This window comes from Streptomyces sp. NPDC046203, assembly GCF_040646255.1.
GTDB lineage: Bacteria > Actinomycetota > Actinomycetes > Streptomycetales > Streptomycetaceae > Streptomyces.
Genome location: NZ_JBEYZX010000014.1, coordinates 1 through 111,318 on the forward strand (window position 1 = coordinate 1; position 111,318 = coordinate 111,318).

Consider the following 111,318-nt stretch of genomic DNA (forward strand, 5'->3'; position numbering starts at 1 on the left):
GGCCTGGGCTGGGGCGGGGCTGGGGGCGGGGGCTGGGGGTGGGGCGGGGCGGGGGCTGGGGGCGGGGCGGGTGTGACCACGCTCACCGGGGGCTGCGGTGCGCTCCCCCGTACGACCGGCCCCTGGGTGCGTACACCCGCGTACGACCGGCCCATGGGTACGTACACCCGCGTACGCGCACGTAAGGGGCCCCGTCTCGCCCGGGCCGGGCGAGACGGGGCCCCTCGCTCACGCGTGGGTCGGGTCAGAAGCAGGAGATGGTCGTCGAGGGACGCATCAGCAGGGAGCTGGCCTCGTCACGCTGGCCGACGTGGTTGCCGTCCACACCGTCGTCGGACAGCTGGCTGTCCTTGACCGAGCTGCCCGGGTTGACGCAGAAGACGAGACCGCCGCCGTAGTTCACGTCGTAGTAGTAGTGGCTCTCGTAGCCACCGGTGCTGGAGTTGCTGGCCGACCACGAGTTGTCGTTGACCCCGTGCCCGCTGCTGAACACGTCGTCGGTGAAGTCGGGGTCGCTGTTGTAGTAGTTGTGCACGGAGCCGCCGATGCTGCCCTCGAAGAGACAGTGGTAGCCCGAGGGACAACTGGGGCCGGCCGAGGCGGTCGTCGCGGCGGCGACACCGCCGCCCAGGAGGAGGGCCGTCGCACCGGCGACGGCGGCGAGCTTCCGGCGGAATCCGGCGTTCTTTCCGTTCGTGCTCATGGGGTGTTCTACCTTTCGATGGTCGGTCGGTGCGGTGAGAGGCACGGTCCGTGAGGGCGCGCGGAGGAGGGGAAGCTCCTCCGCGCGCCGCCCTCGGCCCGATCGAGAAGGTCCGGCCGGGAAGGTCCGGCCGGAGGGCTCCGGTCAGAGGGCTCCGGTCAGAAGCAGGAGATGTTCGTCGAGGGACGCATCAGCAGGGAGCTGGCCTCGTCGCGCTGGCCGTAGTGGTTGCCGTCCACGCCGTCGTCGGTCAGCTGACCGCCGTTGACCGAGCTGCCCGGGTTCACGCAGAAGACCAGGCCACCGCCGTAGTTCACGTCGTAGTAGTAGTGGCTCTCGTAACCACCGGTGCTGGAGTTGCTGGCCGCCCAGGAGTTGTCGTTCACTCCGCGTCCGCTGGTGAACACGTCGTCGGTGAAGTCGGGGTCGCTGTTGTAGTAGTTGTGCACGGGACCGCCGATGTTGCCCTCGAAGAGGCAGTGGTAGCCCGAGGGGCAGCTGGGGCCGGCGGAGGCGGTCGTCGCGGCCGCGACGCCACCGCCCAGGAGGAGGGCCGTCGCACCGGCGACGGCGGCGAGCTTCCGGCGGAGTCCGGTGTTCTTTCCGTTCGTGCTCATGGGGTGTTCTCCCTTTGGTTGTCGGCAGTGCTGTGTGGTGAGAGGCACGGGTCCGTGAGGGCGTGCGGAGGACGGGAAGTTCCTGCGCGCGCCGCCCTCGGTCCGGTCAGAAGCAGGAGATGCTCGTCGTGGGGCGCATGAGCAGCGAGCTGGCCTCGTCGCGCTGGCCGACGTGGTTGCCCCTGACGTTGTCGGAAGAGAGCTGGTTGTAGTTGACCGCGCTGCCCGGGTTCACGCAGAAGACCAGGCCACCGCCGTAGTTCACGTCGTAGTAGTAGTGGCTCTCATAGCCACCGGTGCTGGAGTTGCTGGCCGCCGACACGTTGTCGTTGATGGTCGTGACCGTGCCGTCGAATTTGTTGTCGGTGAAGTCGGGGTCGCTGTTGTAGAACGCGTGCCCCCAGCTGCTGCCGAGTTCGCTCCAGAAGACGCAGTGGTAGCCCGCCGCGCAGTTGGGGCCCGCCGAGGCGGTCGTCGCGGCCGCGAGGCCGCCGCCCAGGAGGAGCGCGGTCGCGCCGGCGACGGCGGCGGCCTTCCGGCGGAGGCCGGACTTCGGGCGGGTCTGGGTCGAGAACATGAGGGGTTCTCCTTCGGGTGTGGACATGCGAGGCATGCGCGGACATGGACATGGAGGGGGAGGACATCCGCTTCCGGGACCGGGAGCGGAAGACTGTGGGGTTTTCGGGTCCGGCGGGCGGGCTCAGCCGGCCTTCGTGCCCAGGACTTCGCCGGCCGCCTTGTTCTGGCGGTCGGACAGCTTCTTCCAGTCGGCGCCGACGGCCGGGTGCCGGTCGAGCCAGTGCTGCTGGGCGGCGGCGAGCCGCTGGTACGCGGTGGTCAGGTACCCCGTCTCGGCCTTGCAGCGCAGATCCGCCGAGGCGGCCGGGCTGGTCTTCCGGTCGTCGGCCGAGCGCAGCGAGTTCAGGACCGCGACAGGATCCTGGGCCTTGACCTTGGCCCGGTCCATGCACGCCCGCCAGTGCGTGGTCGCCGCCCGGAAGGCGGGGTCCTTCTCCACGTCGGCGCGCGCCTGCTGCTGCGCCTCGAAGAGCATGATCCGCACCTGGAGCCAGCGCATCCGGCCGTCGCCGAGCAGCCGCTTCTCCGCCTCGGCGAGGCAGCCCTCGCCCGGCCGGGACACGCTCAGCCGCAGCCCCTTCGTACTGACCCGGGCGCTCTCCCGGCCGAACAGGGCCCGGGCGTAGGCGTCGGTGCTCTCCGGGCTGCCGGGCCGGGGCGGCTTCTCGGAGGGCGCTTGGGCGGCGGTACGCGGCGGGGCCGAGGACTCCAGGCCGAACGGCTGCGGGCGCTCCTCCGCGGCGGCCCCGCCCGTACCCCTGTTCGTACCCCCGTCCGCACCGCCGCCGGCGCCGGCGTCCGAGGCCGGGGGTGTGGGGGCGTAGCGGTAGCCGTGCTCGGCCATGCAGGCGATCGCGACTTTCCGCTGGGCCCGGGCGCTGGGCAGCTGCGGCGTGAACAGCAGGCTGGTGACGGGGAGGAGATCGTGCAACCCGGCGAGCGCGGCCGGCTCCAGCGTCCGCGTCCGCTTCGCCGACGGGGCCGGGGTCGGGGACGCCGCCCCGGCCGAGCCGGAACAGCCGGCCGTGGTGGCGAGGACCGCTCCCGCGACCGCTCCGGTGGCCAGCGCGCGGACCAGCCTCCGCACGGCGACACGCGCACCGCAAACGTTCTTCGTCGGCGTCCCGGCCATTTTACGATCCACCGTCCTGTTGATGAGTGCGTCGATCGGGTGTTGTTCGGTCAGATTCTGTGAGGGCGAGGGGAGTTCAGTGAACGTTGTTGCGCTGGAACGCAATTGCCGTGGTGGGAGGGGCTGACGAGATGCTGCGCATCCACTTCACGGGGGAGGATCTCGCCCGGGTGCGGCTCGCCCCCGAACCCGATCCGATGTGGGAGCTGTTGCTCAGCCTGCACCGGCTGCGAAGACGGGACGCGGGGGTGCTCTTCGGGCCCTGGCTGCGGGAGTCGCTGCCCCGAGTCCCGTCCGTCACCCGCCTGTTGACCGCTCTCGCGCCGCCCGTCGGCTACGCGATGGACTTCCTGACCCCGGCGGCCGACGGGGGCCTGGCCGAGCGGATCGAGGCCCTGCGCGCCACACCGTTGCGTCAAGTCCACCGCGATCTGGGCGAGTTCACGCGTCGGAACGGTCCCCGGCGCATGCCGGCCTGGAGCCGGAACCTCGCGGAGGGGGACGCCGGGGGCATCGGCCGGATCGCCGACGCGGCGGGCGCGTACTTCGACACGGTGCTCGACCCGTTCTGGGAGCGCATCCGGGCCCAGGTGAGCCGGGACAGATCGCGTCGTTCGACCGTGCTCGCGGAGGGCGGCTGGGACGCGGTCCTCAGCACCATCCATCCGTCCGCGCGGTGGGACTTCCCGGTGCTCCGGCTCGACTTCCCGGTCGATCAGGATCTGCGTCTGGACGGTCGGGGGCTGCTGCTCCAGCCGTCGTTCTTCTCCCGGCACGCCCCGACGACGCTCGCCGATCCGATGCTGCCGCCGGTCCTCGTCCACCCGATCGAGCACGACGCCGCCTGGGCGGCCCCGGAGTCCGGGCCGGCCGACGGGCGCGCGCTCGCGGCGCTGATCGGGCCGACCCGGGCGATCCTGCTGGCGGCCCTCGCGGACGGCATCGCGAACACGGGCGAACTCGCCCGCGCGGCGGGCACCTCGCCGCCCAACGCCAGCCGCCACATCGCGGCGCTGCGGGAGGCGGCGCTGGTCACCAGCCTGCGCCACCGCAACGCGACCCTGCACACGGTCACCGAACTGGGCCTCGCCCTCCTGGAGGGAGGCAGCCCCCGTATCCGTACGTGATGCGGGCGCCGTCCGTACGGGACACGGGCGCCGTCCGTACGTGATGCGGGCACCGTACGCGCATGGCCCGGTCGCCATCCGCGTGCGAGACGGTCACCATCCGCGCATGAGACAGGCGCCATCCGCACATGGCACGGTCACCGCGGAGCGGCCGTCCGGCACCCCCGCCGGACGGCCGTTCCGTATATACGTGCGCTGTACGACGCGCATGTCGCATACGAAGGAGCCGCCCCAGACGCTGCCCGTACCCCAACCGGCCGAGCCCTGCCGCCGGCCTTCTCCAAGCCGTCCGGTCAGCACCGGCGGACGTCACCACTCCCGGCGACCAAGGCGCATACCGCAGTATGCTGACTCCATGGCCGACACGACTCGTATCACCGTCACTCTTCCTACCGAGCAGGTAGCGGAACTGAAGAAGCTCACGGACAACATCTCCGGATACGTGGCGGAAGCGGTGGCTCGCCAGATCAGGCACCAGTTGTTGGGAGCCGACCTGCGGCGTTATGCCGAGGAACACGGGGCCTTCAGCGAGGAGGAGCTGACCGAGGCCCGGGCTCGGATCTTCGGCACGGCGGAGTCCGACCATGGAGCGCACGAAGCGAGCGCGGCGTGACGCCGCATTTCGAGACAGTGGTCTTGGACAGCGAAGGGCTTTCCGCCTGGATCGATCAGGACCGGAAGGTACTGGCGATGCTCCACGTCTTCTTCCAGGAGAGAGCGGACCTCGTCGTCAGCGCCAACACGATCGTGGAGGTGAGCCACTCCCGCGTGAACATGGCTCGCCTTCAGTGGGCGCTGTCACGGACCAAGGTCGAACCCGTTACCGAGCAGACCGCCAAGAAGGCTGCACAGCTGCTCAAGGCCGCAGGTCTCCACGGCCACAAGTACGCGATCGACGCGACGGTCGCGGAAGTCGCTCTTCGTCAGCCTGGTCCGGTAGCGATCCTCACGTCGGACCTTGACGACATGTCCCGGCTGTGCGGCGACCGGATCCGGCTCATCGGCCTCTGACCTCGATCCATTTGCCACCTCCCGGGGCCGTGAGGCATATGCCAGACCTCGACCTCCCCCTTCGCGCACCCGTGCGAGGGCCGCCAGCCGGTCATAAAATCCGCCTATGCCCGAGCTCTCGCGCGGCCGGAAGCGGGTCGTTCTCGCGATCTGCTGTATGAGTCTGCTGATCGTCAGCCTCGACAACACCGTGCTCAACGTGGCCCTGCCGTCGATGCGGCGCGAGTTCGGGGCCTCCGTCGCCGGGCTGCAGTGGACCATCGACGCCTACGCGCTGGTGCTGGCCTCGCTGTTGATGCTCGCCGGCTCCACGGCCGACCGGGTCGGCCGCCGCCGGGTCTTCAGCATCGGCCTGGTCGTCTTCGTGATCGGATCGCTGCTCTGCTCGCTCGCGCCCAGCCTGTCCGCGCTGATCGCGTTCCGGATGGTGCAGGCCGTCGGCGGCTCGATGCTCAACCCGGTCGCCATGTCGATCATCACCAACACCTTCACCGAACCGGCCGAACGCGCCCGGGCCATCGGCATGTGGGGCGGCGTCGTCGGGATCTCGATGGCGATGGGACCGCTGGTCGGCGGGCTGCTCGTCGAGACGGTCAGCTGGCGGGCCATCTTCTGGGTGAACGTACCCATCGGCATCGCCGCCCTGCTGCTCACCCGGCGCTACGTCCCCGAGTCCCGCGCCCCGCACCCCCGCCGCCCCGACCCGGTGGGCCAGATCCTGGTGACGGCGCTGCTCGCCTCCCTCACCTACGCGATCATCGAGACCAGCGCGCTCGTCGCCGGCATCGCCGTCATCGCCCTCGCCGGGATCCTCTTCTACGAGCCGAGGCGCCGCGAACCCCTGATCGACCTGCGCTTCTTCCACAGCGCTCCGTTCAGCGGGGCGACGGTGATCGCGGTCTGCGCGTTCTCCGCGCTCGGCGGCTTCCTCTTCCTCAACACCCTCTATCTCCAGGTCGTCCGGGGCCTGTCGGCGCTGCACGCGGGCCTGTTCATGCTGCCGATGGCCGCGATGAGCCTGATCTTCGCGCCGCTGTCGGGCCGGCTCGTCGGCGCGCGCGGCCCCCGGCCGTCCCTGCTGCTCGCGGGAATCGCGATGACGGCGGGCGCGCTGCTGTTCGCCGCCTTCCACGCGCAGCGCAGCACGCCGCTGCTGTTCACCGGGTACGTGGTGTTCGGCATCGGATTCGGCCTGGTCAACGCCCCGATCACCAACACCGCCGTCTCCGGCATGCCCGTCTCCCAGGCCGGGGTCGCGGCGGCGGTCGCCTCGACCAGTCGGCAGATCGGCCAGACGCTCGGGGTCGCGGTGGCGGGCGCGGTGCTCGCGGCGGGCCTCGGGGCCATCCGGCAGGGCCCCGGCGGCTGGGGCCTGGACACCTTCCTGGCGGCGAGCGAACCGGCGTACTGGATCATCACCGGCTGGGGCCTGTGCGTGCTGATCGCCGGGGCGCTGAGCAGCGGTGACTGGGCCCTGCGGACGGCGCGACGCACGGCCGCCCTCCTGGAACCGGCGAACGGCGCACGGCCGGAGGCCCCGCGCCGACCACACCGACCACACCGACCGGACCTCCCAGGCCCACCGGACCCACCGGACCCGCCGGACCCGCCGAATCCGCCTCGCCCACCCCGTCCGCCGAACCCGCGCTGAACCAGGACCCTCGGCCGGGCCCCGGTCAGGCGGCCACCACGGCCGCCCCTGCCGAGGCCGCCACCCTCGCTTCCGCCTCCGCCACCCTCTCCGCTTCCGCCGCCTCCGCCTCCGCCTCTTCCTCCAGCACCCGCTCCCGGAGCCGTTCGAGCCCCGCCCGGGACTCCGGGTCGAGCGGGGTGTACGTGACGAGCCGGGTGCCCGCGGCCGGGCCGACCCAGAGGTTGGTGTGCTCCAGGCGCAGCATCCCGACCCGGGCGTTGCGGACGACCTTGACCCGGCCCGCCTGGTCGGCGACGTCGTGCCGGTCCCAGATCTCGCGGAACTCCGCCGAGGCGTTCTGCAGCCGCCGCAGCTGCGCCTTCCACGCGGGTTCCGCCAGATGCTCGGCCATGGAGGCACGGAACTTGCCCGCCAGCGCGCGCAGGACGTCGGGCAGATCGATCACCGCGGCGCGGAACCCCTCGTGGGTGAAGGCCAGCCACAGGGTGTTGCGGTCCTCGACGGGCAGGGTGTCGAGGTCGCAGTAGAGCGTGGCGAAGGTCCGGTTGTAGGCGAGGAGGTCGTAGCGGCTGTTCTGGACGCAGGCGGGGATCGGCTCCAACTGGTCGAGCAGTTGCCGCAGCGCGGGAGTGACGAGGGCGCGGGCGGTCCCCGGGTGCGGGTCGGCCTGGCCGGCGAGCGCGAAGAGATGGGTCCGCTCGGTGAGGTCGAGGAGCAGCGCGCCGGCGAGGGCGTCCAGGACCTGCGGGGAGACCTGGATCGGCCGGGCCTGTTCCAACCACGTGTACCAGGTGACGCCGACGGCCGAGAGCTGCGCGACCTCCTCGCGGCGCAGCCCCGGGGTGCGGCGGCGCCGGCCGCGCGGCAGACCGACCTGTTCGGGGGTGATGCGTTCGCGCCGGCTGCGCAGAAAGGCGGCCAGTTCGTGCCGCCGGGTCTCCGGTTCGGTGGCCGCGGCGGCGACCGGCCCGGGAGTCGCGGCGGGAGTCGCGGCGGAGGGTACGGCGAGAGCGTCAAGGGCAGTATCCGGGGCGGCCGTTGTGACTGTCATACGGTCAGGGTGCCGGGAAGCCGGACCGTGCGCCAGGTAGTACTGGTACCAGAATAAAGACACTCTGGTACCAGGCTACGGACGGCGCGAGGCTCGTCCCCGTGACCACGACTTCCCTTCCCCCGGCCTCCTCCCCGACCCCGGCCCCCTCCGCATCCGCGTCCCCGTCCGCCTCCGCATCCCGGTCGCCCTCCCCCTCCGGCGGCATGGGCGGTACGGGCGGCGGTGCGGGCGGGCCCGCGCTCAGCGCCCTCGGCCTGTTCACCGTGCTGCTCGGCGCCTCGCTCCCGCTCGTCGACTTCTTCATCGTCAACGTCGCCCTGCCCACCATCGACCGCGACCTCGCCGCCGGTCCGGCCCTGCTCGAACTGGTGGTGGCGGGTTACGGCCTCACATACGCCGTCCTGCTGGTGCTCGGCGGCCGGCTCGGCGACCTCTTCGGCCGCCGCCGGCTGTTCCTGGCCGGCATGGCCGCGTTCGGCGTCACCTCCCTGGCCTGCGGACTCGCCCCCGACGCCTGGACGCTGGTCGGAGCGCGGGCGGCCCAGGGCGCGGCGGCGGCGCTGATGCTGCCGCAGGTGCTCGCGACCATCCAGTCCTCCACCGCGGGGCAGCGCCGGGCCCGGGCGCTCAGTCTGTACGGGGCGACCGCCGGCCTGTCGATGGTCGCGGGCCAGGTCCTGGGCGGGGTGCTGGTGGCCGCCGACATCGCGGGCACCGGCTGGCGGTCGGTGTTCCTGGTCAATGTGCCGGTCGCGGTCGTCGGACTGCTGCTCGCCGTCCGTACCGTCCCCGAGACCCGCGCGGACCGTCCCGCACCCGTCGACGTACCGGGCACCCTGCTGCTCGCGCTCGCGCTGCTCACCCTCCTCGTCCCTCTGACGGAGGGCCGGACGGCGGGCTGGCCGCTGTGGACCTGGGTGTCGCTCGCGGTGTCCCCGTTCGCGGCGGGCGCCTTCTGGTGGGTGGAACGGCGGGCGGACCGCCGGGGCGCGGTACCGCTGGTCCCGCCGAGCCTGCTGGCCCTGGTGTCACTGCGGCGCGGGCTCGGGCTCGTGTTCCTGCTGTGCTCCGGCTTCGGCGGCTTCATGTTCGTGATCGCGGTGGCACTCCAGCAGGTCATGGGGCTCGGCCCGGTGGCCTCGGGGCTGGCGCTCGCGCCGATGGCCCTGGCGTTCTTCGGGGCCTCGCTGGCCGGACCCCGGCTGGTACGGCGCTGGGGCACCCGGGTGGTCCCGGTGGGCGGAGTGTTCCAGGGGCTCGGCCTCGCGCTCCTCGCGTGGGCGGCCTGGCGGTCCTGGCCGCACCTGACGGTGGCGGACCTGGCGCCGGGCATGGCCGTCGCGGGCCTCGGCCAGGGGCTTCAACTGCCGGTGCTGTTCCGGGTGGTGCTGTCGGAGGTACCGGCGGAGCGGGCGGGCGTGGGCGGCGGGGTCATGGTGACGACCCAGCAGTCGGCGATGACGCTGGGCGTCGCCTCGCTCGGCTCGGTCTTCCTGTCGCTGTCCGCCGCCGACCCGGCGGGCCACGCCCTGCCGGTGACCCTGCTGCTCCAGCTCGTCCTGGTGGCGGCGACGACGCTGCTGGCGCTGCGGCTGCCCCGTTCGACGGTCGACTGAGCCCGCCCGTACGCCCCAGCCGTACGAAACGGGAAGGGGAACGGGGACGGGAACGAGGACGGGAGCGGAAGCAGGAACGGCCCGGGTCACGCGAGTGACCCGGGCCGTTCCCCGTTACGCGGAATCTCCTACTCGGCGGATTCCTGTCCGCCTGCCTGCTGCTCGTCTGCCTGCTGTTCGTCGGCCTGCTGCTCGGCGGCTTCCTGCCGCTGGGTGCTGCGCTCGCGCATTTTCTTCAGCAGGTCCTGCTTGCGGTCGCCGGCCTGGCGGCCGCCGCTCGCCCGGCCCTGTGCGGTGCCGTGCTGTTCGGCGCGGGACAGCTTCTTGCGCTGTCCGCCGACGCCGAGGAGGTTGTTCCGGCCCTTGGCCATGGGTGTCTCCCCTCCGATGTCTCCGATGAGGTGGGCATTCGGTCCGTCGTCGGTCGCGGGCGTGCCGCGACGCGCGCTCACTCGTAGATCGGGAGATGGGAGTACATGCCGTCGACGCTACCGGCCGCTCCCGCCCCACGGCACCCGGTTTTCTCCCCGCCCGGCCCACCCCCACCCCCACCACCCATCGAATGACAGATATTGAAATCTGTCATCGCCCATGTCATTCTCGAAGAGAGACAGTCCTACGGAACACGGAACCCACTCCTCAGGAGACCGTCATGCTCCCCACCCGCCCCCTCGGCACCACCGGCCCCCGCGTCTCCGCCCTCGGTCTCGGCTGCATGGGCATGTCCGCCCTGTACGGCGCGGCCGACCGCGCCGAGTCGATCGCGACCCTCCACGCCGCCCTCGACGCCGGCGTCACCCTCCTCGACACCGGCGACTTCTACGGCATGGGCCACAACGAGCTGCTGATCAACGAGGCTCTGCGCACCGCCCCCGCCGCCGCCCGCGAACGGGCCCTCACCAGCGTGAAGTTCGGCGCCCTGCGCACCGTCGAGGGCGGTTTCGGCGGGATCGACGGCCGCCCGGAGGCCGTACGGAACTTCCTCGCGTACTCCCTCCAGCGACTGGGCACCGACCACATCGACATCTACCGGATCGCCCGCGTCGACCCCGACGTTCCGATCGAGGAGACCGTCGGCGCCCTCGCCGAGCTGGTCGAGGCCGGTCACGTCCGGTACATCGGCCTGTCCGAGGCCGGCGCCGACACCCTGCGCCGGGCGGCGGCGGTCGCGCCGATCTCGGACCTCCAGATCGAGTACTCGCTGCTCTCGCGCGGCATCGAGGAGAAGATCCTGCCGACCGCCCGCGAGCTGGGCATCGGCATCACGGCGTACGGGGTGCTCTCACGCGGTCTGATCAGCGGCCACTTCACCCGCGACCGCGCGCTCGCGCCCGGCGACTTCCGGGGCATGAGCCCGCGCTTCCAGGGCGAGAACCTGGACCGGAACCTCGACCTCGTGGACCGGCTGCGCGCGGTCGCCGACGCCAAGGGCGTCACGGTCGCCCAGACCGCCATCGCCTGGGTGCTCGCCCAGGGGCCCCGGCACGGCGCGGACATCGTGCCGCTGGTCGGCGCCCGTACCCGCGAGCGGCTGGCGGAGTCCCTCGGCGCGCTCGACGTCACGCTCGACGCGGCCGACCTGGCGGCGATCGAGGCGGCCGTCCCGGCGGGCGCGGCGGCCGGGGAGCGCTACCCGGAGTCGCAGATGGCCCACCTCGACAGCGAACGCTGAGCCGGAACACCCCCGGGTACTGTCGTGCCATGACCGCCACCGAGACCCTGACCGCCGCGCGCATCCTCGAAGCCACCGAGGAGGTGCTGCGCCGCTACGGCCCCGCGAAGGCGACCGTGGTGGACGTGGCCCGCGCGCTCGGGGTCAGCCACGGCAGCGTCTACCGGCACTTCCGTACGAAGGCGGCGCTGCGCGAGGCGGTCACGGAACGCTGGCTGGAGCGGACCCTCGTCCCGCTCGCGCCGTACACCGAGGGTCCGGGGCCCGCCGACGAGCGGCTGACCGGCTGGCTGACCACCCTCTTCGCACTCAAGCGGGCGAAGGCGGGCGGCGACCGGGAGCTGATGGACACGTTCATGGTGCTGATCCGCGAGAACAGCGCGGTGGTCGACCGGCACGAGGAACACCTGGTGGAACAGATAGCCGCGATCCTGGCGGACGGCCACCGCGAGGGCGTCTTCGCCGCCCCCGAGACCGACTTCGCCGCCACGGCCCGTGCGGTCTTCGACGCCACGGACCGCTTCCACAACCCGGCGCACGCGGCCGAGTGGACCGACCCGGGCATCGACGAGGCGTTCACCGAGGTGGTCTCGCTGGTGCGGCGCGCGCTGCGGGCGTAGGGCCGGCAGCGCCGGTAGCTCTGGTAACGCCGGTAGCTCCGGTCATCAGGGCGTACGACAAAGCCCCCGGTTCCGTCGAACGGACGGAACCGGGGGCTTTCCCGTACTCCCGTACGGGATCAGCCGATCAATCGATCAGCCGGCCGGTGAAGCATCGACCCGGCAGGTCAGCAGACCAGCAGGTCAGCAGCCGATGAGGCGGCTGGCCAGGTAGCCCTGGATCTGGTCCAGGGAGACGCGCTCCTGCTTCATGGTGTCGCGCTCGCGCACGGTCACCGCGTTGTCCTCAAGGGTGTCGAAGTCGACGGTGATGCAGTACGGGGTACCGATCTCGTCCTGGCGACGGTAGCGGCGGCCGATGGCGCCGGCGTCGTCGAAGTCGATGTTCCAGTTCTGCCGCAGGTCGGCCGCCAGGCCCTTGGCCTTCGGCGAGAGCTGCGCGTTGCGGGACAGCGGGAGGACGGCGACCTTGACCGGGGCCAGGCGGTAGTCGAGGCGCAGCACGACGCGCTTCTCCATGACGCCCTTGGCGTTGGGGGCCTCGTCCTCGTTGTACGCGTCGAGCAGGAAGGCCAGCATCGTGCGGCCGACACCGGCGGCGGGCTCGATGACGTACGGGACGTAGTTCTCGCCCGTCTCCTGGTTCAGGTAGGAGAGGTTGGCGCCGGAGGCCTTGGAGTGGGCCGTCAGGTCGTAGTCCGTACGGTTGGCGACACCCTCCAGCTCGCCCCACTCGCTGCCGCCGAAGGAGAAGCGGTACTCGATGTCGGCGGTGCGCTTGGAGTAGTGGGAGAGCTTCTCCTGCGGGTGCTCGTACCAGCGCATGTTCTCCTCGCGCAGGCCGAGGCCGGTGTACCAGTTCCAGCGCTGCTGCATCCAGTACTCCTGCCACTCCTCGTCCTCACCCGGCTTGACGAAGAACTCCATCTCCATCTGCTCGAACTCGCGGGTCCGGAAGATGAAGTTGCCCGGAGTGATCTCGTTCCGGAAGGACTTGCCCATCTGCGCGATGCCGAACGGGGGCTTCTTGCGCGAGGTGGTCTTGACCTGGGCGAAGTTGGTGAAGATGCCCTGGGCGGTCTCGGGACGCAGGTACGCGACGGAGCCGGAGTCCTGGGTCGGGCCGAGGTGGGTGGCGAGCAGACCCGAGAAGTTCTTCGGCTCGGTGAAGGTGCCCTTGTTGCCACAGTTCGGGCAGTTGAGGTCGGTGAGGCCGTTCTCGGGGAGACGGCCGTGCTTCTCCTCGTACGCCTCCTCCAGGTGGTCCGCGCGGAAGCGCTTGTGGCAGGAGGTGCACTCGGTCAGCGGGTCGGTGAAGGTGGCGACGTGACCGGACGCCTCCCAGACCTCGGTCGCCAGGATGACCGACGAGTCGATGCCGACGACGTCCTCGCGCGCGGTGACCATGTAACGCCACCACTGGCGCTTGATGTTCTCCTTGAGCTCGACACCCAGCGGTCCGTAGTCCCAGGCGGCACGCTGGCCGCCGTAGATCTCGCTGCACGGGTAGACGAAGCCACGGCGCTTGCTCAGGCTGACGATGGTGTCGATCTTGTCGGCGGCCACGGTGCTCTCTTCATTACGACGACGAAGTGCGAATGCCCCAGGGTACCGGCGCCCGTACCTCCTCTTTCAAATCGGATACGCCTTGTGCAGGGGAAATCGGGGGCGGGTGGGTCCCGGGGCGCCGGCGCGGCCGCCGGGTGGTCCCGACTTGTACGTGTCTGCCGGGATAAGGGCGCGGGGGGCGGAGCGGGGCGGGAGCGAGAGCGGGTGGCAGGGGCGGCCGGAGTGATCTCGCACGGGGGCCGGGGGGGGGGGGCGGGGGCCCGGGCGGAGGCCCGACCGGGGGCCGGAGGTGCACGGCGGGGTGCGTGGCGGGGTGTACGCCGAGGTGCGCGCCCAGGCGTGCGCCGGGGTGTGGGCAGGGCCACGTTACGGCGATCCGGGGAATCGGCGCAGGTCCGAGCGGGTTCTCCGGAGAGGGTCCGGGTGGCCGTCCGACTGCACGCGCGTTCGGTTATTGACAATCGTTTCCACTCTTGTTGAAAATGGCTTTCATGAACGTTCCCGGACCGATACGCCTGACCGCCGTCGCCGGAGCCCTCGCGCTCGGCCTCGTGACCCTGACCGCCTGCGGCGGGACCTCGGACGCGGCCGACCGCAAGCACGACGGCAAGCTGGGCGTGGTCGCGTCGTTCTACCCCATGCAGTTCCTGGCCGAGCGGATCGGCGGCGGCCATGTGTCCGTCGAGACCCTCACCAAGCCGGGCGTCGAACCCCACGACCTGGAGCTCAAGCCCCGGCAGATCGGCCGGCTCACCGACGCCGACGTCGTCCTCTACCTCAAGGGCGTCCAGCCCGCCGTCGACGACGCCATCGAGATGGCGGGCGTCGCGCACACCGTCGACGCCGCCACGCTCACCACCCTCGAAGAGCACGGCGCCTCGGCCGGCGACGGCCACGCGCACGAGGACGGCGGGTCCGGGCACGACGACCACGCCGGCCACGACGATCACGCCGGTCACTCCCACGGCGGTGGCGAGGAGGCGGGCCACGAGGGCCACGACCACGGGTCCGCGGCCGGCGCTGCCGACCCGCACATCTGGCTCGACCCGGTGAAGTACGCCGAGGTCGCCGAGGGCGTCGGCGCGGTCTTCGCGAAGGCCGACCCGGCCCACGCCGCCGACTACCGGAAGAACACCGACACCCTGGTGAAGCAGCTCGGCGCGCTGGACACCGAGTTCAAGGACGGTCTGAAGAACACCGCCACGCGGACCTTCATCACCACCCACTCCGCCTTCGGCTACCTCGCCGAGCGCTACGGCCTGGAGCAGGAGGGCGTCGCCGGCATCGACCCCGAGGCCGACCCGTCGCCCGCCCGCGTCAAGCAGCTCCAGAAGATCGCGCGCGAGGACAAGGTCTCCACCGTCTTCTTCGAGACCCTGGCCAGCGACCGTACGGCCAAGACTCTCGCCCACGACACCGGTCTGCGCACCGATGTGCTCGACCCGCTGGAAGGCATCACCGACCAGTCCAAGGGCGACGACTACTTCCAGGTCATGCGCGCCAACCTGGCCGCGCTGAAGACCGCCCTCGGCGCCCGGTGACCGCGCCCCCGACCGGGGCGGCCCACGTCGGGAAGGCCCGTACACCCGCCGTAGCCGTACCACCCGTGCACGCGCACGGACACGGCGGCGCGGCACCCGTACCCCCGCCCGCACCCGTACCCGCACCCGCACCCCGGGACCCGGCGCCCCACGACATCCACGAAGCAGACCCGAAGCAGAGGAGGCACGCATGAGCACGCCCGTGACCGGCGAGGCCGTCATCACCATCAGCGGCGCCACCGCCACCCTCGGCGCGCGTCCCGTGCTGCGCGGCGTCGACCTCACCGTCCGGCGCGGCGAGGTCGTCGCGCTGCTCGGCGCCAACGGCTCCGGCAAGTCGACCACCATCCGCGCGCTCATCGGCCAGGTGCCGCTGACCGGCGGCTCCATCGACCTGTTCGGCACTCCGAAGAAGCGTTTCCGCGACTGGGCCCGGATCGGCTACGTCCCGCAGCGCACCACCGCCGCCAGCGGCGTACCCGCCACCATCCGCGAGGTCGTCACCTCCGGCCGGCTCTCGCGCCGCAAGTTCGGCTGGCCGAACAAGGCCGACAAGGCCGCCGTCGAGCGGGCCATCGACCTCGTCGGGCTCGGCGACCGCGCCGGGGACTCCGTCTCCGCGCTCTCCGGCGGCCAGCACCAGCGCGTGCTGATCGCCCGCGCGCTCGCCTCCGAGCCCGAGCTGCTGATCATGGACGAGCCGATGGCCGGCGTGGACCTCGCCAGCCAGGAGATCCTCGCCGCCACCCTGCGCGAGCAGGTCGCCGGCGGCACCTCCGTCCTCCTCGTCCTGCACGAGCTGGGCCCGCTGGAGCCGCTGATCGACCGCGCGGTCGTCCTGCGCGACGGCTGCGTCGTCCACGACGGCCCGCCGCCAAAGGCCGTCGGCCAGCACGCGCTGCCCGGCCACGACCACGTCCACCCGCACGCGGCCGACGAGCCGCTCCGTACAGGTCTGCTGACCTGACGGCCGACGAGAAGAAGCAGACTCATGGAAATGCTCCAGGACGCGTTCATGCAGCGCTCCCTCCTCGCCGCGCTGCTCATCGGCATCACCGCCCCCGCCGTCGGTGTCTACCTCGTACAGCGCCGCCAGGCGCTGATGGGTGACGGCATCGGCCATGTCGCCATGACCGGTGTCGGTCTCGGCTTCCTGCTCAACACCAGCCCGATCTGGATGGCGACGCTCGTCGCCATCGTCGGCTCGGTGGTGATGGAGCTGATCCGGACGTACGGGAAGGCGCGCGGCGACCTCGCCCTCGCGCTGCTCTTCTACGGCGGCATGGCGGGCGGTGTGCTGCTGATCAACCTCAGCCCGACCGGCTCCAACGCCAAGCTGAGCTCGTTCCTGTTCGGTTCGCTGTCGCTGGTGTCGCCCGAGGACGTGGTGACGATCGCGGTGCTCGCCGCGTTCGTCATCCTGGTCACCGTCGGACTGCGCCGCCAGCTCTTCGCCGTCAGCCAGGACGAGGGTTTCGCCCGGGTCACCGGGCTGCCGGTGCGGCTGCTGAACCTGCTGATCGCGGTCACCGCCGCCGTCACCGTCACCGTCGCGATGCGCGTCGTCGGTCTGCTGCTCGTCAGCGCGCTGATGGTCGTCCCGGTGGCCGCCGCCCAGCAGTTGGCCCGTTCCTTCCGCGCGACGTTCGTCCTGGCGGTCGCCATCGGCACCGTCGTCACCCTGTCCGGTACGACCGCCTCGTACTACCAGGACCTGCCGCCGGGCGCGACGATCGTGCTCCTCGCGATCGGTGTGTTCATCGCCCTCACGGCGCTGGCCGGACCGCTCGCCCGCAGGCGGGCGCGGGCGGCCGTGACCGCGACGGCGGTCTGCGACGCGAAGGTGCCGGCGGGCCGCCGCCCTTCGGACGATGTGAAGGTGTGACGGCGTGAGCGCGTGTGACGCCATGCGCGCGTGATGGCTTGAACGCGTAAGGGATTTGACGCGATTCGCGGGGGGTGCCCCGGGATCGTTCCCGGGGAAGGGGAGGCTGGCAGAATGGCGGGGGCAGACAAGGACTTAGGAGGCCCCCGTGGCAACGGCAGGACCCCCCGTACGTGGCCGCGCGACCCGACAGCGGGCGGCCGTGTCGGCCGCGCTGAGCGAGGTCGACGAGTTCCGCAGCGCGCAGGAACTGCACGACATGCTCAAGCACCGCGGTGATTCCGTGGGCCTCACCACCGTCTACCGCACACTGCAGTCCCTCGCCGACGCCGGCGAGGTCGACGCACTGCGCACCAGCGAGGGCGAGACCGTCTACCGCCGCTGCTCGACCGGCGACCACCACCACCATCTGGTGTGCCGCGTCTGCGGCACGGCGGTCGAGGTCGAGGGCCCGGCGGTGGAACAGTGGGCGGAGACCATCGCGTCGGAACACGGCTTCGTGAACGTGGCGCACACGGTGGAGATCTTCGGCACCTGCGCGGACTGCGCGGGAGCGGCGGCCTCGTAGCCCGCAGGACCCCGTACGTATGAGGCGTACGTATGAGGGTGGGCCCGCACCGGACGATCGTCCGGCGCGGGCCCACCCTCATACGTACGCGCGGGGGCGGCGGCTCAGAGCCGGGTCGCGTGCCGGTCCAGCAGGGCGCGGAGGCGGTCGACGTCCGCCGGGGCGGCGACGCCGCGCTTCGGCAGGGCCGCGACGCCCACCCGGGCCTTGTCGGCGGTGAGCAGGACGAACTGCGTGTCCGTCTCCTGGTACCGGGGCAGCATCGGCCAGCGGTTGGCGATCTCGCTCTCCCGTGTGACCCAGCGGACCCCGTCCCCGTCCACCCGGGCGCGGAACTCGCCCTGCCGGCCGATCAGCCCGTACATCTGCCAGGCCGTGAGCCGGGCCACCGACTTCCCGAACACGGGGACGAACAGTCCGAGCCCCACCAGCAGGGCCACCCGCACCGGATCCGCGTCCCCGGCCCCGAACTCCACGAGCACGCCGAGCGCCGCCATGACCGGGGTGAACGGGATCAGCCAGCGGACCCGCCGGAACGAGCCGTACCGCATCTGCACCCGTACGGCGTCGAGCACGTCGGCACGCGTCGGCAGGTACGTCAGCTCAAGCACCGAGCCCTGGGTCTGGCCTTGGCCTTGGTCCTGTTCCTGGGCCTGGGCCTCGTCCTGCCGCCCTTGGCCCTCGTCCTGCCCCTGCCCCTGCCCCTGGCCCCGCGTCGCCGGCCGATCCGCCGGCTCCATGAGCCGCTCTCCCCCGGTCACCCGGTCACGCCTTGTCGAGGACGGCCATGTCCGCCGGGTCCACGCCGCCGAAGCGGCGGTCGCGCGACGCGTACTCGACGCACGCGCGCCACAGGTCGCGGCGGTCGAAGTCGGGCCACAGCACGTCCTGGAAGATCATCTCGGCGTAACTGCTCTGCCAGATCAGGTAGTTGGACGTGCGCTGCTCGCCGCTGGGCCGCAGGAAGACGTCCACGTCCGGCATGTCGGGGTAGTAGAGGTACTTCTGGAAGGTCTTCTCGTTGACCTTCGACGGGTCGAGCTTCCCGGCGGCGACGTCCTCGGCGATCTTCTTCGCCGCGTCGGCGATCTCCGCGCGCCCGCCGTAGTTGACGCAGAAGTAGAGCGTCATGGCGTCGTTGTCGACGGTCTGCTCCTGGGCGACCTGGAGTTCCTGGACGACCGACTTCCACATCTTCGGCATGCGGCCGACCCAGCGGATCCGGATGCCCAGCTCGTTCATCTCGTCGCGGCGGCGGCGGATGACGTCGCGGTTGAAGTTCATGAGGAAGCGGACCTCTTCGGGCGAGCGCTTCCAGTTCTCGGTGGAGAAGGCGTAGAGGGAGAGGTTCTTGACGCCCATCTCCAGGCAGCCCTTGAGCACGTCGAGCACGACGCCCTCGCCGACCTTGTGGCCCTCGGTGCGCGGCAGGCCGCGTTCCTTGGCCCAGCGGCCGTTGCCGTCCATCACGACGGCGACGTGGTTCGGAACCAGCTCGGCGGGGAGCCTCGGCGGAGTCGCGCCGGACGGGTGCTGCTCGGGAATCTTGTACTCCCGGCGCTGCCGTCCGAGAATTCCACGTCGTGCGATGGCCATGCGATGGATCTCCTAGCTTTTCTCGACATAGCGCAGCGAGCGCAGGCCCCGCTCCAGGTGCCAGTGGAGATAGGCGGACACCAGTCCGCTCGCCTCCCTGACATGGCGCGGCTCGGCCGCGTCCGCGGTCTCCCAGTCGCCGGTGAGCAGCGCACTGAGCAGTCCTACGGCCTCCGCAGAGGGTACGACGCTTCCGGGGACCCGGCAGTCACCGCAGATGACCCCGCCCGCGGCGACCGAGAAGAAGCGGTTCGGGCCGGGGAGGCCGCACCGCGCGCAGTCGTCGAAGCTGGGCGCGTAGCCGTTGACGGCGAGCGAGCGGAGCAGGAAGGCGTCGAGGATGAGATGCGGGGCGTGTTCCCCGCGCGCGAGGGTGCGCAGTCCGCCGACGAGCAGCAGATACTGCTGGACGGCCGGCTCGCCCTCGTGGTCGGTGAACCGTTCCGCCGTCTCCAGCATGGCCGTGCCGGCGGTGTAGCGGGCGTACTCGGTGACGATCCCGCTGCCGTACGCCGCGATCGTCTCGCTCTGGGTGCAGAGCGGCAGCCCGCGCCCGATCAGCTCGCTGCCCCGCGCGAAGAACTGCACGTCCACATGGGAGAAGGGTTCGAGCCGGGCCCCGAACTTCGACTTCGTCCGCCGCACCCCCCGCGCCACAGCGCGTACGCGCCCGTGACCGCGGGTGAGGATCGTGATGATGCGGTCCGCTTCGCCCAGCTTCTGGGTGCGCAGCACGATGCCGTCGTCGCGGAACAGACTCATGGACCCATTCTCGCGCATGCGTCCGATGCTCCCGGCCGCCGGACGGTACGGGGTGGAGCGCGGTGCGGACGGGGCGGGGTGGCAGGTCCGGCGGGGCGGGGCGGACGATGCGCGGCGGGGCAAGGTGGGGCCGGGTTCGGCGGCGGGGCGGGGGTGGGGGCGATGCAAGGCACTGCTCACTCACACGCGAGCGAATACGGTACAAGACATCCCCCTTCCCCACCGGAGGCATCCGTGAGCGCGCAGCCCGACGACTCCTTGGGCCCTTGATCCCACTCCCCGAAGCAACCCCCGACGCGCTGAGAACCGCCGTCGCGAAAATCGCCCCCAGCCGCGTCCCTGAGCTCACTCGGCACCTCTTCGAGGCGACGACGCACGCCCAGCAGACACAGAGCCTCGCGCCCCTCCGGGCCTTCGTCCACTCATGGGCCGTATTCGTCGCCATCGAACGCTACCCCGAGCGTGCGTCCCGGCTGCGGGAGCTGGAACGGATCGTCGACGCGGGGGAAGCCGACCCGACGGACGCGATCGACGAGATCCGCCGCATTGGGGAGTGGGCCGAGTCAGAGGTCGGCCTGTGAGCGACTGGTCTTGGGACTACAACCCGAGTGCGGAATACCTCACGTCCGGTCTGCCACCAGGAGTGGTTGCGGAAGTCGAACGACTGGCCACCGAACTCGCCGCGCTCGGCCACGAGGCCACGAGGCCACGAGGCCACGAGGCCACGAAGGTCGGACGTCCCTTCGACCGCGAAGGCGGACTCCGACAGTTCGACATCATGAACAGTCGCGGCTTCATCAGCTTTCTCCCCGTTCCCCGTCACAGATGCGTCTACGTCTGCGGCATCACCTGGTACGGCTGAATGTCGCTCCGCTCCGCTACCCATCGGCCCGACATCACCGCCGCCGGAAAGCCCGGTGCCCCGGCAGGGCCGGGACCGGCCGGGACCCACGGGACGCACAGGACCTGCAGGGCGCACTAAACCCACAGGACGCACCGAAGGACACAACCGCTCCCCTTCTTCCCATACGCGAAATTCGGACAATGACAACGAGCCACCGATGATCGCGTTCCAGCCGTCTCAGGACCGCCCGCACTCGTTCCGTCCCCGTGCCCGTACTAGGTAGGAATACTCAGGCCGGATTGAGTGATCGCACGGACGAGGTGCTCAGCGAGCCCTCCTAGCGTGTGCATCGGCAACGTCAACAGGTGCAGAGAATCCGGAACAGGTGCGGAGAATCCGGTCGGGCGGCTCCGGCGTGAGCGGGACCGGGCCACGGGGAGGCGGCGCGCGGCATGGCGTGGGACGAATGGGACCGGCTCAAAGCGGACGCGGCGGCGCGCGGCGGCCCGGAGCACATGCGGATCGACCAGATCGCTCCCGACCCCGGTGGCGGAAGCGCGACCAGTGCGGTGACGCAGGGGCTCAAGTCGACCCAGGCCGCCTGGAACAAGGCGGGCGAGAGGGTGGGCGGGCTGCGCGAGGGGGTCGGTGAAGCCCTCACGAAGCTGTCCGACGGGCAGAACGGGCTCGGCGACCAGGCAGGATGCCTGACCGCCGGCGCGCAGACGGACCTGTACGACTCCTGGGCCCGTTACGTGAAGTCCGTCGGCGAGAAGTGCGGCGACGTCAAGGGAGTGCTGGAGCAGGTGGGGCACGACCTGCTCCTCACCGACGAAGGGGTGAACGCCGCCTTCGGCAACATCGACCTCAAGTACGCCGACACGCCCGCCGTCGGCGGCGACGGCGCGGGACGGTGACGGCGGCCATGGACCTCGCGACACTCAAGAACCTGAAGCCGGCCGAGTTCGAGCAGGCGGCCGACGGCTACCGGGCGGCCGGCACCATGGCCAGTGCGGCAAAGGACGAGATCGACAACGTCGTCATCGCCGGCATGAACAAGTCCCTCAGCGGCAAGGCCCTGGAAGCGGCGGTCGCCGAGCTGAAGAAGCTGTCCGCCAACTTCCACTACACACAAGCCGAATGCGGCTCGGCCGCGGTGGCACTGGGCGGCTTCGCCTACGAGATGAGCGCCGCCCGTACGAAGCTTCTGGCCGCGCTCGACGACGCGGCGGCCCGGAACTTCACCGTCGGCCCCGACGGCAGCGTCACCTACCCGGAGGCGCGGCCCGCCGACTCCGCCGAGAAGCCGTACAGCGGCGGCACGGTCGGCGGGCTGGCCGGCGACTCCGCCGATCCGACCGTCCAGGCGATCGGCCGGCAGGCGGCGAACGCCGACCCCAATCCGCATCACGCGGAGGCCCTCGCCCTCGCGGAGCGCATCGCCGGGGCCTTACGGGAGGCCACCGAGGCCGACACCAAGTGGGAACCGAAGGTCCGGGCGCTGAAGGCCGACGACGATCTCACCGTCTCCGACCGCGACTGGGCGGACGCCCGGTCCGACTCCCAGGGTGTCGCCAAGGCCGCCGCCCCCTACCTCGACAGCATCACGCCCCCGCCCGGGCACGGCACCCCACAGCAGAACGCCGACTGGTGGAAGGATCTCACCGCCGAGGAGCGGGACGCGTATCTGTCGGTGCGTCCCGATCTCCTGGGCAAGCTGGACGGCCTCCCCTCCGACGTCAGGGACGAGGCGAACCGGACCGTGTTCGACGAGAAACGGGCCGAGTACCGGATCAAGCTGGATTCGATCCCGAAGCCGCCCGCCAGTGAGTGGACATGGATCAACGCGGGCGGCTATCCGGCCAAGGTCCACACCGACGAGTGGATGGCCTGGGACAGGAAGTACGGCGACGAATACCGGCGCCTGTCGGCGTCCCTGCACGGGATGGAGTCGCTCCAGAACCGCTTCGACGACACCGGGAAGGAAGGGCTGCCGGAGGCGTACCTGCTCGGCTTCAGCCCGGAGGGCAACGGTCGCGCCATCGTCGCGAACGGGAACCCGGACACCGCGCACCACCAGGCGGTCTACGTGCCGGGCACGACGTCCAATCTGGACGGGATCGGCGGCGACATCGACCGTATGACCGAGCTGTGGCGTCAGACGAACGCGGCGTCACCGGGCGCCTCGGTCTCGACCATCACCTGGCTCGGTTACGACGCCCCGCAGAACGTCGTCAAGGACGCTCCGTTCGAGCACTACGCCTACGACGGAGCCCCCGCCTACCGGGACTTCATGGACGGGCTCGACGCCTCGCACAGCGGCTCCGGCGAGCCGCACCGCACCGCCATCGGCCACTCGTACGGCACCACGCTCATCGGCGCCGCCGCCCAGACCGGCGACCTGAACGCGGACGACGTGATCCTCGCCGGCAGTCCCGGCGTCAAGGTCGGGTCGGCCGAGGAGATGGATGTGCCGAAGGGGCATGTATGGAACGAGGAGGCCGACGACGACCCGGTGCCCGACATCGGCCGCTGGGGGCACGGCGGCAGCCAGTGGCGGCTGGGCGGCGGGGTGTTCCTCATTCCCAGCGACGAGGTCTTCGGCGCGAACCAGATGAACACGCACGCCGAGGGCAGCGGGCCCTCCGCCACGTCGGGATCCGAGGGGCACAGCCAGTACTGGGACCGGGGCTCGACCGCCCTGAAGAACCAGGCACTGGTCGTGGTCGGTGAATACGGTGACGTCACGGCTCCCGAGTAGCGGGCGGCGCGCTCCCCGGTGCCGTCGCGCGCGGGGGGGGCAGTCGTCGCGTACGGAAACGGCCGTCGCGTACGGAAACGGCCAGGCAACCGAGACAACAGAGACAGCCGAGGCAACCGAGGACTCCTATGCACCGCCCATCACGCCCGGCCCGGCTCCCCCGCCTGGCCGGCACCTCCCTGGCATTCGTCCTGACCGGTCTTCTCCTCAGTGGATGTGGCATGACTGACAGCGGTTCCACCGATTCCCCCGGCGGCGACGCCGGCACGCCCTCCGACGCGACACCGCCGCCCGGGTCCAGGATCCCCTTCGGAGGTACGGCGGCGACCGCCGACGTGGTCGCGGCGGTGAAGGAGACCTCCAGCCGGCTCTACGCATTCGCGGGCGTCCCCGGCAAAGCCTCCGAGCCCGGCCCCGGGGTCAAGGAGTGCGAGGGCAGAGACCCGAAGACGTACTTCCAGGTCTACCACCCCTGGAACTTCAAGCCGGAGTCCGGAGCCGACAACGACGTCGCCATGGCGAACCTGAAGGAGAAGCTGAGCGCGGGCGGTTGGACGGTCATGGACTCCTACCGCGACAACAGCGCGAACAAGAACCTCAACCTCGTCGCGGACAACGACGCCGAGAGGCTGAGCGTCTGGATCGTCGCGTACAGCAAGCGCGCCACCCCCAGCATCGGCCTCACGGTCACGTCCGCCTGCTACCGGGTGCCCGAGGGGCAGACGGTCGACCACTTCTGACCTCCCGGGAGCGGGCGCCTGTGATGTGCGGCGCCCCCGCCCGCCCGTAGGAGATACGGGCGGGCGGGGGCGCCGGGCCGAGGGGCGTCAGCAGTGGGGCACGGGTTCGTTGTACGAGCTGTCGTCGAGGTACACCCTGCTCACCCAGACGCCCTTGTTGCCGCTGTCGTCGTCGCCCTTGAACCAGACGGAACTGGTGTGGCCCTTGTCCGTGAAGGTCAGGCCGCTCACATAGCAGTAGACGCCATGCTTACCCGCGTACAGGATGCCTGCACGCTGAGAGATCGGCACCCAATAGGTCCACGCGCTGTACTTGAAATTCAGGCCGTAGACGGCCCGCGTCGACGCGAGCGAGTCCTGCGCCGCCTGGGCCGGTGCGGCGGTCGCCGCCAGGCCTGCCATGCCCAGGGCGGCGGCGCTGAGCATGGCGACTGCGGAACGCTTGAGCTTCATCATGCGAATCCCCTCCGGAGCGCTTGCGCTGTGTGTCGGCTGTACGTCTACGGCAACGGAACCGTCGTGGGGCACCGACACCCGGAAGCCCCGGCATCCCCGCCAGGGCCGGGACAACCGACCGACCTGGCGGGGGCGGGCGCCGCTGCCGCTGCGCGTCAGCAGTGAGGCAGGTCCGCGTTGTAGGAGCTGTCGTCGAGGTAGACCCTGCTGACGTAGACGTTGACGAAGCCTTCGTCGTCGTTGGTCTGAAGCCAGACGGTGCTGGTGTGGCCCTTGTCCGTGTAGCTCACGCCATTGGTGTAGCAGAAGACGTAGTTGATGCCCGCGTTCAAGTGGCCCGCGTGCGTGGAGGTGTACGGGTCCGGGGTCTTGTGGGTCCACGAGGAGTACTTGAAGTTCAGCCAGTACTTGGTCCGCGCCAGTGTCGGCGCGGCCGACGGCGCACCCGCCGAGACGGTCGCGTCCCGGGTGGTGGCCGCCTGCGCCGGCGCCGTCGTCGCCGCCAGGCCGGCCAGGCCCAGGGCGGCGGCGCTGAGCATGGCGACCGCGGAGCGCTTGAGCTGCATCATGGGGATCCCCTCCGTTGCACTGCGTGTGGGCCGTGCTTACGCCACAACGATGCGATGGCCACGAGGCGCACCGCGCATGGTTTTGGCTCCGGCCAAAACGACGGCCCCGAGGCGAGTTGACGAGGAGCTTCAGGCGCCCTCAAGGAGGCGGCAGCCCAAGGGAGTTGTGGCATGGATGACGCGCTTGCCGTCGCGCCGGGAGGAGACGAGTCCGCTGTCCCGCAACACGGCCAGTTGCTGGCTGACGCTCGGCAGGGACATCCCCGTCGCCTCGGCGAGATCTGACGTCGTGGCGTACGCGAGCGAGGCGGCCTCGTGCAGGAGCGCGGCGCGGGTGGTGCCGAGCAGGCGGGGCAGCGCGTCCGGGGAGGCGAGGGCCTCGTGGGTCTTGTCGACCGGGTAGAGGAGCACCGGCCGCAGTTCGTCGTCGGCCATGGTGACGGGCCGCCGCCAGCAGAAGTACGACGGCACCAACAGCAGTCCCCGGCCCCGCAGATGGAGATCGCGCTCGACCGGATAGTCGACGGACAGGACGGGCGGCTCCCATGCCGCCATCGGACGCAGGCTGTTCAACAACGCCTGTGTGCCGCCGTCCACGACGGCGCGGGTCCGCAGGGCCAGGTCGACGGCCACGGTCGCGCCGATGCGTTCCCACAGCGGCGCGATGAACTCCCCGTGGTACGTACGGAGGTTGGCACCCAGGGAGGCCAGCGTGGCCGCGTCCCCGCGCGCCAGTTCCGCGCCCGCCCACGGTCTGCCGCCGGTCTGCGCCAGCAGGGTCAACTCGTGGCGCAACCGCCCTCGTGGCGTCGCGAGCACCCGCTCGATGCCCGTCTGCAAGGTGGCGGGGCCGCCCTCGACGTGCGGGGTGAGGAAGTCCGGGAAGTAGGCGGCCCTCGGCACCAGGCTGTGCAGCGCCGACGCCGCCGTCCGGGCCGCCGCGCTCCGCCGGACCAGATGCGCGACTCTTTTCCGCCACGGATCGAAGGCGACGGCCCCTTCACGCGTCTGTAACTGGCACAGACTGCACACGATCTCCCATAACGGATCCGGGCCCCGGGCGATCCGTACGGTCTCCAGGTCACTGCTGGTGAAGTGGATGCGCAGCATGGCGTCCCCCCGTCGGCCACTGTCTCCGCTAAAAATCCTTACCACACAGAACATTCCAGGCAAGGGCTATCTCAGCCAAGGCCGGCGCGCGAGGCGGCCCGCGATCGAGGGGCATCGCCACGGTCCCGGCCCCTCCGCCCCCATGGACCCGGAATCGGCCCCACCGGCGCCGCCCGACGCCGTCCGACGTCATCCGGCATCGCCCGACGTCATCCGGCGGCCATCGGAGCGCATGAATCGCGCCAACTACCTTACTCACCCGTAAAGTTCATCTGCTCTCGCCGTGAAGAGCTTGTGCCCATGACATGCCCTCGTCATCATGGCGCTTGCGCACTCCATCTACCCGCATAGATCCCTTGCGCGGGCGGCTTACGGGGGCGCTTCCAGGTACCTCCGCCCCACCCTGCGCCGGCTTCCGGCAACCCCGCACCAGCCATCCCCCATGCAGGAGGAACGATCCCCGTGAGACCTCGTCCCACCCGACGACGCGGCACCCTCACCGCCACCGCGGCCACCCTCGTCGCCCTCTTCGCGGCCCAGACGCTGAGCGCCGCCGCCACCGCCACCGCGGCTTCCGCCAAGACCCCGGCCCCGTCCCACGGCCGGACCGCCGCGGCCGCCGCCCTGGCCCACTCCCACGCGACCACCAAGGCCGCGGTCACCTCGGCCCAGGAGCGGGCGGCCCGGGACATCGCGCGTTCGCTCGGCGACGCGTCCTGGAGCAAGCACCTGCGTACGGCGGCCCTGAAGTCCGCCGACGTGCCCGTCACGGCCCAGGCGACCGGCGCCCTCAAGACCCGGCTCGCCGCCGCCGACCGCGACATCGCCGAGGCCAAGGGCCTCAACGCCGCCAAGACGGGCGCGCTCCTCCAGCTCCGCCTCGGCGCCGACTCGATGCGTTCCGCGCTCTCCGCCGGCGAGGAGCCGTGGGTGGCCGCGGCCGTCTCCGACGACGACGCGACCACCATCACCGCGTACGACAGCGAGGGCGTGGCCCACGTCCTGGACGCCCGCACCGAGCCCTCGCACCCCGTGTACGTCGTCGACGTCGACGGCGACAAGGCGCTCGCGGCCGGCCTGGACGTCATGCGCCAGGAACTGACCAACGCCGGCGTCGAGTCCGCCGCGCCCCAGACCGTGACCGCCGCCGCTCCGGCGGCCACCGCCCCGAAGACGGCCGCTGCCGCCGCCACCGCGGGCTTCTGGACGACCAAGATCACGGCCGTCAACGTCAAGGACGTCAAGGAGCCCTGGTTCAAGGGCGCCGCCGAGATCTACAGCCTCGTCAGCGGCTTCGGCCAGGACGGCAAGGTCCGCGTCGACCCCGTCGACATGCCGTACCTCGACAAGGCGAACGTCGTCTACCGGCCGAACCAGATCCTCGTCAACTGGTCGTACTACAAGTACAACCTGGCCGACGCCGTCATGATGGAGGAGGACGGCAGCACCAACTACCGCGACCTCGCCAAGGCGATCGCCGCCGTCCTGCTCACCATCGTCGACCACGGCGCCTACATCCCGCTCGTCAACGCCATCCTGGACGCCATCCCGGACAACTGGTGGACCGACGACCCGGACTACGTCGACAGCTGGTACACCCTGGCCCAGGCCAACAAGGGCACCTACTACGGTGCCAGCAACAACGGCTACATGACCGTCGAACCGTACTTCGTCTCGCAGCTCTGACGCGAGCCGAGCACACGCCTCAGCACCAGCACCAGAGCTGACACCGCTCTGACATCGCTCTGACACACGGGGCACGGGACCTGGACCCGGCATGAACGGGGTCTGCGGGGAGGGACATTCCCCGCAGGCCCTTCCGTGTTTCCCGGCGGAGCGACGGGTGCGGCCCGTGCGATACGGCCCTGTCAGGGCACCTCACCCCGGCTGCGGCGATTCACGTACGCCGTCGAGGCGCTCAGCCGTTCCGCCGGGGTGGCCACCCGTACGCTGTCCGGCTCGCAGTCCCACTCCAGGCCGCCGCCGATGGGCCGCACCTGGAGGTAGGGGCCTTCGTGCCCCATGACGGTTCCTACCTTGCCCGTACCCGTGTCGATCACGTACGAGCCGATGGGCGGCTTCATCCCCGCCCCCTTTCGCTCCCGTGCCGCGCGTCGACGGAGCCGGCCGGACCCGAAGAACCCACCGGACACAGCAGGTCCACCGGGCCCGTCGGGTCGGGCGCGCAGTCCGCGTAGACCTTCAGAAGCGCCTCGGTCAGCTGCCGCGCCGTATCCGCCGGGCAGCGCCCGAGGTCGACCAGCGGCGCCCGGGGAGGCTCCACGCCCAGCGTGACCGCGTCGAGGCCGAGCGACGGCAGGGTGATCCCGACCCGTTCGAGCGCGTCACCCAATTCCCTCACCGCCTCACAGACTTCCTCCGTCGATCGCATGTTGTCGTTTTCCATCAACCGCTTCCTTTCCGGTTCAATTCCCGCTTGAGGCAACCAGAGTGGCGGACGATCCGTAGAATCGGGATACGCACTGCGAGTACAACAGTGCTGTGCCAGATGGGAGTTAATCCATGGCCAAAGCCAAGAACAAAGAAGTCTGGGAGTTCTTCGGTGAACTCCTCAAAGAACGACGCGAAGCGGCGAACCTCAGCCGGAACGAGCTGGGTGTACGGGTGTTCGTCTCCGGCACCTACATCCGCCTGTTCGAGGAAGCCGTACGAAAGCCCCAGCTCGACGTGGCCGAGCGCATCGACGTGGTGCTCAAGACCGACGGCATCTTCGCCCGGACGTGCCGCAAGCTGGTCAACGGTTCGCCGTACGCGACCTACTTCAACGACGTGGCCGAGCTGGAGGCCCAGGCCACGAAGCTCTGCGAGTTCGCACCGACCGTCATGCCGGGGCTGCTCCAGACCGCCGAGTACGCGCGAGCGGTGACCATCGCGGCAAACCCGTTCGCCTCGGAGGAATACATCGAGGAGAAGGTGAGTTCGCGTATTGATCGGCAGGTAATACTGCAGGACGAAACACGCCCGGAGTACTGGGTCGTCGTACACGAGAACACCCTGCTCACTCCTGTGGGTGGACCCGAGGTCATGGCACGGCAGTTGGAGCACATCGCGGAACTGATCCGTAAGCGCTGGCTCCTGGTCATGGTTCTGCCGCGCGACACTGGGGCGCATGCCTCCATGGGCGGCTCGCTCAAGCTCATGGACTTCGCGGATCAACCGCCGGCGGCCTACACGGAGACGGAGTTCTCGGGGACACTCCTGGACGATCCGGCGGTGGTGAAGGAGGCACAGCGCGCCTACGATCTGCTCAGGGTCGCCGCGCTGTCGCCGGAGGCGTCCCTGGCCCTGATCGAATCGGCGGCGGAGGATTTCAGACGATGCGCCAGTACGACCTGACCCGCGCCCACTGGTTCAAGAGCTCCTACAGCAACGGGCACGGCGGCGACTGCGTCGAGGTCTCGTATGACTTCACCAGCGCCTCTTGGCGAAAGAGCTCCTACAGCAACGGTGAAGGGGGCGACTGCGTCGAGGTCTCCTACGACTTCACCGGCACCACTTGGCGGAAGAGCTCCCACAGCAACGGCGAAGGAGGCTCCTGCGTCGAGGTCCTGGACGGCGTCCCCGGTGTGATCCCCGTCCGTGACAGCAAGGTCCCCGACGGTCCCGCCCTCGTCGTCCCGGAGGCCGCCTGGGCGACCTTCGTCGACGGAGTGAAGGCGTGACGGCCCCCTCGCCCCGAATACGACTGGACGACAACGTCGTCCTGCGCCGATTGGAAGACCCGGGGGATCTTCCCGAACTCCACCGGGTCATCGGCGAATCACTCGACCACCTCGAACCGTGGATCTCCTGGACCGAGGTGTACAGCCTGGAGTGGACGGCGACGTTCCTGTCCCGGCGGGTCGAACGATGGGGACAGAACGAGTACACGTACGCGGTCGTCCTCGACGGAGCGATCGCCGGTGCCTGCCAGTTGCACCGGTACGACCACATCCCTAACGACGCCTACGAGATCGGCTACTGGCTGCACCCCGCCGCCACCGGCCTCGGTCTGGCCACGCGGGCGGTACGGGCCCTGGTGGAGCAGGCGTTCGGGATGCCGGACGTCGCACGGCTCATCGTGTCCCACGACGTCGACAACCACGCCAGCGCTTCCGTCCCCTCGCGCCTCGGCTTCACCGAACTGCCGACACCCGTCCTGGACGACGGCGTCGAGACCCGCGTCTGGCACCTCGACCGCCCCTCGCCCTCACCCTCATCCTCGCCCTCGCTCTGAGCCGCGCGACCACCCGGCCGGGCGCGCCGCCCCTACTCGTACCGGTACTTCAGCGACTCCGCCTCCATCCGCTTGATGTCGGCGATCGTCAGCTCCGGCATCCGCAACTGGGCCAGGGTCACCTCGGCCGAGGTCGGCTGGGCGTCCGCGGGCAACCACTCCTCCGGCTTCCAAGCCGCGCTGCGCATCAGCGACTTGGGGCAGTGCGGGTAGACCTCCTCGATGCCCACCACCAGCGCGCTGGCGGGCGGCTTACCCACGGCCGTCAACTGCGACAGCAGCTCCGGACGGGTGGAGATACAGGCGCGGCCGTTCACCCGGAGCGTCGTGGTGCGCCCCGGGACGAGGAACAGCAGCCCGGCCCGTCCGGTGGCGAGCACGTTCTGCCAGGTGTCCAGCCGCTTGTTGCCGGTCGCGTCCGGAATCGCCAGCGTCCGGTCGTCCAGGACGGCGACGAACCCGGCGGGACCCCCGCGCGGCGACACGTCGCAGTTGCCCTCGGCGTCCGTACTGGCGACCATGACCAGCGAGGAACAGCCGATCAACCGCCGCGTCTGCGCGGTCAGTTCGGTCATCTGCTTGCGCCTGGCCCCCTCACTCGGAAGCGCGTACACCTGGCGCAACTCCTCCTGGTCGCGCACGGCGTCGCGGCGGAGCGAGTCAAAGACACTGTCATCAGCGGGTGTCGTCATGCCCCGACCCTATGGGGGACCGCCCCGCAGTGGATCTTGCCCTGAAGGTCACGAACCGCTCCTCCTCCAACCGGGCCGCGACCGCGAGCCCCGCTGCCTCCAGGAGCGCGGCGATCCGCGCCGCGGGCAGGCGGTGGGACTCGTACGACACGGGGAGTCCGCCGTACGCCTCGGTGGGCCTGCGGCGCTCCCCCGAACCGATGTGCCCCGCGAGCATCAGCAGCCCGCCGGGAGCCAGCGCGCGGCGGAACTCGGCGAAGACGTCGGGCAGGAGCGCGGGCGGGGTGTGGTGGGTGGAGTAGTACGCGAGGAGGCCGGCGAGCGCACCGTCGCGGACGGGCAGCGCGGTCATCGACGCGACGGCGAACGGCAGATGGGGGTAGGCCCCGCCGGCGAGTTCGGCCATCCGCCCGGACAGGTCGAAACCAAGGGCTTGTACGCCGCGCTCCGCCAGGTACGCGGTGACCCGCCCGGGCCCGCACCCCACATCCGCCACCGGCCCCGCGCCCGCCGTCTCCTCGGCGAAGGCGTCCAGCATGGCCCGGGACAAGGGATCCAACGCGGCGGGTGGCGGCACGAGTTCGGCGTACGCGGCGGCGACAGTGTCGTACGACTCCCGCACCGCCGCGAGGTAGGCGGGCTCGGCGGGCTTGGTGATCTCGGCAGGCTTGGTGCTCTCGGTGGGCTCGGTGCTCTCGGCCATGGGGCCGCACCCTACGCCCACCGGGCCCGGGCGGTGCTCACGGCGCCGTGAGACCGGGGCGCCTCGACGCCGACAGCCCCAGCGCCAACGCCAGGAGGAAGAGGCCGGCCGACACCAGCCATGCCCCCGCGCTGCCGGCCGGGTAGAGGGCGAGGGCCCACCAGGTGTGGGTCGCGTGGCCGCCGGCGTCGTGGGCGCGGCCGAGCATCAAGTTGAGGATGAGGAACGCGAGTCCGGCCACTGTCGCGGCGGCCTCGTTGGAGAGCCGCCGGACGAGGAGGGCGAGGGCGAGGAGCAGAGTGACGTTGCGGGCGAAGTCCAGGCCCACCACGAGGCCGGCGCCGTGCGCGAGCAGCACGGTGAGGGCGACGGCGCCCTGGTCGAGCCGGTGGACGGGGACGACCGCCGTGGTCTCGGCCGCGAGGAGCCGCCGGTCCAGGCAGTACATGACCGCGACGACGACGATGACGGGGGTGAAGTAGGTGACGCGGGCCCCCGCCATTCCGCCGTTCAAACTCGGCACGGGCACCTCGCCGGTCCCCACCGTGCCGCTCGTCAGCACGAGCAGGACGAGCGCGACGGGGACGGTCCACCAGCGTCGTACGACGAACGTGTAGCGGTTCACGAGGCGATCCCGGAGCAGGACTCCCGGCTCACCGCGGCCTTGCCGAACCAGTCGAGCTGCCGCTTGGCCGACAGACGGCGGACTTCCTGGAGCGCGGTCCATTCGCCGTCGGGCATCGACTGGCGCACGGTCTTCTCGTCCGTGCCGATCGCCAGGGCGGCCCAGCCCGTGGGGACGGCCCCCGCCCGCCGGCAGTCGGCCGTCCCGGCGAGCGCGGCGGTACCGATCACGGCCGACTGGGCCAGATTCGCCGCGTACTGGTCGGCATCGGGCCGGGCGTCGCGCGGCGGGAGCCCCCAGAACAGAGGCCATGTGCCCGCGTCGAGCGGGGACGCGTCGGAGGTGATGCGAAGCTCCCGGGGTGCGGTGAGGCCGGCGGCCTCCAGGCGGGCCAGGGGGGCCAGCGCGTCCCGCCGCAGCTTCTCGGCGTACGGCCGGTACTCCGGCGGCACACACACGCGCGGCGCCTCGCCCACGCATGTCAGGGCGATGTCGCGCGGGCTCGTCGGCCGTTCGTAACCCCAGTCGGCGACCAGGACACGGCCGGTGCCGAAGGTGATCGCCAGTACGGCGAGGGCGGCGCACACGCCCCAGGTCCGGCGGCGCATCCGCACGAGGAGTCCGGCGGCCAGCGCCAGCGCCGCGACGACGGCCCACGGCACGGCGTACGCGGCGGTTGTACGGATGTCGGTGACCGTCGACGCCCCGTCGATGAAGCCGCCGAGGTGGCGCGGCCAAGGGCTGTTGGAGGTGTGCGGCAGGACGAGCCAGGCCCAGCAGCCGATCCCGGCGACCGGCGCCGCGATGCTGCGCGGCAGCGCCTCACCCACGAACCAGCCGATGACCAGCCAGCCGAAGGGAAGCACGATCAGATGCACCACGGCGAGCCAGCCGGCCCCGCCCGGCCACACGCCCGTGGCCCTGCGCGCCATGACGAGCGCGCCCGCGACGAGCAGGAGGTGCAGGATCAGTACCGGTGTGACGGCGCGGAAGAGCTGTCGGGGCGCACGGCGCGCGCCGACGGTACGGAGGGGCCCCAGGAGGCGGTGGCGCCCGGCTTCCCACGCGGAGGCCCCGGCCACCGCGGGCGCGATGATCGCCATGCCGTAGGCCGCCAGCTCGCCGGGCTCCACTCCGTACCCGGAGGATGCGACGAAGGTGGCACTATCGATGTACAGACCGGCGTAGAGCATGGCGGGCAGCACCAGCCAAAGCACGGCCAATGAACGGAAGTTCGCCCATGTGATCACTCGGCCGCCTCCAGCAGCGAGGCGTACGCGCTCTCCAGGCGCCGGCCCGGCGCGGCGTCGGGTCGCGCGTGGGCGTCGAACTCCTCGACCGTTCCCTTGAACCTCGCCCGGCCCGATTCGAGGACGACGACCTCGTCGAACGCCTCGTCGAGGTCGCCGATGTCATGGGTGGAGACGATCACGTGGACCGAGCCCCGCAGCGAGATCAGCAAGTCGAGGAATCTGCGCCGCTGATGCGGGTCAAGACCCACGGCGGGTTCGTCGAGAAGCAGCAATTCCGCCTCGTGGACAAGGGATTGAGCGAGGGCGATCCGCTGTTGCTGGCCCCCTGAAAGGGTCTTGACCTTGTCGTTCATCCGGTCGGCGAGGCCGACCCGTTCGATCGCCTCCGGAGCCGCGCGCCAGGCGTCGCGTTCCCGCATTCCCTTGAGCCATCCGACGTACGCGACGTGCTCTCTGCACGTCATCCCGGGGAGGAATCCGGGGCGTTGCGGCAGCCAGGAGACTTTGCGCCGGTACGTTCGGGCGCTCCCGCGATTCGCCGGGTCGAGGGAGCCGTAACGGACGCTTCCCGACTGAGGCTTCGAGGCGCTGGCGCCGAGGGAGAGAAGCGTGCTTTTACCCGCGCCGTTGGGGCCGAGGAGAACGGTGTGGCCGGGCGAGAACTCCAGATCGATCCGGTCGAGAACGGGTCGCGATGTCCGGGAGTACCGGAACGTGCAGGACTGGTAGTGCAAGGGCATGGAAAGCACCTCGGCCGAGGGCACCTCCGGCACCACGCCGCTGGTGCGATCGGTGCGATCGGCGAACTCGATCGTGGTCGTTCCACCCGTGCCCTCCCGGCGAGGGGATGCGCGCCGGGCGCGACTCCTGTCAGGTCTCCGGGCCAACTCGCCGGAATGGTGGATGGGTTGGTCGATGCGGGCTTCGCGAACGTATCCAGGCATACGAGAAGCGCTCAACCAGGAGGTGCTTTCCGGCCGGAAGTCCGTCACCTTGGCTACCGGCGCGGGGCGCCGTCGGACCCGGGGCGCGGCTGGGATCACGCAGGGCGCCGGGCCCGGTGCGCCGCCGGGCTCGCGGCGCACCGTCGGGCCCGGTGGCCGGCCGGGCCCGGTGCGGCTCAGCTCTTGCCGAGGGTGCGGCCGAGGAGGGCGAGCAGTCGCTCCCAGTGGCGTTCCAGGCCGGAGGGGCTGAACGCCTCGGTGTCGGCCATGGTGAAGCCGTGGGTCGTGTCCGGGTAGATCTCGCAGGTGTCGCGGGCGCCCGCCGCGTCCAGGGCGTCGAAGAGCGTGCGGGTGATCTCCGGCGTCATGTCGCCCTCGGCGAGGCCGAGATGGACCTCGGCGGCCAGCGTGGGGATGAGGAGGTGCGGGCTGTCGGGCTCCTCGTTGACCACGGCGGCGGGGTGGAACCCGGCGACGGCGGCCACCCGGTCGGGGTGGGCGGCGGCGGTGCTCAGCGCGAGCATGGCGCCGATGCAGTAGCCGGTCACGGCGACCGGCCCCTCGGCGACCTCCGGCCGGCCGGCGAGGAAGTCCAGGTATGCCTCGGCGTCGCGCAGGACGCGTTCGGGGGTGACGCTCTCCCTGAGGAGGGGGACCAGCTCCGCGAAGATCTCGGGCCGGCTCTCCGTGGCGATGAACGCGGGGAGCTCGACCACCGGCGCCGGGCCGTGGCGGTAGTAGAAGTTGGGGACGAGGACGTAGTACCCGTGGCCGGCCAGCTCGCGGGCCATCTCCTCCAGCACGGGCCGCACGCCGAACACGTCCATGTACATCAGCACGGCCGGGTAGCGCCCGCCGCCGTCGGGGTAGGCGGCGAAGGCGTCGGCCTGACCGTCGGGGGTGGGGACGCGCAGCGTCTGGGTGGGCATGAATCGTTCTCCTGTCGTGGTCGAACGTCGTCGAACCCGTCGAGCGCCGCCGAGCGCCGTCGAACTCGTCGAACTCGCCGAACTCGCCGAACTCGTCGGTGTCTGCTCCATCGACATCCGTGTCCGGTGGCGGCGGCGGGAGCGGGAGCGGGAGCGGACAGACCCTAGCCCGCCCCGGGCCCGGGCCGCCGTGCCTTTTCTCCGCGTGGCGAAGGTTCCCCCTGGTGGCGGACCCGTAGCGGCCCCGAACTCCGGACGTCCCTCCGCCGGTGGAGCGCGCGGAGACCGGATGGAACCGTAACTGCCGTTTGCTGCACGCCAGTTCATGGATTCGTAAGGGATCGTCCGGAAAATCCTTGTACGGGCGGGGCGGCGAGCGCCTACCCTGCGGCCGTGATCGACTGGAACAGCATCGAAGCCGCCGACTACGCCGTACCCGGCGACCGGCCCCTGAACAACCTCGTGGACGAACTCTCCCGCGCCCTCGCGGACCCCGACCCGGCGATCCGGGACGGCGCACCCTACGGCGTTCTCGCGACCTGGATAGAGCGCGGGACGATCGGGCCCGAGCGGCGGCTGGAGCTGGGGGACGAGATGGCCGCCCGGTTCGCCGATCCGCGTACCGAGGCCCGTACCTTCGCTCCCCTCGTCCTCGACATGCTGGTGGGCGCGGGGGACTTCAAGGCCGACTGGGTGGACGCGTTCGCGCGCTGGTATCCGGCGGAAGCGGATCTGCGCGGCCACGACGAGACCCTCGGCTGGCTGCACGCGGTGGCGCACGGCGCGGACCTCCTCGCCTCCTTCGGCCTCCACCCCGAGGTGACGCCGACGCGGATGCTCGACCTCGCCGCCGCCCGGCTGACGGCGCCCACCGACCATGTCTACGACCAGTTCGAGGACGACCGCCTCGCCCGCGCGATCGGCCGGGTCCTCACCCGCGCCGACCTGAGCGCCGACGACTCCACCGGCTGGCTGGACGCGATCGCCGACCGCTTCGGATCCGACCGCGTCAGCACCCCGGTGCCCGCCCACATCAGCAACTGTCTGCGCACCCTGCGCCAGCTCTACGTCCTCGCCGACCGGGGCGTGCGCGCCACCTTCGACTCGCCTGCCGTGCCCCTGCGCCACGGCGCGGCGGTCAAGGCGGCCGTGGCGGTCACGCTGGACCGGATCGTCAGACGCTGACCCGGGGGGGCGGGGTCCCTCCGGCCCCTCCGGCCCCTCTGGCCCCTCTGGCCCCTCCGGTTCCGCCGAATCCCGCCACCTCGGACAGCGTCCCCGAACCGCCGCCCGGGCGGAATCCCCGCACGGGAGCCCGCCCGGAGCTCCATGCCCCCTCCACACTCCGGGATTCTGACGGGCGGCCCTCCCGGTAGCTCCGGTTCCGGACCTACTCTCCCGTTATGTCGATCTTGAATCCGATACCCCTCCTCCAGGGCCGGGGCGGCGCCACCCTGTCCGCCGAGCCGGACTGCCTGGTCTTCGAGCGGCCCGGCGAGGAGCTGACGATCCGCCTCAGGGCCGTCGCGCGGGTACGGGCCGAGGAGCGGGCGGTGGCCGTCGAGCTGCGGGCGCGGGCCGGGGCGGAGCCGCTGGTGTACCGGATCGACGACGTGAGCGAGGTCTCCGCGACCCTCTTCACCAAGGGTGTGAACGCGCTGCTGCCCAAGCCGGGGGCGGCCGAGGAAAGCACGGACGGCGAGGAGGGCAAGGACAACAAGGGCGACGGGGGTGACGGGGGTGACGGGGGTGACGAGGAGATCGACGGCGCCGCGTTCGCCGTCCTGCGCACCCGGCGGCCGGCCTGGCGCCGGCGGTTCCTGCACCGGATCAAGTGGCTCGTCCTCGGCTGCCAGGGCCTGATGGCCGTCATGAGCGTGGCCGCGCTCGTCGCGGGCGACGCGGGCACGGCCCTCGCCATGGTGCCGTTCGGTTTCATCGCCACGGCCGGGTTCGGCGTCGGCGGCTATCTCCTGGGGAACTGGCGCCGCGAGCGGCGCCTGGTCAAGCGCGGTGTCACCGTCGTCGCGGAGATGGCCGAGCCGGGCACGTACCTCTACCGGGACCCCACCGGCATCCGGCGGGTCCTGCCCCACTGGGGCGAGGGGCCCGCCGTGCCGGTCGCGTACGACGCGCGGGATCCGTCGGATGTCGTGGCGCTCCAGCTTCCGGCCGCCCGACGGCTGAACGCGGGGTTCGGCGCCTTCCTCACCTTCTGCGCGCTCGACGCGGTGGCGATGATGGCCGTCTTCCTGGACGGGGCCCGCTAGGACCGAGGCCGTTCCCCGCTTGAACGCCGCCTGCCCCGCCCTCGGGGACCCATGCAGGCGTTTTTCGACCGGGATCACTCCCGCCGGGCCGGCGACGGACGTGCCGAGGTGCGGCCGGGCATCGCGGCGGTGCGCGAGGACGCAACGGCGGATGCCACGCACCCCGGGGCACGTGGCATTCTGGGAAGGAACCCGAGACTCCCTTTGAGAACCCATAAGTCAGCCTTATGGGGCCATAGACCGGGGGCGGGTACTGATCATCCTTCCGTGTTATTTAGGCTGGCCTAAGTGTCGGCGGCTGCGCCGCCACCTCGTTTGTGTGAAGGGAATCCAGACATGCCCCGCCCCCTCCGGGTTGCGATCGTCGGCGCCGGCCCCGCCGGTATCTACGCCGCCGACGCGCTGCTGAAGTCCGAGGCCGCTGCCGAGCCGGGCGTGTCCATCGACATCTTCGAACGGATGCCCGCGCCCTTCGGCCTGATCCGTTACGGCGTCGCGCCCGACCACCCGCGCATCAAGGGCATCATCACCGCCCTCCACCAGGTCCTCGACAAGCCGCAGGTCCGCCTCTTCGGCAACATCGACTACGGCACCGACGTGCACCTCGACGACCTGCGCGCGTTCTACGACGCGGTGGTCTTCTCCACCGGCGCGATGGCCGACCGCGAGCTGCGGATCCCGGGCGTCGAGCTGGACGGTTCGTACGGCGCGGCCGACTTCGCGTCCTGGTACGACGGGCACCCGGACGTGCCGCGCACCTGGCCCCTGGAGGCCGAGAAGGTCGCCGTCCTCGGCGTCGGCAATGTCGCCCTCGACATCGCCCGCATCCTCGCGAAGACCGCCGAGGAGCTGCTGCCGACCGAGATCCCGGCCAACGTCCACGAGGGCCTCAAGGCCAACAAGGCCACCGAGATCCACGTCTTCGGCCGCCGCGGCCCGGCGCAGGCCAAGTTCAGCCCCATGGAGCTGCGCGAGCTGGACCACTCCCCGAACATCGAGGTCATCGTCAACCCCGAGGACATCGACTACGACGAGGGCTCGATCGCCGAGCGGCGCAAGAACAAGCAGACCGACATGGTCGCCAAGACCCTGGAGAACTGGGCGATCCGCGACGTCGGCGACCGCCCGCACAAGCTCTTCCTGCACTTCTTCGAGTCCCCCGTCGAGATCCTCGGCGAGGACGGCCGGGTCGTCGGCCTGCGCACCGAGCGCACCGAGCTGGACGGCACCGGCAACGTCAAGGGCACCGGCCAGACCACCGACTGGGACGTCCAGTCCGTCTACCGGGCCGTCGGCTACCTCTCCGACGAGCTGCCCAAGCTGCCGTGGGACGTCGCCGCCGGCACGGTCCCGGACGCGGGCGGCCGGGTCATGGAGGGCGACGCCCCCATGCCCTCCACGTACGTCACCGGCTGGATCCGCCGCGGCCCCGTCGGCCTCATCGGCCACACCAAGGGCGACGCCAACGAAACCGTGGCCAACCTGCTCGACGACCACGCGAACGGCCGGCTGCTCTCCCCCGAGTCCCCGGAGGAGGCCGCGGTCGTGGCCTTCCTGGAGGGCAAGGGCCTCACGTACACGACGTGGGAGGGCTGGTACAAGCTCGACGCCGCCGAGAAGGCGCTGGGCGAGCCGCAGGGCCGCGCGCGCGTGAAGATCGTCGAGCGCGAGGACATGCTGCGCGCGAGCGAGGCCGTCACGCCGAAGCAGGCGTAGGGGCGTACGGGCGTACGGGCGTACGGGCGTACGGGCGTACGGGCGTACGAACGCAGTAGGCGTACGCCAGTGGGGCGGGTCGGCCGGGTTTCCGGCGGGCCCGCCTCCGTCGTGTCCGGGCCCGGTCGGTTTCCGCCTCCGCCGGGGCCCGGCACCGCCGGATCCCGGTTCCCGAGCGCCCCGGCGCCGCCAGGTCCCGGCTCCATCCGTCAGATCCCGGCGGCCCCCGGGCCCGCGCCGGGAGCGACCAGACCCGACTCGTACGCGACGATGACGAGCTGGGCCCGGTCGCGCGCGCCGAGCTTGCCCATGATCCGGCTGACGTGGGTCTTCGCGGTGAGCGGACTGAGGCCGAGTGTCTCCGCGATCCCGGTGTTGTTCAGGCCCCGGGCCACCAGGGTGAGCACCTGCCGCTCACGCTCCGACAGATCCTCCGGCCCGGCGTCGCCGCCCCGGACGGGCGCCTCGGGTGCCGCGAGGACCCGGGAGATCAGCCGCGCGGTCGGGCCGGGCGAGAGCAGCGACTCCCCCGCAGCGACCGTACGGATCGCGGCCAGCAGCTCCGCCGGGCGGATGTCCTTCACCACGAAGCCGGACGCGCCCGCCCGCAGCGCCTCCAGGATGTGTTCGTCCGTGTCGTACGTGGTCAGGACGAGCACCCGGACCCCGGCCAGGTCGTCGTCGGCGGCGATCAGCCGGGTGGCCTCGATGCCGTCGAGTTCCGGCATCCGTACGTCCATCACGACCACGTCCGCGCGCGCCGAGCGGACCAGCTCCACCGCCTCCGCGCCTGTGCCCGCCTGCCCGACGACCTCCATGTCGGGCGCCGAGTCGACGAGCATCGCGAAGGACGCCCGTACCAGCGTCTGGTCGTCGGCCAGCAAGACCCTGATCACACCGCTCGCACCGCTGGCGCCGCTCACACCGTTCGCACCACTCACGCCGTCGCCTCTCCCGTCTCGCTCGCCGGCTCGCTCGGTGCCTCCCGCATGTCGAGCGGCAGCGCAGCCCTGACCTCGAAGCCCCCGGCCCCGTCCGCGCGCGGACCGGCGTCCAGGGTGCCGCCCACGCTGCGGGCCCGCTCGCGCATGCCGAGGATCCCGTAACCGGAATCACTCGATCCGGGACTGCTCGTCACCCTCTCCTGGAGCGCCGGGCCGTCCACCAAGCCGTCCACCGCACCCTCGTCACGGACCCGTACCGTCAGCGTCCGCGCCCCACCTGTCCCACCCACCTCACCCGCCACGCCGATGTCCACCCGTACCGCCGCGCCCGACCCCGCGTGCCGGACGGCGTTGGTCAGCGACTCCTGCACGATCCGGTACGCCGTCGCGCCGACCGCCGCCGGGACCCGTACGTCCCCGATCCGCACGGTCAGCTCACCGCGGGCCGCACGGACCAGGTCCGGCAGTCCGGCCAACCCGGGCAGCGGGCCCTGCTGGAGGGCCGGGCCGTCGGCGCGCAGCACGTCGAGCGTCGCCCGCACCTCGGCGCGGGCCTCCCGGCAGGTGTCGGCGATACCGTCGAGGGCCCGAGCGAGCGCCGCCCGGTCCAGCCGGCCGGGGTCGGCGACCAGCAGATGGGCAGCGACGGAGGTCTGCACCCCGACGAGGGTGATGGAGTGGGCGAGCAGGTCGTGCAGATCGCGGGCGATCCTCAACCGCTCGTCGGCGACCCGCTGTTCGGCCAGTCGCTCCGCTTCCCGTTCGGCCTTCTCCACGGCGCTCGCCGCCAGTTGGCGGTGCAGCCGGATGCTCGTACCGAACACCATGATCGCGATCACCCAGCCCGACACCCGCAGGATGTCCGCGTAGTCGTGGGGACTGACCGCGAGTTGGATGACCAGCTCGATACCGGTGACGGCCGCGCCGACGGTGGCGGTGCGACGCGGCGAGCCGGTCACGGCGACGGTGTAGAGCAGCACCAGCGAGGCGGGGATGGGGGCCACGTGCATGTAGTCGAGCGCGTGGTACGGCGCCACCAGGGGGATCTGCGCCAGCAGCGCGGGCATCGGGTGGCGGCGGCGCCAGACCAGCGGGACGTGCAGCCCCAGGAGCAGCGCCCAGCCGAGGGCGTCGGGCCGTCGGCCGTCGACGACCAACTGGGCGGACAGGGCCGACATGAGCGCGAGTCCGGCAGCGATCGCGGCGTCGCGCCGCACCGGGTGCGGCGCGTCCCGTAGATCGCGGGTGAGAGCGGCGACGAGGTCCACGAGCCCCATCCTGCCTCCGTACAAAGGTAGTTGGGAGACTCCGGAGGAGATGGCCGGGATGGCCGGGGCGGGATGCCCACTCCCGGCCCGACCTCCGTTCCCCGCCTCGACCGGCTCTACCAGCCCGGTCGGCCCAGTCAGTGGGCGCGGCCCGAACGCCCTTCATAATCCGGCCTGTTGCCAGGATCCGGCTGCCCGCCGCCAACCACATGGCGCCGGGACAGCGGGCCGGGCCACCACACCCGGTGGTTCAGCAGCACGCTCGCACCCGTCACCAGGTATGTACGGACGAGGAAGGTGTCGAGCAGCACGCCGACCGCGATCACCAGGCCGATCTCCGCCAGTTGCACCATCGGCATGTTGAGCAGGACGCCGAAGGTGGCGGCGAGGACGAGACCCGCCGAGGCGATCACTCCGCCGGTGGTGCGCAGCGCGGTCAGCGCGGCAGCCCGGGGTTCGGCGCCCGCCAGGCATTCCTCGCGGGTCCGGTGCATCAGGAAGATGCCGTAGTCGACGCCGAGGGCGACCAGGAAGACGAAGGAGAGCAGCGGCAGGCTCTGGTCGGTGCCCGCGTAGCCGAAGACCGGTTCGAAGACCATGCCGCCGATACCGAGGGCGGCGCCCCAGACGGCGACGACGGCGGCGACCAGCAACAGCGGCGCGACCAGGCTGCGCAGCAGCAGGATCAACACGATCAGCACCGAGACGAGAACGAGCGGGACGACGACCCTGGCGTCCCGGGCGCTGGTCTCGGTCAGGTCGATCTGTTCGGCGCTCGGGCCGCCGACGAGCGCGCCGTCCCCCACCTCGGCGCGCAGATCCGCGCGCAGGCCCTTGATGGTGGCGGTCTCCCCGGAGGTCTGCGGCGCGGCCTTCGCGAGCACGGTGATCTCGGTCCAGCCGTCGGCGCTGCGGCCCTTCTCGGCGCTCAGCACGCCGTCGGCGGCCCGGGCGGTACGCAAGGCCGCGGTCGTGTCGGGGGTCTTGGCCATCACGGTGATCGGCTGGGTGCCCTGCTCCGGGTACGCGGCGGCGAGCGTGCGCATCACGGAGATGGATTCCGGCTCGGTGGTGAAGGTGTCCTGGATCTTGAGCGAGCCCGGCAGGTTGAAGACGCCGAGCGAGAGCGCCCCGAGGGCCGCGATGCCGACGGCGAGGACCGCGACCGGCCGGCGGCCGGCGGAGGACCCCATGGCGGCGAACAGTGAACGGCGGGCCGCCTTGGGCGCGGAGCCGTACGCCGGGACCCGCGGCCAGAACACCCGGCGTCCGAGGAGCACGAGCAGCGCGGGCAGCAGGGTCGTCATGGCGGCCAGCGCGCACAGCACGCCGACGGCGGCGGCCGGGCCCATGCCCCGACTGGTGTTCATGTCGGCGGCGAGCAGACAGAGCATGCCGACGCTGACGGTGCCGGCGGAGGCGAGGACGGCGGGGCCGCAGCCGCGCAGGGCGGCGCGCATCGCGTCGTACGGACGGGCGAAGCGGCGCAACTCCTCGCGGTACCGGGAGATGATCAGCAGGGCGTAGTCGGTGCCCGCGCCGAAGACGAGGACGGTCATGATGCCGGTGCTCTGGCCGGAGACGGACAGGTCGAAGCCTTGGTTGAGGGCGTACGCGACGGCCATCGCGAGGTAGTCGGCGACGCCCGCGGCGACCAGCGGGACCAGCCACAGCAGCGGGCTGCGGTAGATCAGGACGAGCAGGATCGCGACGACGGCGACGGTCGTGTAGAGCAGCGGCCCGTCGAGCGAGCCGAAGACCTCCTGGGCGTCGGCGCTGAACGCGTCGGGCCCGCCGACCCGGCCGGTGACCGTCGCGCGGATGTCCTTCACGTACGCGATGCGGTCCCCTTTCTCCGCGCCGGGCTCGTTGCTGGAGACCGCGTACATCACGGTCGTGCCGTCCTTCGAAGGCACCGCGCTCGGGGGGAAGTTCAGCCGGTGTCTCGCCGCGACCCCGGCGACCTCGCGGGCGGCGACGGCCCGGTCGGCGGGCCCCAGACCACCGTCCCGGTGGTAGACGAGGACGAGTTCGGTGACCTCGCCGCCCGGCAACTTGTCGACGAGTTCGGCGACTTGGGTGGAGTCGGCACTGGCGGGCAGATAGTCGACCGGCCGGTCCTTCTGGACGTCGCTCAACTTGGCGGCGAGCGGCGCGGCGAGCGCGATGACGACGACCCACAGGGCCAGCAGCCCCCAGGGCACAACGCGCCCGCGCTGCCCGCCCGTTCCCTCCTCCAAGGTCCCCCTCCGCGTGCCGTGCTGGGCCTCCATCGGGGCCCTCCTCCCGTGTCGTCCGGTGGGTCGCTCCCAGCGTCGCGGCGCGGGACGGCCGAAACGTCGGACCGGTGACGGAGATGTGCCCTACCGCCGGGGGTGCGGCGGGGCGGCCGTTACTCCCCCGGGAGTAACGGCGGGAGTAGGGACCGGGAGAGGGGCGGGACCCGGAGGGAGGCCCGGATCAGGCGGCGCGGGCGGGAGCGGCGGTACGGGCCAGGGGGACGGGTCCCGGCACTCGGCCGGGGCAGCAGGGGTGGCCTGGGCGCCCGGAAGGACGGGGCGACGGGACGACGGGAACACGGTCTCACGGGGCGCCGCACGGCCAGGGGGCAGCGGCCAGTCGACCGGCCCCGCACGCACCGCCCCCGCTCAGCCCACCGTACGGGCCGTCGCCAGCAGCCTGGCGGTGTCGTCGGCGCACAGGGTGAGCGCGGTGCCGACGATGCCGAGGACCTCGACCTCGGCCGGGGTGTACGGGCCGTCGGCGAGGGCGACGCGGGCGCCGTCGAGCAGGATCGACTCGCGGCCGGCGGCGGCCAGGTGCGGGGAGAGCGGTTCGAGGGCCTCGTGGAGTTCGATGGCGAGGGCCGCTCCCCCGCTGTGCGCGTCCGGCAGGTAGCGGCCCGTGTCGGCGGCGAGCCCGTCGACCATGTCGACGAGTTGCGGCGCCGTACAGTCCGCGTATCCGGCCGCCCGTACGGCCGCGACGGCGGTGTCCAGGGCGGCGCGCGAGCTGGTGCCACCCGCCGCGAGGACGGCGAGCGCGACGGTGTGCACCGCGTCCCGGAGCAGCCCGGAGAAGCGGCTGGTGGTCGGGTGCGTCAGCACGTCCGTACCGAAGTGGTGGTGGCAGGAGGCGCATTCGACGACCGGGCCGGCCTGGCCCCGGGGCAGCAGCGGTACGCCGAGGACGGCGAACCGGCGGCGGCCGGTCCGGCGGCGGTAGTTGCGGTCGCCGCCGCACTCCTCGCAGAAGAACTCGCCGTCGCCGACCGTGTTCCAGGAGGTGCGGATTCCGCAGAGAACCCTGCTCCGGTCCCGTGACCTCCGCGCTGCCCGCACGTCGCACCTCCCTCGCCACGCCGGCGCCCCTGCCGGCGTTGGCGTGATGTTAGCCACATCGACGAAGCCGCGTCAGTACCCCGACGGCAGAACGACGGGGAGATGGCCGAGACCTGCCGGGCCCCGCCCGGCCCGTACGGGCTCTTACAAGATCGAGCGACAAGCCGTACAAGTGTGCCGTTTCGGAACGTGTACGGGCCTCGTGAGAGCCTGGGGTACGGAGTGCGGCGTACAGAACCCGGCGTATAGGCGCAGGTGTGCGAGCACGCCCGGCGGACCCACCGCACGGCCCCCGTACAGGCCCCCGTACGGACCGCCGTACAAACCCGTCACACCGGCCCCCTCACGCGCGAAGCCCGCACGGAAGGTTCCGTACGGGCTTCGCCGCGAAGACGACGACTCAGCGCCAAGACGCCGGCTCAGCGCCAAGACGCCGGGTCAGCGCGCCGAGCGGTTCACCGCCGACACGACCGCCTTCAGCGAGGCGCGGGTGGTGTTGGCGTCGATGCCGATGCCCCACAGGACGCGGCCGTCGATGGCGCACTCGATGTACGAGGCGGCCTGCGCGGACGCGCCCTCGCTCATCGTGTGCTCCTGGTAGTCCAGCAGCCGGGCGTCGACGCCGATGGCCTGGAGCGCGGCGAAGAAGGCGGAGATCGGGCCGTTGCCGGAGCCGGTCAGCACGGTCTCGGCGCCGTCGACGACCGCCTCGATGGTCAGGGTGTCGGTGCCGTCGGTGTCGGACGTGGACTGGCCGGAGCGCAGCTGGATCCGGCCCCAGGCGTTGTCCGGGTTGGGCAGGTACTCGTCCTGGAACACCGACCAGATCGCGGCCGGCGTGACCTCGCCGCCCTCGGCGTCGGTCTTGGCCTGGATGATCCGGGAGAACTCGATCTGCATCCGGCGCGGCAGGTCCAGCTTGTGGTCGTTCTTCAGGACGTACGCGATGCCGCCCTTGCCGGACTGCGAGTTGACGCGGATGACGGCCTCGTAGGAGCGGCCGACGTCCTTGGGGTCGATGGGCAGGTACGGGACCGCCCACTCGATGTCGTCGACGGTCTTGCCGGCGGCGGCCGCGTCGGCCTCCATGGCGTCGAAGCCCTTCTTGATGGCGTCCTGGTGGGAGCCGGAGAAGGCGGTGTAGACGAGGTCGCCCGCGTACGGGTGGCGGGGGTGGACCTCCATCTGGTTGCAGTACTCGCTGGTCCGGCGGATCTCGTCGATCTGCGAGAAGTCGATCTGCGGGTCGACGCCCTGCGAGAACAGGTTCATGCCCAGGGTGACCAGGTCGACGTTGCCGGTGCGCTCGCCCTGCCCGAACAGACAGCCCTCGATCCGGTCGGCGCCGGCCATGACGGCCAGCTCGGCCGCCGCGACGGCCGTGCCGCGGTCGTTGTGCGGGTGGACGGACAGGCAGACGTACTCACGGCGGGTCAGGTTGCGGGACATCCACTCGAAGCGGTCCGCGTGCGTGGACGGCGTCGAACGCTCCACGGTGGCAGGCAGGTTGAGGATGATCTCGCGGCCGGGGCCGGGCTGCCACACGTCGCAGACCGCCTCGCAGACCTCCAGGGCGAAGTCCAGCTCGGTGTCGGTGAAGATCTCCGGGCTGTACTGGTAGCCGAAGACCGTCTCCGGGCCCAGCAGCTTCTCCGCGTACTCCATCACCAGGCGCGTGCCGTCGACGGCGATCTGCTTGATGTCGTCCTTCGAGCCTCGGAAGACGACCCGGCGGAAGGTGGGCGCGGTGGCGTTGTACAGGTGCACGGTGGCGCGCTTGGCGCCGACCAGGGACTCGATGGTCCGCTCGATCAGGTCCTCGCGGGCCTGGGTCAGGACGGAGATCGTGACGTCGTCCGGGATCGCGCCCTCTTCGATGATGGAGCGGACGAAGGCGAAGTCGGTCTCGCCGGAGGACGGGAAGCCGACCTCGATCTCCTTGTAGCCCAGGCGCACCAGCAGATCGAACATCTCGCGCTTGCGGGCCGGGCTCATCGGGTCGATCAGGGCCTGGTTGCCGTCGCGCAGGTCGGTGGAGAGCCAGCGCGGGGCCTTGGTGATCCGGCGGTCGGGCCAGGTGCGGTCCGGGATCTCGACGGCCTCGTAGCGGCCGTACTTGTGCACCGGCATGCCGGAGGGGCGCTGGGTGTGCGTCGCGTTGGTGATCGGCGTCGGTCGGCCGGCGAAGACGGACTGGCTCATTGCGTGGGGCTCCTCGGGTCCAGCGGTGGAGTTCCCCCCTGCCCGGGGACCGAGCGCGAGGGAGGCCGACTGTCGAACGCAACACCGAAACCCGCGGGGAGGGGGTCGGCCTACGACTACAGGCCCTCGCCGCGGCAGCTAAGGAGAAGCAGCCCGAAACGCATGATGCGCGTCACTGTAGCCGAGGGGTTCGTGGACCTGGACGACCGTTCCAGTATGCGGACGGCGGGCGCCGTCAAGGGGAAAAGGTGACCCATCACTCCATTTCGTCAATCCTCGTCGCAGGTCGTGACAGAGGCACCACACGGTGCCACATTGCTGATATGACTCACCATCTGACGCCTTGGCCGGGATCCCGCCCGCGCGTCTTCTGCGCGATCGTCCCGCCGCACATCCTGACGCGACTGTCCGAGTCCTCGAACCCGGCGCACGCGGAGGCCGCCCGCCGCACCCTCGCGGCCGACGCCGCGCACCGTACCGCCCGGGTCTCGCTCACCGCCCGCGCCGCCGCCTCCGGCTCCGGCACCGGCTCCGACGCCGCCGACAGTCCGCAGCGCACCATCTACGACGCCCAGCACCGCACCACCCTGCCCGGCAAGCGGGTACGCGCCGAGGGCGACCCCGCGAGCAAGGACGCCACCGTCAACCGCGCGTACGCGGGCCTCGGCGCCACCTACGACCTGTTCCACAAGGTCTACGGCCGCCGCTCCATCGACGGCTCCGGCATGCCGCTGCCAGCCAGCGTCCACTACGACCGGAAGTACGACAACGCCTTCTGGGACGGCGAACGGATGGTCTTCGGCGACGGGGACGGGGAGCTGTTCCTCGACTTCACCATCCCGGTCGACGTGATCGGCCACGAGCTGTCCCACGGCTTCACCCAGCACACCGCCAACCTCGCCTACTACGGCCAGTCCGGCGCGCTCAACGAGTCCGTGTCCGACGTCTTCGGCTCGCTCGTCAAGCAGTACGCGCTCGGCCAGACCGCGGCCCAGGCGGACTGGCTGATCGGCGAGGGCCTGCTCGGGCCCGCCGTCGACAAGGGCGTGGCGCTGCGCTCCATGAAGGCCCCGGGCACCGCGTACGACGACGACGTCCTCGGCAAGGACCCGCAGCCCGCGACGATGGACCACTACGTCCGCACGAGCGCCGACAACGGCGGCGTGCACGTCAACTCGGGCATCCCCAACCACGCCTTCTACCTGCTGGCCACCGAGCTCGGCGGCTCGTCGTGGGAGCGGGCCGGGAAGATCTGGTACGACGTGATGACGGGCGGAACGCTCGGCGAGGAGGCGACCTTCGCCGACTTCGCGCGGGCCACGGTCGCCTCGGCGCGCACGCTCTTCGGGGACGGCGGCGCGGAGACGGAGGCGGTCCTCAAGGCGTGGTCCACGGTCGGGGTGCCGACCGGCTGAGGGGACGGGGCCGGGGGCCGTCGGGGCCGTCGGGGCCGGGGGCCGTAAGGCCGTCGTCGGCGTCGCCGGGGTCACCACGGCCGTCCGGGCCGCCTCGGCCGCCGTCGTGAGGTAGACAGGGCGCATGCTGATTCGAGTGCGGCGCACAGGTGGTTTCGCGGGGATCGAACGGTCGGCGGAGGTGGACACCGCCGGCCGCGCGGACGCGGCCGAACTGCACGACCTGGCCGAGGCCGTCGCCGCCGGGAAGGGCGGGGACGGGAGTGAGGGTGGCGCGGGCGGTCAGGGCGTGCCGGACGGCTTCTCGTACGAGATCACGATCGACGGGGACCGGGGCGGGAACGGGGGCGGGAACGGGGGCCGTACCGTCCGCTTCCGTGATCCGCACCTCACGGACGCACAACGCGCCCTGGTGAGGAAGGTCCTCGCCGAGGGCGCGTGAGTCTGTGAGTCCACGAGGCCGTGAGTCCGCGGGTGCGGTCGTACGGAGCTCGCGTACCGAGAGTGTGAGGGGGGCGGGGCTCAGAAGCCGAGCTTGCGGAGCTGCTTCGGGTCCCGCTGCCAGTCCTTGGCGACCTTCACATGCAGGTCGAGGAAGACCGGCGTGCCGAGCAGCGCCTCGATGTGCTTGCGCGACTTCATGCCGACCTCCTTCAGGCGCGTGCCCTTGGGGCCGATGATGATGCCCTTCTGGCTGGGGCGCTCGATGTAGACGTTGGCGTGGATGTCGAGCAGCGGGCGGTCCGCCGGGCGGTTCTCGCGCGGCAGCATCTCCTCCACGACGACCGCGATGGAGTGCGGCAGCTCGTCCCGTACGCCTTCGAGCGCGGCCTCGCGGATCAGCTCGGCCACCATCACCATCTCGGGCTCGTCGGTGAGGTCGCCCTCCGGGTACAGCGGCGGGGACTCCGGCAGCAGCGGGATGAGCAGGTCGGCCACGAGCTGGACCTGCTTGTCGCCGACGGCCGAGACGGGCACGATCTGCGCCCACTCGATGCCCAGCTCACGGCCGAGCTGATCGATGGCGATCAGCTGCTCGGCGAGGGTCTTGGAGTCGACGAGGTCGGTCTTGGTGACGATGGCGACCTTGGGGGTCTTCTTGACCTCGGCGAGTTCCTTGGCGATGAAACGGTCGCCGGGGCCGAGCTTCTGGTCGGCGGGCAGGCAGAAGCCGATCACGTCGACCTCGGCCCAGGTGGTGCGCACGACGTCGTTCAGCCGCTCGCCGAGCAGGGTGCGCGGCTTGTGCAGGCCGGGGGTGTCCACAAGGATCAGCTGGGCATCCGGGCGGTGCACGATGCCGCGCACGGTGTGCCGGGTGGTCTGCGGCCGGTTCGAGGTGATCGCCACCTTCTGGCCGACGAGCGCGTTCGTCAGGGTGGACTTGCCCGCGTTCGGGCGCCCGACGAAGCAGGCGAAGCCCGCCCGGTGGGGGGCGGTGTTCTCATCGGTCTCGGCAGTGCGCACGCTCATGGACGCCATTGTCCCCGATGAGCGGGCCGATCACGTACTCAGTCCCGCTTCGGGTTTCGGGGAGGGGGTCCGGGCAGGACCGGGGAGGGGGTCGGAGGCGGGGTCGGAGGCACGTTCCGGGGTCCCTTCCTGGGGTCCGTTCCGGGTGGCTGTTCCGGGGCGGGCGCGCCTGCGGAGCCGTAGGACGACCGCTCCCGCCAGGAGGAGGGCGGCGAGCAGCACGGCCAGTGGCAGCCAGGGCAGGGCGACGAAGGACACACCCGCCGACTCGCGAACTCCCCGGGCGGTGGCCGTCACGGTCACCTCGCCCCGGTCGAACTGCGGCGCTCCCGTCCACCGGCTGGTGAGCCGGATCTTCTGCCGGGGCAGCAGCTCGGCGGGCAGACCGTCCAGGTCGCGGGCGAGCAGGGTGCGACCGAACAGGCCCCGGGCCCGGAGCGCCGCCTTGGGGCTGAGGGTGACGTTCCCGCGATTGTGCAGGGTGTACGAGACGACGGCCGTGCTCGCGCCGGTGCCGGGGACCAGCGGACGGTCCTGGTCGAGCGTGACGTCCTCGACGGCGAGGGCGGGCACGGTCGGGCCGCCGACCCGCAGATAGACCCGGGCACCGACGGCCCGCTGGACCCCGAGCGCCACCGTCCCGCCGCCCGTGCCCCGGCCTGGGGCGTCGGCTCGGGCGATCCGTTCGTCGAGCGCGACGACGGCGCCCGGGTGGTCGCCGGGGTCGGCGTCGGCGGGGACGGTGAGGGTGTACGGCACGGTGACGGCCGAACGCGGCGGCACGGTCACCCGTTCCCGGGCCGGCTTGATCCAGGCCCCGGCGCCGGTCTGCTTCTCCTCGCGGCCGCGGACGGCGAACCCGCCGTCGCGGGCGGTGTTGTAGGCGTCGGCACCGTAGAGGAGGAAGGTCAGCGGGGCGGCGCTCTTGTTGGTGACGGTGACCCGGTCGGTGAGGGTCGTCCCGGGGTCGGCGGTCAGATAGAAGTACGGGCGGCTGCCGAGGTGCGAGGCGGCGGGGTAGACGGCCCACTCGGCGTTCTCGGCGGCGGTGGCCGGCGGCGCGGACGTCAGCACGAGGAACGGGAGGAAGAGGAAAAGGGAGAGGGAGAGGGGCGGGAGGGCGTTCAGGAGGAGGACGTACGGCTTGCGGCGCACGGTGCGGAACCCCCGGGGCGGATGGGGAGCGGGCCGGCCGGGTGCGCACCCGGCCCGCTCGGCGGTCGGTCGGTCGGTCGGTAAGGCCAGTCGGTCGGTGGGCCAGTCGGCTGGGCGGTCGGCCGGGCGGGGTCCAGAGCCGCGCGGCTTCACGTGCGGGGCCCGGCCCCGGGCCCCATTCCCCGTCCCAGTCCCCACCCCCCGTCCCGGTCTCAGGACAGGGTGAGCGTGAGCACACCCGCGTAGCTGCCGGGCGCGGTGAAGGCCGGGACGTCGAGGGTGAGGCCGGCGTCGACGGTGAACTCGCCGCCGGTGAGCGCGCCGTTCGGGGTGGAGGCGAGGGTGGCGCCGTCGCCGCCGACCGGCCCCGCGCTGCCGGGCACACAGGTGCTGGGGCTGCCCGCCTTGGTCGCGCATGACGGGTTCCAGCCGAACCGGCCCGCGTCGACGGACGCGCCGCCCGGCCCGGTGAACGCCGTCACCTTGCCCGTCAGGGACCAGCCCGCGGGGCCGCCCCGGAAGTCCTTGACCGTCACCGTGCGCAGCGCGCCGGTCGCCGCGCCGCCCCGGCCGAAGTCGACGGCGGACAGCTCGACGGTGTCCCCGGCCTGGGTCATGGACAGCTCGCCCGCCTTGACGGTGGCCGTGACCTTCTGGCTGTTCGGCGGGGCGGGGGTGTCGTCGACGACCGTGTACGCGACGGGGCCCGCGCCCTTGGCGGGGTCCCATGCCGTTCCCTCGTACGCGACGATCCCGGTCGTCGTCTTGTCGTTGACCTTCAGGCGCGCGGTGAAGCCGCCCTGGCTGTCGGCGGCGAGCGTCATCCGGTCGGCGGTCTCGGCCGCGCCGGCCCGGCCGGCGACGACGATCTCGGCGAGCGGGGTGAAGCCCCGGCCGGAGACGGTGACCCGGGCCCCGGGCGCGCCGGAGGGGGCGGCGAGTTCGAGGGCGCGCTCGTTCGCGCCGGGCGGGGCGGTCGCCGTGACGGTCTCGGAGACCGGCGCGGGCGGGGCGCTGACGGTGCAGGGGGTGTCCAGCTCCATGAGGTAGCTGGTGTGGATGTTGTAGTCGCCGGGCGAGAGGGTGATCGCGCCGGGCGCGGTGACGGTGAAAGTGCCCGTCATGGAGAAGGACGGGAAGGAGCCCTTGCCGGGAACGGGCGGGTTCTTCTTCTCTCCGGTGACCGCGACCGCGCCGGACTGGGCGCCGCCGAGAGCGACCTTGCCGGTCGGCGTCATGATGTCGGCCGGGAGCGCGAGATCCACCGGGTTGGAGGCGGCGGGCTTCGTCACCGTGTAGGTGACGGTGACCGTGTCGCCGACCTTGGGCGTGGGGGTGTCGACGGTGACCCGCGCGCTCGTCGTCCCGTCGATGGGCGGGATGCCCGCGATCGGCGGCGGGACGCAGTGGGTGGCGAAGTCCACGGTCTGCGCGGCCGTACCGACCGCCCCGGCCGGAACGGCGAACGCCCCGCCCGCGGCTGCCGCGAGCACGACGACGCCGAGAACGGCCGCCTGGCGGCGCCGTCTTCGGGCCGCCGCACGGCGTGTGTCGAGTGCCATGAGTGCCCCTCCTGAGGGATGAGTGGGCGCCATTGACGGACCCGGGACAGAAGAAGTCAAGGGACACGGGGTGAAGTGTTTGACGGTGCGTCAGATACGGTGCCCGGACCCCCGCCCAGCCACTTCGGGCCCGCAAGAGCCCGTGGGCGCAGGTGATTTCCTCCTGCGGCCACGGGCGGGCCGGCGTGGGGCGGGTGCGGATCAGAGTGTCGGAGGATCCGGGAATCGGGCTCTCGGCGGGCGGGCGGGGCGGCTCAGCTGAAGACGAAGGGCCCCGGGGACTGCGAGGTGATCGCGTCGCAGTTCACCGTGACACCGAAGATCACCATCTTGAGCGCGGTGCCCGCGAAGTAGGAATCGAGGCTGTCGCCGGCGGCGACCGTCCCGGTGAGGGGCCCCATGGTCACGGCCCCGTTCGCGGGGAGCGCCGGGTTCTTCGTCCCGGTGAAGACCCGGGTGCCGCCGCCGGCCTTGGCCAGGGTCAGGGTGGAGTTGATCGTGTCGGCGCCGACAGCGACCGGCGTCTTGACGGCGGATTTGATGGTGAGGGTGGCCGAGGTGCCGGACTGCGTGGCGGCGAGGTTGGCGGTACCCGTCCCCCAGATCCCGCAGTCGTAGGTGGCCGTGGCCGTCCCGGGCGCGATGGCGGCGGCCCCCGGCGCGCACGTGAGCCCGGCGGCGAGCACCCCGGACAGCACGGCGACGAACCCGAGAGTGCTCCGGCTTCTGATTCTCATGGCGAGGTCGTACCCCTTCCGATGACGAACGCAGGGGTGCGGACGCTGCGTGAACTGCGCCTTGCGGATTACTGACGGACCATCATATGGACCGCTGCCATTGACCCGCATTCTTCACAAGAGCACAAGGGGTGTGCGGCCCCGCTCCGGAGGTTCCCCCCGCCCCCTTCTCAGCCCGCCGTGACCGCCGCGCGCAGCCTGCCGTCGAGGCCCGCGAGGAGGACCGGGGTGTCCGCGCCGCCGAGGTCGCGTACCGCGGCGCGGTCTTCGTCGGAGGCGGCTTCGGCGGCGGAAACGACCGCTGCGGCCTCCAGCGACTGGGCGCCGCTGGCCACGGCCATGGCGACCGCCGTCTGGAGCGCGCTCAGCTTCAGCGACTCCAGCGTGACGGTGCCGGCGACGTACGTCCGCCCGGTCTCGTCGCGTACCGCCGCGCCCTCCGGCACCCCGTTGCGGGCGCGGGCGCTGCGCGCCAGCGTGATGATCTTGAGGTCTTCGGCGCCGAGGTCGTCGTGCTCGCGGTTGAGGTTCATGATCCGAGGATAGGCCGCCCGATGGGCCGCGCCGGGGCGGCCCCGCCCCGTAAAACAGGAGGCGGAGCGATGCCCCGGCGTGTACGGTCCTCACGGGACGGGGCTCGTAGCGCAGTGGTCGTCGCGCCCCCACGACATGTGGGAAGACGTCGGTTCGAATCCGGCCGGCCCCGTCCCTTCGACGCGAACGGCCCCGGACCGATGGTCCGGGGCCGCCTTCGTCACCGCTCGCCGGAGGGGGTCAGCCCTGCGCGGCCTTCACGAACTTGTCGGTGGCCGTCTTGGCCAGCGCGTCGAAGTCCTTCTTGGCCGCGGCGTCGTCCGCGAGGTGCATGAGACGGAAGATGTCCGCGCCCTGACGGACGACGAGCATGGTCGGCTCGAGCTTGAAGCCGGGCGCGAGCTCCATGGAGAAGGTGAAGGCGATGGCCTCCTCCGCGCCCTGCGGGGCGGTGACCTTCTTCGCTCCGGCCTTCACCTTCTGACCCTCGGTCTCGACGGAGAAGTCCGCGCACGCGTCCACGGCGGCGGCGAGCTTCTTGGTGAAGTCGGCCGCGCCCGTACCGGAGAAGGTCATCAGCTGCTGGCTCAGCTCGGACGTGTTCTTGCCGATGAAGAACTCGGCGCCCGGGCCCTTGGTGGAACCGGTGAAGGAGGCGTTCATCGCCTCGGCGACCGGCTGGCACACGGCCTTGTCCGCCTTGTAGACGGACTTGCCCGCGTCCGCCTTCCTCGCCTTCCAGCCTCCGGACGGCAGGTCCTTCAGCTCCAGGACCGCGGCCTTCGCCTGGACATCCGTCATCGGCTTCGCCGGAGCGGCGGCCTCGGGGGCGGTGGAGGCGGAGGCCGAGACGGCGGGCTTGTCCGCGCCGTCCTTCTTGGCGTCGTCCTTCTTGTCGTCACCACCGCACGCGGCGGCGGACAGAGCGAGGGAGGAAACGACGAGAGCGGCGGAAAGACCACGGGTGAATCGCGTGCGCATTACGGTGAATTACCTCGGCGAAAGAAACGGGGATGAGAGAGCACTCCGCCGCGGGCGGCGCGGCGAAGTACCCGAAGACCATATCCCCGGCCACTGACAGTCCCGCCACCGGATGACGCCGTGACCCCAACTCAGAAGCCTTAGCTCGCAACGCCGTACATCGCACCGCGCCGCCCCTCCGGCGACACCAGCCATTCCAGCTTCGCCGCCGTGTCGGCTTCCGGAAGGGGGGTGTAGAGCGAGAGGACCAGGTCCGGGCGGGCGGGGACCCGGAGTTGGGTCGATTCGAGGACGAGCGCGCCCGCCAGCGGGTGCTCCAGTTCCTTGCGGTTCTGGCCGCCCGGCAAAATGTCCTGGCGGCCCCACAATTCGGCGAACACCGCACTCGCCGCCGTCACTTCCTCGACCAGCGCCATGAATCCGTCGTCCCCCGGATTGTCCGAACAGGCCGCCCGGAACTGGGCCACGATCCTCGGCGCCGTCTCTTCCCAACTCGCTATCCGTGACTGGTAGATCGGGTCCGTGAAAAAGGAGACGAGGCAGTTGCTCGGCGCTCCCGGGCGCAGGCCGAAGACAATCGACGCCGCATCGTTGTAAAGGACCGCGTTCCAGTACACGTCCATGACGACCGCCGGGAACGGCATCCAGGTGTCGATCAGCCGGCGCAGCCCGGCGTGCATGTCCAGGTCCGCCGGCGCGGTCTCGGGCGCGGGCGGGTTGAGCCCCGCGAGCACGTACAGGTGACGCCGCTCCACCGGGCTGAGCCGCAGCACCCGCGCCACCGAGTCAAGCACCTGCGGCGAGACGCTGATGTCCCTCCCCTGCTCCAACCACTGGTACCAGGAAGCCCCCACCCCGGCCAGGACGGCGACCTCCTCGCGGCGCAGTCCGGGCGTACGGCGCCGGGCACCGCCCTCCGGGAGACCCACCTCGGCCGGGCTGATCCGGGCCCGGCGGCTCATCAGGAACGCGCGGAGTTCCGCCCGTCGGGCCGCCCTGCTGTCCGTGCTCTCCAGCGTGACCATGTGCGCTCCTCCCCCGGGGCCCGAGGCCCGAAGCCCGACGGCGCCCTGCTCACTTCGGCCGCCTGACTGCCCGGCCGGTGCGACCGCCACGGCCGCTCAGCCGCCCCGGTGGCCCCGGTGACCCCGGTGGCCCCGTGGCTCCTCCGCTGGTCGGGGTGCTCGCCACCGCCGGCGACACGGTGTACGGGGGTGTGCGGACGGTCCTCGGCCTCACCGCGCTGATCGTCCTGACGGCCGCCGCCGTGGTCGCGGCCGGCCTGCGCCGTACCGCCGCTGCCGCCACCGCCGCCACGGCCGCCACGGACACAGCCACCGCCCACTGAGCACAGGCCCGGCGCGCCCCGGGGAGGCCCCAGGCGCCCCGGACCGCGCCGGCGCTACGCCCGGTCGAGCCGGAGCCGTACCGCCTTCGGCAGACCCGCCACGACCAGGTCGTACGAGTCCTCGATCAGCTCCCGGACCATGCGGTCCGGAAGCTGTCCCACGGTCACCGTGTTCCAGTGCCGCTTGTTCATGTGATAGCCGGGGACGATCGCCGGGTACTCCTCACGGAGCCGTACGGCGTCGTCCGGATCGCACTTGAGGTTGATCCAGAGCGGCCGGGCGTCCAGCGACGCGAGGGCGAACATCTTCCCGGCGACCTTGAAGACCGAGGTCTCCGGGCCGAACGGGAACTCCTCGCTCGTGTCCTCGAACTCCAGGCAGAATGCCTTCAGCCGCTCCGGCGTCATCGTCCCGCTTCCTCCTCGCCACCGCCGGCACCGGCCGCACCGGCCGACCTGACCGCACCGGCCACGCCACCCGCACCACCGGCGCCGTCCGCACCGTTCTTACCGGCCGCACCGTCCGCACCGCCCGCACCGCCCATCCGGTCCACACCGTCCGCCCAGCCCTCGCCGAGCGGCTCGACGAGCACGGTGACGATCTTGTTGCGGCGGCCGGCCGGGGCTTCGGCGGTCAGCCGCAGCTCCCGTCCGTCCGGCAGTTCCACGACGGCGTTCGCCCCGGCGATCGGCACCCGGCCCAGCGCCTTGGCGAGCAGACCGCCGACCGTCTCCACGTCCTCGTCGTCGAACTCGTCCTGGCCGAAACCGTACAGCTCGCCGAGATCGCCGATGTCGAGGCGCGCGGTGACCCTGTAGCGGTCCCCGCCGAGTTCCTCGACGGGCGGCAGCTCCCGGTCGTACTCGTCGGTGATCTCGCCGACGATCTCTTCCAGGATGTCCTCGATGGTGACGATGCCGGCCGTGCCGCCGTACTCGTCGATGACGACGGCGACATGCGTACGGTCCTGCTGCATCTCGCGCAGCAGATCGCCCGCGTTCTTGGTGTCGGGGACGAACGCCGCCGGGCGCATCGTCGTGGACACCAGGTCGGCCTCGGCCTCGCGGCTGATGTGGGTCTTGCGGACCAGGTCCTTCAGATAGACGACACCGACGATGTCGTCCTCGTTCTCACCCGTCACCGGGATCCGGGAGAACCCGGAGCGCAGTGCGAGGGTGAGGGCCTGTCGGACGGTCTTGTGGCGCTCGATGCACACGAGGTCGGTGCGCGGCACCATCACCTCGCGGACGAGGGTGTCGCCGAGCTCGAAGACCGAGTGCACCATGCGGCGCTCCTCGTCCTCGATGAGCGACTCCCGCTCGGCGAGGTCGACCATGGCCCGCAGTTCGGCCTCGGAGGCGAAGGGGCCCTTGCGGAAGCCCTTGCCGGGGGTGACCGCGTTGCCGATGAGGATGAGCAGCTGCGGGATCGGGCCCATCACCCGGGCCAGCGGCAGCAGGACGTACGCGGCGGCGGTCGCCGTGTTCAGCGGGTGCTGGCGGCCGATGGTGCGCGGCGAGACGCCGACGGCCACGTACGACACGAGCACCATCACCGCGATCGCGACGAGCAGCGCCTCCCAGGTCTCCGGGAGGGCTTCCAGGCACGCGAAGGTGACGAGGGCGCCCGCAGCCGTCTCGCAGGCGACGCGGACGAGCAACGCCACATTGAGATAGCGGGTGGGGTCGGCGGCGACCTGCGTCAGTTTCGCGGCCCCGCGCCGCCCGGACCGTACGGCCTCGGCGGCGCGGAAACTGGAGACACGGGCTATGCCGGCCTCGGCGCAGGCCGCGAGCCAGGCGATCACCACCAGGGCGACCGCGCCGAGGATCAGTTGTGCGTTCATGACGGACGACCGGTCCGGTCCGGCGTCAGTTGACGGTCGGCGCCGGCGACGGGCCGGTCAGGCCCTTCTCCGCGCGCCAGCCGTCCACGATGGCGGCCTGGAGACCGAACATCTCGGCCTTCTCGTCCGGCTCCTCGTGGTCGTAGCCGAGCAGGTGCAGCACTCCGTGGACGGTGAGCAGCTGCAGCTCCTCGTCCATGGAGTGCCCGGTCGGCGCGTCCTCGCCCTGCTTCTTGGCGACCTCGGGGCAGAGCACGATGTCGCCGAGGAGGCCCTGCGGGGGCTCGGCGTTCTCGTCGTCCTTCGACGGCGGACGCAGTTCGTCCATCGGGAAGGACATGACATCCGTCGGGCCCGGCAGGTCCATCCACTGGATGTGGAGCTCTTCCATCGCCCCGGCGTCCACGACGATCACCGAAAGCTCGGAGAGCGGGTGGATGCGCATGCGCGCGAGGGCGTAGCGGGCGATGTCGAGGATCGCCTGCTCGTCGACCTCGGTGCCGGACTCGTTGTTGACGTCGATCGACATGTGCTGCTGTTTCTACTTCCCGTTGCGGCGTTCCCGACGACCGCCGTCGTGCTCACGGTCGCGGCTGTCGCGCCCGCTTTCGCTGCGGCTGTCGTACTTCTCGTACGCGTCGACGATACGGCCGACGAGCTTGTGCCGTACGACATCCTGCGACGTGAGCGTGGAGAAGTGCACGTCCGGCACCCCGTCCAGGATGTCCCGGACCTGCCGCAGACCGCTCTTCGTACCGCCGGGGAGGTCGACCTGGGTGATGTCGCCGGTGATGACGATCTTCGAGTCGAAGCCGAGGCGGGTGAGGAACATCTTCATCTGCTCGGGGTTCGTGTTCTGCGCCTCGTCCAGGATGATGAAGGCGTCATTAAGGGTGCGGCCCCTCATATAAGCCAGGGGTGCGACCTCGATCGTTCCGCTCGCCATCAGCTTGGGGATGGAGTCGGGGTCGAGCATGTCGTGCAGCGCGTCGTACAGCGGGCGCAGATACGGGTCGATCTTCTCGTAGAGGGTGCCGGGCAGGAAGCCGAGGCGCTCGCCGGCCTCGACCGCCGGGCGGGTCAGGATGATGCGGGTGACCTGCTTGGACTGGAGCGCCTGCACGGCCTTGGCCATGGCCAGATAGGTCTTGCCGGTACCGGCGGGGCCGATGCCGAAGACGATGGTGTGCTTGTCGATGGCGTCGACGTAGCGCTTCTGGTTGAGGGTCTTGGGGCGGATCGTGCGGCCTCGGCTGGAGAGGATGTTCTGGGTGAGGACCTCGGAGGGCGTCTCCTCGGCGCCTTCCCCGTCTTCCTTCCGCAGCATGGCGATCGAGCGTTCCACCGCGTCCTCCGTCATCGGCTGACCGGTGCGGAGCACCAGCATCATCTCGTCGAACAGACGCTGGACGACCGCGACCTCCGTCGCGTCGCCGACCGCGCTGATCTCGTTTCCCCGTACATGTATGTCCGTGGACGGGAACGCCTTCTCGATCACGCGCAGCAGGGCGTCACCGGATCCGAGCACCATCACCATGGGGTGCTTCGCGGGGACGGTGAACTGGGCGCGCGCCTGCCCCGGCGCGGGGGTCTGGGCTGTGGGTGTCCGATTCATGGGCCGGCACTGTGGCCTGCGTAAACCTCCCGAACCAGGGCCCTCGCCGTTCGAGTTCCCTCGGCTTCCCAGCGTACGACTGCGCACTCGCCCACCAGAAGTCTTTTTGCGGGGAGCGGGGAGGGGTTGGGGAGGGTGGTCGGGGCGCCGAGCGGTGCGCGAGGGCGGGGACGGGGACGGGGACGGATCCCCGGCACGCGGTTACGGGATCCGGTGCGGGGCTACGGGATCCGATCGAGTACGGGGCTACGGGATCCCGTACCGGGCCTACGGCACCCGGTACGTGCCTACGGCGCCGGGGCCGGGCGGAAGCCGATGGTCGGGACGGCCCGGCGCAGCGCCCAGGGGCGGGCCGGGACCGGGAGCAGCCCCTCCAGGAAGGCGTACCGGGCGCGCAGGGCGGCCGGGTCCTGGCCGTCGTACCGCTGCGCCTGCTGCCACCAGGCGGCGATCTCGCCCCAGGTCGGCGCGGACAGGGAACCCCCGAACTCCTGTACGGACAGGGCGGCGGTGAGTCCGGCGAACGCGAGCCGGTCGGCGAGCGGCCAGCCCGCCAGGGTCCCGGTGACGAAGCCGGCCACGAAGACGTCGCCGGCGCCGGTCGGGTCGAGGGCGGCGACCTGGATGGCGGGCACCTCGGCGACCTCGCCGGTGCCGCCGTCGACGGCGTAGGCGCCCTCGGAGCCGAGGGTGACGACGGCGTAGCGGACCTTGTCGGCCAGCGCGCGGGCGGCGGCGCGGGGGCACTCGGTGCGGGTGTAGCGCATGGCCTCGGCGGCGTTCGGGAGGAATGCCTCGCAGTGCTCCAGGTCGGTGAGGGCGGCCAGGTCCCAGCGGCCGGTGTCGTCCCAGCCGACGTCGGCGAAGATCCGGGAGCCGGAGCGGGCCGCGCGGGCCACCCACTCCTCCTCCTGGCCGGGCACCAGGGAGGCGACGGCGGCGCGGGCCCTCGGCGGGCAGGCGCGCGCCGAGCCCGCGGCGGTCAGGTCGATGCCGGGGTCGGTGCCGCTGCCGGAGTCGGTACCGATGCCGGGGTCGGTGCCGGAGTCGGGGTCGAGGGGGGCGCCAGGTCCGGTGCCGGGGTCGAGGTCCGCGTCGGCGGGCGGGGCGGCGTGGCCGTGGGAGATCATCGTCCGCTCGCCCTCGTAGGCCATGGAGACGGTGACCGGGGAGTGCCAGCCGGCGATGGTGCGGGACAGCGAGAGGTCGATGCCCTCGCCCTGTTCGAGGGCGTCCCAGCAGTACTCGCCGTAGTGGTCGTCGCCGAACGCGGCGGCGAGCGAGGTGCGCAGGCCGAGCCGGGCGAGCGCGGTGGCCATGTTGGCGACGCCGCCGGGGCTGGAGCCCATGCCGCGGGCCCAGGACTCGGTGCCGCGGACGGGCGCGCTGTCGAGGCCGGTGAAGATGATGTCGAGGAAGACCGTGCCGGTGAGGAACACGTCGCAGGCCGGATCGCCGGGCTCGCGCAGCAGGCTCAGCGGGTCGACGACGTCGTTGTCGCGTTCGGTCACGGCAGGCTCCCCGGTCGTGGTGCGGCGGCGGACCGGCACCGGTGGCACGCCGGGGGCGTCCGGGGCATCGGACGCGTCGGATGCGTCGGATGCTTTCGCACGCGTCCGATGCGCCTGATGCGTCGGATACTTCGGGCGCACGCGGGCACGGAGGGTGCCACTGGTGTCGATGGTGCCGGTCCGCACAGTGTGCCGGAAACGGACCCGCGAGGCAGGCCGAACGTGACGAATTCGCCCTGGAATACCCAGCCATTGGAGTTCCAAACCGACCGTGACGCGTATCACAGACTGAATCGGGGGATATCACCTTCTCCGCCGCCTCGGTTGCTTGGTACACATGGTCGTGCGACCCGTGAAGCACCGGGCGCCTCTCTCCCCTCCCTGTTCAGTTCCTGGAACGCCCATGTCCTCGCGCCGCCCGCGTGCCCTGGGGGCGCTCGTCGCTCTCGTCTCCCTGTTCACGGCCGGTTACCTCGCCTCGTACCTGCTGCCGACCGTCGTCGGCCGGCTGTCCGAGAGCCTCGGCCTGCGCCCCGCCCACGCCGGCATGGTCGGCTCGGTCCTGCTGCTCTGCTCGGCGTCGGCCGGGTTCACGCTCGCCGGGCGGGTGGAGCGGCTCGGCCCGCGCCGGACGGCGCGGTTCGGGCTCGCGGCGATGGTCGTGGGATACGGGACGGCGGCGGCCACGGAGCTGTTGCCGCTGGTCGTGGCGGGCGCGGTGGTCGGCGGTTTCGGCTCGGGCACGTCGACGGCGGTCGCGGCCTCGGGCATCGCGGGCCGGCCCGATCCGCAGCGGGGGTCCACCCTCGGTCTGCTGTCGGTGTCCGCGACGGCGGGCGCGCTGTATCTGACGCTGCCCCGGCTGGGCGGCGGCCACGCGCTGCCGTTCCTGGCGATCGCGGGCGTGGCGGTGCTGGTGTCCCCGGCGACCCGGTGGCTGCCGGGGCCGGGCCGGGGCGTGCTGGACGCGGCGCCGCAGGGCGCGGGGGTGACCCTGGGGTCCGGCATGGGTGCGGGCGCGGGCCGGGGCGCGCAGCCGCTGCCCGCGCGGTCGGCCGGACTGGCGCTGGCGGGTGCGATCGTCTTCTGGTCGATGGCGCAGAACGCGCTGTGGGGCGTGAGCGGCCGGATCGGGATCACCCGTGCGGGTCTGTCCGAGGTGACCCTCGGACTGGTGTTCGCGGTGGCACTCGGGGCGGGGCTCGCGGGAGTCCTCGCGGCGGGCGCGCTCGGTTCGCGGCTCGGCCGGGCGGTGCCGATCGGCGGCGGTACGGTGCTGATCTCGGCGTGCGTCCTGCTCAGCGCGACCGCGGCGGGCCCGGTGTCCTTCGCGACCGGCGAGATCCTCTGGAACGCGGTCTACCCGGTCGTCCTGTCCTACCTCCTCGGCCTCGCCGCCACGCTGGACGCGCGCGGCCGGTGGGCGGTCCTGGTCGGCTCGGCCTCGTCGCTCGGAGTGGCCTGCGGGCCGGTCACCGGCAGTCTGCTGTCGGAGGCGGCGGGCTACCCGGGCATGGGCCTCACGCTGAGCGTGCTGCTGCTCCTGGCCGGACTGCCGATGACGGCGGTCGCCCGGCACGCCTCCGGCCGCCCGCTGGTCCCCGGCTCCATCCGCCGCCGCGGCGGCGCCCCGGCAGCGTTCCTGGCGGGCACCTCCCCCGCGCCGCCGTCCCTGCTCCCCCAGATCGGCACCCCGGAGGCGCAGGTCACCCCGATCCGCGTCGCCTCCCGGGGCCGCCGCCTGGCCCAGTCGGCCTTCCGCCTGGCGCGGCCGAGCTCGCGGGGCTGAGGGCGGGGCGACCTGTCGGCGGCGGCGGTGCCCGGTTGCCGGTGCCGGTACCCGATTGTCGACGCCGGTGCCGGTGCCGACGCCGACGCCAGTGCCGGACCGTATCGGGCGTGGTGTCGCCGGGTTGTAGGCTCCCGACGGCCGGCAGAGCGGTCCCGGCGCCTCAGCCGTTTCCCGCGCCCGGCCTTCTCCGACACTGGCGGGAGTTCTCATGAACAGATGGACGGCCTGCGCGGCCGTCGCCGCGGGCGCGGCGCTTCTCGCCCTCTACCTGACCGATGTCGTCGCCACCGTGCCGTACTCGGTCTTCGCCGTCCTCGCGGGCACGGCCCTCGTCGTCGACGGGCTCCGGAAGCTGTACCGCCTCCGGCGCCCGCCGAAGCCCCGGGACGAGGCCGGGTAGAACGGGACAGGACCGGACGGGCCGGGCCGGGCCGGGCCGGAATCAGGCCGGAATCAGGCCAGGTAGAAGTCGTACGCCTCGACCTCCGCCAGGTACCTCTCCCGGCGGTCCTCGTCGTCGTCCAGGAAGGACGCCAGGAAGGAGTTGCGGGCCAGGGTCCGCAGCTGGTCCGGGGTGAGGGACAGGGCGTCGCGCACCGCGTCGAAGTTGTCCCCGACGTAACCGCCGAAGTACGACGGGTCGTCCGAGTTGACCGTCGCCATCAGCCCCGCCGCCAGCATCTCCCGCAGCGGGTGGTCGCCGATCTTGTCGATGGCGCGCAGCCGCACGTTCGACAGCGGGCACAGCGTCAGCGGCGTCCGCTCCCGCACCAGCCGCTCGACCAGCTCCGGGTCCTCCATGCAGCGCAGACCGTGGTCGATCCGCTCCACGCCGAGGACGTCGAGGGCCTCGCGGATGTACTCCGCCGGGCCCTCCTCGCCCGCGTGCGCGACGCGTCGCAGCCCGAGCCGCGCGGCCTCCTCGTACACCTCGCGGAACTTCGCCGGCGGGTGCCCGACCTCGGCCGAGTCGAGCCCGACCCCGGTGATCCGGTCCAGGTACGGGCCGGCGGCCCGCAGCGTCTCCATCGCCGACTCGGCCGACTCGTCGCGCAGGAAGCACATGATGAGCCGGGTCGAGATGCCGAACCGCTCCTCGGCGCGGTCCAGGGACGCGCCCAGGCCCTCGATGACGGTGCCGATCGGCACCCCGCGGGCCGTGTGCGCCTGCGGGTCGAAGAAGATCTCGGCGTGCCGCACGCCCTGCGCGGCGGCCCGCTCCAGATAGGCGTCGGCCAGCTCGGTGAAGTCTTCGGCGGTGCGCAGCACGGCCATCAGGGCGTAGTACAGGTCCAGGAAGGACTGGAGGTCGTCGAAGCGGTACGCCTCGCGCAGGGCCTCGGTGTCGGCGTACGGCAGGGTGACGCCGTTGCGCGCGGCGAGGGCGAAGGCCAGCTCGGGTTCGAGGGTGCCTTCGATGTGCAGGTGCAGTTCAGCCTTGGGGAAAGCCATGGGGGGTGCCGTTCTGTCTCTTCGGTCTGGCTCGGCGTCGGTCGGTCTTGACGCCGGTCGGTCTCGGCGTCGGTCGGGTCTCGACTCCGGTCGCTCTCGGCGCCGGCCCGTCTCGACGCCGGTCGGGTCTCGACGCCGGTCGGTCTATCGCTTCGGTACGGGGACGGTCATCAGGTCCTGGGCGATGGTCAGCTCACCCGTGAACCCGGCCGCCCGCGCCTGCCGTTCGAACTCCGCCGGATCGGTGTACCGCTGCGAGAAGTGGGTGAGGACCAGGTGCCGTACGCCCGCGTCCCGCGCGACCGCCGCGGCCTGGCCGGCCGTCAGATGGCCGTGGTCGGTGGCGAGCCGGACGTCCTCGTCGAGGAAGGTCGACTCGATGACGAGCAGATCGGCGCCGTCGGCGAGCGTGTGCACACCGTCGCACAGCCGGGTGTCCATGATGAACGCGACCCGCTGCCCACGCCGGACCTCGCTGACCTCCTCCAGCGTGACGCCGCGCAGGACGCCCTCGCGCTGGAGCCGGCCCACGTCGGGGCCCGCGATGCCGTGCGTGGCGAGCCGCTCGGGCAGGATGCGGCGCCCGTCCGGCTCGACGAGGCGGTAGCCGTACGACTCCACGGGGTGGGAGAGCAGGGCGGCTTCGAGCGTGTACGCGTCGGTGACCGCGAGCGGCCCGTCGGCGGCGACGGGTGCCTCGGTCAGCCGGACGGTCTCGCGGTACGCCGTGGCGTACCGCAGCCGCTCGAAGTACCGCTGTCCGCTCGCCGGGTAGTGCGCGACGACCGGGTGCGGGACCTGGTCGAGGTTGATCCGCTGGATCACCCCGGCCAGACCGAGCGAGTGGTCGCCGTGGAAGTGCGTGACGCAGATCCGGTTCAGGTCGTGCGCCGCGACCCCGGCACGCAGCATCTGGCGCTGCGTGCCCTCGCCGGGGTCGAAGAGGATGCCCTGCCCGTCCCAGCGCAGCAGATAACCGTTGTGGTTGCGGTGCCGGGTCGGGACCTGGCTGGCCGTGCCGAGGACGACCAGTTCACGTGCGGACAAGGGGGTGCTCCGGACCTATCCGGGCGGCCAGTTGAGGCCGCGGCCGCCCAGCACGTGGGCGTGCGCGTGGAAGACGGTCTGGCCCGCGCCGGCCCCGGTGTTGAGGACGATGCGGTAGCCGCTGCCGTCCACCTTCTCCGCCTCGGCGACCTCTCCGGCCTCGCGCAGCACGTCGGCGGCTACGGCCGGCGCACCGGCCGCGAGGGAGGCGGCATCGGGGTAGTGGGCGCGCGGGATCACGAGCACGTGGGTGGGCGCCTGCGGGTTGATGTCCCGGAACGCGACGGTCGTCTCCGTCTCGCGCACGATCGTCGCCGGGACCTCCCCCGCCACGATCTTGCAGAACAGGCAGTCGCTCTGCGGCTCTCCGGCCATGGCCTCGTCCTCCTCGCCTCGGTCGAACTCGAACTCGATCTCGAACTGGGACGCGTGCTCGCTCACGGTCTCGAACTTGATCGCGATCACACGTACACGCGCATGCTATCGGGGGCCTCCGACAGCCCCGCCGGAACGTCCCCCGGTCCGGTCCTCACGGCCCCGGCCGGTCCCGCACCGTATCCGTACGCCTACGCCTACGCCTACGACCAGCGGCCGGTGCGGCCGAGGACGAGCGCGGTGGCCGCCGTACCCGCCGTGGAGGTGCGCAGGACGCTGGGCCCGAGCCGGTACGGCCGGGCGCCCGCCGCCTCGAACAGGGCCAGCTCCTCCGGGGACACGCCCCCCTCGGGCCCGACGACGAGCACGATCGTCCCCTCGCGCGGGAGTTCGGCGGTGGCGAGGGCCTCGCTCGGGTGGTTGCGGTCCTCGTGCAGCACGGCGGCGAAGTCGGCGCCCGCGAGCAGGGCGGCGACCTGCTTGGACGTCATCAGCTCGGCGACCTCGGGGAACCGGGTGCGGCGCGACTGCTTGCCGGCCTCACGGGCGGTGCTGCGCCACTTGGTGAGGGCCTTCTGCCCGCGCTCGCCCTTCCACTGGGTGATGCAGCGGGACGCGGCCCACGGCACGATCGCGTCGACGCCGGTCTCCGTCATGGTCTCGACGGCCAGTTCCCCTCGGTCGCCCTTGGGCAGGGCCTGGACGACGGTGATCGAGGGCACCGGCTCGGGCTCCTCGTGCAGCGCGGACGTCTCCACGGTCAGCCGGTCCTTGCCCTCCACGGCGGACACCACGCCCTCGACCCAGCGGCCCCGGCCGTCGGTCAGGACGACGTCCTCGCCCGGCTGGAGCCGCTTCACGGAGACGGCGTGCCGGCCCTCGGGCCCGTCCAGGACGAACAGACGGGTACCGGGAAGGGTGTCGACGACGAAGACGGGTGCGGTCACGAAGTGCTCCTGGGACTGATGCTGCCGGTGATGCCAGTGGTGCCGGGGGTACCGGGGAGGCCAGAGGTGCCGGGGAGGCCGGAGATACCGGAGATGCCTGGGGCGCCGGGGGCGTCGGTGCCGCCGTAGAGCGCGGTGTGGAGTTCCTCGGCCAGTACCTCGACCAGCCGCCCGGCCGGCAGCTCCCGGGCCAGCCGGTGCCCCTGCCCGGCCCACAGCGCCATGGCCTGCGGATCCCCGGCCGCCGCGGCGGCTCGCCGCAACGGGGCGGTGAGGTGGTGGACCTCGGGGTACGCGGCCGGGGCGTACGGCCCGTGCTCGCGCATGAACCGGTTCACCAGACCGCGCGCCGGGCGCCCGGAGAACGCCCGGGTCAGCTCGGTACGGGTGAACAGGGCCGTGAGGGCCGGATCGGTCAGGGCCCGCTTGTGCAGCGGGTGCGCCCCGGACTCCGGGCAGACGAGGAAGGCGGTGCCGAGCTGGGCCGCGTCGGCGCCCGCCGCGAGGACGGCGGCGATCTGCCGGCCGCGCATGATCCCGCCGGCGGCGATGATCGGCAGCCGGACCCGCTCCCGTACCTCCGTGATCAGCGGCAGCAGCGCGCTGCCGCTGCCCGCCGAGGGCCCGTCGGCGGGATCGTCGCGGTGGGTGCCCTGGTGGCCGCCGGCCTCGGTGCCCTGCACGCCGATCGCGGCGGCGCCGGCCCGCTCGGCCGTCCGGGCCTCCTCGGCGGAGGTGACGGTGACGATCGTGTACGTGCCGGCCCGGGCGAACGCGTCGAGCGTGTCGCGGTCGGGGCAGCCGAAGGTGAAGGAGACGACCGGCACGGGGTCGTCGAGGAGGATCGCCAGCTTGGCGTCGTACGCGTCGTCACGGCCTTGGTCGGGATCGCCCAGCTCGGTCTCGTACCAGCCCGCCTCGCCGGCCAGCTGGTGCCGGTAGACCTCGACGGCGGCCGGATCGGCCGGCTGGTCGCGCGGCGGGACGAACAGATTGACCCCGAAGGGCCGCGCGGTGAGCCCTCGGACCTGCTTGATCTCCTGGTACAGCCCGCCGGCGGTCTTGTACCCGCCCGCCAGGAAACCGAGCGCGCCCGCCTCGCAGACGGCGCCGACGAGATCCGGGCAGGATCCGCCGCCGGCCATGGGGGCCTGCACGATCGGATACCGGGAGAGATCGTTCAGCGCGGTGGACATGCGGGCATCGTTTCATGCCACCGCGAGCGCGCCGAATCAGCGGGCGGGGGCGAGCCGGGGCGAACGGGGTACGCGCGAGGGGCGGCCCGCACGATGTGCGGACCGCCCCTCGGAAGACCGTCGGGCCGATGAACCGGCGGGAGCTTCCGACCGTCGAAACAGCCGAAGACCCACCGGGCGGAAGACCTGCCGGAGGCAGGTCCTACCAGGACCTACCGTCCGTTGAAGGCATCCTTCAGCCGCGAGAACAGCCCCTGCCGCCCGGGCTGACTGTGCCGACCCGGGGGGGCGACCCCCGGACCCCCGGCAGAGCGCCTACCGCCCGTTGAAGGCATCCTTCAGCCGCGAGAACAGCCCCTGCTGCCCAGGCTGGAACTGCCCCGTGGGCCGTTCCTCTCCCCGCAGCTTGGACAGTTCGCGCAGCAGTCGCTCCTGCTCGGCGTCGAGCTTCGTCGGGGTCTGGACCTCGACGTGCACGATCAGGTCGCCTCGGCCGTTGCCGCGCAGGTGGGTGACGCCCCGGCCGTGCAGCGGGACCGACTGGCCGGACTGGGTGCCCGGCCGGATGTCGATCTCCTCGACACCGTCGAGCGTCGTCAGCGGCACCTTGGTGCCGAGCGCGCCCGCCGTCATCGGGATGGTCACCGTGCAGTGCAGGTCGTCGCCGCGCCGCTGGAAGACCTCGTGCGGAAGCTCGTGGATCTCGACGTACAGGTCGCCGGCGGGGCCGCCGCCGGGGCCGACCTCGCCCTCGCCCGCGAGCTGGATGCGGGTGCCGTTGTCGACACCGGCGGGGATCTTGACCGTGAGGGTACGGCGCGAGCGCACCCGGCCGTCGCCCGCGCACTCGGGGCACGGGGTCGGGACGACGGTGCCGAAGCCCTGACACTGCGGGCACGGGCGCGAGGTCATGACCTGGCCCAGGAAGGACCGGGTGACCTGGGAGACCTCACCGCGGCCTCGGCACATGTCACAGGTCTGCGCCGAGGTGCCGGGGGCGGCACCCTCGCCGGAGCAGGTGGTGCAGACCACGGCCGTGTCGACCTGGATGTCCTTGGTGGTGCCGAAGGTCGCCTCGTCGAGGGTGATCTCCAGGCGGATCATCGCGTCCTGGCCGCGCCGGGTACGCGAGCGCGGGCCGCGCTGGGACGCCGTACCGAAGAAGGCGTCCATGATGTCCGAGAAGTTCCCGAAGCCGCCCGCGCCGAAGCCGCCGGCACCACCGGCGCCGCCGGAGGCGGACAGCGGGTCGCCGCCGAGGTCGTAGACCTGCTTCTTCTGCGGGTCGGAGAGCACCTCGTAAGCGGCGTTGATCTCCTTGAACCGCTCCTGGGTCTTCGGGTCCGGGTTCACGTCCGGGTGGAGCTCACGGGCGAGGCGGCGGAATGCCTTCTTGATCTCGTCCTGTGAAGCGTCGCGGCGCACGCCGAGTACGGCGTAGTAGTCCGTGGCCACTTACGACTCCGCCAGGATCTGTCCGACGTAACGTGCCACTGCGCGTACCGCTCCCATCGTTCCGGGGTAATCCATGCGGGTCGGTCCGACCACGCCGAGTTTGGCGACTGCCTCGCCGCCCGAACCGTAGCCGACCGAGACGACGGATGTGGACGTGAGTCCCTCATGGGCGTTCTCGTGCCCGATCCGTACGGTCATGCCCGATTCCTTGGCCTCGCCGAGCAGCTTGAGAAGCACGACCTGCTCCTCAAGAGCTTCCAGGACGGGCCTGATCGTCAGGGGGAAATCGTGCCCGAAGCGGGTCAGATTGGCGGTGCCGCCGATCATGAGCCGTTCCTCGCGCTGTTCGACGAGGGTTTCGAGCAGGGTGGCGAGGACCGTCGAGACGGTACCCCGGTCCTCGATGTCCTCGAAGGATTCCGGCAGATCCTGCACCAGCTGCGGCACGTCGGCGAACCGGCGGCCGACGACCCGGCTGTTGAGCCGGGCCCGCAGATCGGCGAGGGAGTTCTCGCCGAACGGCGCGGGACAGTCGACGACCCGCTGCTCGACCCGGCCGGTGTCCGTGATGAGCACGAGCATGAGCCGGGCGGGCGCCAGCGAGAGCAGTTCCACGTGCCGCACCGTCGAACGGGTCAGCGAAGGGTACTGCACGACGGCGACCTGCCGGGTCAGCTGCGCGAGCAGCCGGACCGTGCGGGCGACGACGTCGTCGAGGTCGACGGCGCCGTCGAGGAAGTTGTGGATCGCCCGCCGCTCGGGGGTCGACAGCGGCTTGACGCCGGCCAGACGGTCGACGAAGAGGCGATAGCCCTTGTCCGTGGGGATGCGGCCGGCGCTGGTGTGCGGCTGGGCGATGAAGCCCTCGTCCTCCAGGACCGCCATGTCGTTGCGGACGGTGGCGGGCGACACGCCGAGCTTGTGACGCTCGGTGAGCGCCTTGGAGCCGACCGGCTCCTCCGTCCCGACGTAGTCCTGGACGATCGCGCGCAGCACCTCGAGTCTGCGTTCGCTGAGCATCGCGCGCACCTCCAGCTGTCGTTCCGGTTCCGCTTGTCCCGCTTTTGGCACTCACCCTGTTCGAGTGCCAGGAATCCACCCGCAAGTGTAAGGCGGCGGACGTCGCTCCTGGCAAGGAGGCGGGCTGGGCACCCTTCGAACAGTTAGCGTCCCGCCATGGACATCGACTGGGACGCGCACGGCTGGGAAGGGCTCGGCGAGGGGGTCGGGCGGCGCAGGCTGCCGGGCTGGGACGCCACGGTGGGCCTGGTGACGGGGCGGGACGGGGTCCTGCTGTACGACACCGGCTCGACGCTCGCCGAGGGGGCCGAGCTGCGGGCGCAGGTGAGCTCTCTCACGGGTGGGCGGAGCGTGACACATGTCGCACTCGGTCATCCACACTTCGACCACGTGTTCGGTACGGCGGCCTTCCCGGGGGCCGAGGTCTACGGGGCGGCGGGCCTGGCCGCGCTACTGCGCCGGGAGGCGGCCGAACTGCTGGCGGACGCGGTACGGCAGGGGGTGGACGCGGGGGCCGCCGCCGAGGCCGCGGAGGCGCTGGTCGCACCGGGGCACGAGGTCGCGGGGGAACTGGTGCTCGACCTGGGTGGCCGACGGGTGGTCCTCGCGAACGCGGGGCCCGGTCACACGGGCCACGACCTGGCCCTGCTGGTGCCCGGCACCCCGGCGGTGGTCTTCTGCGGCGACCTGGTCGAGGAGTCCGGCGAACCGCAGGCCGGACCGGACGCGCTGCCCGCCCGCTGGCCGGCCGCCGTCGACCGGCTGCTGGCGCTGGGCGGCGCGGACGCGCGGTACGTGCCGGGGCACGGGGCGGTGGTGGACGCCGCGTTCGTACGACGCCAGCGCGCGGAACTGGCACGGCGCGCCGCGGTGTCGTAGCGTCCCCGGAATGCGCAGCTACCAGCCCGATCTGACGCCCCCTTGGAAGCGCTCGGCGCCCGTGCCGGAGGTTCCGGCGGAGCGCGATCTGGTCGTCGAGGAGGCCGGAACGGGATTCTGCGGGGCGGTGATCCGCTGCGAGGCGGGCACGGTGACCCTGGAGGACCGGTTCGGCAAGCACCGGGTCTTCCCGATGGAGCCGCGCGGCTTCCTCATCGACGGCCGGCCCGTCACCCTGGTCCGCCCGACCGGCCCCGCACAGGCCCGGCCCACCCGCACGGCGTCGGGCTCGGTCGCGGTCCCGGGCACCCGGGCGCGGGTCGCCCGGGCGGGCCGTATCTACGTCGAGGGCCGCCACGACGCCGAGCTGGTGGAACGGGTCTGGGGCGACGACCTGCGGATCGAGGGCGTCGTCGTGGAGTACCTGGAGGGCGTCGACGACCTCCCGTCCCTCGTCGCCGACTTCGCCCCGGCCCCGGACGCGCGCCTCGGCGTCCTCGTCGACCACCTGGTCCCGGGCTCCAAGGAGTCCCGCATCGCGGCCCAGGTCACCTCGCTGGACGTCCTGGTCGTCGGCCACCCGTACATCGACGTCTGGGAGGCCGTGAAGCCGTCCTCGGTGGGCATCCCGGCCTGGCCGGCGGTCCCCCGGGGCCAGGACTGGAAGACGGGCGTCTGCCACGCCCTGAACTGGCCGGCCAACACGGGCGCGGCCTGGCAGCACATCCTCTCCCGGGTGCACTCCTACAAGGACCTGGAGCCGGCGCTGCTGGGCAGGGTGGAGGAACTGATCGACTTCGTGACGGCCCCGTAGCCCCAAAAGTCGACCTACTTCTTCTTCCCCCGCCCCCGCCCCCGCCCCCGCCCCCCTCCCACCCCGCAACCCCGACCGCGCCCCCACGCCCCGCACGCCACGCCACGCCCACCCGCACAGCGCGGCGCAGCGCCACCAACCTCAGTCCACCAAGTCCCGCACCACCGCGTCCGCCAGCAACCGCCCCCGCAACGTCAGCACCGCCCGCCCCGCCTCGTAAGCGCCCGCGTCCAGCAGCCCGTCCCCCAGAGCACGCCCCGCCGCCTCCCGTCCCGCCGCCTTGAGCAGCCCGAGTTCGACGCCTTCGCGCAGCCGGAGCTCCAGGAGCACCCGTTCGACCCGCCGGTCCTCGTCGGTGAGGATTTCCCGTCCGGCACCGGGCGAGCGTCCTTCGCCGAGGGCGGCCGCGTACGCGCCGGGGTGCTTCACGTTCCACCAGCGGACGCCACCGACGTGGCTGTGGGCGCCGGGCCCGGCGCCCCACCAGTCGGCGCCGCGCCAGTACAGCTCGTTGTGGTGGCAGCGGCCGGCTTCGGAGGTGGCCCAGTTGGAGACCTCGTACCAGTCGAAGCCTGCCTGGGTGAGGACGTCTTCGGCGATGAGGTACCGGTCGGCGTGGACGTCGTCGTCGGTCATGGGTATCTCGCCGCGCCGGATGCGCCGGGCGAGCTGGGTGCCTTCTTCGACGATGAGCGCGTAGGCGCTGATGTGGTCGGGTCCGGCGCCGATGGCGGCGTCGAGGGAGGCGCGCCAGTCGTCGTCGGTCTCGCCGGGCGTGCCGTAGATGAGGTCGAGGTTGACGTGGTCGAAGCCGGCGGCGTGCGCTTCGGCGACGCAGGCTTCGGGCCGGCCGGGGGTGTGGCTGCGGTCGAGGATCTTCAGGACGTGCTGCCGGGCACTCTGCATGCCGAAGGAGACACGGTTGTAGCCGCCGGCGCGCAGTTCGGCGAGGTAGGCCGGGTCGACGGAGTCGGGGTTGGCCTCGGTGGTGATCTCGGCGTCGTCGGCGAGTCCGAATTCGTCGCGGATGGCGGCGAGCATGCGGACGAGGTCGGCGGCGGGCAGCAGGGTGGGGGTGCCGCCGCCGACGAAGACGGTCTGGACCGGGCGCGGGTCGTCGCCGAGGGTCTTGCGGGCGAGCCGTATCTCCTCGGTGATCTGGCCGGCGTAGTTCTCGCGGGAGGCGAGGACGCCGCCGGCACCGCGAAGCTCGCTCGCGGTGTAGGTGTTGAAGTCGCAGTAGCCGCAGCGGGTGGCGCAGTACGGCACGTGCAGATAGAAGCCGAGCGGTCGCTCCCCCGCACCGTCCAGGGCGTGCGCGGGCAGCGCTCCGTCCTCGGGCATGGGCTCACCATCGGGCAGTACGGAAGGCATGCCGCCATTGTCCCGTACCGCCCGGGGTGCGCCCCAGCCCTGTGGACAACTTCACGCGCACCCCGGCCCACGGCCTGCGGCAAACCCACGGAACCCGCAGGTCACACCACCCGAAACCCCCAGGTCACGCCTCCCGCGCGCCCGCGTACATCTCCTCGATCAGGTGCTGGTAGGTCCGCTCGACCACCGGCCGCTTCATCTTCAGGCTCGGGGTCAGCTCGCCGTGTTCGACGTCGAGGTCGCGCGGCAGCAGCCGGAACTTCTTGATCGTCTGCCAGCGCTGGAGGCCCTCGTTGAGGCGGGCGACGTACCCCTCGACGAGCTTCTGGGTCTGCGGGGCCGCGACGACCTCCGCGTACGTCTTGCCGCCGAGGCCGTTCTCGGCGGCCCAGCCGAGCAGGGAGGGCTCGTCGAGGGCGATGAGCGCGGTGCAGTAGTTCCGGTCGGCGCCGAGGACGATCATGTTGGAGACGAACGGGCAGACGGCCTTGAACTGGCCCTCGACCTCGGTCGGCGCGATGTACTTGCCGCCGGAGGTCTTGAACAGGTCCTTCTTGCGGTCGGTGATCCGCAGATAGCCGTCGTTGGACAGTTCGCCGATGTCGCCGGTGTGGAACCAGCCGTCCGGCTCCAGGACCTCGGCGGTCTTCTCGGGCAGACCGTGGTAGCCCTCCATGATGCCGGGGCTGCGCAGCAGGATCTCGCCATCCTCGGCGATGCGGACCTCGGTGCCGGGCAGCGGCTTGCCGACGGTGCCGGTGCGGTAGGCCTCGCCGGGGTTGACGAAGGACGCGGCGGAGGACTCGGTGAGGCCGTAGCCCTCCATGATGTGGATGCCGGCGCCGGAGAAGAAGTAGCCGATCTCGGGGGCGAGGGCGACGGAGCCGGAGACGGCGGCGCGCAGCCGGCCGCCGAACGCCTCGCGCAGCTTCGAGTAGACGAGCGCGTCGGCGACCTTGTGCTTGGCGGTGAGGCCGAAGGGCGCGGTGGCGGCGCCGGTGCGGCGGAAGTTGTCCTGGCTGACCTTGGCGTACTCGCGGGCGACGCCGGCCGCCCACTGGAAGATCTTGTACTTGGCCGCGCCGCCCTCGCGGGCCTTGGCGGCGACGCCGTTGTAGACCTTCTCGAAGATGCGCGGGACGGCGGCCATGTAGGTGGGCTGGACGATCGGCAGATTGACGATGATCTTGTCGATCCGGCCGTCGACGGCGGTGACGTGCCCGATCTCGATCTGCCCGGAGGTGAGCACCTTGCCGAAGACATGGGCCAGCGGCAGCCACAGGTACTGGATGTCCTCGCTGGTCAGCAGGCCGGTGGCGGCGATCGCCTTGGCCATGTACGACCAGCTGTCGTGGCGCAGCCGGACGCCCTTGGGGCGGCCTGTGGTGCCCGAGGTGTAGATGAGGGTGGCGAGCTGGTCGGAGGTGAGGGCGGCGACCCGCTCCTTGACGATCTCCGGGTGGCGCTCCAGATAGGCCGCGCCGCGCGCCTCCAGGTCGGCGAGGGTCAGCACCCAGTCGTCGGAGGTGTCGGCGCCCTCGGGGTCGATGACGACGACGTGGTGGAGCTGGGGCAGCTCGGCGCGGCGCTCGACGGCCTTGGCGAGCTGCTCGGCGTTCTCGGCGATGAGGACGCGGGAGCCGGAGTCGGAGAGGATGAACGCCGACTCCTCGGCGTTGGTCTGCGGGTAGACGGTGGTGACCGCGGCACCGGCGCACATGACGCCGAGGTCGGCGAGGATCCACTCGACGCGGGTGGCGGAGGCGAGGGCGACCCGCTCCTCGGGCGCGACACCGAGGTCGATGAGTCCGGCGGCGATGGCGTGGACGCGCTTGGCGGCCTCGGCCCAGGTGAGCGACTTCCAGTCGTCGGGGCCCTGGCCGGACGCGGCGGGCACCGGGTAGCGGTAGGCCTCCGCGTCGGGGGTCCGCTCGACGCGCTCCAGGAAGAGGGCGGCCACGGACGGCGGCCGGTTCTCGATCAGGGTCTGTGTGTCGCTCACGACGTCCTCCGGGCGGCGGCGGTGCGGTCAGGCGGGGGCGCCGCGGGCGGGGGGACGCGCGCGGCGCGGGTGGCGGCGCGGGGACGCACCGCGTGTCTAACTCACGAGTAACCTTCGAGCGGCTTCAGGGTAGAGGCCCGGGGACGGGTGCGTAAGGGCTTGCTTATAACGAACGGGTCTGCGCACCAGTGGTGCGCAGACCCGTTCACGGCCCGCTCGCGGGGTTTCCGCGGCGTCCTGGGACTACTTCTTCGGCTTGGCGGCCGCGGAGTCGTCGCTCGACAGGACGGCGATGAAGGCCTCCTGCGGGACCTCCACGGAGCCGACCATCTTCATCCGCTTCTTGCCTTCCTTCTGCTTCTCCAGCAGCTTCCGCTTACGGGAGATGTCACCGCCGTAGCACTTGGCGAGGACGTCCTTGCGGATGGCGCGGATGGTCTCGCGGGCGATGACCCGGGCGCCGATCGCGGCCTGGACCGGCACCTCGAAGCTCTGCCGCGGGATGAGCTCCTTGAGCTTGGCGACGAGCCGGACGCCGTACGCGTACGCCTGGTCCTTGTGCGTGATCGCCGAGAAGGCGTCGACCTTGTCGCCGTGCAGCAGGATGTCGACCTTGACCAGGGAGCTGCTCTGCTCGCCGGTGGGCTCGTAGTCGAGCGAGGCGTAGCCGCGGGTCTTGGACTTCAGCTGGTCGAAGAAGTCGAAGACGATCTCGGCCAGCGGCAGGGTGTAGCGGATCTCGACCCGGTCCTCGGACAGGTAGTCCATGCCGAGCATGGTGCCGCGCCGGGTCTGGCACAGCTCCATGATCGAGCCGATGAACTCGGAGGGGGCGAGGATCGTGGCGCGCACGACCGGCTCGTACACCTCGTCGATCTTGCCCTCGGGGAACTCGCTCGGGTTGGTGACCGTGTGCTCCGCGCCGTCCTCCATGACCACGCGGTAGACCACGTTCGGGGCGGTCGCGATGAGGTCCAGGCCGAACTCGCGCTCCAGGCGCTCGCGGATCACGTCGAGGTGGAGCAGGCCGAGGAAGCCGACACGGAAGCCGAAGCCGAGCGCGGCGGAGGTCTCCGGCTCGTAGACCAGCGCGGCGTCGTTGAGCTGGAGCTTGTCCAGGGCCTCGCGCAGCTCCGGGTAGTCGGAGCCGTCCAGCGGATACAGACCGGAGAAGACCATCGGCTTCGGGTCCTTGTAGCCGCCCAGGGCCTCTTCGGCGCCCTTGGACTGGGAGGTGATCGTGTCACCCACCTTGGACTGGCGGACGTCCTTCACACCGGTGATCAGGTAGCCCACCTCGCCGACGCCGAGGCCGTCGGCCGGCAGCATCTCGGGCGAGTTGGTGCCGATCTCCAGCAGCTCGTGGGTCGCGCCGGTCGACATCATCCGGATGCGCTCGCGCTTGTTGAGCTGGCCGTCGACGACACGGACGTACGTGACGACACCGCGGTACGAGTCGTACACCGAGTCGAAGATCATCGCGCGGGCCGGGGCGTCGGCGACGCCGACGGGGGCCGGGACGTCCCGGACGACGCGGTCGAGCAGCGCCTCGACGCCCATGCCGGTCTTCGCGGAGACCTTGAGGACGTCCTCCGGCTGGCAGCCGATGAGGTTGGCCAGCTCCTCGGCGAACTTCTCCGGCTGGGCGGCCGGCAGGTCGATCTTGTTGAGGACCGGAACGATGGTGAGCTCGTTCTCCATGGCCAGGTAGAGGTTGGCCAGGGTCTGCGCCTCGATGCCCTGGGCGGCGTCCACCAGCAGGACCGTGCCCTCGCACGCGGCGAGCGAGCGCGACACCTCGTAGGTGAAGTCGACGTGCCCGGGGGTGTCGATCATGTTCAGGATGTGCGTACGGCCCTGCTCCGGCCCCTCGGTCGGGGCCCAGGGCAGCCGGACCGCCTGGGACTTGATCGTGATGCCGCGCTCACGCTCGATGTCCATCCGGTCGAGATACTGGGCACGCATCTGCCGCTGGTCGACCACACCGGTCAGCTGGAGCATCCGGTCGGCGAGCGTGGACTTGCCGTGGTCGATGTGCGCGATGATGCAGAAGTTGCGGATCAGAGCCGGGTCGGTACGGCTCGGCTCGGGCACGTTGGTAGGAGTCGCGGGCACGCAGGGTTCTCGTCTCGGGCGGTGTTCGGAACGGGTACGTAGCCACCATCGTCCCATGGCCGCGGGCCAACGGTCGGTTTGGGCGGTGTGGGGGGCGGCTGATAACGTGGACAGCTGTGTCTCGTATGCCCTCTCAGCTGCGGGGCGCATCCTCAAGAAACATCGAACCTGTAAAGGCTCTTTCGTGGCGAACATCAAGTCCCAGATCAAGCGGAACAAGACCAACGAGAAGGCGCGCCTGCGCAACAAGGCCGTCAAGTCGTCGCTCAAGACCGCGATCCGCAAGGCCCGTGAGGCTGTCGCCGCCGGCGACCTCGAGAAGGCCACCGTTGCCGCTCGTGCCGCCTCGCGTCAGCTCGACAAGGCTGTCTCGAAGGGTGTCATCCACAAGAACGCCGCCGCCAACAAGAAGTCGGCGCTGGCGATCAAGGTTTCCTCCCTCCAGGGCTGAGCTCTGATGTGACCGGCCGCACGGGATCCAGCGGGCCCTCTACCCCGCTCCCGGACGGCCACCCCGGCCACGTACGCGAGACGCGTTCGCCACGCGTGTACGGGCCACCACAAGCGTGAACCGAGGGCCCCGCCCCTCTCCTTCCCCAGGAGAGCGGCGGGGCCCTCGGCGTTGTACCCGTAGACCCTGTGCCCGCGTGCCCTCGATCCGAGGGCGCGCGGGCACAGGGTCTACGCGTGTGTTCCGTGCGTGCGCTCCGTACGCGGGGCCGGGCTCCAGGCGTCCTGGCCGGGGCCGGCTCGGCCGGTCCCGGAGGCCCGAGGCCGAGGCTCCGGTCCGGCGGGCTCCGGTCCTGCCGGTCTCCGGTCAGGCGCGGCGCATCCGGGCGGCGCGGGCGATGGTGACGACGGCCTTCTCCAGGGCGTACTCCGGGTCGTCGCCGCCTCCCTTCACCCCCGCGTCGGCCTCCGCGACCGCGCGCAGGGCGACGGAGACGCCGTCCGGGGTCCAGCCGCGCATCTGCTGGCGGACCCGGTCGATCTTCCACGGGGGCATGCCCAGCTCGCGCGCGAGATCGGCGGGCCGGCCGCCGCGGGCGGAGGAGAGCTTGCCGATGGCGCGGACGCCCTGGGCGAGCGCGCTGGTGATCAGCACGGGGGCGACGCCGGTCGACAGCGACCAGCGCAGGGCCTCCAGCGCCTCGGCGGCACGGCCCTCGACGGCCCGGTCGGCCACCGTGAACGACGATGCCTCGGCGCGCCCGGTGTAGTAGCGCGCGACGACCGCCTCGTCGATGGTCCCGTCGACGTCCGCCGTCAGCTGCGCCGCGGCGGAGGCCAGCTCCCGCAGGTCACTGCCGATCGCGTCGACGAGCGCCTGGCACGCCTCGGGCGTCGCCGAACGGCCCAGGGACCGGAACTCCTGCCGGACGAACGTCAGCCGCTCCGCCGGCTTCGTCGTCTTCGGGCAGGCCACCTCGCGGGCGCCCGCCTTGCGGGCCGCTTCCAGGAGCCCCTTGCCCTTGGCGCCGCCGGCGTGCAGGACCACCAGGGTGATCTCCTCGGCCGGATCGTCCAGGTATGCCTTGATCTCCTTGATCGTGTCGGCCGGCAGGTCCTGCGCGTTCCGCATGACCAGGACCTTGCGCTCGGAGAACAGCGAGGGGCTGGTCAGCTCCGCGAGCGAGCCGGGCTGGAGCTGCTCGGGGGCGAGGTCGCGCACATCGGTGTCGGCGTCGGCGGCCCGGGCGGCCGCCACCACCTCGCGGACCGCGCGGTCGAGCAGCAGGTCCTCCTGGCCCACGGCGAGCGTGACGGGGGCGAGGAGATCGTCGGAGGAAGACTTCTTGGTGGCCATCGCGTTCCAGCATCCCACGCGCCACCGACAGCCCCTTCCCGCGCCGGCGGGCCGATCGCCGAGAATGTGCGGGTGAGCGATGTGAGACACGTACTGGTCCTGCCCGACCGCGACGCGGCCGAGGAGGTCGCCGCCGAACTGCCCGACCGGTTCGGCGTCGCGGAGGAGCCGCAGCTCGTCCGCGACGCCCTGGCGGGCGAGGACGACGCCGAGGACGCCCAGTGGCTGGTGGTGGTCGAGGACCCGGACGGCCGCCTCGACCCGGCAGACCTCGACTCCCTGGCCTCCGAGTACGAGGGCTGGCTGGAGGTCCCGTAGGACCTGCCCGCCGGCGCGCGCACCCCTACCCCTCCGCTCCCTTCACGGCGACCGGATCCGGGCCCGCGTCGGACCGGGGCCCGGACCCGGGCTCGGGCCGGGGCTCGGGCCGGGGCTCCGTGGGGGGCTCCGGCAGCTCGCGCATACGTGCCAGGGGCGAGGGCAGCACCCACAGGACGGCGAGCACGGTGCCGACCGTCGCGATCCACAGAGTGGGCCGCAGGCCGAGGGCACTGCCCAGCAGGCCGCCGGCGAGCGCGCCGAGCGGGCGGAAGCCGTGGTTGAGGGTCCGGTACGCGCCCATCACCCGGCCCCGTATCGCGTCGGGGACCAGCGCCATCTGGAAGGACCCGATCGCGATGTCGAGCAGCATCACGCCGACGCAGGACAGGAACTCGGCGACGATCAGCAACCCGACGACCAGCGGCTTCGGCCCGGCGGCGAGAGGCACCAGGAGCAGCGGCAGCCCGAAGCCCAGGAAGCCGGACACCGTCGAACGGCCGACCCCGATCCGCCGGACCACCCGGGACGCCACCGCCGCGCCGATCAGCCCGCCGATCGCCCCGGTGCTGAGCACCGCGCCGAGGACCCCCGCGCTCAGCCCGAGCGTCGTCGTCACGTAGAGGACGAAGAGGGTGGAGAACATGAAGTTGAAGAACTGCACGGTGCCCGCGGCCGCGAACAGCGCCCGCATCGACCGGTTCCCGACCAGCCACCGCATTCCCTCGGTGAAGTGCCCCTTCTCCACGGGCGCGGGGGCGGGTTCGGCCGGAGCGATCCGGGCCAGACAGGCCGCCGAGACCAGATAGGTGAAGGCGTTGGCGACCAGGGCGAACGGTGCCGTCAGTATCTGCACCAGCACACCGGCGGCGCCGGGCCCCGCCAGCCAGGCCATCGAACGGCTGCCGTTGACCAGCGAGTTCGCCTGCACATAACGCTCTACGGGGACCAGCGCCACGAACAGCGTCGCGTTGCACACGTCGAACAGCACGCCGGACACGCCCACCGTGAAGGCCACCGCGTACAGCTGGCCGAGTGTCAGCACGTCCAGGAAGTACGCGACGGGCAGGCTCAGTACGAGTGCCGCGCGAACCACATCGGTGGCGATCATGACGTGCCGCCGCCGGGCCCGCCGGTCGGCCCAGGCCCCGAACGGCAGATTGAACAGCAGCGCGGGCAGCAGTTCGGCGGTCTTCAGCCAGCCCATCTCGGCGGCGTCGGCCCCGAGCACGAGCACGGCGGCGAGCGGCAGCGCCATGAGCGCGACCTGGTCACCGGCGAGCGAGACGGTCTGCCCGGTCCAGTACCGGCGGAACTCCCGCTCCCTTAACAGCGCGGGTATACGTTCGGCGAGCGTCATCGGTCATTCCCCTCCGCTGTCGGGATGCACGGTGTCGGGCAGTTCGCGGTCGACGAAGGCGATCCGCAGGACGGACACGGGCCGCGCGCCCTCGGGCCGCCGGGCCGGGTCCTTCTCCCGTTCCTCGTAGGGGCGCAGCAACTCGTCGATGCCCCGGCCCAGTCCGGCCAGTTCCTCGGGGGTGAGGTGGAACAGCGTGTCGCCGAACTGCTCCGCCTCCTGCCATTCCCTGGGCAGGCTGTGCCGCTGCTCCAGGGCGCGGAGCGTGCGGGTGAGGTAGTGCTCCGCGGTGGCCATGCTGAGCGCGGTGGCCGCCTCGGCGACCGCCGGGTCCTCGCTGGTGTCCGACCACTGGGTGTACCGGGCCGTCGCCTGCCAGGGCTTCTCCCGCCCCTTGCCCCCCGGGGCCTGCTCGACCAGGCCGTACTTGGCGAGTATCCGCAGGTGGTACGAGCAGCTGGCCACCGACTCCCCGGTCAGCTCGGCGGCCCGGGTGGCGGTGAACGGCCCCTCGCTCCGCAGCAGTCCCACGAGGGCCATCCGGACCGGATGGGCGTAGGCGCGCAGGGCGCGGGGATCGGTGAGATGGACGCTGCGAGGCAGCTCGTCACGGTGCTCCGACATGATGTAAAGCTATCTTTAGAAAGACTCCTTTACAAGAGATTTCAGGTGTCCCCGCCGCCCGGGTCCGCGCCCGCGAGCGTGTGGGCCGCGAGGCCGGTACCCGCGCCGGTGACCACGACCGCCCCGTCCCGGTCCGTGCTCAGCACCCGCGCCCCGCCGTCCCGCAGGGCCCGGACCGTCCGGGGCGACGGATGGCCGTACGGGTTGTCGCGGCCGGCCGAGATCAGGGCCAGCCGGGGCCGCACCGCCCGGATGAGCCCCGGGTCCTGGTGGGCCGAGCCGTGGTGGGCCACCTTCAGCACGTCGACCGGCGGCAGCCGCGGATACGCCCGGACCAGGCCCCGCTGCGCCGCGGGTTCGAGGTCGCCGAGCAGCAACAGGGTCACGCCGCCCGCGGTCTTGACGAACAGCACGACACTCGCGTCGTTCGCCGCCGACTCCGTCGACTCCGCCGCCCCGGCGACCCCTTCCGGCCCACCGGCCCCTGGCCACAGCACCCGCCACTCCAGCGGACCGATCACCCGCCGCTCCCCCGGTATCGCCCGCACCACCGGCACCCCGGCGGCCCGCGCGGTACGCCGTACGAACTCCGCCTGCCCCGGCGGGTCGTCCAGCCCCGTCGTCTGGATCGCGCCCACCGTCCGGCCGCGCAGCACTCCCGGCAGACCGGCCACATGGTCCGCGTGGAAGTGACTGAGCACCAGCAGGGGGATCGTGCGCACCCCGAGCGCCGTCAGACAGCGGTCGACCGGCACCGGGTCGGGCCCCGCGTCCACCACGACCGCGGTGTCCCCGCCGGCCGCGAGGACCGTCGCGTCGCCCTGACCGACCTGGCACAGGGCGAACACCCAGCCCGGCGGCGGCCAGCCGGTGACCAGCCGGACCAGCGGCGGCGGCCGGACCACCGCCAGGACCAGCAGCACCGCGCAACCGGCCCCGATCCACCGCCGGTACGGCAGCCGCCACGCGGCGAGCACCAGGAGCCCGGTCAGCGCCGCGAGCAGCAGCCCGCCCCACCAGCCGTCCGGCCAGGCCACCCGAGCGCCGGGCAGCCCCGCCCCGGTACGGGCCACCCGGGCGATCCACCCGGCGGGCACGGCCGCGACCCACGCCACCCACCCGGCGGCCCACGGCCACACCGGCGCGAGGCCCAGCACGGCGAAACCGAGGACCGTTGCCGGCGCCACCACCGCTTCCGCGAGCAGATTGGCGGGCACCGCCACCAGGCTCACCCGGGCCGCGAAGACCACCACGACGGGCGCGCACAGCGCCTGGGCCGCGAGCGTCGCCGCCAGCGCCTCCGCGATCCGGCCGGGCACCCGACGCCGGCGCAGGGCGTCGCTCCAGCCCGGAGCGATCGTGAGCAGCGCGCCGGTGGCCAGGACGGAGAGCAGGAATCCGTAACTCCGCGCCAGCCAGGGGTCGTAGAGCACCAGGGCGAGTACCGCCGCGGCGAGTGCCGGGAGCAGTGAACGGCGCCGGCCGGTCGCCAGAGCGAGCAGGGTGACGAGCCCGCACGCCGCCGCCCGCAGCACGCTCGGATCGGGCCGGCACACCACGACGAACGCGAGCGTCAGCCCTCCCCCGACGCACGCGGTCATCCGCAGCGGGATGCCCAACCGGGGCGCGAGACCGCCCCGTTCGGCCCGCTGCGCGGTGCCGGGCCGTCCGATGAGGAGCAGCAGCACGACCGTGAGGTTCGATCCCGAGACGGCGAGGAGATGGGTGAGATCGGTGGCTTCGAACGCCTCCTTCAGTCCGGGCTCGACACGGGAGGTGTCCCCGACCACCAGGCCCGGCAGCAGGGCCCGGGCGTCCGGCGGCAGGTGCTCGGTCGCCCGCCGCAGTCCGGCACGCAGCGTCCCGGCGGTGCGCTGGAGGCCGCTGGGCGGCCCGGTGATCCTGGGCTGCCCGCCGTCGGCCCGCAGCACGGCGGCGAGGGCGTCCCCGGGCCGGGGCGGGGCGAGCCGTCCCGTCACCGTGACGCGGGTCGAGGGCAGCAGCGCCGACCACTCCCGTCCGCTCTCCCCCGGCCCGTCCCGCGCCGGTACGAGCACCAGCACCGGGGCCCTCGTCCGGAAGACCGCCCGCTCGCCGTCCTCGACCCGGGTCACCTCGCCCGCCACGGCCACCAGGGGCGGCGCGGCCCGGCTGCCGCGCACCCGGGGGCGGACGATCCGGGGGTCGGCGGTGAGGACCACCTCGGCCGTCACCCGGGCCCCGGCACGGGCGAGCCCGGGCACCGGCCCCCGGCGCAGGTCGGCCGCGTGCAGCGCCCCGGACGCGGCCCCGGCGGCGGCGCACAGCAGGACCCCGGCCCCGGCGATCGCCCGTGGCCCGTACCGGGCGCCGGGTCGCAGCAGCGCCGCCGCGGCGGCCACGCAGAGCAGCACTCCGGCGACCGTCCACCAACCGGCGACGCCCACCGCGAGCGCCGCCCCGCCCCACACGGCGAGCGCCGGCGGGACGAGCCGCAGATCGGCCGGCCCCTCGTCCGCCGCGACCGGCGGGCGCGGTTCGGTCCTCATGGCCGTACCAGCGGGGCGAGGTCCGCGAACCGCCGTTCGCCGATGCCGCTGACATCCCGCAGTTCGGCCACCGAGCGGAATCCCCCGTGCTCCGCCCGGTGCTCGACGATGTGTTGGGCGAGGACCGGGCCGACCCCGGGCAGCGCGTCGAGCTGCTCGGCGGTCGCCGCACTGAGGCTCAACGGCCCGGCCTGCCCCGGCGGCGCCGGGGCCGCTCCGCCCACCGCCCCGGCCATTCCCGCACCAGAGGCCGGCGCGGCCAGGGCGGCCGGGAGACCGACGACGACCTGCTCGCCGTCCTGGAGGACCCGGGCCCGGTTGAGTCCCGTCAGATCCGTGCCCGAGCGGACCCCGCCCGCCGCGCGCACGGCATCGGCGACCCTCGATCCGGCGGGCAGCGTGAACACCCCCGGCCTGCGCACCTTGCCGCCGACATCGACCACGACCACGGCACCCGCGCTTGCGCTCGCGGCCGCCGGTGGGACGGGTCCGGCGACCGCCGGTGAAAGACCGGGAGGAGGAGGGGCGGGTGGAGCGGGAGGCGAAGAGGACGGCGAGAACTCCGGTTCGGGCAGCGCCCTGGCCGCCGCCAGCACGGCGGGCGCCGTGATCTGCTGTGGCCTGCCGCTCCAGAAATAGGCCCCGGCCCCTCCGGCGGCCACGACCAGCACCACGGCGAGCGCGGCCAGCGAGCGCCGTTCGAGGCCACAGCGGGACTGCACCCACCACGGCAGCCGCTCCCACAGCGCGATCCGCCACCGCTCCCGCACCGGCACGGCCTGCGTGAGCCCCACCGGCTCCACGGGTCCCGCCCGAGCGACCGGTTCCGCCGGCACGGCCTGCGTGAGCCTTGTCGGTCCTACCTGCTCCGCCGTCTGCCCTACCGGCGCGATCGCCGGATCAAGGGGCTCCGGCGGCCCCACGGGACCGGCCGGTTCGCGCCGCTGAGGCGGCGGTGGCGGTGGCGGCGAGGGGAAAGGTGGGGGCGAGGGGAGCGGTACGGGTGAGGGGGGCGGTGGGGCCGTCGCCGGAAACAGGGCCTCGCCCCGTCGCCGTACCGCCTCCGGGACGGCGCCGGCCGCGTGCCGGCCCGAGCCCGCCGGTCGGATCCTCGTCCTCCGGCGGGTGCGGCCGTCCGATCCCGGGCCCCGGCCGGGCCCACTGCCCGCCCCGCCACGGCGTGCTCCGATGCGCGTACGAAGAGTCATGGGACCGACGGTAGGCATCCCCGGCGGCCTCTGCCGAGACCCCTCATATTCCGTGGATAACCGGCTAGTTGTGGATAACTCGCTCACTCACACGAGGGAACGCGTCCCCATCGTTTCCCTCACAGCCCGGGCTCGGCGGCCCGTCGCCGTCGGCACCCTCAACGCGGAGAGACGACGACCGCGAGCAGTCCCGGCCCGGTGTGCGCGCCGATGACCGCGCCGACCTCGGTGACCTGGAGGTCGCGCACGGCCGGCAGCCGTTCCCGCAGCCGCTCGGCCAGGGCGGCGGCCCGCTCGGGAGCGGCCAGATGATGGACGGCCACGTCGACGGGGCCGGTCCCGGCGCGTTCGACGGCGATCTCCTCCAGCCGGGCGATGGCCCTGGACGCCGTACGCACCTTCTCGCGCAACTCGATCCGTCCGCCTTCGAGTTCGAGAAGCGGCTTCACCGCCAGCGCGGAGCCGAGGAGGGCCTGGGCGGCACCGATGCGCCCGCCGCGGCGCAGATAGTCGAGGGTGTCGACATAGAAGTAGGCGGAGGTGCCCACGGCCCGTTTCTCGGCCGCCGCCACGGCCTCGTCGAGGGAACCGCCCGCCTCGACGGTCTCGGCCGCCGCCAGCGCGCAGAAGCCGAGCGCCATCCCGACCATCCGTGTGTCGACGACCCGTACGGGCACCGGCGCGCTTTCCGCCGCGAGCACGGCCGCGTCGTACGTACCGGAGAACTCGCCGGACAGATGGAGGGAGACGATGCCCTGGGCCCCCGCCTCGGCGGCGGCGCGATAGGCGGCGGCGAAGACTTCGGGGGCGGGCCGGGAGGTGGTCACCGCACGCCGCTTCTGCAGTGCCTCCGCGAGCGAGCGGGCCGAGATCTCGGTGCCCTCCTCCAGCGCGCGGTCCCCGATGACGACGGTGAGCGGGACGACCGTGACGTCGTGCCGCTCCAGCGCCTGGGGAGGCAGATAGGCCGTGGAATCGGTGACGATCGCGACATGCCGGGACATGAGCGGGAGGTTACCCGCCGTCTTCGGCGCACGTCAGCCCGGCCCCACTCGCGCACCGACGAACTCCCCGGGGCGGGGGTCCCGCGCCCGGTTCTCGGGCCGTCGCTCTCAGGCCGTCGTCTCCGGCCGCGCCGACTTCTCCCACGGGTAGACCGTGGTGCGCCGGTCCGTCCCCGTGAGCGCCTGCGGCTGCTGCCCCGCCGTCCCGGCCTGGTCTCCGGACCGGGGCCGCTCGGCTCCGGACCGGCCCGCACCGCTCCCCCCGGCAGCGCCCGTGCCCGTACCCGTACCCGGGCCCGTATCCACACCCGCGTCCGCGTCCGCGTCCGTCCAGTGCCGCAGCGCGCCCGCCTCCATGTCGATCTGGGCGCTGAGCGAGGTCAGGTCGTCGTCGGCGAACTTGCGGGCCCGGTCCCGGGCGGCGAAGCGGAGCGCGTCGGCGGAGTGGGTGACCTGCTGGGTGCGCCGGCGCAGCTCCGGCAGGCAGCCCGTGACGTGTCCCCGGTCCGGTTCGCGCTCCAGTCGCCGAAGGTCGTCGTCCAGCTCCCGCGCGTGACCGCTGAGCCGGTGGAAGAGGTCGAGGGACTCCTTGAGCGAGGCGTCCTCGGCCACGCCCGCGTGCAGGGCCTCCTGGGTGGCGCGCATGGAGGTGCGCAGCGAGAGGCGCAGCTGGGCCAGCTCGGCCGAAGGGCCGGTCTGGCCGAAGCTCTTGGCTCTCAGGGTGGTGTCCTCGACCGTGCGCCGGGCCTGGTCGATGGTGCGGTCCACCCCGCGTTTGGCCGCCTTGGCGACCTTCACCGCGGCGTACACCCCGAGCACCACGAAGGCGACGAAGAGCAATGCCATGATCGTGATCGCGGCTCCCATATGCCTCGCCTCGCCCCTCCGGCCTCGTTATTGGTTCTTCCACCGTAAACGGTAGGGGCAGGCCGGTGGTTCCGTCGGAACCCCCAACCTGCCCCCATGCACCCCCTAGGGGATGCGGCCGTCGTCACCGCCGGCCCGGCATCGCGAGGTCAGGCGACGATGTTGACCAGCTTCGGCGCGCGGACGATCACCTTGCGGATCTCCGCACCGCCCAGCGCGGCGACGACGTGCGCGTCACCCAGCGCCAGCGCCTCCAGCTCCGCGTCGGTGATCGACGGGGAGACCTCCAGGCGGGCCTTGACCTTGCCCTTGATCTGCACGACGCAGGTCACGGCCTCGTCCACGACATAGGCCGGGTCGGCGACCGGGAAGTCCTGGTGGACGACCGAGTCGGTGTGGCCCAGGCGGCGCCACAGCTCCTCGGCGATGTGCGGAGCCAGCGGGGCGACCAGCAGCACCAGCTGCTCGGCGACCGCGCGGGACACCGCGCCACCGGACTTGGTCAGGTGGTTGTTCAGCTCGGTGATCTTCGCGATGGCGGTGTTGAAGCGCATCGCGGCCATGTCCTGGGAGACCCCGTCGATGGCCTTGTGCAGGGCGCGCAGGGTGGCCTCGTCGGCCGGCTCGTCCGCGACGGTGACCTCGCCGGTGGACTCGTCGACGATGTTGCGCCACAGCCGCTGCAGCAGCCGGTACTGGCCGACGACCGCGCGGGTGTCCCACGGGCGGGAGACGTCCAGCGGGCCCATCGCCATCTCGTACAGACGCAGGGTGTCCGCACCGTACTCGGCGCACATCTCGTCCGGGGTGACGGCGTTCTTCAGGGACTTGCCCATCTTGCCCAGCAGGCGGCTGACCTTCTCGCCCTGGTAGTAGTACGCGCCGTCGCGCTCCTCCACCTCGGCGGCCGGGACGGCGATGCCACGGCTGTCGCGGTAGACGAAGGCCTGGATCATGCCCTGGTTGTAGAGCTTGTGGAACGGCTCGGCCGAGGAGACGTAACCCAGGTCGAACAGCATCTTGGACCAGAAGCGGGCGTACAGCAGGTGCAGCACGGCGTGCTCGGCGCCGCCGACGTACAGGTCGACACCGCCGGTGGGCATGCCCTCGCGCGGACCCATCCAGTACTGCTCGATGGCCGGGTCGACCAGCTTCTCGGCATTGTGCGGGTCCAGGTAGCGCAGCTCGTACCAGCAGGAACCGGCCCAGTTGGGCATGGTGTTGGTCTCGCGGCGGTACTTCTTCGGACCGTCGCCCAGGTCCAGCGTGACGGCGACCCAGTCCTCGTTGCGGGACAGCGGCGGCTCGGGCTGGGTGTCGGCGTCGTCCGGGTCGAAGGTGCGCGGCGAGTAGTCCTCGACCTCCGGCAGCTCCAGCGGCAGCATCGACTCGGGCAGCGAGTGCGCGACGCCGTCCTCGTCGTAGACGATCGGGAAGGGCTCGCCCCAGTAGCGCTGGCGGCTGAACAGCCAGTCGCGCAGGCGGAAGTTGACGGTGCCCTCGCCGATGCCCCGGTCGGTCAGCCAGGCGGTGATCTTCTCCTTGGCCTCGACGACGCCCAGGCCGTCCAGCGCCACGTCGTCGTTGGTGGAGTTGACCAGCTTCGCCTCGTACGAGGCGAAGGCGTCGTCCCAGGTCGACGGGTCGGTGCCGCGCTCGTCGTCCGGCTCGACGACGCAGCGCATCGGCAGCTCGAAGGCGCGCGCGAAGGCGAAGTCGCGGGTGTCGTGCGCCGGGACGGCCATGATCGCGCCGGTGCCGTAGCCCATCAGGACGTAGTCGGCGATGAAGACGGGGATCCGCTCGCCGCTGACCGGGTTGGTGGCGTACGCGCCGGTGAAGACGCCGGTCTTCTCCTTGGCGTCGGCCTGCCGCTCGACGTCGGACTTGGCGGCGGCCTGCTTGCGGTAGGCGGCGACGGCGTCGGCGGGGGTGGCGTGGCCGCCGGTCCACACGTCGTGGGTGCCCTCGGGCCAGGCGGCCGGGACCAGCGCGTCGACCAGGTCGTGCTCCGGGGCCAGCACCATGTAGGTGGCGCCGAACAGGGTGTCCTGGCGGGTGGTGAAGACGGTGACGGCACCGGCGTCGCCGGCCGGGAAGTCGACCCGGGCGCCCTCGGAGCGGCCGATCCAGTTGCGCTGCTGCAGCTTGATGGCCTCGGGCCAGTCCAGCGCGTCCAGGTCGTCCAGCAGGCGGTCCGCGTAGGCGGTGATGCGCATGTTCCACTGGCGCAGCTTGGACTTGAAGACGGGGAAGTTGCCGCGCTCGGAACGGCCCTCGGCGGTGACCTCCTCGTTGGCCAGGACGGTGCCCAGGCCGGGGCACCAGTTGACCGGCGAGTCGGAGGCGTAGGCCAGCCGGTACTCGCTCAGCACGTCGGCGCGCTCGACGGCGCTCAGGGCGTTCCAGTCCCGGCCGCCGGGGACCTCACGGGTGCCGTTCGCGAACTGCTCGATCAGCTCGTCGATCGGACGGGCCGTGCGGGCCTCGGTGTCGTACCAGGAGTTGTAGATCTGGACGAAGATCCACTGCGTCCACTTGTAGTACTCCGGGTCGATCGTGGCGAACGACCGGCGCTTGTCGTGGCCCAGACCCAGCCGGCGCAGCTGGACCTTCATGTTCTCCATGTTGGCCTCGGTGGAGACCCGCGGGTGCGTGCCGGTCTGCACGGCGTACTGCTCGGCCGGCAGGCCGAAGGCGTCGAAGCCCAGGGTGTGCAGGACGTTGTGCCCGGTCATCCGCGCGTGGCGGGCGTAGACGTCGGTGGCGATGTAGCCCAGGGGGTGACCGACGTGCAGACCCGCGCCCGAGGGGTACGGGAACATGTCCATGATGAACTTCTTGGGACGCTCCACCACGGCCTGGTCCCCGGCCAGGTCACCGGTGGGGTTCGGAGCCGCGTAGGTGCCCTCGGCGTCCCAGACGTCCTGCCAGCGTGCCTCGATGTCGGCGGCCATGGCCGCCGTGTAGCGATGCGGGGCCGCCGTCTCGGCGGCCGTGTTGGTCTCGGTCATGATCCTTGAAGCTCCATCGATCGTCTCTGCCCACTGCCAGCACTGCCACGAAATGAAAAATCCCCTCGCACAGGAGGGGACGCCGCGCCGATGCCGACCGGAATGTTCATCCGTCGGGACTGATCAGCGCGGCCGGCTAAGCAGAAGGCGTACGGCACGCATGAGCGTCAGGGTACCGCAGGGCCCGAGCGGGCCGCATCGGCGTTCCGAGGGGCGGGCGGCGCCACGGCCACGCGCGCGTGGGGCTGACGGGGGGAGATGGACATACGACGGCACGCATCACGCGCGCGTACGACCGGCACCCGCCGGACACGCCGACGCGACGTGCAGACATGCGCGGGCATACGGACATACAGGCATACGAAAAAGCGGGCCATCCTGTCCGGATGACCCGCTTCTCATCTGTGGAGCTAAGGAGAATTGAACTCCTGACCTCTTGCATGCCATGCAAGCGCTCTACCAACTGAGCTATAGCCCCGCGTATGCGGGAGTAAGACTACCGCAGAAGAGTCACGAGTCATCCGGTCGGAATGACTCGCCACCGTTCTGTGGAGCTAAGGAGAATTGAACTCCTGACCTCTTGCATGCCATGCAAGCGCTCTACCAACTGAGCTATAGCCCCTTGTTTCACCGCCGCGCCCGGTCTCCCGTGCGGCGACGAAAAGAACAGTAACCGGCCGCCCGGCCGTTCGCCAAATCCGTTCCCCGGGCCCCGCCCAGGGGCCGGGGTAGGGTCGCAGGCTGTGTCCGTCTCCGCACCCCCCTCAGCCCCCCGCGCGCGGCCCTGGCCCCTGGTCACCGCCGCCGCCGTCTGCCTGCTGTCGTTCACCGCCTTCTGGGTGGCGCAGCGTCTCGCCCACGTGAACATGCTCGACGTGATGGTCTACCGGGCCGAGGCCGAGACCCTGCGGGCCGGCGGCGATCTGTACGAGATGCGCGCCACGTCGGCGCGGCTCGCCATGACCTATCCGCCGATCGCGGCCGTGCTCTTCCTGCCGCTGACCCTGGTGGGCGTGCCGCTGATGCGGACGCTGAACACGGCCGGGAACCTGCTCCTGGTCGTGGCGCTCGTCCAGTTGTCGCTCCAGCTCATACGCCCCCGTCTGGCGCTCCCCTCGGCGCGCGCCGAACTGTGGCGCGCGACCTTCCTGCTCGCCGCGCTCCTCGTGTGGTGCGAGCCGGTGTGGACGACGCTGCGGTACGGGCAGATCAACCTGCTCGTCGCGGTGGCCGTGCTGTGGGACCTGACCCGCCGCCCCGGCGGCCCGGGCGCGCGCTGGGCCGGGGTGGGCATCGGGCTCGCGACGGCCGTGAAGCTGACCCCGGGCCTGTTCGTGGTGCTGCTGTTCGCGGCGGGCCTGCTGCTGTGGCACCGGGAGCGCCGCGACGGGACTCCGGGACGCGGCGTGAACCCGTGGCTGCGGACCGGGCTGACGGCGACCGGCACCTTCCTGGTCACGACGCTGGCGATGGTGGTGGCCATGCCGGACGCCTCGAAGACCTTCTGGACCCGGACCCTGTTCGAGACGGGCCGGGTCGGGCACGCCGAGGAGACCGGCAACCAGTCCGTCAGCGGCGTGCTGGCCCGGCTGCTGCACACCGACGCGCCGGGCCTGTGGTGGGTCGCGGCGGCGGGGCTGCTCGGCTGCGCCGCCATGACGCTCGCCGTACGGGCCGCGCTGCGCGGCGATCGCGCGGCGGCCGTGGTGATCACCGCGTTCACCGCGCTGATGATCAGCCCGATCTCCTGGTCGCACCACTGGGTGTGGTGCGTGCCCCTGCTGATCCTGCTCCACGACCGCACCACGCGCGTGTGGCCGGTGACCGGAGCGGTGGCGCTGGCCTTCGCCTCGTTCGCGCTGTGGTGGCCGCCGCACGACCCGGGCCGTCCCGAACTGGACCAGAACGCCGGGCAGATGCTGCTCTCGGCGGTCTATCCGCTGACGGCGCTCGCGGTGTTCGCCGGGTACGCGCTGTCGGTGTGGCGAGGCCGGGCCGCGGCGCCCGCCGAGCGGGTCCCCCGCCCCCGAAAGGACAAGGGCCACGAGGAGGCGCGGGGAGAAGAGGCGCGGGGCGAGGAGGCGCGGGACGCGGTCCGGGTGCCTCAGGCCGTCGCGAAGGAGTAGAAGCGTTTCAGGGTGCAGTGCTCGTCCAGGAGTCGGCCGTAGATCGGCTCCCCTTCGAGCTCGCGGTACGTCTCGATGGGGTCGCCTTTTATGATCAGCGCCCGGGCGCATTCCTCGCACCAGTACTGGAACGAGGGGTTGACCGGGTCCATGTCCCGGACGATGGGCGTGCCGCTGCCACACCAGTCGCACTTCCGCCTGTGCGCCCCCATCACTCGGCTCCGGTCATGGCCGCGCGAGACGCGCACCGTGCCCGCGCTCGCGGGCCGGGAGCCATGGCGTACGCCATGGACACCACAACGGAGTCGGCATGGGCTTCGGCGTCGGTATGGGCTTCGGCCCCCTCGGCACCGGCCACGGCCATATGCGCTCCCTCCCTACCGGACCCGCTGTCCCCTCCGGCTGTCCGATTCTGCCATGGCCCCGCAAGGGGGTCGGTGCCGTCGGCGGAGCACCCCGGCGGCGGCGCCCAGGAGTGCGGTCAGCGCCAGCGCGAAGGCGCATACCCCCACCGCGCGGGCCGACACCTCCGCCCCCGGGCCGGTGATCCGCCCCAGGAAGAGGGTCCCGATGACCGCGATGCCGATCAGCTGACCGAGCTGGTTCATCATGGCGAGCAGTCCGCTGGCGTCGGCCGCGTCGGCCGGCCGTACGTTCTCGAGCGCGCTGGTCAGAGCCGGGCTGAAGGCCATGGCGAGACCGGCGCCCACGACGCAGAAGACCGGGTGGAGCAGCCATCCGCCGCTCCCGCCGTCCGCCAGGAGGGCGCCCACGGCAAGCACGGAGACCGCCGCGACGAGGAAGCCGCCGGGCACCAGGAACGGGCGCAGCCGGGCCGGCCAGCGCCGCCAGGTGAGGCCGACGATCCCGAAGACGGCGGCCATGGGCGCGAAGCCGAGACCGGTCCGCAGGGCGCTCTGCCCGAGTCCGCCCTGCAGATGGATAGTGAGGGTGAACAGGAATCCCGCGTTGACGGCCATCACCGCCGCGATCCGCACGGCGGCCCGGCCCATACCGGGAGCGCGCAGCACCCGGGGGGAGAGGAGCGGGGCGCCGCCGCGGCGCGCGAGGCGTGCCTCGTACGTCCCGAAGGCGGCGAACAGGAGCAGCGATCCGCCGAGCGACAGCCGGGTCCACAGCGGCCGGCCGATCTCCTGGCCGAGCACGAGCGGGACGGTGAGCAGCGAGACGGAGCCGGCGAGCAGCAGCAGTCCGGGGACGTCGAGGGGGCGGGCCCGTTCGGCGCCGCGGGCCGGGTCGCGCGGCAGCACCCGGGCGCCGAGGAGCAGCAGGACGAGCCCGATGGGCACGTTGACCAGGAACACCGGGCGCCAGCCGGTGCCGAACAGGTCGGCGCTGACGAGGACGCCGCCGAGGACCTGACCGGCCGCCGAACCGGTGGCCAGCACGGCGGAGTAGGCGCTCAGAGCCCGGCCCCTGGCCTCGCCGGTGAAATTGCGCTGGATGAGGCTGAGCACCTGGGGGATCATCAGGGCCGAGCCGGCGCCTTGCAGCACCCGGAAGACGATCAGCTGACCGGTTCCCCCGGCCACTCCGCAGGCGAGCGAGGCGGCGGTGAAGAGCGCGAGTCCGGCGAGGTAGACCCGCCGGTGGCCGAGCAGTTCGCCGAGCCGGGCACCGGTGATCAGCAGGACCGCGTAGGCGATGATGTACCCGGCGACGACGAGCTGGATCCCGGCGCCGGTGGCACCCAGACTCGAACGAATGGCGGGCGCCGCGACGTTGACGATGAAGACGTCGAGCAGGGCCATGAACTGGGCGGCGAGCACGACGCCGAGCAGGGCACGGGGACGGGGACGAGGACGAGGGCGGTCACCGGTGCGGGAGGCAACCGTACCGAGGACGGGACGGTGGGCGGTCGTTGTCATGCGAGGAGCGTGGGCCCGCTCCGGTACGGGTAACGAGAGCCCGCCGATGCTGGTACTGACAGCACCTGGCAACGGCCGCGCGGGGGCCCGACGATGGGAGGGTGGCGATCACCATGGCAGCACCGACGCGAACCCGCCGCAGGCCGGAACTGGCGGCGTTCCTGCGCAACCGCCGGGCTCGGGTGACCCCCGAGGACGTGGGGATGCCGCCGGGGCTGCGGCGGCGTACGCCGGGACTGCGCCGGGAGGAGGTGGCCCAGCTCTCCGGGGTCGGCGTGACCTGGTACACGTGGCTGGAGCAGGGCCGGCCGATCAACGCCTCGGCGCAGGTGCTCGACGCGGTGGCCCGTACGCTGCGGCTCGACCGGTCCGAGCGCGAGCATCTCTACCACCTGGCGGAGGTGCCGTACGGGCCGGACGCGGCGCCCGAGCAGTCGGTGGCGGTCGCCCCGGAGATCCAGGGCATCCTGGACGCCCTCGTGCCGCTGCCCGCCGTGGTCTACAACGCGCGCTACGACCTGCTGGCCGCCAACGCCTCGTACTCCCTGCTGTTCCACCGTGCCGGGACCGGCGCCCTGGGTCCGCTGGGCGTACGCAACGTGCTGTGGTCCCTGTTCACGGTGCCCGAGCAGGAATGCCCCATGGTCGACCGGCACCTGGAACTGCCGCTGATGGTGGCCCAGCTGCGGGGCGCGTACGGGCGCCATGTGGGCGAGCCCGGCTGGGAGTCGTTCGTCCGGCTGCTGTCGGAGGCGAGCCCGTACTTCGCGGAACTGTGGCGCAGCGGGGACGTGGTGGTGCCGGGCACGCGCGTGAAGACGTTCCGGCACGAGCGGGTCGGGGTGATGCGGATGACCTCGGTCTCGCTGTCGATCAACGGGATGCCGGAGTGCCGGATCGTCACCTACACGCCGAGCGACGAGGAGAGCCGCCGGGCCATCGACATCCTGCTCGCCGAGGCGGGAGGCCAGGGCGAGGGGTGAGGGGCCAGCGGAAGACTCCCGGAAACGCGGAATCCCGCCCCCTTACGGGGACGGGATCCTTGACTGTGGAGCTAAGGAGAATTGAACTCCTGACCTCTTGCATGCCATGCAAGCGCTCTACCAACTGAGCTATAGCCCCTCGTGTTCCTCGCGCTCCGCGCTGCGAACAAGAAGAACTTTAGCCGGTGACCTGCCGGAAAGCGAAATCGGCTCCGACAGGCCACCCGCGCGGGCCGGGGTGCCGGCCCAAGCATCGACCCAGGCGTCTGCCCAGGCGTCGGCTCAGGTGTCGTCGCCGAGTACCGGCTCGGGCAGCGACCCCGCGTTGTGCTCCAGGAGACGCCAGCCGTGCACGCCCTCGCCGAGGACGGACCAGCAGCAGTTCGACAGCCCGCCCAGGGACTCCCAGTGCGCGGCGTCGAGCCCGAGCAGCCGGCCGATGGTGGTGCGGATGGTGCCGCCGTGGCTGACCACGACGAGCGTGCCCTGCTCCGGCAGCCGGTCGGCGTGCGCCAGCACCACCGGGGCGGCCCGGTCGGCCACCTCGGTCTCCAGCTCGCCGCCACCGCGCCGCACCGGCTCGCCGCGCTTCCACGCGGCGTACTGCTCCCCGAACCGGGCGGTGATCTCGTCGTGGGTCAGCCCCTGCCACTCCCCCGCGTACGTCTCGCGCAGCGCGGGGTCGGAGGCGACGGTGTGCCCGGTCAGCGCGGCCAGCTCGGCGGCCGTGGCCGCCGCCCGTCGCAGGTCCGACGAGACGATCGCGCTCGGCTTCAGGCCCGCGAGCAGGCGGGCCGCCCGGCGCGCCTGGGCGACGCCGGTGTCGGTCAGCTCGATGTCCGTGGAGCCCTGGAAACGGCGCTCCAGGTTCCAGGAGGTCTGCCCGTGGCGCCACAGCACGATGCGGCGGCCGGTGCCGCCCCTGGCGGTGGTCAGCTCAGCTCACCGTCCGCCCCGTCGTGGCCCATCAGCTGGGCGTGCTCTTCGCCCTTGCCGCGGGTCTTGACGGCGTCCTCCGGCAGCGTCAGCTCGGGGCAGTCCTTCCACAGGCGCTCCAGCGCGTAGTAGACGCGCTCCTCGCTGTGCTGGACGTGGATGACGATGTCGACGTAGTCGAGGAGGATCCAGCGGGCGTCGCGGTCGCCCTCGCGGCGCACCGGCTTGGCGCCGAGATCCTTGAGCAGCCGCTCTTCGATCTCGTCGACGATCGACTTGACCTGGCGGTCGTTGGGCGCGGAGGCGAGCAGGAAGGCGTCGGTGATCGACAGCACATCACTGACGTCGTACGCGATGATGTCGTGAGCGAGTCGGTCGGCCGCCGCCTGGGCGGCGGCGTTGACGAGCTCGATGGAGCGGTCCGTGGCGGTCACAAGCAGGCTTTCGTCGGCGGTCTGAGACACCTCAAGGGTCTCATGTACCGCCGACGTGCCCGAAAAGGATTACCGGACGGTCACTGCTTGCTCCCGGGGATCTTGTAGTCCTGGCCGAGCACGACTGTGACCTCGGCGTTTCCGGTGGCCTTGCCCTTGGTGACGGATCCGGCCGGCAGTCCGAGGGTCTTGGCGACCTCGGCCGCGCCCGCCTTCTGCGCGTCGTCGGCGTAGACGACCTCGGAGGTCGCCCGCGCGCCGGCCTTGTTGCCGCCGACGACGGCGTACCCGCCGTTGATCAGGACCACGCGGGCCGCCTCGGTGGCGTCCTTGCCGCTGGCGTCGAGGATCGCGACCCGGGTGGCCGCACCCTGCTCGGGGGCGCTGACCTTGCCGCCGAGGACCTCCTTGACCACGCTCTGGCCGGTGTCCTCGCCGAGCGAGCCGTCGTTCTCGACGGGCAGCAGCTCGGTCTTGTACGCGCCCGTCTTGGCGTGCTCGGCGAGCTTCGCGAGCGAGGCGCCGAGGTCCTTCTCCGGGAGCGACGGGTCGAGGATCTGGGCCAGGGTCTCGACGGTGATCGTGGCGGCCTTGGGGTCGTCGGAGATCTTCCGCAGCACCCCGTACAGGACCTGGCCGAAGCGCTGGAGCTGCTTGGCCTCGGGCTCGCCGGACGCCCGGTAGGTGGCGTAGGCGACGGCGGCGCGGCCGTTGAGGGTCTGGTTCTCGCCCTTGTGGACCAGCGGCTCGGCGCCCTTGGCGCCGGGCACGTCGGTGTCGGTGGTGAGGTCGATGTTGCTGACCAGCTCGACCAGATTCTCCAGGTACGGGGTGTCCAGCCGCCAGGTGCCGGCGATCTTCGCGCCGAGGAGGTTGCCGAGGGCGTCGCGGGTACCGCTGGAGCCGTCGTCCTCGACCGACTTGGCGAGCGTGGTGGTGGACCCCTCGTCGTTGGAGACCGCGAGCGTGTTCGGGATCAGGACGGTGGTGCCCCGGCCGGTGGTGCTGTTGTCCACGAGGAGGGCGGTGGAGGTGCCGCCGCGCTTGGTGTCGTGCAGGTGGACCACGATGGTGTCGCGCTTCTGCGGGCCGGTGGCGGTGGTCTGCCCCTGGTCGCCGCCGTCCGACGTGCCGGGGAGCATCCCGGCCGACCAGAGCCAGCCGACGCCGCCGGCGACGGCGAGCACGAGGACGACGACCAGGGCGACGACGCGGTGCCGGCCTCGGCGGCGGGCCTCCTCGCGGCGCTCGGACCGGCTCTCGGTGAACTTGAGCCAGTCGATGACGTCCTCGGAGTCCTCGTCGGGCTCCTCGATGAACGAGAACTGTTCGGTGCCGTGGTCGCGCGGCTCGTCGTCCTCAAGGGACGGGCGCTGTCCGGGTACGGAGGCGGACCGCGGCGGCTGCGGGTCGGAGGTGTGCTCCTGGGGCGGAGCGTGCGCGGGGGCCTGGGGCGCGGCGGGCGCGGGGGCCTGAGGGGGAACCGGCGCGGGGGCGGCCTCGGTCCGGACGGCCCACTGGCCGCCGGTGTCGTACGTCTGCTGCGGGTAGTCGTACGCGCCGCCGGGCTGCTGCTGCCCGTACGGGTCGTACTGCGGGGAGTCGTACTGCGGCGGGGTCCCGGGGATCGCGGGGGCCTGCTGCTGCCCGTAGGCGTCGTAGCCGTAATCCTGGGAGTAGTCCTGCGCGTAGCCCTGGGTGCCGTAGTCCTGGCCGTGCGTCTGCTGCTGGGCCGTCGGGGGCTGCTGTGCGGTGTACGGGTCGTCGTACTGCTGCGCGACCTGCTGGTACACCGGCTGTCCGTACGCGTCGTACCCGATGATCTGCGGCTGCGGTGGGTAGTACGGGTCGTACGGGTTCTGCTGATCGTTCAACGGTGCCCCTCCCCGAGGCTCGCTCGGAGGCTTACTCGCCGCGGTACAACTGGCGCTTGTCGATGTAGCGCACCACGCCGTCCGGCACCAGGTACCAGACGGGATCGCCCTGCGCCACCCTCGCCCGGCAGTCGGTGGAGGAGATGGCGAGTGCGGGGACCTCCACCAGCGACACCCCGCCCTTGGGCAGTCCGTCGTCGGTGAGGTCGTGGCCCGGCCGGGTGACGCCGATGAAGTGGGCCAGGGCGAACAGTTCCTCGGCGTTGCGCCAGGTGAGGATCTGCGACAGCGCGTCGGCGCCGGTGATGAAGAACAGGTCCGCTTCGCTGTTGAGGGAGCTCAGGTCCCGCAGGGTGTCGATGGTGTACGTCGGCCCGCCGCGGTCGATGTCGATGCGGCTGACGGAGAACTGCGGGTTGGACGCGGTGGCGATGACCGTCATCAGGTAGCGGTCCTCGGCCGGCGAGACGGCCTTGTGGCTCTTCTGCCACGGCTGCCCGGTCGGCACGAATATCACCTCGTCGAGGTGGAACAGGGCGGCCACCTCACTGGCGGCCACCAGGTGTCCGTGATGGATCGGGTCGAACGTCCCGCCCATCACCCCGAGTCGGCGCTTGCCGCCACTGCCAGTAGGCACTTCCTGCTCTCCCATGCGTGCAGAGCCTACTGGCACGGCGCCGGGTGCCGGATCAGCGGCCTCGCGGCTCAGCGGTCGCGGTTGAAGCGGGTGACGATCCAGAGCAGCAGAAGGAGCGTGAGCAGGGCGCCGCCGCCGGTGACGAACGGGCTGAGGCTGTTGTGGTTGCCGCCGTGCTCGGCACCCTCGTTGGCGAGCGTGACCAGGTTGGCGGCGGTGGCGTGGAGGCTCATCTTCTGAAGGACCTTCGATCGGGGATGGGAGCGGAGACTTCGCGCACATCGTATGCGGGACGTCGCGGCGTGCTCACGCCGACTCAGGCGTTGGCGTCGGTGGAGCCGTTTCCGGTGCGTGCGGCGGGGGTCGCGGCAGGGGTCTCGGCGGGGGTGGCGGAGGCGGCCGCGGGGCTCTCCGGAGGGGCCGGGGCTGCTGCGGCGGCGGGGTCGGTGGGAGTGCCGGCGGCGGTGTCGGCATCAGTGTCGGTCTCCGTCTGGCGGTAGCCGCGCAGCAGGAACCAGGCGAGCAGCGCGCCGCCGATCATCGAGACCAGCAGAAGGATCCGGAGGGTGTTGCCCGGTCCCTGCTCGGAAGCGGCGGCCAGCAGGGCGGGGACGGCGTGGGTGACGGATTCCGTCATGACGGTCGTGCTCCTCGGTTGTCCACGGTGCCCGAGTTATCCACAGGGCTCCGGCACACGGTAGCCCTCTCGCCTAGTCTTGGGCGCGTCAGGGGGACGAGCACGACGACTCGTACGAACAGGGGGCATCCATGACCGAGATCCATGGGGAGAAGCTGCCGGGACGGCGGCGCAGGCGCTTCGCGGACATCTCCTCGCGGGCCTACGAGCACCCGGCGGACCGTTCGGCGCTGGTCGCGCTGCGCAAGCTGAGCGGCTTCGACACCGTGTTCAAGGCGCTGAGCGGGCTGCTGCCCGAGCGGAGCCTGAGGCTGCTGTTCCTGTCGGACTCCGTGCGGGTGAGCGACGCTCAGTTCTCGCACCTCAACGACATGCTGCGGGACGCCTGTTACATCCTGGACCTGGAGAAGGTCCCACCGATGTACGTGACGCAGGACCCGAAGCCGAACGCGATGTGCATCGGCCTGGACGAGCCGATCATCGTGGTCACCACCGGTCTGGTGGAGCTGCTCGACGAGGAGGAGATGCGCGCGGTCGTCGGCCACGAGGTGGGCCACGCGCTCTCGGGCCACGCCGTGTACCGGACGGTGCTGCTCTTCCTCACCAATCTGGCGCTGAAGGTCGCCTGGATCCCGCTGGGGACGGTGGCGATCACGGCGATCGTGACCGCGCTGCGCGAGTGGTTCCGCAAGTCGGAGCTGTCCGCCGACCGGGCGGGGCTGCTGGTGGGACAGGATCTCCATGCCTCGATGCGCGGCCTGATGAAGATCGCGGGCGGCAACCACCTCCACGAGATGAACGTGGACGCGTTCCTCGCCCAGGCGGAGGAGTACGAGAAGGGCGGCGACCTGCGGGACTCCGTCCTGAAGATCCTCAATGTGCTGCCGCGCTCGCACCCGTTCACCACCGTCCGGGCCGCCGAGCTGAAGAAATGGACCGAGACCCGCGACTACCAGCGGGTCATGGACGGCCACTACCCGAAGCGCACGGAGGACAAGGACACCTCGGTGACCGACTCCTTCCGCGAGTCGGGGCGGCACTACGCGGAGTCGGTGCGGTCCAGCAAGGATCCGCTGATGAAGCTGGTCACCGACATAGCCGGCGGCGCCGGGGACCTCGCGGGCGATCTCGGCGGGAAGCTCTTCGGCCGCTTCAACGGCGGCTCGGGTACGGCCGCCGGGGCGGATGCCGAGGACGCTCCGGGCGGCAAGGCCACCGGTACGCCGGAAGGCGCGCAGGACCGCGACGGCGGCGAGGGCACGGGCCGGGCGCCGGGCCAGGACCGGGGATAGCCACAGGCCGGAACAGCCCCTAAGGAGAGGGCTGGGACTTCGGGGCGAGGACTCCGCAGAGCGCCGAGGGGGCGGGCAGGCCCGTCGCGTACGGGTCGGTGACGGCCAGGTGCGCGCGGTCGGCCCGCTCGCCCGCCAGCAGCGGACGCAGGGTGCCGCTGGTGTCGGTGTCGCAGGACTGCGGGCCGGCCTCGACGGTGCTGGTCAGCAGGGCGGCGCGGTGCGTCCGGAGGTCCTGGCGGTCGAAGCGGAAGCGCAGTTCGCGGTGGACCGTGTACAGCGAGGCCCGGCCGGCCGTGGCCTTGCCGGAGGCGGCGGGGCGGAGCGCGTAGGTGAAGGTGTGGTCCGAGGTGACCTCCAGCTGGTCGCTGCCGACCTGCGCGTAGTGGAGGGTGCCCTGGACCCGGACGGCGGGGTCGGCGAGGACGGCCTGGTGGGGGTCGAAGCGGACCAGCCAGCCGGAGACGGCGTGCCGGCCGTCGTCCTTCGACGCGCCGGTGCTCTGGTCGAACTGCTGCTGCTGGTCGGGGTCGAGCAGTTGCCGGGCCGGGGTTACGGTCCGCCCGCCCAGGACGGCGGGGTCGAGGGAGGAGGCGACCAGATAGTCCTTGGCGATGCCGAGGGCCGCTCTGACCTGGTCCTCGGAGAAGCCGGTGGTGGGGGCGGCGGGCGGCAGGACGATCCCGGCGGCGCCGGCCGGGTAGCCGGCGGCGGGGCTGTGCGCGAAGAGCCCGGCGGCCGGGCCGCCGGGGACCGGCCCCTCGGGGACGAGCCGGACCACCGTGCTGCGCAGCGGCTCGGCGGGCTGGGCGAGCGGGACCTGGTAGGGGTTGCGGACGCCGAGATAGACGGCGGTGCCGAAGGCGAGGAGGACGAGCAGAACGAGCAGCAGGGCCTGCCGGGCGCCGGTGCGGCGCGCCCGGCCGGGGCGGGGGCGGACGGCCTGGGCGTGCTCGCCCATGCGTTCCCGGGCGGAGAACTCCTGGAGGCGCGCAGCCCTGATGAACGCCTCGTCGAAGACGGTGGACCGGTATTCGTCCTCACCGCCGCCGGACGGCTCCTCGGGGGGCGGGACCTCCGGCGGTTGTCCTCGGCCTGCCACAGCACCTCCGCTTTCGCGCTCACCTCACGTCGACGACGTCGGACGGGTCATCGGGGGATCCGGTCCGCCACCCGTCCACTGGTACGGACGGGTGAGAAGCCCTCGCATGAGGGAGGGGTCACCACTTCAGGGTAGGCCGGTCGCGTGACCTGCGACACGGCTGGGAAGTGAGCGCCCCGGCAGGTGAGAACTTCCCTGAGTTCGTACCCACCGGGGCGGCCGTGTATCAAGGCGTCCCGGAGACGGCCGGGACCGGGGTGACCGGGACCGCGGCAGCGGGGACCGGGGGCGCGGTGGGCGCGGGGCCCGCGCCGGGGACGACCCGGGGCTTGTCGACGCCGGTGGTGGCGGGCGGCCGGATGCGGTCCTGCCGGTTCTGGGAGGCGCCCCGGTAGACCGCGCTGAAGGCGAGGGCGACCATGCCGACGCCCATCACGAGGGCGAGCACCCAGGCGACCGGGCGGTGCCAGCGGGCGCTGTTCCGGTAGGGGCGCAGGGCGCCGCCGTCCGGCCCGTAGGGGTCGGGGCCCTCGGCGGCGGTGTCCGGATCGTGCCCGGGGCGCAGCCGAGGGTCGTAGCCGTCCTCGTACGGATCGTCGTCGCCGGGGCGGGCGAGGGCCCGGGTGCGGGCCGCTTCGGCCTCGGCCTCGGCGCGTGCCTGCGCGGCCGCGAGCAGCCGTTCGACGGCGCTGGGCTCGTGGAAGGCGGCGGCCCGTACGAAGTCCTCGTCGAAGACCACGGTGGCGAATTCCTCGTCGGCGCCGCCGCGGTCGACAGAGTCATCGGGGTTCTCGCCGTCCGAAAACGGCCTGCCCCCCACGTCGTCCGGCACGGGTTCAGCGTAGACCCGGGAGGGCGTTTTGGGCAGGGAGTACGCAACCGTCCGCTGCCCTCGCCGGCCCGGGCGCCGGGCCCTCCCGGGGGTGTTTCTCAGCGGGCTCCGGTCACCGGATGTGACCGTCGCCGGTCACGATGTACTTGGTGGAGGTCAGCTCCGGCAGGCCCATGGGGCCACGGGCGTGCAGCTTCTGGGTGGAGATGCCGATCTCGGCGCCGAAGCCGAACTGTCCGCCGTCCGTGAAGCGGGTGGAGGCGTTGACGGCGACCGTGGTGGAGTCGACCAGCCGGGTGAACCGGCGGGCGGCGGCCTGGGAGGTGGTGACGATGGCCTCGGTGTGGCCGGAGCTCCAGAAGCGGATGTGCTCGACGGCCTTGTCGAGGGAGTCGACGACGGCGGCGGCGATGTCGTAGGAGAGGTACTCGGTCTCCCAGTCCTCGGGGGTGGCCGGGACGACGGTGGCCTTGGTGTCCGCGGCGTGGGCGAGGACGCGCTCGTCGGCGTGGACGGTGACGCCGGCCTCGGCCAGGGCGTCGAGGGCACGCGGCAGGAAGGCGGCGGCGATGTCCTGGTGGACGAGGAGGGTCTCGGCGGAGTTGCAGACGCTGACCCGGTCGGCCTTGGAGTTGACCAGGATGGCGACGGCCATGTCGAGGTCGGCCTCGGCGTCCACGTAGACGTGGCAGTTGCCGGTGCCGGTCTCGATGACCGGGACGGTGGACTCCTCGACGACCGTGCGGATCAGGGAGGCGCCGCCGCGCGGGATGAGCACGTCGACGAGGCCGCGGGCCCGCATCAGTTCGCGTACGGACTCGCGGGACTCGCCGGGGACGAGCTGGACGGCGTCGGCGGGCAGTCCGGCGCCGCCGACGGCGTCGCGCAGCACCCGGACGAGGGCGCTGTTGGAGGCGTACGCGGAGGAGGAGCCGCGCAGCAGGACGGCGTTGCCGGACTTGAGGCAGAGGGCGGCGGCGTCGACGGTGACGTTGGGCCGGGCCTCGTAGATGATGCCGATGACACCGAGCGGGACGCGGACCTGGCGCAGGTCGATGCCGTTGGGGAGGGTGGAGCCGCGCACGATCTCGCCGACCGGGTCGGGCAGGGCGGCGACGTGCCGGACGTCGGCGGCGATGGCCCGGACCCGCTCGGGGGTGAGGGTGAGCCGGTCGATGACGGACTCGCTGGTCCCGGCCTCGCGGGCGCGGGCGATGTCCTCGGCGTTGGCCTCGACGATCTCGGCCGTACGGACCTCCAGGGCGTCCGCCATGGCGAGCAGGGCGTCGTCCTTCGCCGCGCGCGGAAGTGGCGCGATATCGGCGGCCGCGGCACGGGCCCGGTAGGCGGCCTGGGCGACCGGGGACATGTTGTCGAGGGGCGTGAGCGAGGTCATGCCCGCAGGGTACTGGCACCCCCGCGGACATCCCTCACGTCTTTTCCCACCGTCCCGCAGTCCGAGACGGGCCGGGGAAACGGCACGGGAATCGGCCCGGGAGACCGCGCCCCCTCGGGGCCCGTACGGCATGTCTCCGTACGGGCTACGGGCTACGGAGCCTCCGCCGGGACCGCGCACGCGGGCGCGCGGGCCCGGCGGACGGGCTCAGTACGCGCGGGCTCAGTACGGGTGGACGCCGACCGGGGCGGCCGGCGGCGGGCCGTAGCCCTCGGCGATCCGCTGGTGGTAGGTCTCGCGGTCGATGACCTCCAGACCGACGATCTCCCACGGCGGCAGCTGCGCGGTCTGCCGGTGCTCGCCCCACAGCCGCAGGGCGACGGCCGCGGCGTCGTGCAGGTCGCGGGCCTCCTCCCAGTAGCGGATCTCGGCGTGGTCACCGGCGTAGCGGCTGGTCAGCAGGAAGGGGTGGTCGTGGGCCAGCTGTTCGAGGGCCCGGCGCACCTCCTTCAGCGGGGCCTCCCGGCCGGAGACGCTGAGCGTGACGTGCCAGAGCCGGGACACCTCCCGGTCCGGCTCCCGCGTCTGCTCGGGTCTCCTTCCCGACGACTCCGCCGGCCGTACGCCGGCGGAGCCCCCGCGGTCGAAGTCGGCTCCGGCCCCGACACTCGTCAGGGCGCGTTCGGCCGTCCCGCGGGGCTGTGCCCCTGGGCGCGCTCGTCTCACGGCGGCCTCCTGTGTGATGCCTTCGCTGTGCTGTCGCCTGCTGCCTGGTGCTGCGCGTGCTGTGTGTCGTCCCGTCCCCTCGGCACTCCGTCTCCCCGACACAAAGTGGAGCAGTCCGCGGCGGTGCGTGGGGCGGTTTTGGTAAAGGTGCCCGCCGGTTGACCGGACTTTCAGCCGTTTCGGTTCACATGCCACCGGTCGTACGAGCCGGGCTCGTACGCACCGCGTCCGGCCGGACACGCAGGGGTACGGGACCCCGGTCCGGCCGTCCGGTTCACATCACGACGAGGTCGTCGCGGTGCACGACCTCGCGCTCGTACTCCGGGCCCAGTTCCCGGGCCAGGTCGTGGGTGGAGCGGCCGAGCATCCGGGGCAGTTCCCGGGCGTCGAAGTTGACGAGCCCTCGGGCGACGGCGTGCCCCGAGGTGTTCCGCAGCTCCACCGGGTCGCCGGCCGTGAACTCGCCCTCGGTGGCGGCGATCCCGGCGGCGAGCAGTGACTTCTTGCCCTCCACCACGGCCTTGACCGCCCCGTCGTCCAGGACGAGCGCGCCCTGGGGCGTGGAGGCGTGGGCGAGCCACAGCAGCCGGCCGGCGGAGCGGCGGCCGGTGCGGTGGAAGTACGTGCCGGTGTCGCGGCCCGTGAGGGCGTCGGCGGCGCGGCTGGCGGAGGTGAGGACGACGGGGACGCCCGCGGCGGCGGCGATCCGGGCCGCCTCGACCTTGGTGACCATGCCGCCGGTGCCGACGCCCGCCTTGCCCGCCGCGCCGATCTCGACGTGGGCGATGTCGGCGGGGCCGCGTACCTCCGCGATGCGGGTGGTGTCCGGGCGCGCCGGGTCGCCGTCGTACAGACCGTCCACGTCGGACAGCAGGACCAGCAGGTCGGCGCGGACGAGATGGGCGACGAGGGCGGCAAGGCGGTCGTTGTCGCCGAAGCGGATCTCGTCCGTGGCGACCGTGTCGTTCTCGTTGACGACCGGCAGCGCGCCCATGGCGAGCAGCTGGTCGAGAGTGCGGTAGGCGTTGCGGTAGTGGGCGCGGCGGCTGGTGTCGTCGGTGGTGAGGAGGACCTGGCCGACGCGGACGCCGTAGCGCGCGAAGGAGGCGGTGTAGCGGGCCACCAGCAGGCCCTGGCCGACGCTGGCGGCGGCCTGCTGGCGGGCCAGGTCCTTGGGGCGGCGGGTGAGGCCGAGCGGGGCGAGTCCGGCGGCGATGGCGCCGGAGGAGACCAGCACGATCTCCTTCTCGCCGCCGCTGCGGATCTTGGCGAGGACGTCCACGAGGGCGTCCACCCGGTCGGCGTCCAGGCCCCCGGAGGCGGTGGTCAGCGAGGACGAGCCGACCTTCACCACGATCCTGCGGGCTTCCGTCACGTCCTGCCTAGCCACTGTCACCTGCGGGTCCTCGCCGTCGTGCTCGCCGTCGCGCGCGGCGCGCCGATCGGCGTGCCGTGCTCTCGCTCGGCACGCAATCTACGCGAGAGCCGACGGCCGCCGCCGGGCTATTCCGCAGGCTGGACGGACCGCCCGGTGTGGGCGTCCCAGGCCGAGGCGATCATGGCGCGGACGTCGTGGCGGGCGGTCCAGCCGAGTTCGGCGGAGATCCGCCCGGCGGAGGCGACCACCCGGGCCGGATCCCCGGGGCGGCGCGCGACGACGGCGGGCTCGGCGGAGCGGCCGGTGACCTCGCGGATCAGGTCGATCATCTCGCGTACGGAGACGCCCTCGCCCCGGCCGATGTTGAGGGTGAGGTCGCGCGGGGTGCCCGCCGCGGCGTCCTCGGCGAGCCGGCGGGCGGTGGCGAGATGGGCGTCGGCGAGGTCGGCGACGTGGATGTAGTCGCGGACGCAGGTGCCGTCCGGGGTCGGGTAGTCGTCACCGAAGATCAGCGGCGGCTCCCCGGCGTCGAGCCGCTGGAAGACCATGGGCACGAGGTTGGAGACGCCGGTGTCGGCCAGCTCGGGGGCGGCGGTGCCGGCCACGTTGAAGTAGCGCAGACAGGCGGTGGCCAGGCCGTGGGCCCGGCCGGCCGAGCGGACCATCCACTCGCCGGCGGTCTTCGTCTCGCCGTACGGGCTGAGCGGGGCGCAGGGGGTGTCCTCGGTGACCAGTTCGGTGTCGGGCATCCCGTACACGGAGGCGGAGGAGGAGAAGAGGAACGCGGCCACCCCGGCGTCGGCGGCGGCCTCCAGGAGGATCTGGAGGCCGGTGACGTTCTCGCGGTAGTAGAGGAGGGGGCGTTCGACGGATTCGCCGACGGCCTTCTTCGCCGCGAGGTGGACGATGCCCCGGACGCCGTGGGCGCGCAGCACCTTGTCGAGGAAGGGCCGGTCGAGGACGGTGCCCCGCTCCAGCGGTACGCCCGCCGGGATCCGGGCCGGGTCGCCGGTGGAGAGGTCGTCCAGGACGACCACCCGTTCGCCGGCCTCGGTCATGGACTTGACGACATGGGAGCCGATGTAACCGGCGCCGCCGGTGATGAGCCACGTCATTCGGGCAGCCTAACGCGTACGGGTGAGCGGGGGCGGCGGCCCGGGCCCCCGGCCCTGGTCCTGCTCCTGTCCTCCTCCTGTCCGGGCGGCGGGCCGGGCGCCGCCCCGCCGCCGCCCCGCCGCCGTCAGTTCCCGCCGCTCCCGCCGCTCCCGCCGCGCGCGAGGGAGGCGCGGAAGGCCCGGCACTCCTCGTACACCGGCAGGATCCCGGTCTCACGGGCCTCGGCGAGCGTCGGCGCCTGTGTGTCCTTGGCGGACAGCTCCGGGGCACCGCCGGCCGGCCACTCCACGCCGATCTCGGGGTCGAGCGGATGGATGCCGCGCTCGCGCTGCGGGGCGTACCCCTCCGAGCAGAGGTAGACGACGGTCGCGTCGTCCGTGAGCGCGCAGAAGCCGTGGCCGAGTCCCTCGGAGAGGTAGACGGCCCTGCGCTCCTTGTCGTCGAGGCGGACGGCCTCCCAGCGGCCGAAGGTCGGCGAGCCGAGCCGTACGTCGACGATGACGTCGAGCACGGCGCCGCGCACACAGGTCACGTACTTCGCCTGGCCGGGCGGGACGTCCGCGAAGTGGATGCCCCGGACGACGCCGGCGGCGGAGACGGACATGTTGGCCTGCTTCAGGTCCAGCGGGTGGCCGGCGGCGTCGGCCAGCGCCTCCGCCTTGTACCACTCCAGGAACAGGCCCCGGGCGTCCCCGTGCTGCCGGGGGACAAGCTCCCAGGCGCCTTCGATGCCGAGCGGGTCGACCTTCATGGATAGTGCCGCTCCCTCTTTCTCTTCCTTGACGTTGTTTCCCCGACTCCGCAGCGGGCGTCCTCAGGACTCGTGCTCGGGATTCGTGCTCGGGATTCGTGCTCGGGATTCGTGCTCAGGTCTCGTACGCGAGCAGATCGAGCAGATAGTCGCCGTATCCACTCTTGGTCAGCGGCCCGGCGAGCTCGCGCAGCCGCGCGTCGTCGATGAACCCGGCGCGCCAGACGGCCTCCTCCAGGCAGCCGATCTTCATGCCCTGCCGCTCCTCGACCACCCGCACGTACTCGGACGCCTGGACGAGGGAGTGGAAGGTGCCGGTGTCCAGCCAGACCGTGCCCCGGTCGAGGACCGAGACATGGAGTTCACCGCGCTCCAGGTAGTGCCGGTTGATGTCGGTGATCTCCAGCTCGCCGCGGTCGCTGGGCTTGAGCCCTCGGGCGATGCCGGTGACCCGGCTGTCGTAGAAGTAGAGGCCGGGCACCGCGTAGCGGGACTTCGGCCGCTCCGGCTTCTCCTCGATGGAACGGGCACGGCCGTGCTCGTCGAAGTCGACGACCCCGTAGGCGCTGGGGTCGGAGACGGCGTGGGCGAACACCACACCGCCCTCGGGGCGCCGGAAGCGGGCGAGCTGCCGGCCGAGGCCGACCCCGTGGAAGATGTTGTCGCCGAGGATCAGGGCGACGGGTTCGTCGCCGATGAACTCCTCGCCGATGACGAACGCCTCGGCGATGCCGTTGGGGTGGTCCTGGACGGCGAACCGGATGTCGAGCCCGAAGGCGGAACCGTCGCCGAGGAGCCGCTCGAACTGGGGGCGCTCCTCGGGACCGGTGATGACGAGGATCTCGCGCAGACCCGCCATCACGAGGGTGGTCAGGGGGTAGTAGATCATCGGTTTGTCGAAGACCGGCATGAGCTGCTTGGAGACCGCGCGGGTGATCGGCCACAGTCGTGAACCGGTCCCGCCGGCGAGCAAAATTCCACGCATGGCTCAGCAGCGTACGGCAGCGCCTCGGCGCGGGCCGAGTCCCGCGCGGGCCGGATCCACGGCGTTTCCAGGCCGTTTTCCGAGCGGTTCCCGCCGCCGGTCGCGACCGGCCGCCCGGACCCGCCGCCCCGGCCCCGGTGTCGCACGCGCCTGGAGCTCTGCCCCGCCCCTGGGGCACCCAGGGTCTGTCTTTCGGATCTTGCCGGGCTCGCAGGCCCCGGCACGCACGCTCGCCGCGTTGTCGTCGGTCGCCAACGCTCCGCGTTGTCTCCCTCCTCCGCCTTGCGATCACACGCACCGGACCCCGCTCACTGATCCGGCCTGATCCAAAAGACAGGCCCTAGGATGTTGTCCTTATGAGGATTCTGGTCACCGGCGGCGCCGGGTTCATCGGATCACAGTTCGTACGGGCGCTGCTCGCCGAGGAGCTGCCCTCGGGCCGGGACGCCCATGTCACCGTCCTGGACAACCTCACCTACTCCGGCAACGAGGCGAACCTCGCCCCGGTCGCCGACCTGCCCGGCTACACCTTCGTCCGGGGCGACATCCGCGATCCGGGCACGGTCGACGAGGTGACGCGCGGCCACGACGCCGTGGTGCACTTCGCCGCCGAGTCGCACGTGGACCGCTCGATCCTGGACTCCTCGCCCTTCGTGACGACGAACGTCCTCGGCACCCAGACGCTGCTCGACGCGGCGCACCGGCACGGCGTCGGCCGTTTCGTACACGTGTCCACGGACGAGGTGTACGGCTCGATCGCCGAGGGCTCCTGGACCGAGGACTGGCCGCTCGCGCCGAACTCCCCGTACTCCGCCTCCAAGGCCGGCTCGGACCTGCTGGCCCTGTCGTACCACCGCACGCACGGCATGGACGTCGTCGTGACCCGCTGCTCCAACAACTACGGGCAGTACCACTTCCCCGAGAAGATGATCCCGCTGTTCACCACGAACCTGCTGGACGGCAGGAAGGTGCCGCTGTACGGCGAGGGGCTGAACGTCCGCGACTGGCTGCACGTCTCGGACCACTGCCGGGGCATCGAACTGGTGCTGCGCGGCGGCCGGGCCGGCGAGATCTACCACATCGGCGGCGGCACCGAGGTGACCAACAAGGAGCTGACCGGGCTGCTGCTCGACGCCTGCGGCGCGGGCTGGGACATGGTCGAGCACGTCGCCGACCGCAAGGGCCACGACCTGCGCTACTCCCTGTCCATCGACAAGATCCGCGAGGAGCTGGGCTACACGCCGCGGGTCTCCTTCGAGACGGGCCTCGCCGACACCGTCCAGTGGTACCGCGACAACCGGACCTGGTGGGAGCCGCTCAAGGCGAAGGCGGCACTGTCGTGAGCGCCCGCTGGCTGGTCACCGGCGCCGCCGGGATGCTGGGCCGCGACCTCGCCTCGGTGCTGGACGCGGCCGGGGCCGACGTCGTCGCGGCGGGCCGCCGCGAGCTGGACGTCACCGACGCCGCCGCCGTGCGCGCGGCCGTCGCGGGCCGGGACGTGGTGGTCAACGCCGCCGCCTGGACCGACGTGGACGGTG

109 protein-coding genes and 4 tRNA genes (1 of these 113 only partly in view) are annotated in these 111,318 nt (G+C 72.0%); 38 read left to right on the forward strand and 75 right to left on the reverse strand.

What is annotated here, in order from left to right:
- Positions 1-244: 244 nt before the first annotated feature.
- The 4 genes from ABZ990_RS13760 to ABZ990_RS13775 form a co-directional block, all read right to left on the reverse strand.
- Positions 245-703 (reverse strand): peptidase inhibitor family I36 protein, encoded by a 459-nt coding sequence (locus ABZ990_RS13760; protein ID WP_361230189.1) that lies wholly within the window; start codon positions 701-703, stop codon positions 245-247.
- Between the two features lie 158 nt (positions 704-861).
- A complete protein-coding gene (locus tag ABZ990_RS13765; RefSeq protein WP_361230192.1) occupies positions 862-1,320 on the reverse strand; it encodes a peptidase inhibitor family I36 protein in 459 nt (152 codons plus the stop codon).
- A 106-nt stretch (positions 1,321-1,426) separates the two neighbouring features.
- Positions 1,427-1,897 carry a hypothetical protein gene (locus ABZ990_RS13770; RefSeq protein ID WP_361230195.1) on the reverse strand — a complete coding sequence of 157 codons (471 nt, stop codon included), beginning with the start codon at positions 1,895-1,897 and terminating at the stop codon, positions 1,427-1,429.
- A gap of 123 nt (positions 1,898-2,020) precedes the next feature.
- On the reverse strand, positions 2,021-2,986 hold the full coding sequence (locus ABZ990_RS13775; RefSeq protein ID WP_361230198.1) for a hypothetical protein: 966 nt from the start codon (positions 2,984-2,986) through the stop codon (positions 2,021-2,023).
- Between the two features lie 176 nt (positions 2,987-3,162).
- Between ABZ990_RS13775 and ABZ990_RS13780 the strand changes: the two genes are divergently transcribed.
- From ABZ990_RS13780 to ABZ990_RS13795, 4 genes are all read left to right on the forward strand, one after another.
- Positions 3,163-4,158: a winged helix-turn-helix domain-containing protein gene (locus tag ABZ990_RS13780; RefSeq protein WP_361230201.1), complete on the forward strand. Its 996-nt coding sequence runs from the start codon at positions 3,163-3,165 to the stop codon at positions 4,156-4,158.
- Between the two features lie 355 nt (positions 4,159-4,513).
- Positions 4,514-4,771, forward strand: coding sequence for a hypothetical protein (locus tag ABZ990_RS13785; RefSeq protein WP_361230204.1), 258 nt, complete (start codon positions 4,514-4,516; stop codon positions 4,769-4,771).
- Positions 4,768-5,169, forward strand: a complete 402-nt coding sequence (locus ABZ990_RS13790; protein WP_361230207.1) for a PIN domain-containing protein — start codon at positions 4,768-4,770, stop codon at positions 5,167-5,169. Before ABZ990_RS13785 ends, ABZ990_RS13790 begins: the two co-directional genes overlap by 4 nt.
- Positions 5,170-5,275: 106 nt before the next feature.
- On the forward strand, positions 5,276-6,820 hold the full coding sequence (locus tag ABZ990_RS13795) for an MFS transporter (RefSeq protein ID WP_361230210.1): 1,545 nt from the start codon (positions 5,276-5,278) through the stop codon (positions 6,818-6,820).
- Between the two features lie 25 nt (positions 6,821-6,845).
- Here the strand turns inward: ABZ990_RS13795 and ABZ990_RS13800 are convergent, their stop codons facing one another.
- Positions 6,846-7,874, reverse strand: coding sequence for a helix-turn-helix domain-containing protein (locus tag ABZ990_RS13800; protein ID WP_361230213.1), 1,029 nt, complete (start codon positions 7,872-7,874; stop codon positions 6,846-6,848).
- A 206-nt stretch (positions 7,875-8,080) separates the two neighbouring features.
- On the opposite strand from ABZ990_RS13800, the gene ABZ990_RS13805 reads away from it, so the two are divergent.
- On the forward strand, positions 8,081-9,493 hold the full coding sequence (locus tag ABZ990_RS13805; RefSeq protein ID WP_361230508.1) for an MFS transporter: 1,413 nt from the start codon (positions 8,081-8,083) through the stop codon (positions 9,491-9,493).
- Positions 9,494-9,621: 128 nt separating this feature from the next.
- On the opposite strand, the gene ABZ990_RS13810 is transcribed toward ABZ990_RS13805, so the two are convergent.
- A complete protein-coding gene (locus ABZ990_RS13810; RefSeq protein WP_361230216.1) occupies positions 9,622-9,864 on the reverse strand; it encodes a DUF6243 family protein in 243 nt (80 codons plus the stop codon).
- 281 nt (positions 9,865-10,145) lie between these two features.
- Between ABZ990_RS13810 and ABZ990_RS13815 the strand changes: the two genes are divergently transcribed.
- Both ABZ990_RS13815 and ABZ990_RS13820 read left to right on the forward strand, forming a co-directional pair.
- The gene (locus tag ABZ990_RS13815) at positions 10,146-11,165 is read left to right on the forward strand and encodes an aldo/keto reductase (RefSeq protein WP_361230219.1); all 1,020 of its coding nucleotides are present in this window, start codon (positions 10,146-10,148) and stop codon (positions 11,163-11,165) included.
- A 29-nt stretch (positions 11,166-11,194) separates the two neighbouring features.
- A complete protein-coding gene (locus ABZ990_RS13820; protein ID WP_361230222.1) occupies positions 11,195-11,785 on the forward strand; it encodes a TetR family transcriptional regulator in 591 nt (196 codons plus the stop codon).
- A gap of 183 nt (positions 11,786-11,968) precedes the next feature.
- On the opposite strand, the gene ABZ990_RS13825 is transcribed toward ABZ990_RS13820, so the two are convergent.
- Complete coding sequence (locus ABZ990_RS13825) at positions 11,969-13,351, reverse strand: glycine--tRNA ligase (protein WP_361230225.1); 1,383 nt, start codon at positions 13,349-13,351, stop codon at positions 11,969-11,971.
- A 494-nt stretch (positions 13,352-13,845) separates the two neighbouring features.
- Here ABZ990_RS13825 and ABZ990_RS13830 point away from each other — a divergent pair, with 494 nt between their 5' ends.
- The 4 genes from ABZ990_RS13830 (at position 13,846) to ABZ990_RS13845 (ending at position 17,348) form a co-directional block, all read left to right on the forward strand.
- Positions 13,846-14,895 carry a metal ABC transporter substrate-binding protein gene (locus ABZ990_RS13830; protein WP_361230228.1) on the forward strand — a complete coding sequence of 350 codons (1,050 nt, stop codon included), beginning with the start codon at positions 13,846-13,848 and terminating at the stop codon, positions 14,893-14,895.
- 190 nt (positions 14,896-15,085) lie between these two features.
- On the forward strand, positions 15,086-15,862 hold the full coding sequence (locus ABZ990_RS13835) for a metal ABC transporter ATP-binding protein (RefSeq protein WP_361230231.1): 777 nt from the start codon (positions 15,086-15,088) through the stop codon (positions 15,860-15,862).
- Between the two features lie 24 nt (positions 15,863-15,886).
- Entirely contained in the window at positions 15,887-16,780 is an 894-nt protein-coding gene (locus ABZ990_RS13840; protein ID WP_361230233.1) for a metal ABC transporter permease, read from the forward strand.
- A 148-nt stretch (positions 16,781-16,928) separates the two neighbouring features.
- The gene (locus ABZ990_RS13845) at positions 16,929-17,348 is read left to right on the forward strand and encodes a transcriptional repressor (RefSeq protein WP_361230236.1); all 420 of its coding nucleotides are present in this window, start codon (positions 16,929-16,931) and stop codon (positions 17,346-17,348) included.
- Positions 17,349-17,452: 104 nt separating this feature from the next.
- On the opposite strand, the gene ABZ990_RS13850 is transcribed toward ABZ990_RS13845, so the two are convergent.
- From ABZ990_RS13850 to recO, 3 genes are read right to left on the reverse strand one after another with little or no spacing between them, the layout of a single operon-like run.
- A complete protein-coding gene (locus tag ABZ990_RS13850) occupies positions 17,453-18,088 on the reverse strand; it encodes a YcxB family protein (RefSeq protein WP_361230239.1) in 636 nt (211 codons plus the stop codon).
- 25 nt (positions 18,089-18,113) lie between these two features.
- Positions 18,114-18,938 (reverse strand): isoprenyl transferase, encoded by an 825-nt coding sequence (locus ABZ990_RS13855; RefSeq protein WP_361230510.1) that lies wholly within the window; start codon positions 18,936-18,938, stop codon positions 18,114-18,116.
- A gap of 18 nt (positions 18,939-18,956) precedes the next feature.
- Positions 18,957-19,706 carry a DNA repair protein RecO gene (gene recO, locus ABZ990_RS13860; RefSeq protein ID WP_361230242.1) on the reverse strand — a complete coding sequence of 250 codons (750 nt, stop codon included), beginning with the start codon at positions 19,704-19,706 and terminating at the stop codon, positions 18,957-18,959.
- Positions 19,707-19,972: 266 nt separating this feature from the next.
- On the opposite strand from recO, the gene ABZ990_RS13865 reads away from it, so the two are divergent.
- The 5 genes from ABZ990_RS13865 (at position 19,973) to ABZ990_RS13885 (ending at position 24,051) form a co-directional block, all read left to right on the forward strand.
- Positions 19,973-20,287 carry a DUF6247 family protein gene (locus ABZ990_RS13865; RefSeq protein ID WP_361230245.1) on the forward strand — a complete coding sequence of 105 codons (315 nt, stop codon included), beginning with the start codon at positions 19,973-19,975 and terminating at the stop codon, positions 20,285-20,287.
- A complete protein-coding gene (locus ABZ990_RS13870) occupies positions 20,284-20,568 on the forward strand; it encodes a hypothetical protein (RefSeq protein ID WP_361230248.1) in 285 nt (94 codons plus the stop codon). Before ABZ990_RS13865 ends, ABZ990_RS13870 begins: the two co-directional genes overlap by 4 nt.
- A gap of 434 nt (positions 20,569-21,002) precedes the next feature.
- Positions 21,003-21,467 carry a hypothetical protein gene (locus ABZ990_RS13875; RefSeq protein ID WP_361230251.1) on the forward strand — a complete coding sequence of 155 codons (465 nt, stop codon included), beginning with the start codon at positions 21,003-21,005 and terminating at the stop codon, positions 21,465-21,467.
- Between the two features lie 8 nt (positions 21,468-21,475).
- On the forward strand, positions 21,476-23,311 hold the full coding sequence (locus ABZ990_RS13880) for an alpha/beta hydrolase (RefSeq protein ID WP_361230254.1): 1,836 nt from the start codon (positions 21,476-21,478) through the stop codon (positions 23,309-23,311).
- Positions 23,312-23,532: 221 nt separating this feature from the next.
- The gene (locus ABZ990_RS13885) at positions 23,533-24,051 is read left to right on the forward strand and encodes a hypothetical protein (protein WP_361230257.1); all 519 of its coding nucleotides are present in this window, start codon (positions 23,533-23,535) and stop codon (positions 24,049-24,051) included.
- An 87-nt stretch (positions 24,052-24,138) separates the two neighbouring features.
- Here the strand turns inward: ABZ990_RS13885 and ABZ990_RS13890 are convergent, their stop codons facing one another.
- From ABZ990_RS13890 to ABZ990_RS13900, 3 genes are all read right to left on the reverse strand, one after another.
- Positions 24,139-24,507, reverse strand: coding sequence for a hypothetical protein (locus tag ABZ990_RS13890; protein ID WP_361230260.1), 369 nt, complete (start codon positions 24,505-24,507; stop codon positions 24,139-24,141).
- 155 nt (positions 24,508-24,662) lie between these two features.
- A complete protein-coding gene (locus ABZ990_RS13895; RefSeq protein WP_361230263.1) occupies positions 24,663-25,076 on the reverse strand; it encodes a hypothetical protein in 414 nt (137 codons plus the stop codon).
- 129 nt (positions 25,077-25,205) lie between these two features.
- Complete coding sequence (locus ABZ990_RS13900; RefSeq protein ID WP_361230266.1) at positions 25,206-26,186, reverse strand: DUF5937 family protein; 981 nt, start codon at positions 26,184-26,186, stop codon at positions 25,206-25,208.
- 462 nt (positions 26,187-26,648) lie between these two features.
- Between ABZ990_RS13900 and ABZ990_RS13905 the strand changes: the two genes are divergently transcribed.
- Positions 26,649-27,872: a DUF3103 family protein gene (locus tag ABZ990_RS13905; protein ID WP_361230269.1), complete on the forward strand. Its 1,224-nt coding sequence runs from the start codon at positions 26,649-26,651 to the stop codon at positions 27,870-27,872.
- A 182-nt stretch (positions 27,873-28,054) separates the two neighbouring features.
- On the opposite strand, the gene ABZ990_RS13910 is transcribed toward ABZ990_RS13905, so the two are convergent.
- Positions 28,055-28,270: a hypothetical protein gene (locus tag ABZ990_RS13910; protein ID WP_361230272.1), complete on the reverse strand. Its 216-nt coding sequence runs from the start codon at positions 28,268-28,270 to the stop codon at positions 28,055-28,057.
- A complete protein-coding gene (locus tag ABZ990_RS13915) occupies positions 28,267-28,593 on the reverse strand; it encodes a hypothetical protein (protein ID WP_361230275.1) in 327 nt (108 codons plus the stop codon). The genes ABZ990_RS13910 and ABZ990_RS13915 overlap by 4 nt, the downstream gene beginning before the upstream one ends.
- Positions 28,594-28,709: 116 nt before the next feature.
- Between ABZ990_RS13915 and ABZ990_RS13920 the strand changes: the two genes are divergently transcribed.
- Genes ABZ990_RS13920 through ABZ990_RS13930 form a run of 3 tightly spaced genes read left to right on the forward strand, consistent with a single transcriptional unit; the run spans position 28,710 to position 30,423 of the window.
- Positions 28,710-29,543, forward strand: coding sequence for a helix-turn-helix transcriptional regulator (locus ABZ990_RS13920; protein ID WP_361230278.1), 834 nt, complete (start codon positions 28,710-28,712; stop codon positions 29,541-29,543).
- The gene (locus tag ABZ990_RS13925) at positions 29,525-29,869 is read left to right on the forward strand and encodes a DUF397 domain-containing protein (protein WP_361230281.1); all 345 of its coding nucleotides are present in this window, start codon (positions 29,525-29,527) and stop codon (positions 29,867-29,869) included. Before ABZ990_RS13920 ends, ABZ990_RS13925 begins: the two co-directional genes overlap by 19 nt.
- Positions 29,866-30,423 (forward strand): GNAT family N-acetyltransferase, encoded by a 558-nt coding sequence (locus ABZ990_RS13930; protein ID WP_361230284.1) that lies wholly within the window; start codon positions 29,866-29,868, stop codon positions 30,421-30,423. The genes ABZ990_RS13925 and ABZ990_RS13930 overlap by 4 nt, the downstream gene beginning before the upstream one ends.
- Positions 30,424-30,455: 32 nt before the next feature.
- On the opposite strand, the gene ABZ990_RS13935 is transcribed toward ABZ990_RS13930, so the two are convergent.
- From ABZ990_RS13935 to ABZ990_RS13960, 6 genes are all read right to left on the reverse strand, one after another.
- Positions 30,456-31,115 (reverse strand): MSMEG_1061 family FMN-dependent PPOX-type flavoprotein, encoded by a 660-nt coding sequence (locus ABZ990_RS13935; RefSeq protein WP_361230287.1) that lies wholly within the window; start codon positions 31,113-31,115, stop codon positions 30,456-30,458.
- Positions 31,099-31,818: a class I SAM-dependent methyltransferase gene (locus ABZ990_RS13940; RefSeq protein WP_361230290.1), complete on the reverse strand. Its 720-nt coding sequence runs from the start codon at positions 31,816-31,818 to the stop codon at positions 31,099-31,101. The genes ABZ990_RS13935 and ABZ990_RS13940 overlap by 17 nt, the downstream gene beginning before the upstream one ends.
- Positions 31,819-31,855: 37 nt before the next feature.
- The gene (locus ABZ990_RS13945; RefSeq protein ID WP_361230293.1) at positions 31,856-32,443 is read right to left on the reverse strand and encodes a hypothetical protein; all 588 of its coding nucleotides are present in this window, start codon (positions 32,441-32,443) and stop codon (positions 31,856-31,858) included.
- Complete coding sequence (locus tag ABZ990_RS13950) at positions 32,440-33,693, reverse strand: hypothetical protein (protein WP_361230296.1); 1,254 nt, start codon at positions 33,691-33,693, stop codon at positions 32,440-32,442. The genes ABZ990_RS13945 and ABZ990_RS13950 overlap by 4 nt, the downstream gene beginning before the upstream one ends.
- The gene (locus ABZ990_RS13955) at positions 33,690-34,436 is read right to left on the reverse strand and encodes an ATP-binding cassette domain-containing protein (protein ID WP_361230299.1); all 747 of its coding nucleotides are present in this window, start codon (positions 34,434-34,436) and stop codon (positions 33,690-33,692) included. The genes ABZ990_RS13950 and ABZ990_RS13955 overlap by 4 nt, the downstream gene beginning before the upstream one ends.
- Before the next feature lie 380 nt (positions 34,437-34,816).
- Positions 34,817-35,569, reverse strand: coding sequence for a dienelactone hydrolase family protein (locus ABZ990_RS13960; protein ID WP_361230302.1), 753 nt, complete (start codon positions 35,567-35,569; stop codon positions 34,817-34,819).
- A gap of 393 nt (positions 35,570-35,962) precedes the next feature.
- On the opposite strand from ABZ990_RS13960, the gene ABZ990_RS13965 reads away from it, so the two are divergent.
- The 3 genes from ABZ990_RS13965 to ABZ990_RS13975 all read left to right on the forward strand — a co-directional run bounded on the left by ABZ990_RS13965 (position 35,963) and on the right by ABZ990_RS13975 (position 39,555).
- Positions 35,963-36,754: a DUF2785 domain-containing protein gene (locus tag ABZ990_RS13965; protein WP_361230305.1), complete on the forward strand. Its 792-nt coding sequence runs from the start codon at positions 35,963-35,965 to the stop codon at positions 36,752-36,754.
- A 218-nt stretch (positions 36,755-36,972) separates the two neighbouring features.
- A complete protein-coding gene (locus ABZ990_RS13970) occupies positions 36,973-37,839 on the forward strand; it encodes a hypothetical protein (RefSeq protein ID WP_361230309.1) in 867 nt (288 codons plus the stop codon).
- Positions 37,840-38,175: 336 nt separating this feature from the next.
- A complete protein-coding gene (locus ABZ990_RS13975; protein ID WP_361230312.1) occupies positions 38,176-39,555 on the forward strand; it encodes an FAD-dependent oxidoreductase in 1,380 nt (459 codons plus the stop codon).
- Positions 39,556-39,764: 209 nt separating this feature from the next.
- On the opposite strand, the gene ABZ990_RS13980 is transcribed toward ABZ990_RS13975, so the two are convergent.
- From ABZ990_RS13980 to leuA, 5 genes are all read right to left on the reverse strand, one after another.
- A complete protein-coding gene (locus tag ABZ990_RS13980) occupies positions 39,765-40,451 on the reverse strand; it encodes a response regulator transcription factor (protein WP_361230513.1) in 687 nt (228 codons plus the stop codon).
- A gap of 41 nt (positions 40,452-40,492) precedes the next feature.
- Positions 40,493-41,776: a histidine kinase gene (locus tag ABZ990_RS13985; protein ID WP_361230315.1), complete on the reverse strand. Its 1,284-nt coding sequence runs from the start codon at positions 41,774-41,776 to the stop codon at positions 40,493-40,495.
- Between the two features lie 128 nt (positions 41,777-41,904).
- Positions 41,905-44,007: an MMPL family transporter gene (locus ABZ990_RS13990; protein ID WP_361230318.1), complete on the reverse strand. Its 2,103-nt coding sequence runs from the start codon at positions 44,005-44,007 to the stop codon at positions 41,905-41,907.
- 408 nt (positions 44,008-44,415) lie between these two features.
- Complete coding sequence (locus ABZ990_RS13995) at positions 44,416-45,108, reverse strand: TerB family tellurite resistance protein (RefSeq protein ID WP_361230320.1); 693 nt, start codon at positions 45,106-45,108, stop codon at positions 44,416-44,418.
- Positions 45,109-45,546: 438 nt separating this feature from the next.
- On the reverse strand, positions 45,547-47,310 hold the full coding sequence (leuA, locus tag ABZ990_RS14000) for a 2-isopropylmalate synthase (RefSeq protein ID WP_361230323.1): 1,764 nt from the start codon (positions 47,308-47,310) through the stop codon (positions 45,547-45,549).
- A gap of 323 nt (positions 47,311-47,633) precedes the next feature.
- Here leuA and ABZ990_RS14005 point away from each other — a divergent pair, with 323 nt between their 5' ends.
- Together ABZ990_RS14005 and ABZ990_RS14010 are read left to right on the forward strand one after the other, a co-directional pair.
- A complete protein-coding gene (locus ABZ990_RS14005) occupies positions 47,634-48,725 on the forward strand; it encodes a M4 family metallopeptidase (protein WP_361230326.1) in 1,092 nt (363 codons plus the stop codon).
- A gap of 124 nt (positions 48,726-48,849) precedes the next feature.
- Positions 48,850-49,167 (forward strand): protealysin inhibitor emfourin, encoded by a 318-nt coding sequence (locus tag ABZ990_RS14010; RefSeq protein ID WP_361230329.1) that lies wholly within the window; start codon positions 48,850-48,852, stop codon positions 49,165-49,167.
- 80 nt (positions 49,168-49,247) lie between these two features.
- On the opposite strand, the gene era is transcribed toward ABZ990_RS14010, so the two are convergent.
- The 5 genes from era to ABZ990_RS14035 form a co-directional block, all read right to left on the reverse strand.
- Complete coding sequence (gene era / locus ABZ990_RS14015) at positions 49,248-50,207, reverse strand: GTPase Era (RefSeq protein ID WP_361230332.1); 960 nt, start codon at positions 50,205-50,207, stop codon at positions 49,248-49,250.
- A gap of 21 nt (positions 50,208-50,228) precedes the next feature.
- On the reverse strand, positions 50,229-51,353 hold the full coding sequence (locus tag ABZ990_RS14020) for a DUF916 domain-containing protein (protein ID WP_361230335.1): 1,125 nt from the start codon (positions 51,351-51,353) through the stop codon (positions 50,229-50,231).
- 212 nt (positions 51,354-51,565) lie between these two features.
- Positions 51,566-52,915, reverse strand: a complete 1,350-nt coding sequence (locus ABZ990_RS14025) for a beta-xylosidase (protein WP_361230338.1) — start codon at positions 52,913-52,915, stop codon at positions 51,566-51,568.
- A 254-nt stretch (positions 52,916-53,169) separates the two neighbouring features.
- Complete coding sequence (locus tag ABZ990_RS14030) at positions 53,170-53,652, reverse strand: hypothetical protein (RefSeq protein ID WP_361230341.1); 483 nt, start codon at positions 53,650-53,652, stop codon at positions 53,170-53,172.
- 170 nt (positions 53,653-53,822) lie between these two features.
- On the reverse strand, positions 53,823-54,185 hold the full coding sequence (locus ABZ990_RS14035) for a cytidine deaminase (RefSeq protein WP_361230344.1): 363 nt from the start codon (positions 54,183-54,185) through the stop codon (positions 53,823-53,825).
- 99 nt (positions 54,186-54,284) lie between these two features.
- Here ABZ990_RS14035 and ABZ990_RS14040 point away from each other — a divergent pair.
- A tRNA-Ser gene (locus tag ABZ990_RS14040) sits at positions 54,285-54,358 on the forward strand.
- A gap of 68 nt (positions 54,359-54,426) precedes the next feature.
- On the opposite strand, the gene ABZ990_RS14045 is transcribed toward ABZ990_RS14040, so the two are convergent.
- Together ABZ990_RS14045 and ABZ990_RS14050 are read right to left on the reverse strand one after the other, a co-directional pair.
- The gene (locus ABZ990_RS14045) at positions 54,427-55,167 is read right to left on the reverse strand and encodes a hypothetical protein (protein ID WP_361230347.1); all 741 of its coding nucleotides are present in this window, start codon (positions 55,165-55,167) and stop codon (positions 54,427-54,429) included.
- 140 nt (positions 55,168-55,307) lie between these two features.
- Positions 55,308-56,192 carry a helix-turn-helix transcriptional regulator gene (locus ABZ990_RS14050; RefSeq protein WP_361230350.1) on the reverse strand — a complete coding sequence of 295 codons (885 nt, stop codon included), beginning with the start codon at positions 56,190-56,192 and terminating at the stop codon, positions 55,308-55,310.
- A 134-nt stretch (positions 56,193-56,326) separates the two neighbouring features.
- Between ABZ990_RS14050 and ABZ990_RS14055 the strand changes: the two genes are divergently transcribed.
- Positions 56,327-56,515 (forward strand): hypothetical protein, encoded by a 189-nt coding sequence (locus ABZ990_RS14055; RefSeq protein ID WP_361230353.1) that lies wholly within the window; start codon positions 56,327-56,329, stop codon positions 56,513-56,515.
- Between the two features lie 54 nt (positions 56,516-56,569).
- Here the strand turns inward: ABZ990_RS14055 and ABZ990_RS14060 are convergent, their stop codons facing one another.
- The 5 genes from ABZ990_RS14060 to ABZ990_RS14080 all read right to left on the reverse strand — a co-directional run bounded on the left by ABZ990_RS14060 (position 56,570) and on the right by ABZ990_RS14080 (position 61,488).
- Positions 56,570-56,923 (reverse strand): MmcQ/YjbR family DNA-binding protein, encoded by a 354-nt coding sequence (locus ABZ990_RS14060; protein ID WP_361230356.1) that lies wholly within the window; start codon positions 56,921-56,923, stop codon positions 56,570-56,572.
- Positions 56,920-58,362, reverse strand: a complete 1,443-nt coding sequence (locus ABZ990_RS14065; protein WP_361230359.1) for a hemolysin family protein — start codon at positions 58,360-58,362, stop codon at positions 56,920-56,922. The genes ABZ990_RS14060 and ABZ990_RS14065 overlap by 4 nt, the downstream gene beginning before the upstream one ends.
- Before the next feature lie 25 nt (positions 58,363-58,387).
- Positions 58,388-58,891 (reverse strand): rRNA maturation RNase YbeY, encoded by a 504-nt coding sequence (gene ybeY / locus ABZ990_RS14070; protein WP_361230362.1) that lies wholly within the window; start codon positions 58,889-58,891, stop codon positions 58,388-58,390.
- Between the two features lie 12 nt (positions 58,892-58,903).
- A complete protein-coding gene (locus ABZ990_RS14075) occupies positions 58,904-59,977 on the reverse strand; it encodes a PhoH family protein (RefSeq protein WP_361230365.1) in 1,074 nt (357 codons plus the stop codon).
- 287 nt (positions 59,978-60,264) lie between these two features.
- Positions 60,265-61,488: a PfkB family carbohydrate kinase gene (locus tag ABZ990_RS14080; RefSeq protein WP_361230368.1), complete on the reverse strand. Its 1,224-nt coding sequence runs from the start codon at positions 61,486-61,488 to the stop codon at positions 60,265-60,267.
- A gap of 403 nt (positions 61,489-61,891) precedes the next feature.
- Between ABZ990_RS14080 and ABZ990_RS14085 the strand changes: the two genes are divergently transcribed.
- Together ABZ990_RS14085 and ABZ990_RS14090 are read left to right on the forward strand one after the other, a co-directional pair.
- A complete protein-coding gene (locus ABZ990_RS14085) occupies positions 61,892-63,277 on the forward strand; it encodes an MFS transporter (protein WP_361230371.1) in 1,386 nt (461 codons plus the stop codon).
- A gap of 211 nt (positions 63,278-63,488) precedes the next feature.
- On the forward strand, positions 63,489-63,680 hold the full coding sequence (locus tag ABZ990_RS14090) for a hypothetical protein (RefSeq protein WP_361230374.1): 192 nt from the start codon (positions 63,489-63,491) through the stop codon (positions 63,678-63,680).
- Between the two features lie 53 nt (positions 63,681-63,733).
- Here ABZ990_RS14090 and ABZ990_RS14095 read toward each other — a convergent pair whose 3' ends face one another.
- The 7 genes from ABZ990_RS14095 to hrcA all read right to left on the reverse strand — a co-directional run bounded on the left by ABZ990_RS14095 (position 63,734) and on the right by hrcA (position 70,772).
- Complete coding sequence (locus ABZ990_RS14095) at positions 63,734-64,732, reverse strand: adenosine deaminase (RefSeq protein WP_361230377.1); 999 nt, start codon at positions 64,730-64,732, stop codon at positions 63,734-63,736.
- Positions 64,733-64,876: 144 nt separating this feature from the next.
- Positions 64,877-65,779 (reverse strand): ribonuclease Z, encoded by a 903-nt coding sequence (locus ABZ990_RS14100; protein WP_361230380.1) that lies wholly within the window; start codon positions 65,777-65,779, stop codon positions 64,877-64,879.
- A 15-nt stretch (positions 65,780-65,794) separates the two neighbouring features.
- On the reverse strand, positions 65,795-66,154 hold the full coding sequence (locus ABZ990_RS14105; RefSeq protein ID WP_361230516.1) for a histidine triad nucleotide-binding protein: 360 nt from the start codon (positions 66,152-66,154) through the stop codon (positions 65,795-65,797).
- Between the two features lie 203 nt (positions 66,155-66,357).
- The gene (locus ABZ990_RS14110; protein WP_361230383.1) at positions 66,358-67,101 is read right to left on the reverse strand and encodes a 16S rRNA (uracil(1498)-N(3))-methyltransferase; all 744 of its coding nucleotides are present in this window, start codon (positions 67,099-67,101) and stop codon (positions 66,358-66,360) included.
- The gene (locus ABZ990_RS14115) at positions 67,098-68,297 is read right to left on the reverse strand and encodes a nitronate monooxygenase (RefSeq protein WP_361230386.1); all 1,200 of its coding nucleotides are present in this window, start codon (positions 68,295-68,297) and stop codon (positions 67,098-67,100) included. The genes ABZ990_RS14110 and ABZ990_RS14115 overlap by 4 nt, the downstream gene beginning before the upstream one ends.
- 315 nt (positions 68,298-68,612) lie before the next feature.
- A complete protein-coding gene (gene dnaJ / locus ABZ990_RS14120) occupies positions 68,613-69,752 on the reverse strand; it encodes a molecular chaperone DnaJ (protein ID WP_361230389.1) in 1,140 nt (379 codons plus the stop codon).
- Complete coding sequence (gene hrcA, locus ABZ990_RS14125) at positions 69,753-70,772, reverse strand: heat-inducible transcriptional repressor HrcA (RefSeq protein WP_361230392.1); 1,020 nt, start codon at positions 70,770-70,772, stop codon at positions 69,753-69,755. It abuts the gene before it with no gap.
- Positions 70,773-70,928: 156 nt separating this feature from the next.
- On the opposite strand from hrcA, the gene ABZ990_RS14130 reads away from it, so the two are divergent.
- The gene (locus ABZ990_RS14130) at positions 70,929-71,651 is read left to right on the forward strand and encodes an MBL fold metallo-hydrolase (RefSeq protein WP_361230394.1); all 723 of its coding nucleotides are present in this window, start codon (positions 70,929-70,931) and stop codon (positions 71,649-71,651) included.
- Between the two features lie 10 nt (positions 71,652-71,661).
- Positions 71,662-72,465 carry a DUF3097 domain-containing protein gene (locus ABZ990_RS14135; protein WP_361230397.1) on the forward strand — a complete coding sequence of 268 codons (804 nt, stop codon included), beginning with the start codon at positions 71,662-71,664 and terminating at the stop codon, positions 72,463-72,465.
- 141 nt (positions 72,466-72,606) lie between these two features.
- Here the strand turns inward: ABZ990_RS14135 and hemW are convergent, their stop codons facing one another.
- The 3 genes from hemW to lepA form a co-directional block, all read right to left on the reverse strand.
- On the reverse strand, positions 72,607-73,839 hold the full coding sequence (hemW, locus tag ABZ990_RS14140) for a radical SAM family heme chaperone HemW (protein ID WP_361230400.1): 1,233 nt from the start codon (positions 73,837-73,839) through the stop codon (positions 72,607-72,609).
- Positions 73,840-73,963: 124 nt separating this feature from the next.
- Positions 73,964-75,841: a long-chain fatty acid--CoA ligase gene (locus ABZ990_RS14145; RefSeq protein ID WP_361230403.1), complete on the reverse strand. Its 1,878-nt coding sequence runs from the start codon at positions 75,839-75,841 to the stop codon at positions 73,964-73,966.
- 243 nt (positions 75,842-76,084) lie between these two features.
- Entirely contained in the window at positions 76,085-77,956 is a 1,872-nt protein-coding gene (lepA, locus tag ABZ990_RS14150) for a translation elongation factor 4 (RefSeq protein ID WP_361230404.1), read from the reverse strand.
- A gap of 184 nt (positions 77,957-78,140) precedes the next feature.
- Here lepA and rpsT point away from each other — a divergent pair, with 184 nt between their 5' ends.
- Positions 78,141-78,407 (forward strand): 30S ribosomal protein S20, encoded by a 267-nt coding sequence (gene rpsT / locus ABZ990_RS14155; RefSeq protein ID WP_030760878.1) that lies wholly within the window; start codon positions 78,141-78,143, stop codon positions 78,405-78,407.
- 366 nt (positions 78,408-78,773) lie between these two features.
- Here the strand turns inward: rpsT and holA are convergent, their stop codons facing one another.
- Positions 78,774-79,763 carry a DNA polymerase III subunit delta gene (holA, locus tag ABZ990_RS14160; RefSeq protein ID WP_361230408.1) on the reverse strand — a complete coding sequence of 330 codons (990 nt, stop codon included), beginning with the start codon at positions 79,761-79,763 and terminating at the stop codon, positions 78,774-78,776.
- A 72-nt stretch (positions 79,764-79,835) separates the two neighbouring features.
- Here holA and ABZ990_RS14165 point away from each other — a divergent pair, with 72 nt between their 5' ends.
- Complete coding sequence (locus ABZ990_RS14165) at positions 79,836-80,081, forward strand: hypothetical protein (protein ID WP_361230411.1); 246 nt, start codon at positions 79,836-79,838, stop codon at positions 80,079-80,081.
- 25 nt (positions 80,082-80,106) lie between these two features.
- Here the strand turns inward: ABZ990_RS14165 and ABZ990_RS14170 are convergent, their stop codons facing one another.
- The 9 genes from ABZ990_RS14170 to ABZ990_RS14210 all read right to left on the reverse strand — a co-directional run bounded on the left by ABZ990_RS14170 (position 80,107) and on the right by ABZ990_RS14210 (position 91,308).
- A complete protein-coding gene (locus ABZ990_RS14170; RefSeq protein WP_361230414.1) occupies positions 80,107-81,441 on the reverse strand; it encodes an MFS transporter in 1,335 nt (444 codons plus the stop codon).
- 3 nt (positions 81,442-81,444) lie between these two features.
- Complete coding sequence (locus ABZ990_RS14175) at positions 81,445-82,065, reverse strand: helix-turn-helix domain-containing protein (protein WP_361230416.1); 621 nt, start codon at positions 82,063-82,065, stop codon at positions 81,445-81,447.
- A 41-nt stretch (positions 82,066-82,106) separates the two neighbouring features.
- The gene (locus ABZ990_RS14180; protein WP_361230419.1) at positions 82,107-84,593 is read right to left on the reverse strand and encodes a ComEC/Rec2 family competence protein; all 2,487 of its coding nucleotides are present in this window, start codon (positions 84,591-84,593) and stop codon (positions 82,107-82,109) included.
- Positions 84,590-85,387: a helix-hairpin-helix domain-containing protein gene (locus ABZ990_RS14185; RefSeq protein WP_361230422.1), complete on the reverse strand. Its 798-nt coding sequence runs from the start codon at positions 85,385-85,387 to the stop codon at positions 84,590-84,592. Before ABZ990_RS14185 ends, ABZ990_RS14180 begins: the two co-directional genes overlap by 4 nt.
- 572 nt (positions 85,388-85,959) lie before the next feature.
- Complete coding sequence (locus ABZ990_RS14190; RefSeq protein WP_361230425.1) at positions 85,960-86,805, reverse strand: DegV family protein; 846 nt, start codon at positions 86,803-86,805, stop codon at positions 85,960-85,962.
- A 108-nt stretch (positions 86,806-86,913) separates the two neighbouring features.
- Positions 86,914-87,672: a hypothetical protein gene (locus tag ABZ990_RS14195; protein ID WP_361230428.1), complete on the reverse strand. Its 759-nt coding sequence runs from the start codon at positions 87,670-87,672 to the stop codon at positions 86,914-86,916.
- Between the two features lie 149 nt (positions 87,673-87,821).
- Positions 87,822-90,686 (reverse strand): leucine--tRNA ligase, encoded by a 2,865-nt coding sequence (leuS, locus tag ABZ990_RS14200; protein WP_361230430.1) that lies wholly within the window; start codon positions 90,684-90,686, stop codon positions 87,822-87,824.
- A gap of 405 nt (positions 90,687-91,091) precedes the next feature.
- Positions 91,092-91,164 (reverse strand) — tRNA-Ala (locus ABZ990_RS14205).
- Positions 91,165-91,235: 71 nt separating this feature from the next.
- A tRNA-Ala gene (locus ABZ990_RS14210) sits at positions 91,236-91,308 on the reverse strand.
- A 121-nt stretch (positions 91,309-91,429) separates the two neighbouring features.
- Between ABZ990_RS14210 and ABZ990_RS14215 the strand changes: the two genes are divergently transcribed.
- Positions 91,430-92,812 (forward strand): glycosyltransferase 87 family protein, encoded by a 1,383-nt coding sequence (locus ABZ990_RS14215; protein WP_361230433.1) that lies wholly within the window; start codon positions 91,430-91,432, stop codon positions 92,810-92,812.
- Here ABZ990_RS14215 and ABZ990_RS14220 read toward each other — a convergent pair.
- Complete coding sequence (locus ABZ990_RS14220) at positions 92,791-93,024, reverse strand: hypothetical protein (RefSeq protein ID WP_265862737.1); 234 nt, start codon at positions 93,022-93,024, stop codon at positions 92,791-92,793. The two genes, ABZ990_RS14215 and ABZ990_RS14220, sit on opposite strands and share 22 nt — an antisense overlap.
- Before the next feature lie 165 nt (positions 93,025-93,189).
- A complete protein-coding gene (locus tag ABZ990_RS14225; protein ID WP_361230518.1) occupies positions 93,190-94,602 on the reverse strand; it encodes an MFS transporter in 1,413 nt (470 codons plus the stop codon).
- Between the two features lie 212 nt (positions 94,603-94,814).
- Between ABZ990_RS14225 and ABZ990_RS14230 the strand changes: the two genes are divergently transcribed.
- On the forward strand, positions 94,815-95,684 hold the full coding sequence (locus tag ABZ990_RS14230) for a helix-turn-helix transcriptional regulator (RefSeq protein WP_361230437.1): 870 nt from the start codon (positions 94,815-94,817) through the stop codon (positions 95,682-95,684).
- Positions 95,685-95,750: 66 nt separating this feature from the next.
- On the opposite strand, the gene ABZ990_RS14235 is transcribed toward ABZ990_RS14230, so the two are convergent.
- The 7 genes from ABZ990_RS14235 to ABZ990_RS14265 all read right to left on the reverse strand — a co-directional run bounded on the left by ABZ990_RS14235 (position 95,751) and on the right by ABZ990_RS14265 (position 100,202).
- Positions 95,751-95,823, reverse strand: a tRNA-Ala gene (locus ABZ990_RS14235).
- A 143-nt stretch (positions 95,824-95,966) separates the two neighbouring features.
- On the reverse strand, positions 95,967-96,620 hold the full coding sequence (locus ABZ990_RS14240; RefSeq protein ID WP_361230521.1) for a histidine phosphatase family protein: 654 nt from the start codon (positions 96,618-96,620) through the stop codon (positions 95,967-95,969).
- The gene (gene rsfS, locus ABZ990_RS14245; protein WP_361230440.1) at positions 96,617-97,084 is read right to left on the reverse strand and encodes a ribosome silencing factor; all 468 of its coding nucleotides are present in this window, start codon (positions 97,082-97,084) and stop codon (positions 96,617-96,619) included. The genes ABZ990_RS14240 and rsfS overlap by 4 nt, the downstream gene beginning before the upstream one ends.
- A gap of 50 nt (positions 97,085-97,134) precedes the next feature.
- Entirely contained in the window at positions 97,135-98,928 is a 1,794-nt protein-coding gene (locus ABZ990_RS14250) for an LCP family protein (RefSeq protein ID WP_361230444.1), read from the reverse strand.
- 31 nt (positions 98,929-98,959) lie between these two features.
- Positions 98,960-99,580, reverse strand: a complete 621-nt coding sequence (gene nadD, locus ABZ990_RS14255; protein ID WP_361230447.1) for a nicotinate-nucleotide adenylyltransferase — start codon at positions 99,578-99,580, stop codon at positions 98,960-98,962.
- 53 nt (positions 99,581-99,633) lie between these two features.
- The gene (locus tag ABZ990_RS14260) at positions 99,634-99,798 is read right to left on the reverse strand and encodes a hypothetical protein (RefSeq protein WP_361230450.1); all 165 of its coding nucleotides are present in this window, start codon (positions 99,796-99,798) and stop codon (positions 99,634-99,636) included.
- Positions 99,799-99,881: 83 nt separating this feature from the next.
- Positions 99,882-100,202: a hypothetical protein gene (locus ABZ990_RS14265; protein WP_361230527.1), complete on the reverse strand. Its 321-nt coding sequence runs from the start codon at positions 100,200-100,202 to the stop codon at positions 99,882-99,884.
- Between the two features lie 131 nt (positions 100,203-100,333).
- Between ABZ990_RS14265 and ABZ990_RS14270 the strand changes: the two genes are divergently transcribed.
- Positions 100,334-101,494: a M48 family metallopeptidase gene (locus ABZ990_RS14270; RefSeq protein WP_361230453.1), complete on the forward strand. Its 1,161-nt coding sequence runs from the start codon at positions 100,334-100,336 to the stop codon at positions 101,492-101,494.
- 19 nt (positions 101,495-101,513) lie between these two features.
- Here ABZ990_RS14270 and ABZ990_RS14275 read toward each other — a convergent pair whose 3' ends face one another.
- The 8 genes from ABZ990_RS14275 to rfbA form a co-directional block, all read right to left on the reverse strand.
- Positions 101,514-102,596, reverse strand: a complete 1,083-nt coding sequence (locus ABZ990_RS14275) for a hypothetical protein (protein WP_361230455.1) — start codon at positions 102,594-102,596, stop codon at positions 101,514-101,516.
- A 226-nt stretch (positions 102,597-102,822) separates the two neighbouring features.
- Complete coding sequence (locus tag ABZ990_RS14280) at positions 102,823-103,428, reverse strand: hypothetical protein (protein WP_361230458.1); 606 nt, start codon at positions 103,426-103,428, stop codon at positions 102,823-102,825.
- A 112-nt stretch (positions 103,429-103,540) separates the two neighbouring features.
- Positions 103,541-104,824: a glutamate-5-semialdehyde dehydrogenase gene (locus tag ABZ990_RS14285; protein WP_361230461.1), complete on the reverse strand. Its 1,284-nt coding sequence runs from the start codon at positions 104,822-104,824 to the stop codon at positions 103,541-103,543.
- Positions 104,825-105,046: 222 nt separating this feature from the next.
- On the reverse strand, positions 105,047-105,550 hold the full coding sequence (locus ABZ990_RS14290; RefSeq protein ID WP_361230464.1) for a hypothetical protein: 504 nt from the start codon (positions 105,548-105,550) through the stop codon (positions 105,047-105,049).
- A gap of 274 nt (positions 105,551-105,824) precedes the next feature.
- The gene (proB, locus tag ABZ990_RS14295) at positions 105,825-106,925 is read right to left on the reverse strand and encodes a glutamate 5-kinase (protein WP_361230524.1); all 1,101 of its coding nucleotides are present in this window, start codon (positions 106,923-106,925) and stop codon (positions 105,825-105,827) included.
- Positions 106,926-107,053: 128 nt separating this feature from the next.
- The gene (gene galE / locus ABZ990_RS14300; protein ID WP_361230467.1) at positions 107,054-108,043 is read right to left on the reverse strand and encodes a UDP-glucose 4-epimerase GalE; all 990 of its coding nucleotides are present in this window, start codon (positions 108,041-108,043) and stop codon (positions 107,054-107,056) included.
- A 125-nt stretch (positions 108,044-108,168) separates the two neighbouring features.
- Complete coding sequence (rfbC, locus tag ABZ990_RS14305) at positions 108,169-108,795, reverse strand: dTDP-4-dehydrorhamnose 3,5-epimerase (RefSeq protein ID WP_361230470.1); 627 nt, start codon at positions 108,793-108,795, stop codon at positions 108,169-108,171.
- Positions 108,796-108,910: 115 nt separating this feature from the next.
- The gene (rfbA, locus tag ABZ990_RS14310; RefSeq protein ID WP_361230473.1) at positions 108,911-109,780 is read right to left on the reverse strand and encodes a glucose-1-phosphate thymidylyltransferase RfbA; all 870 of its coding nucleotides are present in this window, start codon (positions 109,778-109,780) and stop codon (positions 108,911-108,913) included.
- Between the two features lie 356 nt (positions 109,781-110,136).
- Here rfbA and rfbB point away from each other — a divergent pair, with 356 nt between their 5' ends.
- Together rfbB and rfbD are read left to right on the forward strand one after the other, a co-directional pair.
- Entirely contained in the window at positions 110,137-111,123 is a 987-nt protein-coding gene (rfbB, locus tag ABZ990_RS14315; RefSeq protein ID WP_361230476.1) for a dTDP-glucose 4,6-dehydratase, read from the forward strand.
- On the forward strand, positions 111,120-111,318 hold the 5' portion of the coding sequence (rfbD, locus tag ABZ990_RS14320) for a dTDP-4-dehydrorhamnose reductase (RefSeq protein ID WP_361230478.1). The gene runs 815 nt beyond the window's last position; the window shows 199 of its 1,014 coding nt (coding positions 1-199); its start codon is at positions 111,120-111,122; its stop codon lies off the right edge, out of view. Before rfbB ends, rfbD begins: the two co-directional genes overlap by 4 nt.

What these genes read in the sequence shown, in the direction of transcription:
- ABZ990_RS14035 (WP_361230344.1), bottom strand. Translation starts at nt 54,185, where the DNA reads ATGAACCTCAACCGCGAGCACGACGACCTCGGCGCCGAAGACCTCAAG.
- ABZ990_RS13920 (WP_361230278.1), top strand. Translation starts at nt 28,710, where the DNA reads ATGGCCAAAGCCAAGAACAAAGAAGTCTGGGAGTTCTTCGGTGAACTC.
- ABZ990_RS14270 (WP_361230453.1), top strand. Translation starts at nt 100,334, where the DNA reads ATGACCGAGATCCATGGGGAGAAGCTGCCGGGACGGCGGCGCAGGCGC.
- ABZ990_RS14060 (WP_361230356.1), bottom strand. Translation starts at nt 56,923, where the DNA reads ATGACGCCGGAGCGGCTGAAGGCATTCTGCCTGGAGTTCGAGGACACG.
- leuA (WP_361230323.1), bottom strand. Translation starts at nt 47,310, where the DNA reads ATGAGCCAGTCCGTCTTCGCCGGCCGACCGACGCCGATCACCAACGCG.
- ABZ990_RS13915 (WP_361230275.1), bottom strand. Translation starts at nt 28,593, where the DNA reads ATGGAAAACGACAACATGCGATCGACGGAGGAAGTCTGTGAGGCGGTG.
- ABZ990_RS14025 (WP_361230338.1), bottom strand. Translation starts at nt 52,915, where the DNA reads ATGGCACTCGACACACGCCGTGCGGCGGCCCGAAGACGGCGCCGCCAG.
- ABZ990_RS13880 (WP_361230254.1), top strand. Translation starts at nt 21,476, where the DNA reads ATGGACCTCGCGACACTCAAGAACCTGAAGCCGGCCGAGTTCGAGCAG.
- ABZ990_RS14085 (WP_361230371.1), top strand. Translation starts at nt 61,892, where the DNA reads ATGTCCTCGCGCCGCCCGCGTGCCCTGGGGGCGCTCGTCGCTCTCGTC.
- ABZ990_RS14260 (WP_361230450.1), bottom strand. Translation starts at nt 99,798, where the DNA reads ATGAGCCTCCACGCCACCGCCGCCAACCTGGTCACGCTCGCCAACGAG.
- ABZ990_RS14135 (WP_361230397.1), top strand. Translation starts at nt 71,662, where the DNA reads ATGCGCAGCTACCAGCCCGATCTGACGCCCCCTTGGAAGCGCTCGGCG.
- ABZ990_RS13940 (WP_361230290.1), bottom strand. Translation starts at nt 31,818, where the DNA reads ATGGCCGAGAGCACCGAGCCCACCGAGAGCACCAAGCCTGCCGAGATC.
- ABZ990_RS14050 (WP_361230350.1), bottom strand. Translation starts at nt 56,192, where the DNA reads ATGGTCACGCTGGAGAGCACGGACAGCAGGGCGGCCCGACGGGCGGAA.
- ABZ990_RS14190 (WP_361230425.1), bottom strand. Translation starts at nt 86,805, where the DNA reads ATGTCCCGGCATGTCGCGATCGTCACCGATTCCACGGCCTATCTGCCT.
- ABZ990_RS13770 (WP_361230195.1), bottom strand. Translation starts at nt 1,897, where the DNA reads ATGTTCTCGACCCAGACCCGCCCGAAGTCCGGCCTCCGCCGGAAGGCC.
- ABZ990_RS14115 (WP_361230386.1), bottom strand. Translation starts at nt 68,297, where the DNA reads ATGTCCACCGCGCTGAACGATCTCTCCCGGTATCCGATCGTGCAGGCC.
- ABZ990_RS13830 (WP_361230228.1), top strand. Translation starts at nt 13,846, where the DNA reads ATGAACGTTCCCGGACCGATACGCCTGACCGCCGTCGCCGGAGCCCTC.
- ABZ990_RS13960 (WP_361230302.1), bottom strand. Translation starts at nt 35,569, where the DNA reads ATGCCCACCCAGACGCTGCGCGTCCCCACCCCCGACGGTCAGGCCGAC.
- ABZ990_RS13760 (WP_361230189.1), bottom strand. Translation starts at nt 703, where the DNA reads ATGAGCACGAACGGAAAGAACGCCGGATTCCGCCGGAAGCTCGCCGCC.
- hrcA (WP_361230392.1), bottom strand. Translation starts at nt 70,772, where the DNA reads ATGCTCAGCGAACGCAGACTCGAGGTGCTGCGCGCGATCGTCCAGGAC.
- ABZ990_RS14030 (WP_361230341.1), bottom strand. Translation starts at nt 53,652, where the DNA reads ATGAGAATCAGAAGCCGGAGCACTCTCGGGTTCGTCGCCGTGCTGTCC.
- ABZ990_RS13835 (WP_361230231.1), top strand. Translation starts at nt 15,086, where the DNA reads ATGAGCACGCCCGTGACCGGCGAGGCCGTCATCACCATCAGCGGCGCC.
- ABZ990_RS13885 (WP_361230257.1), top strand. Translation starts at nt 23,533, where the DNA reads ATGACTGACAGCGGTTCCACCGATTCCCCCGGCGGCGACGCCGGCACG.
- rfbB (WP_361230476.1), top strand. Translation starts at nt 110,137, where the DNA reads ATGAGGATTCTGGTCACCGGCGGCGCCGGGTTCATCGGATCACAGTTC.
- ABZ990_RS13975 (WP_361230312.1), top strand. Translation starts at nt 38,176, where the DNA reads ATGCCCCGCCCCCTCCGGGTTGCGATCGTCGGCGCCGGCCCCGCCGGT.
- ABZ990_RS13800 (WP_361230213.1), bottom strand. Translation starts at nt 7,874, where the DNA reads ATGACAGTCACAACGGCCGCCCCGGATACTGCCCTTGACGCTCTCGCC.
- ABZ990_RS13970 (WP_361230309.1), top strand. Translation starts at nt 36,973, where the DNA reads ATGTCGATCTTGAATCCGATACCCCTCCTCCAGGGCCGGGGCGGCGCC.
- leuS (WP_361230430.1), bottom strand. Translation starts at nt 90,686, where the DNA reads ATGACCGAGACCAACACGGCCGCCGAGACGGCGGCCCCGCATCGCTAC.
- ABZ990_RS13985 (WP_361230315.1), bottom strand. Translation starts at nt 41,776, where the DNA reads ATGGGGCTCGTGGACCTCGTCGCCGCTCTCACCCGCGATCTACGGGAC.
- ABZ990_RS13815 (WP_361230219.1), top strand. Translation starts at nt 10,146, where the DNA reads ATGCTCCCCACCCGCCCCCTCGGCACCACCGGCCCCCGCGTCTCCGCC.
- ABZ990_RS14065 (WP_361230359.1), bottom strand. Translation starts at nt 58,362, where the DNA reads ATGAACGCACAACTGATCCTCGGCGCGGTCGCCCTGGTGGTGATCGCC.
- ABZ990_RS13875 (WP_361230251.1), top strand. Translation starts at nt 21,003, where the DNA reads ATGGCGTGGGACGAATGGGACCGGCTCAAAGCGGACGCGGCGGCGCGC.
- holA (WP_361230408.1), bottom strand. Translation starts at nt 79,763, where the DNA reads ATGGCCACCAAGAAGTCTTCCTCCGACGATCTCCTCGCCCCCGTCACG.
- era (WP_361230332.1), bottom strand. Translation starts at nt 50,207, where the DNA reads ATGGCGTCCATGAGCGTGCGCACTGCCGAGACCGATGAGAACACCGCC.
- hemW (WP_361230400.1), bottom strand. Translation starts at nt 73,839, where the DNA reads ATGCCTTCCGTACTGCCCGATGGTGAGCCCATGCCCGAGGACGGAGCG.
- ABZ990_RS14130 (WP_361230394.1), top strand. Translation starts at nt 70,929, where the DNA reads ATGGACATCGACTGGGACGCGCACGGCTGGGAAGGGCTCGGCGAGGGG.
- ABZ990_RS13910 (WP_361230272.1), bottom strand. Translation starts at nt 28,270, where the DNA reads ATGAAGCCGCCCATCGGCTCGTACGTGATCGACACGGGTACGGGCAAG.
- ABZ990_RS13780 (WP_361230201.1), top strand. Translation starts at nt 3,163, where the DNA reads ATGCTGCGCATCCACTTCACGGGGGAGGATCTCGCCCGGGTGCGGCTC.
- ABZ990_RS13955 (WP_361230299.1), bottom strand. Translation starts at nt 34,436, where the DNA reads ATGCCCTTGCACTACCAGTCCTGCACGTTCCGGTACTCCCGGACATCG.
- ABZ990_RS13810 (WP_361230216.1), bottom strand. Translation starts at nt 9,864, where the DNA reads ATGGCCAAGGGCCGGAACAACCTCCTCGGCGTCGGCGGACAGCGCAAG.
- ABZ990_RS14170 (WP_361230414.1), bottom strand. Translation starts at nt 81,441, where the DNA reads ATGACGCTCGCCGAACGTATACCCGCGCTGTTAAGGGAGCGGGAGTTC.
- ABZ990_RS13925 (WP_361230281.1), top strand. Translation starts at nt 29,525, where the DNA reads ATGCGCCAGTACGACCTGACCCGCGCCCACTGGTTCAAGAGCTCCTAC.
- ABZ990_RS13935 (WP_361230287.1), bottom strand. Translation starts at nt 31,115, where the DNA reads ATGACGACACCCGCTGATGACAGTGTCTTTGACTCGCTCCGCCGCGAC.
- ABZ990_RS13895 (WP_361230263.1), bottom strand. Translation starts at nt 25,076, where the DNA reads ATGATGCAGCTCAAGCGCTCCGCGGTCGCCATGCTCAGCGCCGCCGCC.
- recO (WP_361230242.1), bottom strand. Translation starts at nt 19,706, where the DNA reads ATGAGTCTGTTCCGCGACGACGGCATCGTGCTGCGCACCCAGAAGCTG.
- ABZ990_RS14180 (WP_361230419.1), bottom strand. Translation starts at nt 84,593, where the DNA reads ATGAGGACCGAACCGCGCCCGCCGGTCGCGGCGGACGAGGGGCCGGCC.
- ABZ990_RS13805 (WP_361230508.1), top strand. Translation starts at nt 8,081, where the DNA reads ATGGGCGGTACGGGCGGCGGTGCGGGCGGGCCCGCGCTCAGCGCCCTC.
- ABZ990_RS14265 (WP_361230527.1), bottom strand. Translation starts at nt 100,202, where the DNA reads ATGACGGAATCCGTCACCCACGCCGTCCCCGCCCTGCTGGCCGCCGCT.
- ABZ990_RS13900 (WP_361230266.1), bottom strand. Translation starts at nt 26,186, where the DNA reads ATGCTGCGCATCCACTTCACCAGCAGTGACCTGGAGACCGTACGGATC.
- ABZ990_RS13840 (WP_361230233.1), top strand. Translation starts at nt 15,887, where the DNA reads ATGGAAATGCTCCAGGACGCGTTCATGCAGCGCTCCCTCCTCGCCGCG.
- ABZ990_RS13795 (WP_361230210.1), top strand. Translation starts at nt 5,276, where the DNA reads ATGCCCGAGCTCTCGCGCGGCCGGAAGCGGGTCGTTCTCGCGATCTGC.
- galE (WP_361230467.1), bottom strand. Translation starts at nt 108,043, where the DNA reads ATGACGTGGCTCATCACCGGCGGCGCCGGTTACATCGGCTCCCATGTC.
- ABZ990_RS13850 (WP_361230239.1), bottom strand. Translation starts at nt 18,088, where the DNA reads ATGGAGCCGGCGGATCGGCCGGCGACGCGGGGCCAGGGGCAGGGGCAG.
- ABZ990_RS14175 (WP_361230416.1), bottom strand. Translation starts at nt 82,065, where the DNA reads ATGTCGGAGCACCGTGACGAGCTGCCTCGCAGCGTCCATCTCACCGAT.
- ABZ990_RS14005 (WP_361230326.1), top strand. Translation starts at nt 47,634, where the DNA reads ATGACTCACCATCTGACGCCTTGGCCGGGATCCCGCCCGCGCGTCTTC.
- rfbA (WP_361230473.1), bottom strand. Translation starts at nt 109,780, where the DNA reads ATGCGTGGAATTTTGCTCGCCGGCGGGACCGGTTCACGACTGTGGCCG.
- ABZ990_RS14090 (WP_361230374.1), top strand. Translation starts at nt 63,489, where the DNA reads ATGAACAGATGGACGGCCTGCGCGGCCGTCGCCGCGGGCGCGGCGCTT.
- ABZ990_RS14195 (WP_361230428.1), bottom strand. Translation starts at nt 87,672, where the DNA reads ATGGGAGCCGCGATCACGATCATGGCATTGCTCTTCGTCGCCTTCGTG.
- ABZ990_RS14285 (WP_361230461.1), bottom strand. Translation starts at nt 104,824, where the DNA reads ATGACCTCGCTCACGCCCCTCGACAACATGTCCCCGGTCGCCCAGGCC.
- ybeY (WP_361230362.1), bottom strand. Translation starts at nt 58,891, where the DNA reads ATGTCGATCGACGTCAACAACGAGTCCGGCACCGAGGTCGACGAGCAG.
- ABZ990_RS14010 (WP_361230329.1), top strand. Translation starts at nt 48,850, where the DNA reads ATGCTGATTCGAGTGCGGCGCACAGGTGGTTTCGCGGGGATCGAACGG.
- ABZ990_RS13890 (WP_361230260.1), bottom strand. Translation starts at nt 24,507, where the DNA reads ATGATGAAGCTCAAGCGTTCCGCAGTCGCCATGCTCAGCGCCGCCGCC.
- ABZ990_RS14220 (WP_265862737.1), bottom strand. Translation starts at nt 93,024, where the DNA reads ATGGGGGCGCACAGGCGGAAGTGCGACTGGTGTGGCAGCGGCACGCCC.
- ABZ990_RS13820 (WP_361230222.1), top strand. Translation starts at nt 11,195, where the DNA reads ATGACCGCCACCGAGACCCTGACCGCCGCGCGCATCCTCGAAGCCACC.
- ABZ990_RS14045 (WP_361230347.1), bottom strand. Translation starts at nt 55,167, where the DNA reads ATGCGCACGCGATTCACCCGTGGTCTTTCCGCCGCTCTCGTCGTTTCC.
- ABZ990_RS13785 (WP_361230204.1), top strand. Translation starts at nt 4,514, where the DNA reads ATGGCCGACACGACTCGTATCACCGTCACTCTTCCTACCGAGCAGGTA.
- rfbC (WP_361230470.1), bottom strand. Translation starts at nt 108,795, where the DNA reads ATGAAGGTCGACCCGCTCGGCATCGAAGGCGCCTGGGAGCTTGTCCCC.
- nadD (WP_361230447.1), bottom strand. Translation starts at nt 99,580, where the DNA reads ATGGGAGAGCAGGAAGTGCCTACTGGCAGTGGCGGCAAGCGCCGACTC.
- ABZ990_RS14075 (WP_361230365.1), bottom strand. Translation starts at nt 59,977, where the DNA reads ATGAATCGGACACCCACAGCCCAGACCCCCGCGCCGGGGCAGGCGCGC.
- ABZ990_RS14095 (WP_361230377.1), bottom strand. Translation starts at nt 64,732, where the DNA reads ATGGCTTTCCCCAAGGCTGAACTGCACCTGCACATCGAAGGCACCCTC.
- ABZ990_RS13765 (WP_361230192.1), bottom strand. Translation starts at nt 1,320, where the DNA reads ATGAGCACGAACGGAAAGAACACCGGACTCCGCCGGAAGCTCGCCGCC.
- ABZ990_RS14105 (WP_361230516.1), bottom strand. Translation starts at nt 66,154, where the DNA reads ATGGCCGGAGAGCCGCAGAGCGACTGCCTGTTCTGCAAGATCGTGGCG.
- ABZ990_RS14230 (WP_361230437.1), top strand. Translation starts at nt 94,815, where the DNA reads ATGGCAGCACCGACGCGAACCCGCCGCAGGCCGGAACTGGCGGCGTTC.